Genomic DNA, 115,343 nt, shown 5'->3' with positions numbered 1-115,343 from the left:
AGGGCACTGTGGAGCTAACAACTGCACAACCAGCCGCTACTGAACCCGTTCCGCAGGAAGTATCGCTAGAAATTTCCGGATTGAGCGCTTCCTACGGGGCACATAGCGTACTGCATGATGTCAACGTTGCGCGCTTGACCGGAGGGCAAATCGTTGGGCTTCTTGGCCCGAATGCTTCTGGTAAGACGACGCTGATCAAAACGCTTGCCGACGTCCACCGCGGCTATACCGGTCACGTTGACTTTCAGGTCGATGGGGTCACGCCTCGGGGAAAGAAAAAGCGGCAGCTGACCGGCTATGTGCCACAAGATCTGCCAAGTACTGCGGCTTTACGCGCGTTTGAAGCCGTACTTATCGCTGCACGACGTGAAACCTGCGAAGACCCGGTGCTCCGGACCGGTGAGGTGATGCACGAACTCGGTCTTGATGGCATCGCGTCTCGGTATCTCAACGAGTTGTCGGGAGGGCAACGCCAACTGATAGCTCTGGCACAAATGCTGGTTGGTCGGCCCGGTTTGATGCTATTGGATGAGCCGACTTCTGCTTTGGATCTGCACCATCAATTGTTTGTGCTGTCTCAAGTACGTGCGAAATCGCGGCAGGAGGGTAGCTTGGGTCTAATCGCCATTCACGACATCAACCTGGCTGCACGAATGTGCGACACGCTGGTGGTACTCAAAGACGGCTGTATTCGAGCCCAGGGGCATCCGAAAGATATTCTCAACCGCGAGTTAGTTGAAGCTGTATACCACGTGGAAGCAGATATTGTGCTGCACAATGATGTTCCGCTGGTAGCGCCATTACATGCTGTGCGCAGATAGCTATTACGATCGAAAGATCGTGAACTAATGCCCAAACCGGGCAGCTATCGCACTGATCAAAAAGAAAAATCTCGAGACATCATCTAAAGATTAGAACGATGTCTCGAGACCACACAGTGTGCCCGGAGCGGGACTTGAACCCGCACGTCCGTTAATAGGACACTGACACCTCAAGCCAGCGCGTCTGCCATTCCGCCACCCGGGCAGGGTGCAATAAAAAGTATCCGCAAGACTTAACTTCCAAAGAAAGCCCGCCTGCTTAACTTTTAACTTGGCAACGCTGACTTACTATAATAGGCGAGGATAAATAATCGCAAACCCGCAGGTTGATAAGCTAAATCTCGTTTATTATCCTCGCCCTGCGGAACCGGGTTAGTTTAGTTTCTGGTGTTATAAACCAGAGAATTCTGCTGCATTCAGGTACAAATGGAGTTATGAGCGATTATGCAAACGATTCCCGTTTCCCTGGCCCCGATCCATACGCGCCACTGAATGATCTTCCTTCATTCACGCTGACGTCTAGCGATCTTGTCGACGGCGACGAGATTCCCGAGAAGTTTCGTGCACCGAGCAGCGAATCACCGCAACTTGCGTGGTCCAACCTACCGGAGGGCACCAAGTCTTTGGCAGTTACCTGCTTTGACCCAGACGCACCCACAGCGTCCGGTTTCTGGCACTGGGCCGCTTTCAACATTCCGGCTGACGTCGCCGAGTTGCCCACTAATGCTGGTGCCGCAGAAAACTTAGGTATCGACGGCGTCACGTCGCTGACCAACGATTCCGGCGAGCGCACCCACTTCGGAGCGCAACCACCAGAAGGTCACGGCCCACACCGTTACTTGTACGCGGTGCATGCAGTAGACACTGAAGAATTGGATATTCCTGCCGATGCAACACCTACCGTGTTGGGCTTCAACCTGCATTTCCATGCAATTGGCCGCGCAATCCTGTGGGGTTGGGCCGAAACCAAGTAAGAAGACCACTATGCTGTTGGTTTATGGCAGCGAAAAACTCTTCTTCGAAAAACCCTCACTCCGCTGAACGCGAAGTTACGGTGCCGCTGGCTTTGCGGGCTGGCGGCGCTTTTCTTGCGCTTGCGGTGACGCTCGCGATTTTTGGTGTCATCGCGTGGCTTTCCGATGGCTGGGCGGTTCCGTTTGCTGTCACCCCAGCCTTTTTAGGAATTTGTGCGGCAGCCGTATTATTCGGAGCTTTTGCCACCGTCAATCGCGCGCAAAAACCCAGTGTGGCTCAGGTCGTCGCACTTTCTGTCGCCGTAGCACTCATCATCGCTAGCCAGTTCTTAGCAAATACGGCACTGGGCTTTATGGGCCAGCATTGGTTATTCATGTACGCAGTGTTGGCCCTCGTGTGCGCACTGGTTTTGCGCCGTTCGATCATGCCGAAGGCTTAATTATCACGCCATTCCAGCCCAGATCCGACAGCCGCAGAGATATTGTCCAGACCATGCACATCAAGTTGACGTAGCAGCCCACGGTGGATATTGGAGATCCAGCCCGGACCACCATAAATCAGACCAGTATACCCTTGTAGGAGACTCGCGCCGGCCGTGATGCGCTCCCAGGCTTGTTGTGGCGTGGTGATGCCACCAACCGAAATCAGGACGAGCTTGTCGCCAACGCGATTATGTAGCCTATGCAAGATTTCGAGGGAACGCTTCGCGACGGGCGGGCCAGAGATTCCACCGGCGCCCGCGGCCGCAACCTCAGCAGCGGAAGTGTGTAGGCCGTCACGCGAAATCGTGGTATTTGTTGCGATAATGCCCGCCAGCCCTAATTCCACCGCTAGGTCTGCACACGCATCGACATCAGCGTCGGAAAGATCAGGGGCAATCTTCAACAGCACTGGGCTGGTGCACACTTCTTTTACGGCTTGTAAAATCGGTCGCAATGATTCTACTGCCTGCAAATCACGCAGCCCAGGCGTGTTAGGCGAGGACACGTTGACCACCAAATAGTCCGCAGCCGATCCCAGGACAGAAGCGGAGCGTCGGTAATCATCGGCGGCGTTTTCCACCGGAGTCTTTTTCGTTTTCCCGATATTGATACCAATGACACCGCGCTGTGCAGTCTCGCCACTAGTAACATGTCCACGCAGATTCTGCGCTGCTTGGGCTGCGCCTTCGTTATTAAAGCCCATGCGGTTGAGGATGGCGCGATCCTTTTTCAAACGGAACAAACGCGGCTGTGGGTTTCCCGGCTGCGCGGCAGCAGTGACAGTGCCTAATTCCGCATAGCCAAAACCGATAGCCGACCACGCTTTGGCAGCACGCGCGTTTTTATCAAACCCTGCAGCCAATCCGAGGGGGCGGGGGAAGTGCACGCCGAATACCTCTTGAGCAAGACGGGGGTCAGTAGTGCTGAATACCGTCGCCAGCCCTTTCCGGAGCAATCGGGAAGAATTCACCACGGCCATCACGGTGTTGACCCCGTGATGTATACGTTCCGGATCTATGCGGAACATCACACGCAACGCTGCGCTATAAGCCGCGTTGTAAGTCACCGAGCGAAGGCTGGCAGCCGCCGAGCTCATCGTTGTACGTGCTTGCCCAAATTGTGGAGCCATTACTGTGCGTTCTCCTCAGGTTGTTCGGATAGCTCTGGTTGTGCCACCTCAGGCTGGGTGATGACTTGGATACCGTGCCCGGTCGCTGAGGCCAGCACGAGCGTCCCATCATCAGTGACCACCAACGACTGCGCGTCGGCAAGAGTTTTCAGTTGGGCGGCTCGCTGCGGGATACCGCTAGAAATACGGAAGGCAGTCAACAGGTTGTGCTTAGTGGATGCCACCCACGCCAGATCCCGTTCGCTATCCCAGGCAACAGACCACGGGCCTGCTGGTACAGGCGTGGTCTGGTGCAAACGGATGACATCTAGCGCGGTATACACTGCCAGTTGATTACCACGAGTATCTGCTGCCAAAACGAGCCCCTCATCACCGACTGCGATGTCGCCGACTCCGAGCCCCACGCGCAGGGTGCCGCCGCCGCGCTCATTACGCCAGTCCAGGTTTTGGATTGTGGTGTCCTCACGCCACGTGCGTACCAACTGTTCGCCGTGTGATGCTGACTCCACATGCACCAGTTCATCAGTAGGGGCAGCCGCGGTAAATGTAGACATGACCTCACCACGTGGTGAAACGATTGCTACCTCTGCTGATTCGTCGGAAGCAACCACGAGATCGCCATTGTTCATCCGGGTTGCGGCAGTAACTGGAAATTCAACCTCGGGCGTAATCTCCTCGCCGTCTGACTCACCTGCGGAGAAAACGTGCACAGAATCACCACAAGCCAGAATGAAGTGTTGTTCAGTAGCTGTAAGCTCACCACATTCTGCGGCAATATCGACGGTGGTGCCGGCGTCGGCAAGCTCATCAACCGTTCCCAGCCACAGCGAATCATCCGTGCGCAGGGCCAGATTCTTGCCGACGACTGCCATATCCGAAACCGCAGCGAACTCGGGCCTCGTAATGACCTCGCCAGCGAGTTCTGTGGTATCCGCCTGATCCGAGCTTGGCACCGGGGTGGCCTTTCCCATGTCTGGGACGTCTGCACCCGGTAACGCCGGATTATCCGCACAAGCAACCAGGATTGCGCTGGCTGCTACGGCACAAGCAGAAAATGCATAGGGACGAAAATGCGCCGACCGAAATCGAATATTCACAGCTGCTAAGTCTATCAGCGCAGGCTAGTGCCACCGAACGCTACGGCACGAGGGGAGGGGTTGCCGACGGGTATAGTCTGGTAGCCGTGATTACGAGCGATTTAGCCACCGGTACTGCCAGCCACGCGGCTGAGGCCACAGCAGCAGCCGACGCGGTAGATATGACGTGGATCCAGGTCATTGTCTTAGCCATCGTCCAAGGCTTAACTGAATTTCTCCCCGTATCATCGTCCGGCCATCTGCGGATCTTCTCCGAGTTCTTCTGGGGCGCCGACGCGGGTGCGTCTTTTACTGCCGTCATTCAATTGGGCACGGAGATCGCCGTCGTGATCTTTTTCTGGCGCGAAATCGTCCAGATTGTGCGCGGTTGGTTGCGCGGGCTCGTCGACAAGAGCTCCCGTGGTGCGGACTGGAAAATGGGGTGGATGATCATCGTCGGCTCCATTCCGATTGGCGTCATCGGCTACCTTGCGAAAGATTTCATTCGCGATTCCCTGCGTAACCTGTGGATTACCGCCGCCGTGCTGATTCTGTTCTCGTTTGTGTTTATTGCGGCGGAGCGTTGGGGTAAAAAGACTCGTGGCAGTGGTGAGCTGAACTTCCGTGATGCCATCATCATGGGGTTGGCGCAATGTCTCGCATTGATCCCCGGAGTTTCCCGTTCTGGCGGCACGATTTCCGCCGGTCTGTTTTTGAACTTGGACCGTGAAGTAGCCACTCGCTTTAGCTTTCTGCTGGCGATTCCCGCTGTCATGGCATCCGGGCTATTTTCGCTTCCCGACGCCTTCGGCCCGTCCTCCGGGCAGGCCGCAAGTGGTGTGCAGCTAGCCGTCGGCACATTAGTGGCTGGCTTGGTTGGTTATGCCGCGATTGCTTGGCTGCTGAAGTTCGTCGCCAACCATTCGTTTGCGTGGTTTGCTGCCTATCGTATTCCACTGGGATTGCTGGTCATGCTGTTATTGGGGCTAGGAGTTCTGCAACCAGTCTAAACAGCATTACAGTAGAAGGTTATGAAATCTTGGCCTTTTCCTGCTGTCCCGACCATTCCAGCACGTCACGGCAACCCTGTGCCGCTCAAGCTTTATGACACCGCGGATCAACGCATCCGCGAGGTCAGCTTCCACAACCCCGAGGGGCCTGCAGGAATGTATGTCTGCGGTATTACCCCTTATGATTCAACGCATTTAGGGCACGCAGCAACCTATCTGACTTTCGACCTGGTGTATCGCGCGCTATTGGACAACGGGCGTTCAGTACATTTTGTACAAAACGTCACGGATGTCGACGATCCTCTCTTCGAGCGTGCCGAACGTGATAACCAGGACTGGCGCGAACTGGGCGAAGAGCAAACTAATTTGTTCCGCTCGGACATGGAACAGCTAGGAATTATCCCACCGCACGATTTTATGTCAGTCTCGGAAACCGTCGATGAGATTATCGAAATTGTCGGACGCCTGCTTGACCAGGGCAAGGCTTATGTCATTGATGGGGAATACCCGGATATTTATGCTCCGATCACCGCTACTGAGCAATTCGGCTATGAATCGAACTTTAACCGCGAGGACATGATGGAAGTCTTTGCCGAGCGCGGTGGGGATCCGGAACGCCCCGGTAAACGTGATGAGCTCGATGCCCTGATTTGGAAGGCCGAGCGGGAGGGCGAACCGTCCTGGGAGGCGCCATTTGGTCGCGGCCGTCCGGGTTGGCATATCGAATGTGCGGCTATCGCTGCGAACCGTTTGGGGGCGCGCTTCGATATCCAGGGAGGCGGTTCAGACCTGGTTTTCCCACACCATGAATTTTCCGCAGCCCACATCGAAGCAGCTTACGACGTCGATCGTATGGCAGGCCATTATGTCCACGCCGGAATGATCGGGTTGGATGGCACCAAGATGTCAAAGTCGTTGGGCAACTTGGTCTTTATTCACAAACTCACAGCCAATGGACACGAGTCATCTGCGATCCGCGTGGGCGTGTATTCCCAGCATTACCGGAGTGACCGGGATTGGTCCGATGAGGTGTTGGCAGAAAGCGAAAAACGTCTTGCTACCTGGCGGGACGCTGTGCAACAGCCTGGTGATCTGGAGCAGGCAGAAGCTCTGGTGCGCACAATCCGTGAGCGCATCGCTGATGATCTCGATTCACCTGGCGCATTGCGGGCTGTTGACGCCTGGGCAGAAAGTACCCGCGGCGGTGACGATGATCCGCAGGCTGCCGAACTTGTTGTATCCGCGCTCGATGCACTGTTTGGCATTTCACTCCGGTAACACAGGTTATGCCCTAGAATGGCCGTCGTGAAGAATTTTGACGAGTTGCATGCAGAACTTGCCCAGAAAGCACAGCAGCGCCCCGAAGGATCGGGGACTGTCCAAGCCCTTGATGCTGGCGTGCATCACATCGGCAAAAAAATTATTGAAGAAGCTGGCGAAGTCTGGATTGCCGCGGAATACCAATCAGATGAGGAACTGTCGGAAGAAATTTCCCAGTTGCTCTACTGGACACAAGTCATGATGGTCGCCCGCGGTCTTAATCCAAACGATATTTACCGCTATCTCTAATCAACGTTTTGCACAACTCCGAGGCTAATAAACTCTCATGATCAAAATCGCTGTTCCCAATAAAGGATCGCTTTCCGACGCTGCACAATCCATTTTGAAGGAAGCGGGGTATAAAACCCGCGGTTATAGCAAGGCATTGGCGGTCGCCGATACTGAGCACGACATCGAATTTTTCTTTTTGCGCCCAAAAGACATCGCCATCTATGTCGCTAACGGCCAGCTGGATCTAGGAATTACCGGACGCGACCTAGCTGCGGATTCACGGGCAGCAGTCGACGAGGTATTGCCGCTGGGGTTCGGTGATTCTCGTTTTTTCTTCGCTGCGCCAAATAACGAAGACTGGAAGGTCGAACAGCTCGCTGGAAAGCGCATTGCGACGTCTTATCCGAACTTGGTGCGGGATTACCTGGCGCAGCGCGGTATAGACGCAGAAGTTATCCGCTTGGATGGTGCGGTAGAAATTTCGATTAAATTGGGCGTTGCCGATGCCATCGCCGATGTGGTTTCGACGGGTAATACCTTGCGCCAGCAGGGACTGCAGGCATTCGGGGAGCCGATTATCGAATCCGAGGCAGTGGTCATTGCACGCCGCGGGGCAGAGATAACCTCCGAACAGCAGATTTTACTCTCCCGGATTCAGGGAATTTTGCATGCACAGAATTACGTGATGATTGATTACAACATCTCACGCGACAACCTGGACGAAGCTGCGAAGTTTACCCCGGGTTTGACTGGCCCAACGGTATCTCCGCTGGCACGCGAGAACTGGGTAGCGGTGCGCGCGCTGGTTCCACGCAAGCAAGCAAATAACCTTATGGATCAAATTTCTGCGGTGGGCGCCGAAGCTATTCTGGCTTCCGATTTACGCATCGCGCGTATGTAGTTCCGCAGGTACTCTGGGGGAGGCAACGGGCACAAAGCCGCCCTTAGTAATTGTTGCCCTCACTAAGTACAGCACGAATTATGGCGTAAACACGCGCAAAAGGAGTGACTCTCAGATGGCGAAGAAGTCGGACGAAAGCACAGAAAGCAGCAAGACGAAAAGCGACGCTAGCGCAGCTAACAAAGCGGATACGAAATCAACTAGTTCGTCGGGTTCACAATCAGCGACCTCGAAGAAGAAAACTCGTATTGAACGCGATCTGCTCGGCGAGATGGAAGTTCCCAACGATGTTTATTATGGCGTGCACACAATGCGTGCAATCGATAACTTCCAGATCTCGTGGGTAACCATCAACAATGTTCCCGAGTTCATTCGCGGCATGGTCATGGTGAAAAAAGCCGCAGCTATGGCCAACCGTCGTCTGCATACGCTGCCGAAGAAAAAAGCAGAAGCCATCATCTGGGCCTGTGACCAGATCTTGGAAGAAGGCCGGTGCATGGACCAATTCCCGCTCGATGTTTTCCAAGGCGGCGCCGGAACCTCGCTCAATATGAACACCAACGAGGTTGTTACCAACTTGGCTCTGGAGTACCTGGGCGAAGACAAAGGTGCCTACGATGTCATCAACCCCAACGACGACGTCAACATGTCACAGTCCACTAACGACGCGTACCCAACCGGTTTCCGTTTGGGCCTGATTGCGGTTCTGGATCGCTTGATCGACCAGATTGGTAAATTGGAACAGTCGTTTACCAAGAAGGCGCATGAATTTTCCGACATTCTGAAGATGGGCCGTACCCAGCTGCAGGATGCCGTTCCTATGACCCTTGGCGACGAGTTCCGCGCTTTCGGTGCCAACTTGGCAGAAGAGCAATCGGTATTACGCGAGGCTCAGGAGCGCCTGTTGGAAATCAACTTGGGCGCCACAGCAATCGGAACTGGGGTCAACACTCCTGCGGGATACCGGCACCAAGTCACCGCCGCACTGTCGGAGGTTTCTGGCCTGGAATTGAAGACGGCCCGTGACCTCATCGAAGCGACCTCGGACACCGGCGCCTATGTGCTGGCGCATTCAGCAGTCAAGCGTGCGGCCTCCAAGCTGGGAAAGATTAGTAATGACTTGCGCTTGCTGTCCTCGGGTCCTCGTACTGGCTTGAATGAGATCAATTTGCCGGAACGTCAGGCTGGTTCATCGATTATGCCTGCGAAGGTCAACCCGGTGATTCCGGAAGTTGTCAACCAAACCGTCTTCAAGGTATTCGGTAACGATCTCACTGTATCGATGGCTTCTGAAGCAGGTCAGTTGCAGCTCAACGTCATGGAACCAGTTATGGGTGAGGCCCTGTTCCAGTCCGTACGTATCTTGGGCAACGCCGTGGATGCTTTGCGCGAAAAATGTGTAGAAGGTATCACCGCAAATGCGGATGTGTGCCGTGAGTACGTAGAAAACTCCATCGGTATCGTCACATACCTGAACCCGCTGATCGGCCACCACCAGGGTGATCTCATTGGTAAAGAAGCAGCGAAGACCGGCAAGTCCGTCCGCGAATTGGTGCTGGAGAAAGGGCTGTTGGACGAAGAAACCGTCGACCGCGTTTTGTCCAAGGAAAATCTGATGCACCCAGAATTCCGCGGCAAACTCTATTTGGACGACTAGAAAACACCAGGCTGTGACCAGCGAGTCATACCACGAATAGAATGCCCATCACTGAAGCCCACAGCGGCTACAGTGGTGGGCATGAGTTCTATCCCAACCGATGTTGAAATCGCAAACAATCACAAGTTAGAGCCAATCACGGACATTGCACACAAGGCAGGCATTCCTGCTGAGGCCCTAGTTCCGTATGGCGAAAAGAAAGCCAAGATCGATACCAGTAAGCTCGATTGGAGCCGGGAAAACGGCAAGCTTGTGCTGGTCACCGGTGTCTCGCCTACACCGGCCGGCGAAGGAAAATCGACCACGCTGATCGGTCTCACCGACGCGCTGTCCCAAGCCGGCAAGAACGCCATGGTAGCCATCCGCGAACCGTCGCTGGGGCCTGTCATGGGTATTAAAGGCGGGGCAGCCGGGGGCGGTTATTCCCAGATCGTGCCCATGGACGAAATCAACCTGCACTTCAACGGTGACTTTCACGCGATCACCTCCGCCAATAACACGCTGGCTGCCTTGATCGACAACCATATTCACCAAGGAAATGAGCTAGGCATTGATCCGCGCCGCGTCACGTGGCAGCGCTGTGAAGACGTCAATGACCGCTCGCTGCGTTCCGTCGTCACCGGGCTGGGTGGCCCAGGCAACGGATCCCCGCGGGAATCTGGATTCACCATCACCGCGGCCTCAGAGATCATGGCCATCGTTGGTCTGTCCACTGATTTGGCCGATTTGCGTAAGCGTCTCGGCGATATCACCGTCGGCTACAGCTATGATAAAAAACCGGTGACTGCGCGGGAACTCGGCGCAGATGGTGCACTGACGGTGCTGCTGAAAGACGCACTGCAACCTAACTTGGTACAGACGCTCGGGGGAGTTCCAGCACTGGTGCACACCGGCCCGTTCGGTAATATTGCCCACGGCTGCAACAGTGTTCTCGCGACAAAAGTAGCGCTCAACCAAGCCGACATCGTGCTGACAGAGGCCGGGTTCGGATCTGACTTGGGCGCCGAAAAATTCTTCGACATCAAGGCCCGCCACGCTGATCTGAATGTCGATGCTGCCGTTGTCGTCGCTACGATTCGCTCACTGAAATTCAACGGTGGCGTAGCGAAAACTGACCTCGAAGAGTCTAATGTGGACGCTCTGGCAGCAGGCGTGGCCAACCTAGAACAACATGTCAATAACGTGCGTCAATTCGGCGTAACCCCAGTAGTAGCGCTAAATATCTTTGGTTCGGACTCCGCTGAAGAAATTGCGTTTATGCATGACTGGGCGCAGAAGTTCGATGTGGAGTTGGCTGAATCCACCGTATTTGCTCATGGCGGTGCCGGTGCGAAGGACCTTGCAGAAAAGGTGTTGGCAAACCTCAATGGTCAAAGCACAACCCTGTATGACCCTGCGAAGGGTGTGGAGGAATCAATCGCAACCATCGCACAACAGGTCTACGGAGCAAGCAACGTCGAGTACTCAGTTAATGCGCGCAAAGACTTAAACTATTTGCGTGAATGCGGCTGGGATCAATTGCCGGTCTGTATCTCGAAAACGCAGTATTCCTTCAGCGATGATCCTTCCCAGCTTGGTGCACCGAAGGGGCATACGCTGCACGTGCGCAAGTTGCTGCCTCGTACCGGTGCCGGATTTGTCCTGGCTCTGACTGGTGAGGTGATGACCATGCCTGGACTGCCGAAGCGCCCTGCGGCAGAAGCCATCGATATCAGTGACGACGGCGTCATCAGCGGTTTGTCGTAACCTCAACAAATTCACGGCCTGCGGATGCGCCGGGGGTGAGTCAGCAGCCCGTGGATTAATCGGCGGTTGATCCAGGCCAGCCGGGATACGGGGGAGGAGTTCCCCCGAACTCCGGGCAAAGTTTTTGGTGCGGGCACCATCCGCATAGCTTTGAGGTCTTGGTGCGGAAGTGTCCGCTACGGCCATCTCTTTCAATCTTGGCCCATAATTCTCCCAAGTCCCGCTCGAAAAATTCGAGTTCTTCTTGGGAAGGCGCAAGCACCATATCGTCGATAACCTTGATATACATCAGCCGTAATTGGTGCGGGATGGTCTCTCGCAGGCGCCAGTACACCAGCGCGTAAAACAGCATTTGAAATCGCGCGTTGTGGGAAAACCGGGGGATTGGCTTCTTGCCGGTTTTGTAGTCGACCACGCGGACTTCACCAGTTGGCGCTTTATCCACGCGGTCAATGAACCCACGCACCGGAACGCCATTAGGCAGGACGGTATCGACATACATCTCCACCGATTCCGCATCGAAACCTTGCGGGTTTTCCATCTGAAAATAGCCTTTTACCAGGCTGCGGCATTCCACCAAGAAATCATAGGTTTCTGCGTCTGGTACTAAATCTATAAGCTCATCGTCGGCAGAACACATCTTGTCCCAATTCGGTTTGAGCATTTTCACCGCGGCGGGGTAAGTGCGCTCATGAGCGGGCAGCTTGTGCATATCCTCTAAAACTGCGTGCACCAAAGTACCTTTGACCTGGGCCAAAGTTTTGGGTTCCGGCAATCTATCAATCGCGCGCAAACGGTACAACAACGGGCACTGTTGATAGTCGCCAGCCCGTGACGGTGACAACGCTAGTGGTTTCGGTTTTCGAGAACTCTGGGAATTTTTCGGTGTGCTCGTGGTGCTCATAATGTAATCCAGCTTAAACGGTGCACCTGGGTTACCACTAAGCTGGGTGAGACGGAAAGATGAGTGCGTTCGAACCGAAAGTGTGTGAGTAATAATGAATGAGATTAACCAGTTCATGGAGTTTCTGGATGCTGCGCCGAGTTCGTTTCATGCGGCACATCGGGTGGCTGAACAGCTAGTAGCATCTGGATTCCACAAACATGAGGAAGATCAGCCGTGGGATGCTAGCCCGGGAGGGCATGTCATCGTGCGTGATGGCGCGGTCATGGCCTGGTATGTACCGGAGGATGCGGGAACGAACTCCGGTTTCCGAATTATCGGTTCGCATACTGATTCTCCAGGATTCACTCTGAAACCACAGCCTGATAGTACGCAGCATGGCTGGCACCAGCTGGGTGTAGAAGTCTACGGTGGACCGATTATTTCTTCCTGGTTTGACCGGGAGCTTACCCTGGCAGGCCAGGTAATTCTGACCGACGGTTCCGAGCGGTTGGTGAATACCGGACCGCTGTTGCGGATTCCGCATTTGGCGATTCACCTCGATGGCTCGAAGGAGTTCAGCGTCGACAAGCAAAAACACTTGCACCCCATTATGGGGCTTGCCGACGCCGCCAGTGGCGCTATCCAGGACCAAGCCGGCCGCACTGGTATCGCGGAAGTGTTGGCGGATCAACTGGGGATTGCCGAATCAGATATTGCGTCCTGGAGTCTGATCACAGCCCCGTCGCAGCCTGCCGGATTATTTGGGGCGCAGGCGGATCTGCTGGCTTCTTCCCGCATGGATAATCTTTCCAGCGTGTTTGCTAGCTTGACTGCACTGCAGCGTGCCGTTGCTTCTGGTGATTTCAGCTCGGATATTGCAGTCTTGGCAGCTTTCGACCATGAAGAAGTCGGTTCTGCCTCGACGACGGGTGCGCAAGGCCCTATTTTGTCGGAGGTCCTAGAGCGCACCGCGACCGCGTTGGGAGCAGACCGTGAAAGCTATTTACAAATGCTGCGTCGTTCGTCGTGCGTGTCTGCAGATGCAGCGCATTCGATCCACCCGAATTATGCCGACAAGCATGATCCACATAATCCACCGATTATAGGTGGCGGTCCGGTCACCAAAATCAACTCGAAGCAGCGCTATGCTTCAAACGCTCGCACGATTGCATTGTGGGAAAATGCGTGCCGGGCTGCGATGGTCCCGATCCAAAATTATGTCAGCAACAACGCCGTACCGTGTGGTTCTACGATTGGCCCAGCTACGGCGACTGCGTTGGGTATCGATACCGTCGATGTGGGGGTGCCCATGTTGTCGATGCACTCGGCGCGGGAGATGATTGGCGTGCAAGATCAATTGTGGTTGTCACAAGCACTCGAGGCCTACCTGATTAACTAGCGCTGAACAATCTAAAAGAAAGGCTGCTTAATGGCATATTCTGGTCCGTTTAAATACGGTGATCGCGTGCAGCTCACCGATGCGAAACGTCGACACTTCACCCTGTATCTCAAAGAGGGCAATCAGTTTCACTCGCACCAAGGCATCGTCGAGCACGACGATATCGTCGGCATGGATGAAGGCTCGGTGATCACCTCGACGATGGGTGGCCAGTTTTTGATGTTCCGCCATTTGATGGTGGACCATGTGCTGTCGATGCCGCGCGGCGCCCAGGTAATTTACCCGAAAGATGCTGCTCAGATTCTCATCGAGGGCGATATTTTCCGTGGGGCAAAGGTTTTGGAAGCCGGTGCAGGCTCTGGTGCGCTCTCGATGGCGCTACTGCGTGCGGTGGGCCCGGAAGGCCACGTGTACTCCTATGAATTGCGCGAAGATCATATTGGCTATGCCATTGACAACGTCAAGGAATATTTCGGTGAACAGCCACAATGGTGGAGCCCGCGGTTAGGCGACTTCCAAGAGCTGACGCCAGAAGATACCGACGGCCCAGTAGATCGCATCGTGCTGGATATGTTGGAGCCTTGGGAGATGCTCACCACAGTAAAGAACATGCTGGTACCGGGCGGAGTATTCATTACGTATGTCGCCACAGTCCCGCAGTTGATGAAGGTCATGGAAGGCATTCGCGAGCAACAATGCTTCACCGAACCACGCGCATGGGAATCACTGGTGCGTGACTGGAAGGTCGAAGGGCTAGCGACACGGCCAGAACATCGTATGAATGCGCACACCGCGTTTTTGATCATGACCAGGCGGCTTGCCGACGGCGTCGTGCCGCCACGGCCCAAACGCAAGGCGCGACGCTAACTATTCGGGTACTAGCTCGCCTTAACGTAGCCATTCCTAGCCCGGTTTGTTAGGCTTTGCTTAAAGAAACGCATGGTTGCGGCCCAAAAATTCCTAGAAACTTACTTCTAGAAATTCACAGTGGTCAGGAATCGGATTAGCGCGACACACCCGTTACGTGCACAACTTTATGCACCATATCTGCAGAAGGGAGGTTCGGTCAGTCGTATGACGAAGACAACCCCGGACCCACAGCTACAGCTTCGCCGCGATGTGCGCGAGTTGCGCAAGCGCAACGAAAAACTAGCGACTCTGCTGAAGTCTTCACGCGATAAATTGGCCCAGCTGACCACTGAGCTCAACGCTTTGCAAGAACCGGTGTCCACGTATGGGGTGTTTTTGCGCTACGCCCCGGGTAACCGTCGGGAAGCTGACGTGTTTACCTCAACGCGTCGTTTGCGCGTCAACGTCTCGCCATTGCTGGAACACGAAATCCCCGCCGGCGCGCAAGTCCGGCTGGGTGAGGCAAGTGTCATCGTTGAAGATTGCGGTTTTACTTCCGATGGCGTTGTGATGCGTATTAGTGAGTTCGTCGATGGCGGTGGCGATGCCGATGGAGACGTCCGCGTTTTGGCTTCGACGCCGCAGGGCGATACACACGTGATTCATTTGGCAACGCCGTTGGTTGGAAGCGTTCGTGTCGGCGACAATGTGCTGGCCGATGTCAAGTCTGGGTTTGCTTTTGAACGCATTTCTCAGGCCGAAGTAACCCAACTTGCTCTAGAAGAAATCCCAGATGTCACCTACGACGATATCGGTGGTTTGGATGCGCAGATTGAGCAGGTCCGTGATGCCGTCGAGATGCCATTCGATCATCCGGAACTCTACCGCGATTATCAATTGCACCCGCCAAAAGGCGTGCTGCTGTATGGCCCGCCGGGCTGCGGTAAAACCTTGATCGCTAAGGCAGTGGCGCATTCGCTGGCATCACGCGTCGGGAATGGCTCGGCATCGTATTTCTTAAATGTCAAGGGCCCGGAGCTTCTCAACAAATACGTCGGAGAAACCGAACGCGTTATCCGATTAATTTTTGAACGTGCCCGCGAGTTGGCCTCTGACGGGGCGCCGGTGATTGTCTTTTTCGACGAAATGGAATCGATTTTCCGTACCCGTGGTACTGGCGTGTCTTCGGATATTGAAACCACAGCGGTGCCGCAGCTGCTTACCGAAATCGACGGGGTCGAAGGCCTCGATAACGTCATCGTGGTCGGTGCTACCAACCGGGAAGAGCTTATCGACCCCGCGTTGCTGCGGCCAGGCCGTTTGGACATCAAGGTGCGCATCTCGCGCCCTAGCAAGCAAGAAGCGCCAGATATTATCAGCCGCTATTTGCATGACGGTGTCCCACACATCGATCCGCTCAGTGTGCTTATCGACGGGGCAGTGGATGCGTTGTACGCTCCACGCCCGTTCGTGGAACTTACTCTTCGCGACGGCAGCACCGCGGTATTGCACTACGGTGATTTCGTCTCCGGTGCCTTGATTGCCAACGTGGTCGATCGCGCGAAAAAACTCGCGATCAAGGATTATATCGCTTCCGGATCCACTGGAGAGCACGGTATTTCTCTGCGGCATATTCAAGCAGCGGTGCGCACAGAACAAGATGAGAGCGAGGATCTGCCGAATACGGCGAATCCGGAAGAATGGAACCGCATCGTGAAGTTATCACAATCCGTGGTCTCCGCGCGGAGCCTGGCATAGCCGATCGAGCTGATCGGGGCGCTGCACGCGGAGTAGTCGTTGGAGCCACTGTTATGTCAGAAACTGATAGGCCGGAATAAGGAAAATGAACAGCAACCAGAATTTTCATCGGTTCATGGGTACCGAAACCGAATACGGTATTTCCACGCCAACGCAGCCAAAGCTCAGCCCAATTGTGACCTCCACGCATGCTGTGGTGAGCTACGCACTCCGGAATATTGGCACCCGTTCTCGCTGGGACTTCGCCGCTGAGCATCCCACCCGTGATACCCGCGGTGGTGATCGGCAGCGGTACCGTACCGGCTCCATGGTGGATCCAGAGACCTTAGGCGTGGCGAACGTCGTGACGCACAGCGGTGCGCGCTTTTACGTCGATCATGCCCACCCTGAGTACTCGTCGCCAGAATGCAGTGATGCTTGGCAGGCCATGATCTACGACCAAGCCGGCGACCGCATCGCGTTGCAAGCCATCAATGACGTGGCAACTTTTGCCGAAAGCGGCACGTCGGCCCTAGCCAATCACGGCGCGTGTCCGCCGTTGAAAATCTACAAGAATAATGTGGATGGCAAGGGCGCGTCGTATGGTTCGCACGAAAACTACTTGTACCCGCGCACCACGGATTTTGCCGCCATTGCAGATGGTCTCATCCCGTTTTTTGTCACCCGCATCATCATGATCGGTGCCGGCCGCGTTGGGCTGGGGCAGCGTGGCGAAACCCCGGGATTCCAGATTTCGCAGCGCGCGGATTATATCGAGCAGGAAATCTCTTTAGAGACCACGCTGAACCGCGGTTTGATCAATACTCGCGACGAGCCGCATACCGATGCCGAGACTCACGGCCGCCTGCATGTGATCACCGGAGATGCGAATATGTCGCAGACCGCAACGCTTCTGAAACTAGGGACCACAGCCTTGGTCTTGGATGCTATTGACGCGGGCGTGAACTTTACTGATCTGCGTCCAGCGGATCCGGTAGCTGAGATTTCTGCGGTAAGCCATGATTTAAGTCTGACCCATAAAATCACGCTAGCCGACGGTTCCCGCGCCACAGCAATTGAGATCCAGCGAGAATACCTCAAGCGTGTGCGGGACATCGCCACAACGGACACCGCTACCGGTCCGTCCGCGGTCGAAACGAAAGTGCTGGAGTTGTGGGAAGAAGTCCTAGACTTGCTTGCCGACGACCCGCTGTCAACTTCCCACCTGCTGGATTGGACTGCGAAATACGCGTTGATCAAAGGCTACCTCGACCGTGGTGTCGCGGTAAATGATCCGAAAATCGCGCTCATTGACTTGCAGTACACCGATGTCGACCCTGCGAAGTCTCTCTACCACGCTCTGGTGCGAAAAGGCCGGATGCGAACGTTAGCCAGCGAAGACGACATCAATGCTGCGATGGCAATGCCGCCTGCAGAGTCACGAGCCTGGACCCGCGGACGCATGATCGAACGCTTCGCCGATGAGTTGGTTGCCGCAAACTGGCAGGAACTGCATTTCGCTGATGCAGAAAGCCCCGGTGGTGAGATCTTTGTGGACCTGACGGATCTCACCAGATTGAATAAGGCAGCAGCCGAAGACATCATCAGCAGTTCAGCGAATGCGCCAGAAGCAGCGCGAAGGCTCAACCACGTGCAAAAAACTGACTAACGTTTGTTGGAAACACCGAGCTGAAAGCACCGGCGCAAATCTGCGGCAATCGGCACAACGGTATACAGCACAACGACAAACGCCACAACGACAACGACGAAAGAGGATTATTATGGCCACGAACCCACAACACAATTCCAGTGCACAAACTTCACACACTGCTTATTCCGCAGGCGATGATAGTACCGACAACGATGATTTCGTCGGCGGCCAAGCACAAATTTCTACCTCAGGCACCGATGATCTTCTCGATGAAATCGATGGCTTGCTGGAATCAAACGCAGAAGAATTCGTCCGTTCCTACGTGCAAAAGGGTGGACAGTGAGTTCCGTATTTACCCGACGCATCATGGGGGTGGAAACCGAATACGGGATTACCGCGACTGCAGCCAATGGCACCCATACGCTGGGGGCAGCTGAGGTTGCGCGTTACCTTTTTGAACCCATCGTGGATGAACACGGCAGTTCGAACATCTTTAGCGCGAATGGTTCGCGATTGTATTTGGACATGGGCGCCCACCCGGAAATCGCCACCGCAGAATGCGACAGCATTACCCAGTTATTGAACTATGAGCGTGCCGGCGACCGCATCCTCGATGAACTAGCCCAGCGTGCAGAGCAGAAACTGGTGCGCGACGGCGTCGGCAAGCATGTCTATTTGTTCAAAAACAACCTGGACTCTCACGGAAACTCCTACGGATGCCACGAGAATTATCTGATCTCTCGTTCCATGGTGCTCCGCGCGATCGGCCGAGCACTGGAGCCGTTGATGGTGACCAGGCAATTGATCTGTGGGGCTGGCTTGATTGAGCCAGAAACCGACGAACACCCAGCACGCTTCGTACTTTCACAACGCGCGGATCAAGTGTGGGAAGGCGTATCGTCGGCAACCACCCGGGCGCGTCCAATGATTAATTCCCGGGACGAGGCTCATGCGGACTCGCAACGCTACCGGCGTTTGCACGTTATTGGCGGCGATACCAACCTCTCCGAACCGACGTTTGCCTTAAAAGTAGGCTCCGCGCTGCTAGTGCTGGAAATGATCGAAGCTGAACGCGAGCTTCCGGACTTCGAGCTTGCAGATCCGATCGGGCAAATCCGCGAGATTTCCCGTGACCTGAGTGGTCGCACGCAACTCCGCTTAAAAAACGGCGGGACTGTAACCGCTCTGGAAATCCAACAAGCGTTGTGCGGCCACGCGGCTGACTGGTTGGAAGTCCGCGACGATTATCTCGACGATGCTGGACATGGCGGCTCAACGACCAGTGAAATGCGCCGCGTCGTTGATCTATGGCGCCGGGCACTTGATGCCCTGGAGTCGCAAGATTTCTCTCAAGTCAATCGTGAGCTCGACTGGGTAATCAAGAAAGAATTATTTGACCACTACCGGGCCCGGCTCGGTGATGATTGGTCGCATCCGAAACTCGCGCAAATTGACCTCGCCATGCACGATATCCGCCCTGGTCGGGGAATTTTCCAGGTCTTGCAGGATAAAGGCAGGGTAGAGCGATGGACAACGGATGAGGCGATTACTGCGGCCATGGATACCCCGCCGGACACCACTCGCGCGCACCAGCGTGGGAAATTTTTGGCCCGGGCACGGGAAACCGAGACGGAGTTTGCTGTGGATTGGTCTCGGATGAAGATCACAGAACCGGCCCGGCTGGAATATACTTTTGGTGATCCATTCGCTACTGACAGCCCCGAACTCGAGGAATTGCTTGCTTTGATGAACAGGGGCGCCAACGATACGGAGTAATCACCATGGCAGCAGCTGCAACGCCCGCCCCGCGCAAAGAGACCGGTCCGCGCTACGATGCGGCTGTAGAGCGGCTGACGAACCTTACTTTTGCGCTGCAGGGTGCCGCACAATCCGGTGGCAACCCAGACCGTAGTGCAGACTGGATTCACGCCAACGTCGCCGGCTACCACGAAAATAAGCATAGCTTCCGTGTGCAATTGCAGCGCGATGTTGCAACACTGGCACGCGCCGGGGTCTACATCGATAGTTCTGCCGGTGACGGCGCGGATGGTCCAACATACCGGCTGAATCCGGAGTCTTACCGGTTACCGGAGGTATCTTTTAGCCCCCAAGAGGCCACCGTGCTGGGAATTGCGAGCGAGGTCGGACGCGAGGGCGGCTTGGGGGCGCTCAGCACCGCTGGTTGGACGAAGCTCGCGGCATCAGGTGCACACCGCGATATTAGGCCCGGTGCAGGCTTCATCGCTGACAACGACATCACGCGTTTGGACCCGGAAGTACTACGGGCGATTTTAACCGGGGTGGCGCATAAATTACGGGTAACTTTTTATTATCAGCATCATTCTGGTGCGCAGCCACAGCGCCGCACCATGGATTTGTGGGGCCTGGTGCCGCGTCGGAACCGTCTTTATGTCGTTGGATGGGACGTGGACCGACAAGCAGAACGTTCGTTTCGGTCCACCCGCATTAGTGATATTCGCCGTTCTCGCCAGGCTGCTACACACACCGAACCCAGCGGTTCGCTGCGCGATATCGTAGAGAAAACACTTGCTGCACGAGATACCGTGAATGCGACGATTCGCACCCGTCGCCACGCTGCTCCGCCGCTAGAACAAGCGGCATCCTCGGTGCACAATGCTGCAGAACACCATGCTGCAGAACACAACGCTGCAGACAACGATGGGGATGTAGTTTTGACCATCACCGGAGCAGATCGGGACTGGTTGTTGCGCACGTGTGCTGCGTATGCCGCAGAAGCGGTCGTGGAAACCCCTGTGGATCTTCGCGAGCAGGTCTACCAGTTATTGCAGAAAGCGAGTCAGGGATGAAAAAGACGAAGCACACAGATTCACCGGAAAAACTCGCGGCATTAGTGCAATCGTTGAATTTAGTGCCTTATTTTAAGGCCCACCCAGACCGCAGCATCTTTGAGGCAGCTAAAGACTTAGGATTGACTCCGGATGAATTGGTTCGGGCACTGGGACGTTTGCACTGCAGCGGAATCAGCTCGCAGACGCAGGATCTCATCGATTTGAGCTACGAACTGACCACCGGCGTCGTTATTCACGATGATCAAGGAATGGATTCCTCACTGCGGTTGACACCGACCGAAGCCGGGGCACTGCTGCTCACAGTCGAAGTGCTGGAAACAATGCCAGGGCTGGTGGATCGTTCCGCGGTAGTGTCAGCAGCTGAAAAGCTACGCTCGATCATGGATGATCGTTCGCGTGCCATCTACGACAGCATTGTCGAGCATTCTTCTGCTACCGAAGACGCCCAATCTCAGCTATCGCAGGCGTTGAGCACGAAAAAGCGCGTGCGTTTTGACTATTGGTCAGCCTCGTCGAACAGCACGAGTTCCCGCACGGTTGATCCGGCTCGGATTTTTATCCGCGGTGATGCCGCCTATTTAACCGCTTATGTGGAAGATTATGGCGAGCACCGCAATTTCCGGATTGATCGCATGCGCAACGTGGAAATTTTGGCAGAAACGGCGCGGCCACGCGCAACACAATTGGATTTTTCGAGCGATGATCCGTTCGGATTCCGTGATTCCACCAGGGCTACAGTTGCCATCGCCCCTGATGCATTATGGATGCTGGACGAATATGACATGCGACGAGATGACGAAGTAGACGGTGATACCAACGATTGGGTACGCGCCACCATGCCGGTAGGCAGTACTGGATGGTTTGCGCGTTTCGCGTTGAGCCACGCTGATCATCTTCGTGTGCTAGCCCCAGATGATCTTGCCGACGCGGTGCGTGCACAAGCCCAGGCGGCGTTGCAGCGTTATAGTATGGTTGATACCGATAAATCTTAATGACTCGCCCGGCTATTGCAATCAATAAACGCGATGGCTGTGACGTTGAGAAAGGCGCGATTGATGAGTATCAGCCCCACCCAAATTTTGTTGATCTTGGTCATCATCCTGTTGCTATTCGGCGCTAAAAAGCTACCAGATTTGGCGCGTTCGGTAGGCCGTTCTACGCGTATTTTGAAATCGGAAATGCGCGAAATGAGCAACGACGATGCCGAGTACCAGAATGGTCGGAATCAGCAGACTCAGCAGCCACAACAGACACAGCAGGCGATCAGCCAACAGGGCTCCCAACCTCAGCAGCCATCGCAGCAGCAACAACAGCCGCAGATGGATGCTGAAGATTTCTGGAATAAACCAGAAAACCAGCCACGGTCGCAAAACTAACTAGGCCCCGGTAGCTGCCTTATGGTTGCACTGATACCGCGCTTCGTTCAACTGGTTTAGCTTATGACGTCACCGCATTCCCATTCACAACCGGCTGCTGCCGGATCATCACGCACGGATGCGCCCCAGACCGGGCGTTCTGTGCGTGCCGTACGCGGCGATACCACACTAGTATCACGGCTGCGTTCCCTGCGGAATAGCTCCAAAAGGAAGAAAAAATCCCCAACCGGCGATATGTCGTTGGTGGAACATCTGAAAGAGCTTCGCCGCAGGGTCATCATTTCCACGTTGGCCGTGATCGCTGGTGCAGTCGTAGGGTTTATTTGGTATCAAAATGCCCCGGGCCCGATCCCGCCGTTGGGCGAAATTTTGCGTGGCCCCTACTGTGGCGTCGACCCGGAGCTTCGGGCGGATTTCACTTCGTCGGGGGAGTGTCGTCTATTGGCGACGAGTGCGATGGAAATGTTTATGCTGCGCCTGAAAATCGGCGCGCTAGCAGGCGCAGTTTTGGCGGCTCCGGTGTGGCTGTACCAAATCTGGAAGTTCATCACCCCCGGGTTATTGCGTAATGAGCGCCGTTGGACTATCAGTTTTGTCACCATCGCGGTGGTGCTGTTTCTATCTGGAACCGTGTTGGCATACTTCTCGCTGTCGATCGGGCTGAACTACCTGCTGACAATCGGTTCCGATTTCCAAACCGCAGCGCTGACCGGGCAAGAATATTTCAGCTTTGTGGTCGCGATCATGATCATTTTCGGCGTCAGCTTTGAAATCCCGCTGGTCATCGTCATGCTCAATCTAGTGGGGGTATTGCGCTATGAGTCAGTGCGCACGAAGCGTCGGCACACCATCGTCATAATCTTCATTTTTTCTGCGCTTATCACTCCAGCACAAGACCCCTATTCGCTAACGATTTTGGCCATAGCAATTATTTTGCTGGTTGAGTTGGCCTTCCAGTTCTGTCGCATCAACGACAAACGCCGTGCAAAAAACGAACCAGACTGGTCCGGACTGTCCGATGAGGAAGCTTCTCCGCTGGACTATCATCCCGAACGGGCTAGCGTGTCAGGCCCTGTTGCGCAGCCAAAATCTGTCTCTTCCGACAGCAGAACTTCGGCTCAAGTGTATTCACCGCATTCCACGCAGCATGGTCCAGGGGGCACGCCCGCACAGGCTTCAGGGCAAAGCCAGCCAACACAGCAATATGCGCACCAGCAGCAACACAGCACACACAAATCCCGGGGTCACGGTTCTAGCTTCGACGATATTTTGTAGCCTGGGGAACTATGATGGGCACCCATTTTGAGACCTTCCGCAGTCAATTGGATTACGAGCTCGATCCTTTCCAGATTCAAGGGTGCGTGGCCGTCGAAAACGGCCAGGGCGTTCTCGTTTGTGCTCCAACTGGGGCAGGAAAAACCGTTGTTGGTGAATTTGCGGTGTCGTTGGCGCTATCCCGCGGGACAAAGTGCTTCTACACGACGCCAATCAAGGCACTTAGCAACCAGAAATTCCATGATCTCATCGACGTCCACGGTCCAGATGCTGTAGGGCTACTCACTGGTGACGTATCGATTCGGCCCGATGCTGAGATCGTCGTGATGACCACCGAAGTCTTGCGCAACATGATTTATGCGAAGTCTCCAGCTCTTGATCGACTCACACACGTCGTGATGGATGAGATCCACTTCCTGGCTGATCAAGCCCGCGGCGCGGTATGGGAAGAAGTCATCCTGAACCTCGAAGAACATATCTCGATCATTGGTCTATCGGCCACGGTATCGAATTCAGAGGAATTTGGCCGCTGGCTTTCTGCTGTCCGCGGAGATACCGAAGTAATCGTTTCAGATACCCGGCCTGTGCCTCTTGAACAATGGATGTTGCTCGGGCAGAAGGTCTACCCACTGTTTGCACCTGGAACGGACATTGCAGGCGATGATGTTGCAGAGCGAGCTACAAAGGTCAATCCAGAGTTACAGCGCCGTGTTGCACGTTTGGAAGCAGGAGACGCCGATGATGGCAGGGCCGATTTCCAGGCTGGACAAGGATTTCGTTCCCGCTCGGTAAAAGGCACGAGTTCATCGCGCAGCGGTGTTGTCCGCCCACAGGATAAGTACCGTCCGCTAGGCCGGCCAGAGGTTCTGCGTATTTTGCAGGGGCAAAATATGTTGCCGGCAATTATTTTCATCTTCTCCCGAGCGGGCTGTGACGGTGCGCTGCACCAGTGCTTGCGCTCAAAGATGGTGCTTACCGACGACGATGAACAGCGCACTATAGCGGAAATCATCGATGCCGGCGTGGAAGGAATCCCACAAGAAGATCTGGAGATTCTTCGGTTCTCACAGTGGCGCAAAGCGCTGATTCGGGGTTTCGCTGCTCACCACGCGGGTATGCTTCCTGCCTTTAGGCATATCGTGGAAGAATTGTTCGTCCGCGGTCTGGTACGTGCGGTCTTTGCTACTGAAACGCTGGCACTCGGCATCAATATGCCGGCTCGCAGTGTCGTACTAGAAAAACTCGTGAAATTTAACGGTGAAGCTCACGTAGATCTCACCCCCGGCCAGTACACTCAGCTCACTGGCCGTGCGGGGCGACGTGGTATCGACACGATTGGTAATGCGATCGTGCAGTGGGCACCAGCGATGGATCCGCAACGCGTCGCGGGGCTTGCCTCAACCCGCACCTATCCGCTGATTTCCACGTTTGAGCCCGGCTACAACATGGCGATCAACCTGCTCAATAACTTGGGCATGGACGATGCACTACGCCTGTTGGAAAAGTCGTTTGCCCAGTATCAAGCTGACGGTTCGGTGGTGGAAGAAACACGCGAGATCGAACGCGCAGTCCATCGCGTCGACAAGCTACGAGAACAGCTCAACGACGCGATCGCGGCCTTCGCACCGCCTTCGACTGACGACGAAGATCCCGCGCAATTGCTATCCGAATACGTCGAACTGCGGAAACGCCTCAGCGTGGAAGAGAAGTCTGCGAAAACCCGGGCCAAGGAAGAACGCAATGACGAAACCCGCGCTATTTTGGCGAAGCTGCAGATCGGTGACGTGATTGCGTTACCAAGCAAGAAACGGCCGGTCCTGGCAGTTGTCAATACGCCTGCTAATCAGACTGCTGACCCACGTCCGTGGATCACCACCGAAAAAGGCTGGTCGGCGCGCATTGATTCCAGTGGCTTTGAGAATCCGCCAGCGATCATTGGCCGCATGAAGTTACCGCCAAAAGCTGTGAAAAATCCCCGGCGACACAACCACGTTGTCGTCGACAAGTTCGCGAAAGAAAAATACCCCCGGCCCAAGAAGATGAAACTACGGGCGCGGGTGCGCGATACGCAACGCATCACAAAGATTCGCACAGCGATGAAAGAACACCCGGCACATGCTTGGCCGGCTCTGGAGCGCGAACAACTCACCCAGCTGGCGCAAAAATATGTGCGCCGGAAAAACGAACTTGCGCGGCTGCAGGACACCGTTGATAAAGCCACAGAAACCCTCGGTGATATGCTGCGGCGCATCGTCGATCTGCTCACTGAACTTGACTACGTGGACGTTATCGATGGCGAACCCACGGTGAGTGCGGAGGGTGAGAAGCTTGCGCAAGTGCATAATGCTTCGGATTTGTTAGTCGCGCAGTGTCTAAAGCGCGGGATTTGGCAGAATCTCGACCCGGCAGAACTCGCCGGGGTGGTCTCAATGTGCACCTTCGAAAACCGTCGCGCCACTGGTGGGCAGGTATTTGAAGGCGTAACTGATGAGATGACCACGGCGATGGAGCACACCATGCGTTTGTGGGAGGAGCTCATTGCCGACGAGGCTCGACACGGGCTCCCGAATACTCGGGAACCAGAGCCTGGTTTTAGCATCGCGATCCACCAATGGTGTGCTGGTGCTCCGCTCGGGTACTGTCTGGCCGCAGCCGCGGAATCCGGTGCTGAGCTGACTCCTGGTGATTTTGTGCGCTGGTGCCGCCAAGTCATCGACCTGTTGCAGCAGGTGGCAAAGACTGGCTATAGCGGTGATATTAAGCGCATGGCCGGACAGGCAATTGGTGCCATTAACCGCGGCGTGGTGGCTATTGGCAGCTAGGGGCTTCCCGGTAGGGTAGTGCACATGCCTGTCGTGATGTTCTTTTTCTACATGCTCTCCGAAATCTTGGCTTTTTGGGCGGTCGCTAGCCTCATTGGTTTCGGTTGGGCGATGTTGGCGTTGTTGGCCACAGTAGTGTTGGGAATCTTAATCACGCGTATCGAGGTTCGCCGCATTGCAGCGACCCAGGCGTCGTTGCTGCAACGTTTGCGGGCGCAGCGCAATGGTTCGCTTGCCGACGACTCACACGCTGCCCCGAATTTACGCCAAGCAGGGAAATCCGCTGGTGATATTGGTTTAACCTTAGCTGGTGCTTTCTTGCTAGCGGTGCCAGGTTTTGCCACTGCGTTCGTTGGCCTGTTGCTGGTATTCCCGCTAACCCGACCGATTATTCGGGGCTTTTTGCTGGGCCGGATGCAGCGCAGCGTCGAAAAGTTTGGTGTTCGTTTCTTCGAAGCTTCCCCGACCGGGCGCAAGCATGCTAGTTATGGCAGCTTTGGTTTCGCCGACGGCCGTACTCACGGTTCGTCGAATAGTGCTGACTTTGGTAAGACCTCTGGCAACTCCTCAGACAAGACGGCGTCGGCAAGCGATGACGTGCTCGACGAAGAAGAATTGCGTCAATGGGCAGAGTCAATGAGTCCAGAAGATTTTGCTACCGGCAGCAACAACTCAGTCAGCGATGACAACAACAAGCACCACGAACACGATAAGAACACCGGGGCCAGCGACGAGTCTGGCAACAAGAACTCGGATGACTAGAACGAGATGCTTGCTTTCATCCTTCGCTTAATTCTGGCTGCAATCTCGGGCGCTGCAGCTTTTACTTCTTATGAACCACTCGGCTGGTGGCCAGCCGGCATTTTCGCAGCAGGTTTATTCTATTTTGCTCTGCTTCCATGGCCACAGGCGACTAAGACGCGTCCCACCATGGCACAGGGGGCATTGCTGGGATTCGTCCATGGCATGGCCTGCTACTTGCTATTACTTCCCTGGATCGGTGAGTTCGTCGGCAATCCACCCTATATTGCTTTGGCCGTGGCATGTTCGCTCTATGCGATCCTGACTGGTCTGGGTGGCATCGCCGTGGCACGCTCCCCATGGGGCTTTCTGGCGTTCCCGTTCTGGTATTTGGCGATCGAGTTTGCACGCAGCTCGTTTCCGTTTGGTGGCTTCGCGTGGGTTCGTCTGGCATGGGGCCAGGTTGATGGGCCGCTCGCGGGTCTTGCACAGTGGGGTGGTCCGGCCCTGGTCACGGTTGCAGCGGTGCTGATTGGGGTTGGTATTGCACAATTGTGCGCCACACAGATATTAACGAGTGCTCGTGCCAACGCTCGGTTGGTCAGTGTGCGGGTGACAAGCGTCGTGGCCGTTCTTCTGCCGCTGCTCGGCGGGGCAGTCGCGACTTTTCAGCTTAACCGGCCGGACAACACCTTCGACACGATCACCGTGGCGGCAATTCAGGGCAATGTTCCGCGTCTGGGCCTGGATTTTGCCGCGCAACGCAGTGCGGTACTGCATAATCACGTTCGCGAAACAAAGAAACTTGCTGCCGAAGGACAAGACGTCGACCTAGTAATTTGGCCGGAAAATTCCTCTGATGTGAATCCGTTTAGTGATCGCGACGCCTACGATGCCATCGCCAGTGCGGTCGATGCTGTTGATACTCCTGTTGTCGTCGGCACAATCACCCGCCGGGATGGCGATCCATATAACACCATGCAGACGTTTTTGCCTGACAGAGATGTCCAGAATGGCCAACCGACGATGACGCCGGGGGAGTTCCACGACAAGGTCTACCTGCAACCATTTGGCGAGACTTTGCCGATGCGCAGTTTCTTCGAAAAGCTTTCTGAATATGCGGAAATGGCCGGTAATTTCGTACCCGGTAATGGCAACGGTGTGCTGCACATTCCCACCCGCCACACTGCTGATATGGTCAATTCGCGGAACTCGGACGAACCCGTCGATCTGACCGCAGGTCAGCGTGACATCGCCGTGGGTGTGGCCACCTGTTATGAGGTCGCGTTCGATGAGGCATTCCGGCGCTCGATTGACAATGGCGCGAGTATTCTGACTTCCCCGACCAACAACGCGACCTTTGGTTTTACGGACATGACCTATCAGCAACTGGCGATGTCGCGGATGCGCGCCATTGAGACCGACCGTGCAATGGTCGTGCCAGCCACCAGTGGAGTATCTGCCCTGATTGATCCAGCAGGAAAAGTCCTGGCTGATACCGAGATTTTCGAGGCGAATCATCTCGTCGATACTTTGCCGCTGCGCTCCGGAATTACCCCAGCAGTGCGATTCGGGCAGGTCCTTGAACTGGCATTCGTTTTAGTTGGAGTAGTATTGGGTAGTCTTGCTGTGATACGTCGTCGCATGAAGGAGTAACCCGACATGGCTGAGTCCGCTGCACCGTCTGCGAAAACTCTCGTGATCATTCCGACCTACAACGAAAAAGAAAACTTACCTCGTATTGTAGGTCGCCTGCGCACGGCACAGCCTGAGGTTGATGTGTTGATCGTCGACGATAATTCGCCGGATGGCACGGGTGAGCTTGCCGACGAACTCGCCAACACCGGCGACCACGTGTATGTGCTACACCGCGCTGGTAAAGGCGGATTATGTGGTGCTTATGTCGCTGGTTTTCGCTGGGGTCTGGAGCGCGGCTATCAGGTCTTGTGTGAAATGGATGCCGATGGCTCGCATGCACCAGAACAGCTCTACCTGCTACTCGATGCTATCGATAATGGGGAAGACGCCGTGATTGGTTCCCGCTATGTGCCTGGCGGGGAAGTAGTCAACTGGCCGAAAAATCGTGAGTGGCTCTCGCGCGGCGGCAATGTGTATATTTCCTTGGCTCTCGGTGCTGGACTGTCTGATATGACTGCCGGGTACCGGGCGTATCGTAGGGAAGTTCTCGAGGCACTGGATCTCGAGGAGCTGTCGAATGCCGGATATATTTTCCAAGTGGACCTGGCTCGCCGCGCCATTCAGGCGGGGTACGTCATTGCCGAAGTTCCTATCACGTTCACCGAGCGGGAATATGGCGAATCCAAGCTTGACGGTTCTTTTGTGACGGATTCGCTAGCAGAGGTGACCAAGTGGGGAGTTGCGCACCGTAGTAAACAAGTGCGGGAACTGGGCTCCGCGATGGCTTCGTTGGCTACACACGAGTTGCATGAATCTTCGTTGGCGCAGGCACCGGCACGTGTGTCGTCATCGGCACGAAAATTTTCCGCGGTGTTCAAGGACTTTTCTGCGCAGCTAAAACAGCAACTGCGTTAGAGGGTACTGCGTTAATTTCACCGATCGCTAACTTCACCGAAATTTCGCTCACCCGAGATTGCGCGCAGTTTGCCGCGCGCAATTTACTGTGTGCTTTTTACAAATAGTGCCGTGAAATAGCTTAAATACGGTGGACTATTTGCAAAAAACGCACCAGGTTGCACAAAGGCGTATAAGAGCGAACAAAGGCGCCAGCCCCACGAACTGATAGGTGGGTGGCTGGCGCCTTTGCTGTGTAGCAAGCTCTCAACGATAAGCTCTTACAGGCAGACGGTTACTTTCCTTCGGCTTCCTGCTGTTCTTTTTGCTCTTTCAGCAATTTCGCTGCGGTACGGCGACGCTTACGCAGGTGCTCGATGCGTTCTTCGAGCAATTTGTCGAGTTCTTCGATGCTGCGGCGTTCACACAGCATGTCCCAGTGGGTACGAGGTGGTTTTACCGGCTTGGATTCGACACCTTCGCCTTCTACTAGCGTTCCCCATTTACCGTTTTTGCACAGCCACTCTTCGGGGATTTCCGCATCGTCGGCAAAAGGTACCTCGTAAATTTCGCCGTCTTCGGTGCGGTATTTCACCATTTGGCGTGGTGCCAGGTCATGGTCGCGGTCAGTTTCGTAGCTGACGGCACCCATGCGGCTGCCGCGCAATACGCGATCTGCCATATGTGGGACACATCCTTATATTATTCCGGGGGCATCAACAAAACTTGTGGCACCACACAGTGCCAAAGATTCGTCAGGATAACGATCTACCACTATAACGCACAAACGCCTGGATTTGTTCCCGCTCTGTGGAAACTGCTTGGCTGCCAATTCTTTCTGTATTTTTCTGAGCTTTTCGGTTTTTGGCGGTTCTTTTCGTCTCTTTTCGTCAATAGACTAAAATCGACAGGGTGTCTACCTACCAACAAACTCGCCCTAAACCATGCCAGTGGTGCGGCGGAGAGGTTGTATCACAAGGCCGTGGGCGTCCGCGTAAGTACTGCAGTAGTTCTTGTAAGCAGCGGGCCTACGAGCAACGGCAAAATTTATCCGGCACGGAAATTGCTCCCGATGCCGTAATATTGAGCAAAGCTAAAGCTGATATGCTGCATGATTCGCTGTTTCAATTGCGCTGTGCGGCAGAAGATATAGCGTGGGCTGCGGCAGAGGATGCTTCTGCAGACGAGCTCGGGCAGCTATGCACGGAGTTAATTGATTTGGCGCGTTCGATTGAGAAGTTGAGGTAATGATGAAAAAGTCTCCTGTGAAACGCCGTAAATCTATCATCGTGATTTTCGTCGTGCTCATTGTCCTTTTGGCGCTTCTCAGCGTGGTCCCGCTGATGTACCGGCTCATCACCGGCCCCGGGGTCAAGACCGAACCCTTAAGTGATTCGGGTGCAGCAGCCGCATCGACACCGGTGGATGGCAACTGGGAAATCGTTGAAGGAAAGAACCCGAATATTACCTCGGTGGGATTTACCTTCTCGGAGATCCTGCCGGGCGATGAACGGGTGACTTCTGGCTCCACAGGTTATGTCACTGGGCACGCAAAAATTAGCAACTCCACGCTGGAATCAGCCACCGTGGACGTTGATATGGACCAGTTGACAACCGATCGGGACGTCCGGGACGTCAACATGAAAGACAAGCTGTTTGAAACCAGCAAGTTCCCGACGTCCACGTTCACACTGACCGAGCCAGTGGATGTCTCTAAGGTGCCGGAAGATGGCACCGCGGGCGAGGTTACTGTGGCTGGCGAGCTCACGATCAAGGAGCACACGGAGCCTGTCGAGGCGAAGTTCCAGGCACTGCGTGATGGCGATCTGCTGATCGTTTCCGGTGAAGTGGAGATCAACCGCGAAGACTTTGGAGTGCATTCGCCGGATCTGATTGCCGCCAAGATTGCCGAAACTGGCACGGTGGATATCCGGCTAAGCTTTGCCAAAACGGACGAGCAATAATCGGCGCATCGGTCATTCACCACTGTGCCACCACTTCTATAATTGTCCGATAATTGACATTATGTCACTTTAAGGATTGGCGGTCTTCCTTGCTCACAGATATTCTCAGCTGGGCTGCGGTCATGGCACTTCCCGGCCCTGATATCGTCGCGATCGGTACACAGGTTTCCCGGCACGGCCATCGAGCCGGTTTTGCTACTGCTACAGGCGCCACCGTTGGCGTTGCTACCTGGTCGATACTGTCGCTGGCCGGCATCACGGCGTTGTTGACTGCCGTTCCCGCGTTATCGGTCATTTTGCCTGTGCTCGGATCCTCTGTCCTGATCGTGCTCGGACTACTCGCAATCAAAGGTGCTTTTTCTGCCCAGCGTGCAGCTACACGGGCCACCACGGTCAACCGTTCTTCGCCGGAATCGAGTGTTGCCGACTTGCCTGTTCCAGCAGGCTCCACACCTGCTGCACCCGCAACACCAACGACACAATCAACCACAGCAGCCCAGCATGCCCCAGTCTGGTTCCGCGCGTTCCGCTTGGGTTTGATTACGAATCTCTCGAACCCAAAAGCCTTGGTGTTTTTCAGCTCTTTTTCACGCCGCTGATGAACCACTACTCCGGCGTCAGCGGCAAGGCAAGTATGCTCGGGATCTTGCTCCTGGTCAGCCTAATGATCTTTTCAGCTATGTCCATAATTATGAAAGCCGCTTCTCATGTCCCAGCTGCGCACCATCCTGCTCTGAAACTTCTGCCCGGAGTGGTCTTCCTCATTATCGGTACCTACTACTTGATTGAAACCATAAGCTAAGTCAATACCTCAAACGGAATCTCAAACGCATGCCATTACCGCAGGTATGATGACAGGCATGGCTGAACGAAAGATTGACGCACTCGCCCTGTCGGAAGCCTCCAGCTACGAGGATTATCTCGCGAAAGCCCAGGCGCGCGGTTTCGACTTCGAACTCAAGAAATCCGGTGTGCAAGATGAAATGCTGCGCCGCGGCTGGTCGGTCGTCGCACCATATTTTTTGCGTCCGAATATCGCTCCGGATGGACCGCTGCCAGCCATGCCAAAAATCGAGCGTGACGACGAGGGCAAGATCGTCAAAGCCACCGCAAATCCGCAGCTCGCGCAATTTTTGTCCAGGGCCTGGAACATCAACAGCCGTGTAGACCTGTTGAAATCTGCACAACAGGCCTCACAACGCACCCATGACAAAGCCTATGAGGCTGGTCGGGCGATCTTGCAGGAGATCCGCGAATTACCTCTAGAACAACGAGCTGGGCACACCAGCGTGCTGGTTAATGAATTATCGGGCGCACTGCCGGAAGTCCCTTTCGCCACCTTGGAAAAAGAGGCGCAGCGGTTATTGAAACCACTGCTCAACCCGGATGCGGAACTGTTGATCCCGCAACGACTGCCTGACAGCCTGGCAGGATTCTATTTTGCTGCTGCGGTGCGTCAGCTCAACTTGGGTGCAGGTGCCGGGTTCATTAAACCTAGCGAAGTCCGCCCGATCATCGTCAAATGTGTGCTCGGTATTGCACGCGCGTACGACACCTGGGAAGAATACGTCGCGGCTCTGATCTACGGCGAAGCCATGCTGGCCAGCAAGATTGGTGACCATTTCCGGTTTATCTTCCATAATGCTGCTGCCCTGCTCACTGCCACTGACTCACCGTGGGTGGAACTTCCCTTGCACACCGAGACTTTCCCGCCGATTAAGTCCAATAGCTACAAAGAGATCTTCTCGTCGATGCAAGCCAATGCACAGCAGCTTCCCGTCGCGGTAACAGGTAAACTTGCCGACGATCTGCGCCTCGGGTGGTCGCTGCAGGCGCCGTATCTGGTAGGCAGCAAGATCCCTCTGGATGCACCTGCCACCTACGACGAGCAACGTGTGCAAGAAATTTGGCAGCACTTGGAAAACCAGCACCAGGTTTCTGATACGGCTAGTTTGCGCACTGCAATCGGGAAATACCTCGACGAACCTGATCACGAAGCCTACCGGGTGATCCGCGACGAGCTGCAAGAGGTCCGCAGTTGGGATGTGGAAAAGCGCCGGACTGATGGACTCGAAAAAATCACCACTGCCCTACGAAGCAAATATGCCAAAGCAGCTGCACCCGAGCACACCAGCGAAGATATCGACAAAGCTGTCTCGTCTACCGCTGCACAATTAGCGAAATTGCTGTTGGTGGAAGACATTGACCTGTTTTTGCCGAAAACTTTGCCCAGCTCATTAGCGGGTTGGCGCATCGCGCAAGGCGTACGTCTGGCAGCCATGGGCTTTGCCACCAAGCTATTGACTGAGGACGAGGCCAATGAATTCGCGGCGGTTGGCGCTGACAAAGCGAAAAGCAACCACACCGATTGGCGTGATTTCGGTGATGGTTTCCTCGTCGGCCGTCTATGTGAAAGTGGGCAGGTCGATGGTCTGCAGCAACGGATGATGGCATCGACTGCCGGCGCCCTCGCCTCCAAGCAGTCTCCGTGGAGTGAATTAGCGCTGCGCTAACCTGCTGGCTAACGGCGGCCGCGCCGGTGCCGGTGGGTCGCCGTAAATTGCACGGCATCGAGCATTCCCAGATCCAACAGGGTCTCGCGGAGTGCCAACTGGAATACCCATAGGCGCCGGTAGACCGCATCGAAGCCGCTCGCCGCCGCTTCCCGCATGTGGCCTTCGAAAAAACTGCGCTGCAGCTGCAGCGATTTGCGGTAATGCGAACCAAAATGGGTCTGTTTAATAATCCGCAATCCCGATTTTTGGTCGAATAACTTGTGGTGGCTGGTGGTATCAAGATAATCCAAGCCAGGCCAGATATACGCGCGTAATGCTAATAATGCATTGCGCGCAGACGCTGTCATGCCGTCAGTAGCAACCAGGGTTTGCAGTCCCAGTTTGCCACCTGGTGCAAGTAATCGCCCCGCGTGCCGCAAGAAATACACGCGGTCCGTCCGCGACAGGTATTCAAATGCCTCCATGCACCCGATGGCGTCGTAGCGGCCCTGCCAGTCACTCGGTGTTGGCAATGGGTTCGAAATGTGCTGGGTGTGCACGAAATCCTCTACCCCGGCGAGCACGAGATCGTCGCGAAGTGCTGCCAGATGCTCTGCATCATTACTGAGCGTATCGACGACCGCGCGACGTCGACCAGCAACTTCCGCGAGCACCGAGCCGTTGGCGGGAAATTCTAACAGGTGGCTAGACGCTGTTACTCCAAGATCATCGAGCAAAAATTGTGCGGCGCGTGCTTGGGAATCATGAAAATCATCGCGTTCGACATCTTGTGGTTCCGAGATCGATGTGACGTCGATGAAATGGTGTTTAGGTTCGTGATTACCGTGCTGCCCTGGGACATAACTCGTCATCGAATCCCGCACCGTCGTCGCCACGCCCGTCGAAAAGATTCCGGCAAAACTACTGGTTTTTTCATCGGAATACAGTCGCACCAAGTCAGCGGGGATCTGTCCGCCGTCATACGGTGCAACCGGCACCTGCACCTTACCGCGTGGCGCATAGCCGGTTGCAAGCAACCGAGTCAGTACTTTGACTAGTGCTGCAGAATCCGGTGTGCGCCACTCTCCTGCCAAATATGATTCGACGAATCCAAGCCAGCCCGCTTGCGCGATGCGTGCAAACAGGGATTCCTGATCAATGATCAAGTCGGGTTGAGCGCCCGGGTCCAATTCCAGCCCAGCGTTGCGGCACGCTTTCGCAAAATGTGCCTCCGCGATTCGCGCACGCAATGGCAGAAGTGATCCGCCCGGCACTGTGGCAATGGACGGCCATGCTTGCGCATCGATCGCTGCAAGATGAGCCAGTTGTTGCTCGTGCACACACTCTCCTTGCAAACGCTTCCGGGCGACGGCGGAATTAATAAGTCCCATTGATTTTAGCAAAGTGTTTCTGGCCACTAGACTGTGTAGGCGTATATTTAACTGTGTACTTATTCAAATACACTGCTCAACTTCTACGAAGAGGTATCTATGTCGCAAGCGCACCGTCCTGCAGGTGATCGTCACCATGTCGTCGTCATTGGCTCCGGCTTCGGTGGCCTGAACACGGTCCAGGGGTTGGCTCATTCCGATGTCGATATCACCCTGATCGACCGCACCAACAGCCACCTATTCCAGCCAATGCTCTACCAGGTAGCGACTGGCCTGGTCTCTGCCGGTGAGATCGCTCCTTCCACCCGTCAGCTGCTGCGCAAGCAGAACAACGTTGATGTGGTGCGGGGCGAGGTCACTGCCATCGATATCGAGAAGCAGACCGTCACTGCCTCTCAGGGCGATATCGTAAAGGATTTTGCTTACGATTCCCTGGTGGTCGCCGCCGGTTCCAACCAAGGCTACTTTGGCAACAACCACTTTGCGCAGTACGCACCAGGAATGAAGAGCATTGACGATGCCCTCGAGATTCGTTCGCGCCTGTTGGGCGCATTCGAGCGCGCTGAGTTGACCGATGATCCAGAAGAGCGTGCTCGTTTACTGACTTTCGTCATCATCGGCGCCGGCCCAACCGGTGTTGAATTGGCTGGTCAGTTGGCAGAATTGTCGAAGCGTGGCCTGAAAGGCACCTTCAAGAATATTTCGCCAGAATCCGCGAAGATCATTCTTCTCGACGGCGCGCCGCAGGTGTTGCCGCCATTCGGCAAGAAGCTGGGCAAAAAGGCGCAGCGCACCTTGGAAAAGCAGGGCATCGAGGTGCGCCTGAACGCCATGGTGTCCGAGGTGGATGACGACAAGGTTGTCTACAAAAACATGACTGACGATTCCGTGCACACCATTGAATCGCCAACCAAGGTCTGGTCCGCCGGTGTCGAGGCTTCCCCACTGGGCAAGATGGTTGCACAGCAGGCTGACGTCGAATTCGACCGCGGTGGCCGCGTATCCGTCAACGAAGATCTCACCGTTGGTGACTACGACAATGTTTACCTCATCGGTGACATGATGTCGTTGAACCGACTGCCAGGCGTCGCCCAGGTTGCGATCCAGACCGGCAAGCACGTCGCCAAGCTCATCGATGCTAAGACCAGTGAGAACTCTGAGCAGGATCCGAAGGAAGCCTTCGACTACTTCGACAAAGGTTCGATGGCTATCATCAACCGCGGCAACGCCGTGGTGAAGATGGAAAATAGCGAGATCACCGGATTCATCGGTTGGCTCATGTGGCTGGTTGTCCACGCCCAGTTCTTGACCGGTGTGCGCAACCGCTTGTTCACGGTGTTGAACTGGACCAGTAACGTCGTCTCCCGCAACCGCGGCAACTTGGAGATCACCGAACAGCAGCGCCACGGCCGTAACGCTTTGCTGAAACTGGGCAAGGCCACCGCCGACGATGACGAACAGCCAGTCGAGGTCAAAGACACCAAGCGCGTGCAGGGCTAGTCATTTCTGTTAGCAACTTGAGCTAGTGATCGTGGACTAAGAATCGGTCTACGATTTCGGGCTAGTATTCGCCGCGAATTTCGCTAGCCTAGAGGACATGAAGACGAATGCTCGTATCTTGTCCATCGCCGGCACCGATCCCACAGGTGGTGCCGGCGTTCAAGCTGATCTCAAATCTATCGCCGCCGCCGGTGGCTTCGGCATGTCTGTAGTTACCGCGCTGGTAGCACAAAATACCCAGGGTGTACGCAGTATTCACACCCCACCGCAGGATTTTCTGCGCGAACAACTCGCCAGCGTGGCTGATGATGTCGAGCTTGATGCCGTGAAAATCGGCATGCTCGGCGACAGCGCTACCGTCGATACTGTCTCTGAATGGTTACGCGGCCGGAGTAACACCACAGTGGTCTTAGACCCGGTCATGGTTGCTAGCTCCGGTGACCGGTTGTTGCAGTCAGAGGCCGAAGCCAAAGTGCGCGAGCTCTGCAAACATGCTGATGTCATCACGCCGAATCTGAAAGAACTCGCCGTGCTCGTCGAAGACGACGAAGCTACCGATTTCGACGCTGCTGTGGAACAAGCCCAGAGGTTCGCGAAAACCCATGATGTCAACGTCATTGTGAAAGGCGGCCATCTGGATGGCTCGATCGCTGATAACGCGGCCGTCAGCGCCGATGGCTCGGTACATCGCGTTCCTGCAGTCCGGGTCGACACCAAAAACACGCATGGCACCGGATGTTCCTTATCTTCTGCCCTGGCTACCCGCTTAGGTGGTGGAGAGACTCTACACAGCGCACTCGAATGGTCCACCCACTGGTTGCACGAGGCCATTGCCACTGCCGATGCGCTCGGCGTCGGTAAGGGAAACGGTCCGGTGGACCATTTCCATCAGCTACGTCGTTTCGCCGCTAACGCGGATACCACGCCGTGGACTTTCCCGGTCAACGACGATGCACCGGCTCCAGCCATTGCTGCACAAGGCCCACACACCAGCCAGCTGTGGGAACAGACCGGCACACTCTGGCGCCAGATCATGGAGTTGCCATTCATTAGTGCGTTGACCAGCGGCGAGCTTTCTGAAGACGATTTCTTGTTCTACCTGGCACAAGACGCGTTGTACTTGGAATTGTATTCCCGCGCGTTAGCTCGCTTGTCGACGATCGCGCCGACCGCAGACGAGCAAGTCTGGTGGGCGAAGGCAGCGCAGGAATGCCTGACCGTCGAAGCTGAGTTGCACCGCTCGTTCGATGTCCCGAAGGTAGACCCCTCCCCGATTACCGCAGCCTACACCGATTTTTTGGTCGCCCGCACGTTTACCGATGATTACGCCGTCGGTGTAGCCGCAGTGCTGCCGTGCTTCTGGTTGTATGCAGAGATTGGCGAGGCAATTGCCCAGCACAATCACGCGCAGCATCCCTATCATTCTTGGTTGGAGACCTATAGTGACCCGGATTTCGCCGAGGATGCACGCACAGCGATTCGCGTCGTCGAGCAGGCTTTTGCCAACGCCAGCGAATCCACCCGCAAACGCGCAACCCGCGCATATCTGATGGCTTCGGCGCACGAACGAGAGTTTTTCGACCAGGCTGCACGCAGGCAGCGCTAAAGTACGATCCGCAGATTTCGGGTTACCCCAGATTGTGCTGTACCTAGCTGTTTGTCTGGGCCGCGAATTGTTCGCGCAGCTCCTTCAGCGACGGCCCCACTACCATGGTGCGCAAGGTGGTGCGGGCTACTAATGCTTCGTGGTTATACATTTCCACGTTCCATAGCTGGGTGCGTTTGCCAGTCTGAATTGGGGTTGCGATCGCTTCGATGCGGCCATCTTTGACTCCCCGAATAAAATCTGTGCTGTTATTCACTCCAACGCACGGGCTTTGTGCGCTAATCATGGATGCTACTGAGGCCAGAGATTCCGCAAGCGAACAGAACACCCCGCCATTCACACTGCCCGCATATTGCAGGTGCGTGCTGTTGACGTCAAGATACGCGCGCACTTCGGTGGGACCGGCATGGGAATACACCACTCCAAGGTGGCTGTCGAGCCCAAGCTCTGATTTGTTGAGCTCATCGAGTTCTTCCGGGCGCAATTGCCTGGTCTTGGCTGTCGTGACTGCTTCTAAATAACCCATGGATTTACTCTATCCGAACTTCACACAATCAGTGTTAAACCCGACACATTCCACCGGCTGGTCGCAGAAGTATCACCAAATACCGGCAGACTACACCGAGGACCCGCCGGGCACCCGCACTGGCAGAAGGTAGACTAAGCAGTCATGAATGAGCAGCAGTCTTCCCAGCAGTTAGCAGATATCGCGGTGGTCGGCGTCGGCGTGATGGGCTCGAACTTGGCCCGGAATTTCGCACGCCATGGCTACCGCGTCGCGCTGTATGATCAGCGCCCAGAAAATGTGGATACTCTGATTTCCGAGCATGGCGACGAGGGAGAATTCGTCCCCACCCGGAATTTAGACGAACTTGCCGCTAATCTGTCCACCCCACGTCGCGCCTTGCTCATGGTGCCAGCCGGTACGGCCACCGACGCCGCCATCGATGATCTCGTGGAGGCTTTCGATGAGGGCGATATTCTTATCGACGGCGGCAACTCGTTGTATACCGATACGGTGCGGCGTGAGCGCGCCGTCGCTGTCACCGGCCGCTTGTTTGTGGGCGCTGGAATTTCCGGCGGAGAAGAAGGCGCATTGCACGGTCCGTCCATCATGCCTGGTGGCCCCCGAGAATCATGGGAATCCATCCGCCCGCTGCTGGAATCGATCGCCGCCAAGGTCGATGGCACCCCGTGCGTGCGCTACATCGGCGCGAATGGCGCCGGGCACTTCGTGAAGATGGTGCACAACGGCATCGAATACGCTGATATGCAGCTAATCGGCGAAGCCTACCACCTGCTGCGCCATGGCGCTGGCCTGGAGCCGGGACGCATCGCTGAAATCTTCCGCGAATGGAACGCTGGTGACTTAGATTCTTATCTCATCGGCATTACCGCGGATATTCTGGAGACCGCCGACCCCGATACCGGTGCACCGATGATAGACGTTATCCAGGATGCAGCCGGCCAAAAAGGCACTGGCCGATGGACCGCTAAAGAAGCACTGGATCTGGGCATCCCAGCTACCGCGATCGGGGAAGCTGTCTTTGCGCGCGCATTGTCGTCGTCGACGGAACTTCGTGCGGCAGCGCTCAAACACTTCCCCACCGGAAACCTTGCTGATTTCGCATCCCTGGGCATCAGCGTCGAAGAATTCATCGAGCACGTTCGGCGCGCGCTTTATGCATCGAAGCTGATTGCTTATGCGCAGGGCTTTGATCTTATCGCTGCTGGTTCTGCGGAATACGACTGGAAGATCAATCCTCGTGATCTCGCAGCTGTCTGGCGTGGTGGTTGCATCATCCAAGCAGCGTTTTTGGATCGCATTGATAATGCCTACGAAAAGCTTCCGGAACTGCCATCACTACTGTTGGATTCCTATTTCACCGAAGAGCTTTCCGGGTTGCTTGATTCCTGGCGCACCGTTGCAGCCTCTGCGATCCAGTTGGGCCTAGCCGCTCCGGTATTTAGTTCGTCGCTTTCCTACTACGATTCGCTGTGTTCGCAGCGGCTTCCGGCGGCCATGGTGCAAGCACAGCGTGACTATTTCGGAGCCCATACCTACCGCAGAATTGATACCGAAGGCGTGTTCCATTTGGATTGGACCGGCGACAAGTCGCAACAACAGCGCCGTTAATGGGCAAGGCGATGCCGGATTCCAGACTGGCAGGGGTATAAGCAGCCAGCGCACCGGTTGCTTATACCAGTCCCATCCAGTTCCAGTAGGTGGCGGAAAACAGCAATACCAGCAAATAGGCAACAATGGTGAGCGGAATACCCGTTTTCAGGAAATCTCCACGGGTAAACGCCCCGGTGCCGTATGCCAACATATTCTGCGGTGCAGAAACCGGCAGCAGGAAGCCGAAGCAAATAACGAACTGTTGGATAACCACAAATCCGATGCTGGCATCGCCGGAAGCCACGGTCGTCGACAAGGCGATAAAGACCGGAATCAATGCCGATGCCAGCGATGTTGCCGAGGCAAAGCCTAAGTGAATCAGGATATTAAACAATGACACCAACGCGATGGTGGCTAATAGCGGCATAGAATCCAGCCCCATGGCGCCAAAAGTCTGCTCGGATAGCCAGCTGGCCGCGCCGGTGTTCAACAAAAATGTACCCAGCGAAATTCCCACGGCAAAGACAATGAGCGTGCCCCACGACACCAAGTCCTGGGCGGTCTTCCAGTCGAATACACCGACCTTGGGCAACAGCATATAGCTGACCGCGACGACGGTGGCCACGGGCGCGGAGACCGGGTGCAGAATATCGCCGGTGGCCCAGACAAACAGCAACAAAACAGCTACTGCCACCAGGCGTTTTTCGTGGCTGGACATCGGACCGAGTTCCGCGAGCTTCTGCTCGATCAATTCCCGGCCACCGGAAATGGAATCAGCCTCCGGTTTGATGGTCGCGCGCATAATGAAAAACAAGGCAATCGACATCAGTACCGACCATGGGGCGGCCCAGATGAACCACTGGCCCCAGGAAATGGTTTCGCCAAACTCGTCTTGAATGAAGTTGAGTGCCACGAAGTTCTGCGCAGCGGCGGTTTGAATACCAACATTCCAAATGGATACCGCCTGCACGGCAGTGATGACCAGCAGGGAAGCCATCTTCGAGTTCGTCGACAAGCCAAAGGCCGCCACCATACCCAAAAGGATCGGTACGACGGCGCCAGCGCGGGCGGTTGCCGATGGGACGAAAAACGCCAGCAGTGTCGCGATGGCAATCGCACCGATGAGAATATTCGACGTTTTATCACCGGCGAGTTTCATCACCCAAAGCGCCAATCGCTCGTGCAAACCGGTAGCCTGCATCGCACCAGCTAACAGCAGCGCGGCAGCCACCAATGCGAGCGCTGAGGTGGAAAAGCCTTGCAATGCCGTGCCCAATGCTGCTGAGGTTCCGACAAGTTCGCCGGTGTCGGGATCCATCGATAAGCCCAACAACAGGGCAATCATACTGATGATCAAAAATGCACTGACCGGGTACGAGACTGCCTCTGTTACCCATAGCACGATGGCGAAAGCCAAAATCGCCAACGCCACCTGGCCTTCCCATGCCAGCGTGTCGATTGGCAACAGCAATACGCCCACCAGCGCAGCCACCGCGAGCAAAAACCACACTGGCTGTAACACGAAGCGCACATCGCGCTTTTTCTGGGACTGCTCGGGCGTGGCGACATCAGGAACTATATCGCCTTCTGGGGTTTTGACCTTCGTTCTGGGGAGAAAATGCTCGGCCACGGTAGAAATCCTTTGCGCGTTGTGGGAATAAACTGCCCTACACCTGTTACGCTACAACTCCCCCGGCGGCATGGAAGCGAAATTCGCTGTAAGTTCTGGCACATTCCATGCGGTTCACATGCGCTTTTATCTATACGCATCTAGGCGTGGCTCGGTGACAGGACAATGCATGCCGACGCGATAGACTAACCACTAATGACAATTCAACAAACAGAAACCACCTTCGCAGACCTGGGTTTGGCCAGGCCTATCGTGCACTTCTTGCGCCGCGAAGGAATCACCACCCCGTTTCCTATCCAAGCTCTGACCATTCCCGACGTTCTATCGGGCCACGACGTATTGGGCAAAGGCCCCACGGGCTCTGGAAAGACCTTCAGCTTCGGCTTGCCCATGTTGCATCGCTTGTCGACGTCTGGGGTCTCACGCCCTGGCCATCCACGAGCGCTCATTCTGGCGCCTACCCGCGAACTGGCGGCGCAAATCTCTGAGCGTTTGGAAGCACCGGCTGCCTCACTCGGTCTTCGTGTTTTCAGTGTGGTCGGCGGGGTCAACATCAACCCACAAATCCGGCGTCTTGCCGCACCGGTTGATCTCTTGGTGGCAACCCCGGGTCGGCTGCAAGATCTGCTGGATCAGAAAAAGCTGCAACTAGATCAGGTGCTGATAGCCACGCTGGATGAAGCCGATCAGATGGCAGATATGGGATTTTTGCCTCAGGTGACGAAATTGTGGAACAAGCTGCCTTCGCGCTGCCAGCACCTGTTGTTTTCGGCGACCTTGGACAAACAAGTCCAGGCGGTCGTCGACAAGTTTTTGCATGAGCCGCGCACGCATGAAACGGCCCCAGCGCACAGTTCTGTGGACACGATGGACCATGTCATCGCACACGTTGGCTCGCGGGAAAACCGCAACGAGATGGTGGAAAAAATCGCAGCGCGCAGCGGAAAAACCATCATGTTCATGCGCACCAAACATGGTGTTGACCGGCAGGTGAAGAAACTACGCCGCGTCGGTATCAACGCACTGGGTTTGCATGGCGATAAATCACAGGGTGCGCGCACGCTAGCCATCACTGGTTTTGCCGATGGTAGTTTGCCGGTCCTCGTAGCCACAGATATCGCCGCCCGCGGGATTGACATTTCGGATGTCAGCCTGGTGGTACACATTGATCCTCCCGCGGAACACAAGGCATATCTACACCGCGCCGGGCGTACCGCGCGCGCCGGTGCCAGCGGTACGGTACTCACGCTGGTTCTTGCAGATCAGGAAAAAGCCGTCACAGCCTTGGTGAAAAAGGCTGGTGTGACCGCCCGTACCGTCGCCGCACCAGGGCCGACAATGCCACAAGAATTGTGGGAGCTAACCGGTGCACGCGAGCCATCCGGCAATGCGCTGGAACAGAAACCACAAGCGGCGAATAATCAGCGCGTGGGGAAAGCTGGGACGAAAAAATCGGGCTCGCCCAAGTCCGGCTCCAAGAAGCCAGGCGAGCCGAAACAGGGCGGTAAAAAGCACGGCACGCGCAATTCGGGAGCCCAGAAATCCGGCCGACGCGGCCGCGGTGGCGCTAGCGCTAAGAAATCACGGGCGTGGGGCGGTAGTCCCGAGGTACGACGCGGTCGTTAGGCTACAAGCACCATGATTTATACCGAACAAGAATGGACTAGCCACGCCGCCAAGCATCGCCAGCGCGCCGAAGACCGGTTAGCACGCTACCGTAATCCTGGGAAAAAGCACCCGATTTATGATTTCTTGTTTGAGTATTATCCGGTCCGCCCAACGCATTTGAGGACGTGGCACCCGGGGTTTGGCACTGTGTTAGAAGGCAACCCGCCGCACGCAGACTGGCGGGATTACCGCCGAAGCGAACGCGGAGTCGAGCTGGACCTGGAAGCGTTCTGGCAGCGCCGCGGTTGTGCGATCGACTATATAGGAGACCTTTTAACGCGAACCGCTGCCCGACCGGCTCGTTTTGATTGTTTTGGGCTGCACGAATGGGCGATGGTTTATCGCACGAAAAACCCACGCCATGATTTACCGCTGCGGCTTGGCGCGGAAGGCACGAACGACGTCGTCGACAAGCACGATCTGCGCTGCACACACTATGATGCGTTCCGGTTTTTCACTCCCCCGGCTCGTCCGCTGAATATCACGGTGCTGGGCCGAGAAGATCAGCCAGAATGCGATCAGGGCGGTTGCGTGCATGTGACCATGGATCTGTATAAGTGGGCGTGGAAACTTGGGCCGTTAGTGCCCGGTGAACTCTTACACGAATGCTTTGACCTGGCAATTGCGGCCCGGGAATTGGATATGGAGGCCTCACCCTATGATTGCCGCGCCTGGGGTCTGGGGGTGGTCGCTATAGAAACCACCGCCGGGAAAAATGAATATGTCACACGCCAACGCGAACTTGCCGCCCGTGCAGAGCCAATCCGACACAAGCTCATAAACATTGTCGATAATGCGCAGCGGGCTAGACTAGGTGGCTATGGGGCGTCACTACACACCTGAGCAAAAGACACAGTTTTCCGGCGGATTCATCGCCACCATCATCGCGGTTTTGGTTGCGATTATCGCGTTGCTTGCGTGGTTGGTGCTCAGGAGCGGTTCCGAGGACACCAATTCCACTGCTTCTGGCGATAACGGGCAGGAATGCATTGAGGGTGATCTGCAGCTGCCGGTCGCCAGCGGTGATGCAACGCTCACACAGTCGCTGTTGGCCTCATGGAATGCAAGCAATCCGGTGGTTCGTGATCATTGTGTCCAAGCCGTGGTTGCTGACGACATCGCGCAGGCCGCGGTCTATATTGATGCTGATTCACCGCGGCTGCATCACGCCATTACCGCCGCAGACCGCAAGCCCGCAGCTACCGGCAAGGCCCCAAAAGTCGCAGGTCAGGCTGCCGGAATCTATGATCCGAATGCTGCCACCGACGCCGAAGTAGGCATTGACTTGCCTGCCGACGCAGTCGCCTACCCCGGTGATTCAGCGGCGTCTGCGGTGGTCGCGACAGCGCTTACCGACGATCCGGAAGCTGGGGCGGAGCTTCTTCTCCGTGATGAAGATACGGTGCTTGCCGACGCCGACGGGCCCGCTGCTGCAGTCCAGGCCATGAGTGCGCAGGATGCAGGAGCTTTCCGTGCCCTCGAAGGCGCATACGTGGAATACGCGGCGGTGGTACTGAACCAATCCGATGACATTGACGAAGAACAAGCCCGCGCGGCTCAAGTCTTTGTGGATGATTTGGCAGAGCAATACCATGGTTTTGAATCGACCCCAGAGGCCGAAGGGCAGGTAGAAGCCGAAACGGATACCGCTCGGCTGGATGCAACCGCAGTCTGGGATGCCTATTTGGCACGCACCACGCGTGATTTCAGCACCGCGGGAACCGCTGGCACTCACACCAATGCCGACGAGCAATTATTGGCAAGCACCGATACCCTATTCTTGTTGGATACGTCAGATGCCATGGCTGCTGGTTTTGCTGATACTGACCAAGGGCCTAGCCGCTACCGCGCAGCCGCGGATGCTATTGCTGCCAGCGCACCGGATATTAGCGCAGCTGGACATTCGGTGGCGTTGTGGAATTATTCGTCACCATTGAACCCCGGTGTGCAGCAGGGCTTTCGCCGTAATATTGGATTTTCCGATGGCGTAGAAACTGCACATTCTGTGCAGTTATTAGGCACCGGTGGTGTGCCACAAACTAATGAAGCTCTGCTTGCCGCCTCGCATGCCGTGCGGGAGTACTCCGCAAGTGAGCAGTCCGCTGACAAGCCTGCCCGCATCGTGTTGATTGCCTCCGGTACTGCGGATAGTTACCCAGAGTTTGCACAGCAATTCCGTGACGCGGCTGGTACTGACGTTGAACTGGCTGTGTTGTTCGTTGGAGCGGATGAGCCTGATGCGGCTTTGCGTGAGGTCGCGCAGCACATGCAGGTAATAAAAACCGCCGCAGAACTCGAGGATTCGCTACGGCGGGTAGTCGGGCTATAAGGCCCTCATGGGCCTTAATTAGTGGGCCTTAAGCTGAATTGGATTTGCGTTCGCGGCGGGCTGCCAGCTCATCGATACCGGCAACAGTCTCAGACTTATTGAGTTCTGGATCGACGCGTTCTGCTGGGAACGAACTGATGGTTCCACTGAGTTCTTTCATGATTCCTGGAATCGCAACGCCAAAAACGCCCTGGCCACCAGAAAGCAGGTCAATGACTTGTTCATTACTGTGGCATTCGTACACGCTCATACCGTCGGAGACCAATGTGATTTCTGCGATGTCATTGATGCCCCGTTCCCGCAAAGAGTCCACGGCCAAGCGGATATTCTGCAGGGAAATCCCGGTATCCAGCAGCCGTTTGACGATCTTCAACACGAGCACATCTTTGAAAGAATACAGACGCTGCGAACCGGAACCACGGGCATTGCGGATCGATGGCTTGACCAAGTTGGTACGCGCCCAGTAGTCAAGCTGCCGGTAGGTAATACCAGCGACCTGGCATGCGATTGGCACACGGTAGCCAAGTTGCTCATCGGGGCCGAGGTCAAACAGGGACTCCTGGACGTACGGTGCGTCCGAATACTCGGTGCGGTGGGAACGAGATGAGTTGATAGTCACGTAATTACTCCGATGGAAGTTTGGAATCCTGAAAGTTATTTAAGGTCAATCCTATTGTTCCGTCAAGAAGAATCGGTGCGACACGCCCTAAAGTCTCACTTAAGACTTTAGGGTTTTTCTATCTCTCATACCCCAGATATACACACTAGCCACACACCAGTAACCACAACAGCCACGTACGATGATTATTAGCACTTCCCTCACCCGCTGCGGTGATACCCAACGGATACCCAGCGTGCGCGACAGACACACAAAGACCGGCACCGCGTGTGCGGTACCGGTGCTGCAAGACGGGGCTGATAACTAAGCGTCAAACTCGTCGCGCAACGTGTTTTTCAACAGACTGGTGTGCAGCGAGACCACCAGCGCAGAAATTTGTTGGGATAATTCCTCAGCCTGCTGCTGCGCATTGTCTGATTTTCCGTGCGCTAAAGGGCCTGCTACTTGGGTAATCAGATCAGCTTGGCGACGCGCACCGTTACGCAAGGATTTCAGCAAGCGAATATCGAATCCGAGCTGCTGCAAGGAATGGGCGGTTGTCACCACACTGATATCATCTGCAGCGAAAAATCCAGCAACATCCGGGCGGATCAGCCCTGCACCAACCAGTTCAGTCACGAATTGCAGTTCCACACCGGCCTGGTGAGCAATATCCGTGTCAGTAAAGCTACGTGGGCCACTGGCGCGGAAGGAATCCGCGGACACCAACTGCTGGGCGGTATTAGCCCCCAGCAATGCAGTAACCTGACCGGAATCCATCGCCTCTAGTTGTTCGCGGATCACTTTCAACGGTAAATAATGATCCCGTTGGGTGACCAGGATATACCGCAAGCGCGCGATATCTTCCTCAGTAAACCGTCGGTACCCAGATTTGGTCCTCTGCGGCGAAATCAAGCCCTCGGATTCCAAAAAGCGGATCTTCGAGACCGTGATATCCGGGAATTCGGCGCGCAAAGATTCCAAGACCACGCCAATGGACTTCGCCTTGCGGGTCTTGCTCGCGCTACTTGCTTGTGACGCCGACTGGGATGCTGCTTGAGATGCTGGACTCACAACTACCTATTATTTCTTGGTATCAGCCAAAAAGACCAAACGAAACTTACCAATTTGGATCTCATCGCCAACGGAAAGCACCTGCGCATTGCGTGGTTCCCGGTTAACATAAGTGCCGTTGAGCGATCCGACGTCCACAACTTCGAATTCACCGTTGTTCACGCGGAATTCTGCGTGACGACGAGACACGGTGACATCGTCCAAGAAAATATCAGCCTCTGGGTGGCGACCTGCGGTGGTGGTTTCTTGATCCAACAAGAAACGCGCGCCGGCGTTCGGGCCACGCTTAACCACTAACAGCGCTACGCCCTCTGCGAGATTTTCCGTGCTTTCGGCTGCGGTGGTTGCACCAGCGCCGGATTCCATTTCTTTAATGAGATCCGCACGGAAGACCGAGGTAGTCTCCGCTTGTTGCTCCGGCGTACCGGTGTTTTCGCTCATGATCTATCCTCCGCATTGTCGGAAATATTGTCGTTAGTAATCCATCATAGCGCCTAAACGCCTGCCGCGAGAGCCATAGTTATTTTCTGTGCCCCGAAAAACACGGTAAATCCCATGAATGTAATTACTCACGATTAACGGAACAGATTACCGATACCTGACAGGGCAGAATTCCCCGAACCAGCCAGCGGATTATCGGAAACCATATACGTCCACGTTGCAGATGGTCGCGCCAGGCCCTCGTCGGCAAGATGAGCACCAGAAGCATCAATAGTGACCTCTCGGAAACTCTTGCGGGCAGCTTCTACCCCACGTCGCACGATTTCTTTAAACTCTCGCACGGCAATCCGGTGATATTCATCGATCGGGGTTTCCCGGGCAATGGCGCGCAGGTGAATCGATTCCCGAACATCGTCCATGTGCTCGAGGTGATCAGCCCACGCCAAATCCAGGTGGTAAAGCATGATTTCCCGGCTCGCTGCCACCAAAATATCTTCAGCAAGTCCTGCTGCACGCAACTCGTCGGCGCGCTGCGGTTCATACTCGGATAACTCCGCCCACGCTTTGTCTGTATCAAGCAAGCTTACGCGCCGCTCATCGATAATCTCTCGCTGATCTGCCAACAACTTATTGTACTTCCACGTCTGGCTATGGATTTCTAGCAACTGCGCTTCGGTCACCCGCTGGCAATGCGCAATGAAATCGACGATGCGTCCGGAATCAATCCGCCCGTGCTCATCCGGTTGCGCCTCCACTGATTCTCCTGCCCCGCCGGAGACCACCACGTCATCTTCCAAGGACACAAAAAACAGGCTCAAACCGGGATCACCTTGGCGCCCGGCCCGTCCGCGCAGCTGATTGTCCAGACGGGAACTCCGGTGCCGCGTGGTTCCCAACACTGCTAAGCCGCCAGCTTCTTTAACGTCCTCATAGTGCGCGCCATCGGTGCCACCCAATTTGATGTCGGTACCACGGCCAGCCATTTGGGTCGAAACCGTCACCCGGCCGGGCAGTCCAGCTTCGGCGACGATGGCAGCTTCTTCCGCATCGTATTTCGCGTTTAACACCTGCGTGCTAATCCCACGGCTAGCGAGAGTCTCTGCCAGCTGTTCCGATTCGGCAACGTCCTGGGTACCAATCAAAACTGGCTGGCCCTGCGTATGCAGTAACACGATTTCCTCAACCAAGGCGTGGTTTTTCTCCGCAATCGTGGCATAGACGCGGTCGGCTTCGTCGAAACGCTGTACCGGTTTATTCGGTGCAATCTCAGAGACATACAGGCCATAGAATTCGCGCAGTTGATCGGTAGCTTCCACTGCGGTACCGGTCATGCCGCACAGCTGAGGATAACGACGCATCAATTCTTGGATGGTCAGTGTGTCCAGGATGCGCCCGCCCTCGGTGACTTTCAGGCCTTCTTTTTCTTCTACTGCCGCCTGCAGGCCATCAGGCCAGCGCTGCAAATCCGCGATGCGGCCTTTCGACGTATCAATTAACTTCAGTTCGCCATCGACGATGACATAGTGGATATCGCGAATCAACAACGCTTTGGCATGCAGCGCCAAGTTAACCCGTACCAAGGTGGTGCCGATATGCTCGTCGCTATAGAGAGAATCGATTCCTAATTGTTTTTCCACCGCCGCAGCGCCATCGTCAGTGAGAAATACGTTGCGTCCATCAGAATCAATCGTGTAGTGGCGCTCTTCTTGCAACGTCGCGACCACGGAGGTCACTCGAGCGTCGGCAGCCTGATCTGGTCGGGAACCTGCGAGTACCAGCGGCACCAAGGCTTCGTCGACAAGCACCGAATCAGCTTCGTCGACCAACGCAACCTCTGCTTGTCGGAATACGGCCTGGGCCCGCTCAGTAATCTGATTATCCCGCAGCACATCAAATCCCAGCTCTTTCACCGGCGCATACACGACGTCGGCCTCGTATGCCTGCCGACGTTGCTGAGTGTCCATGGATTCGGTGACCGCGGCCACCTGCAGGCCGAAACTTTCTACGAGCGGGCGCATCCAATCGGCATCACGGCGCGCCAGGTAATCGTTGACCGTGACGACGTGCACGCGTTTTCCACTCAACGCTAAGCCGGTAGCTGCCATGGCCCCCACGAGAGTTTTGCCTTCACCAGTAGCCATGTGGATCACGTCGCCGCTGATAAGCCTGAGTACAGCCTGCGCCTGAACATCAAACGGAGCTAGCCCAAGCTTGCGAGAACTGGCCGTTGCCAGCGCGGCCAAAAACGTCGATTTATCGGTGATCTCGCCACCTGAGGTGATCGCTGCGCTGGCGCGTTCCCGAAGCTCGGCGTCACTCAGCGAGGCAAAATCCGCGGCCTGGCGCTGAGCTTGGTCGACGATTTTGCGCGATTGCTTTTCATGCTTCGCCGATTTGGCTCCCATGGCGTTCCAGAACCAGTCGAATTTTCCCACGCTCGCTCAACATCCTTTCGGTCGTGAAATGACAGCTCCCCAGTCTACTGCTTAGGGGCGCCCGGGAATGCGGAAGAAATCCAAAATCTTATCTGTCGCAAAATTCTCCGGCATCGCATCATTGCGATTGCCGCTATAGCCAGGCCACCAGTGCTTACCGCCGTCGATACGAATGTGATCTACGGGCGCGGCACAATGGGTGAAACTGGTGCGCTGTGCATCGCCGACAAGTTCCTGTGTTTCTGCATTGTCGTCGCAGTGGTTTCTGCGTGCGGCAACGTCCATGATCTCTGGCACAGAGAGAAATTTAGTGTTGTGTCGGGTTCCACCGTCATAACTGACGATTTGGTCCGCTGTACCGTGAATGTCCAGATGGCCGACGGTACCTGGCGCACAGTTTTCTACCACTGCGGTGTAATACGCTGCTGAGACTGTGGCAATTGCGTGAAACTGTTCTGGTCGCTGGCATGCCAAATATTGCGCGAATCCACCGCCGTTCGAAAAACCCACGGCAAATAGTTGATCATCAGCAATCGACCACGTGCGGCGTGCTGAATTGATGATTTCATCGATAAATTCCAAGTCGTCATGCCCACTTGCCGCAGCATACGGAGCCGGCGCCCACGCTTTCGAGCCCTCGTGCGGGGGCTTGCTGGGAGCTCCATCCGGGTAAATGGAAATAGCCCGTGCAGCATCAAAGTGTGTAGAGCGCGCCATGATCTCGGCGTCTTGTCCCCACCCGTGGAAAGTCAGAATCAGCGGCCACTGTTCGGCTGGGTCGTAATCGGCAGGTAAATGCACGAGGTAGCTACGACCACTCGGCAGATTAATGCGCGTGGTTTCTCCGGGGAATGCCCCTTCCACAGGTGCTCCGGTTGGGTGTGGGAAAGCAGACATCTCACGGTCTAATGCCTGGGCATACTCCGAGGCTTGAGGATCATACCCATCGTCTGCGGCGCGGTTATCTACGACGCTGCAGCTGCCGAGACACACCGCGAGTGCGCACAACACCCCGGTTGCCTGGGTTGCCCGGATACGAGGGGTGGCCGTAGTGCCGCTGTCCGGCCTATCCTGCGGCCTGTTGCCACGTTGCCTGAAATACCCCATGAGCTGCCCAACCCGTATCAATGTCACCCACTTCGACCTTCGAACTTCGACCGTAGATAATTTTACCATCTAAACTAAATGGTGCCTTAGCGACCTGAACTCCATGCGTTCCACAGCTCAGTATAGCGGCCATCCCGAGCCACCAACTCAGCGTGGGTGCCCTGCTCAATGACCCGCCCCTGGTCCATCACCACCACTTGCTCCGCGGAGACAGCCTGATCCAACCTGTGCGCCACAATCACCGCAGTACGGCCAGCCGTAACCGCAGCAGCACCAGCTTCCAACTGCTCTGCACCGACCGAACCAGCTTCTGCAGTGGCCTCATCCATGATCACCAAGGCAGGATCTGCCAACAACACCCGCGCCAACGCCAATTGCTGGGCTTGCACCGGGTCCAATTGCTGACCACGAGCGCCCACCACCGTATCCAAGCCGTCGGCAAGCGAATCCATCCAATCCGCCTGCACGGTGCGCAACGCGGCCAGCAGTTCTTCGTCGCTGGCGTCCGGGCGCGCCAAGGTAAGGTCATCTCGCAAGGTGCCAGAAAACACGTACACATCTTGTGAGATCATCGCCAAGCGTCCCGCACGTTCGCGATCAGAAAGCCGTGCGACCTCGGTGGCGTCGACAAGAATCTCGCCGGAATCCGGAACCCGCAAACCCGCCGCCAACGCCGCCAAGGTCGTTTTACCTGCCCCAGATGCACCAACAATCGCCACCGTGGAACCTGCCGGAACCTCCAGACTGACGCCATCGACAGCGCCGGGCGAATCCGCGGAATAAGCAAAGCTGACATTCTTGACGACGAGCTCACCCCGCGGTTGCCCAGCACCCGAATCAGGAACCGGCTGTGGTGGCCGCGCGATGACCCCGGTGATCCGGCTCAACGAGGCATAGCCAGCCTGCAGCGTATCCAGCACGCGCATCAACGCCATGATCGGGCCACGCAAACGAATCAGCATCAACAGAGCCGCAGTGACCGCGCCGACGGTCAAATATCCGTTATCGACAACGAAAAAGCCGACCAGCAAGCCAACAAACAGCAGCAAAAACTCCGCGAGCCAGACCCATAGACCAAGCGTCATCATCGTGCGCCGAGCAGCAAAACCATAGCTAACCACATCCAGCGAGGATTCCTGCACCCGGTTATGCATCGCACGCTCCCATCCATAGGCACGCACCGTCGGTCCGCCGTGGATGGTCTCCAAAACGCGCCGGGCACGCTGTGCCATGGCCTCGCGCTGGGCGATATAACGCGGTGGCGCTACCCGCAGATAATGACGCACAGACAGCCAATAAATCGGGACCACGACGGCGATAACAGCAATGAATTGCCAATCGATGGCCAGCAACGCAATCGCGGTGGCCACCACCATGAACACCGATTTCGACAACACTGGCACGGTTTCGGTCACGGCAGCAGAAAGTTCGGCGACATCGTCTGTCGCCCGCGAGACCAAATCACCCGACCCTGCCTCTTCCACCTCATGGGCTGGCAGGCGTAGTGCAGTGCCCACCATGGTCTCGCGCAAATTGGAAATGACCCGCTCAATCAGTTTTCCAATGACATACAAGCCACCTGCCGAAAGCACAGCAGATGCCAGCGCAAGCGCCACCAACCAGATCGCAATCACCGTAATGCTGCCGTCATCAGCCACCACCTCATCGACGATCTTGCCCAGTTGCCGTGGGACCAACACATTGGCCAACGCGCCAGTGCTGAGTAAGAAGATTGCCCACCAAAATTGGCGGCGTGCACCCGGGATGCGCCGGATTTGTTGGGTGACGACGCGGCGCACCGTTGCAAACGACGCGGTAGGAAACGCTGCGGTGGGAAGCGCTGTGGGGTTCGGCCGCGTTGCGGAGGCTGGAGAAGACGGCCCGGATCGCGATGCGGATAAAGACGCAGAAACATTTGACTCGGTCGCTGAACTCATCGCTGTGATGCACCTGCCTTCACGTGATCGGCCACCTCGCGCCAAGCTGGCGAAGAACTATATACCACCGTCGTCTTCCCCCGCCGGGCATCGGCGACGCGACGAGCGATGGTGTGTTCTGTCACCGAATCCACCGCTGTCGTGGGGTTATCCAATACAAGCACCTCCGCGTCGCGCGCCAATGCGCGCGCCAGTGCCACGCGTTGGCGTTGTCCTCCGGAAAGATCGCCATCCGCCTCACCAACGCGACGGCTGGCACCACCGGGAATATCATCGGCTGCTGCGGCGGTAAGTGCTGCGTCAACGATCTCGGAGTCAGTGTGCTCATGCACAATATTGTCCGCAATGGTGCCGCTAAACAATTGCGCATCATGCGGGGCGACGAGCACGCGCTCACGCGGTAGTAACTCCAGGCCCTCGGGGATGTCATCGGCAATCACCGTCAGCTGCCCCGGCTCCGGGCGGGCGTGTTCCGGAAACACCTCCCAGTTGACCACGGAATCAGCCTCCGGCAAAGCATACGGTGCGGCAAGTACCGAACGAATCCGATCGGCAGAACCTTGCGCAGTCGCCCACTTCGAAGAAATATTTTTCCCCAGCATTGTCATGGGGGTGATGATGAATTGTGTAAGGCCAATGACCGTGATGAGTTCACCAACGCTGATGGCATCGGCGAGCGCCAAGCCGCCGGCTGCGATGCCGACAATGATGATGTAAACCGAACCCACAGTTTCGGTGATGGCATCCAATACGGAGCGGGCACCATGCGCACGCACGGTCGCGTCATAGGCGTCGTCAGAAACTTTCTGATAACGCTCATACACAGTATCGACCGCGCCGATGCCTTTCAGGATGCGCAAACCATGCACCACATCTGTCGCCGTCGCGGCGGCCTCCGCAAGCCAGTACTGGCGTTTGCCGGAACGACGCCGCAGCGGCCCCGAGGCTGACAGGGAAATCCATACCATCACGGGGCCGCCGACCAACACAGCGATACCAAGCGGCACGTTAATCATGGTGACCATCACGCCGACGTAAAGAATGGAGGCAAACTCAGCGAACGGAAACACCGCCATCATGACAGCATCAGCAATCCGCTGCGTATCGCTCGAAGCAATAGAAAGCAATTCCCCCGCAGTCCGGCGCTGACCGCCGAGCCCACGAGGATGCGAAATACGATCCGTCACCGCCATGCGCAAAGAATGCCCGGTACGCAGCGTCGCCAGCATTAAATATTTCCGACCAAACCATCCGCAAGTGGCATGCACCACGAAGACCACTGCCATGATTACCAGCCAACGAACCAGCGCAGAAAAATCGCCACTAGCAATGGCATCATCAATCGCATAGCCAACAATGACTGGGGTAAGCCCAGTACAGAGAAACATAATCACCGTCATCACAGCAGCAGGAACCGTCAGCCGGTGATACAAAAAGATAGTCTTCAGCAACCAGAAACGATCATCAGGTTGGGCCAGCGGCGGCTCGAGACTGCCCGGCAATTTGGCGGCCGGGGTGACCTCTACGGGCGCTGGCTGCTGCACACCGTCATGGTGTGTATTACTTTGTGTACCGATGACTTCTCCTGTGTTTTTCAAGGCATCTGCCAAAACCAGCCCCTCGTTTGCGAACCCGCAACTGCGACGGGCAGCTGGTGCAGCGTTTTCTGCTGCTGACTACGATGCAATACGGCCTGGATACCCGACTGAAATCGCCAGCTTAGTGACGCGCGAGCACGCACCGGCCGCAGTGGCCGACGGCGGTGCGGGAACCGGCCAGCTCAGCGCTGTGCTGGCTGCTGCTGGCCACCAAGTTTACGCCTTTGATCCGTCGGCAGGCATGGCCCATTTTCTGCACCAAAAATTAGGTGTGCCGACGTGGCAAGCCAGTGCAGAAGCGACGGGGTTGGCTGATCATTCCGTGGATTGTCTCAGCTACGCGCAAGCCTGGCACTGGTTCGATATCGCAGCTGCCAGCAAAGAAGCTGATCGCGTACTCGCGCCGGGCGGCAGGCTGTTATTGGTGTGGAATACTTTGGATGTCTCGCGACCAGAAATCTTACGATTGGCCCGGATTATGCATTCCGGGGATATCCAGCCAGCTGGTTTCTTCCCTACTGTGGGTGCGCCCTGGCAGCTTGCCGAAACGCTGCGGACCACGATGGTGCAAAAACTTACCGTCGACGGCGTGCACGAGCTGATGCATTCGCGCAGTTATTGGCAGCGTGCTAACCAACGTATGCGTAACCGGCTGACCGGAAACTTGAATTGGTACCTGCTGGATTTTTGGGAGAAATCACGTACAGATACCATCACGCTGCCGTATCGCACCGACGCCTTTGTCTACGAGCGTTCCTAAACCTACGAACGCAACCTCTGAAAGTGGGCTCGTTACTTCCGCTTCGTTTTACGCTCACGCACGCGAACGGCGATGCGCACTGGTGTGCCGTGGAATCCGAAGCGCTCGCGGAATTTCCGCTCTAGATAGCGCCGGTAACCAGCATCCAAGAATCCTGTAGTAAACAGCACGATTGTCGGTGGTTGCGTACCAGCCTGGGTGGCAAACAGCACCTTGGGCAAGCGGTTGTTTTTCATCGGCGGCGGGTTCGCTGCGATGGCTTCGCGGATCCAGTTGTTCAACTGGCCGGTAGTCACGCGCTTATCCCAGCTTTCCAGCGCTGCGATCATCGCTGGTTCTAGCCTATTTAACGCGCGGCCGGTCTTGGCGGAGATATTCACTCGCGTGGCCCATGGAATGTGCCGCAGTTGCTCGTCGAGCTCGCGCTCCAGTAGGAAGCGGCGTTCTTCTTCCATCAGGTCCCACTTGTTCAGCGCAAGTACCAGTGCTTTTCCGGATTCTAGGATCATCGCCAGCACGCGCTGGTCTTGCTCACTGATTGGTTCGGAAGCGTCAACCAACAGCACGCATACTTCCGCGGCATCGATCACTCCGCGGGTACGCAGGGACGCGTAGTACTCATGGCCTTGCGCATTTTTCACCTTTTTGCGCAGACCTGCGGTGTCGATAAAACGCCACATCTGCTCGTCGAGCTGCACGAGGGAGTCCACCGGGTCCACCGTGGTGCCGGCAACGTTATCGACCACGGAGCGCTCTTCGTTCGCAAACTTGTTGAGCAATGAGGACTTGCCGACGTTCGGCTTTCCCACCAAAGCAACTTTACGTGGACCTGAGGTAATTGAGGTCTGGCGTGGGGTTTCTGGGAACAGTTTGAGCATCTCATCGAGAACGTCAGCAGAACCATTGCCGTGCAGGGCCGAGACAGGCCAAGGATCGCCCAAACCTAGGCTGTAGAACAGCGAGAGATCAGCGTATTGCTGCGGCGAGTCAAATTTATTAGCCACCAGCAGCACCGGCACTTTCGAGCGCTGCAGCTTGCGCGCCATCATCACATCGGTCTCGGTGGCACCGACGCGAGTATCGACGACAAAAATGATGACGTCTGCGGTGTCCATCGCGACTTCGGCCTGGCGTGCGATATGCGCGTTGAGGCCTTTCACGTTGGAGTCCCAACCGCCAGTATCTTGTACCCAAAAACGCTGGTTTGCCCACTCGGCTAGGTACGAGTTCCGGTCCCGGGTCACACCTGGCACGTCTTCCACAACCGCTTCACGACGGCCCAAGAAGCGGTTCGTCAGCGAGGACTTGCCGACGTTAGGTCGCCCCACGATCGCTACGGTACACAGGGCTTCTTCTACTTGGGTGCTGCCTAGTGCAGACAGGAATTCTTCTTCCAAGGCGCCCCAGTCCGGCTCGCCGGCAGCACTCGAAGCGCTGGTTTCCTGCGCATCGGACACGGCTTCGGAAAATTCCGCATCGTCAAAATCCACACCGGTGTATTCGCGGTATTGCGTCGCGAAATCATTCGGGCCCTCCGGATTACCGGAATCTGTCAAGTCTAGTCCCTGGATAATATCAATAATCCGCTGTTGGACTTCTTCCAGCGACAGTTCCGAGGTATCAACCAGCACCGCATCATCAGCTGGACGCAGTGGCGAGGCAGCACGCGCGGAATCGGCCGCATCGCGGCGTTGGACGTCGGCAAGCACCGCAGAAAACGACGATTCCCGACCGGCCGCCAGGTTCTGGTCGTGCCGACGCTGTGCGCGGATTTCCGCAGAAGCAGTGAGAAAAATCTTCGTCGGCGCATCTCCCAGCACGACGGTGCCAATATCACGGCCTTCGACAATCACGCGGTGGGCGGCAAAAGCGAGCTCACGCTGCAATTGCACCAAGTTTTCCCGAACCTCCGGAATAGCCGAGACGGACGAGACATGCGTCGTCACGGCTTGTCCACGGATCGGTTCCGAGACATCCTCACCGTCGAGAAGCACCGCGCTGGATTCCGGGTCATCGCTAATCTCAATCGGCAGATCTCGTGTCGCCTCAATGACGGCATAGCTATCGAGCGGATCTACCTGAGCGCGCAGCACGGCGAGCGTGGCTACTCGATACATCGCGCCGGTATCCAGGTATTTAGCGTCCAGTCGTTTCGCGAGCGCGCGGCAGGTGGACGATTTTCCGGTTCCGGAAGGTCCGTCGACGGCAACAAGTAGGCCGTCGTCAGGCATATTCGTAATCATAAATTCGTTTCTATCGTTTCTATCTGTTCTGTGTGTATTAACTAAGCATTAACTGCTGGCGTTTTCTACATGCCCACTGCTTTGTACAGCGAAGTCAGCTCAGAGGAATTCAACGCCCGCAGGACGCCAGGTTTTTGTTCACCGAGCTGCACGGTGTGCACCTTGGTACGCACCAGGCGCTGGACCGGGTAGCCAGCTTCTTTTAGCATGCGGCGCACGATGTGCTTGCGGCCTTCGTGGAGTTCCACCTGCACCAGCGAATAACCTTGGTTCTTGTCAATGACGCGTACGAAGTCTGCTTTCGCCATACCGTCTTCGAGCTCCACGCCTTCGCGCAGTGTAGAAATCAGCTTCGGACCGGCCTCACCGAGCACTTCCGCCAGGTAGGTCTTGGATACCTCGTATTTGGGGTGCATCAGGCGATTCGCCAGCTCGCCGTCGTTAGTCAGAATCAGCAAACCTTCGGTGTCTGCATCCAAGCGTCCGACATGGAACAGCCTTTCGCCAGCATCAAGCTTGCCGACGACCAGATCGCCGACGCAACGCCGACCCATTTCGTCCGACATGGTCGATTGCACGCCGCGTGGCTTGTTCAGCACGTAATAGGCTTTATCCTCATCCACGTTGATTCGGGCCCCGTCGACGTGGATGATATCGCGCGATGGGTCAACCTTCACGCCTTGTTTCGTAATGGTCTTGCCGTTGACTTGCACACGCCCGTCACGGATCAAAATTTCCGAGTGCCGACGTGAGGCAACGCCTGCCTGGGACAATACTTTCTGTAGCCGCACGGCTTCGTAGCCTGCATCGTTGTCGTTGTCGTGGTCGTTGGTCGGCTCATCGGCAAAAATCCAATCCGCGCCTAACTCTTGCGCGATAGATTCTGCGGTTGCTTTACTGTGGTTTTCGGTCACGGTGATCACGGTCCTTTAAGCTGTTGTCGTCTGCCGGGTTAAAATTCGTCGTCAATGCTGTCGAGTTCCGGCAGCAATGGCGCAAGATCAGGCAGTGCAGCGAGAGAATCTATGCCCAATTGTTCCAAAAACAGCTCGGTAGTGACATAGAAACGGGCTGTGCTGGACGTCTCCTCCGTGAGCTCAGGATGCTGACTTGCCTCAACCTCGCGAATCATACCGCGAATTGCCAGCGTGCGCATAACACCATCGACGTTGACCCCACGGACAGCGGAAACTTGAGCCCTAGTAACCGGCTGCCGGTATGCGATAACTGCCAGGGTTTCTAAGGCGGCACGCGAGAGTTTGGTCTGGCTTCCATCAAGCAGGAATTCTTCGACGGGTGCAGCGTTTGCAGTGCGGGTATACAAACGCCAGCCTTCTGCGTTCTCCCGCAGCTGCATCCCTGAGCCACGACTGTCGAATTCATCACGGATTTCTTCCAACAGCGCAACGGCCTCGTACTTTTCGACGCCGAGTGCCCGAGCCAGATGAGCAGCACTCGCCGGAGCATCGATGACGAGCAAGATGGATTCCAGCTGGCTGCGCCGCTGCGAAATCAGTGGCAGATCCGTAGATTGTGCCGAGTTATCGTCCATGCTCATCGTGTTCCTTTACGCCCATTCTCGTTCACCGCCGTCATCGCTACCGCCATTCGCGCTCACAGCCATTACCGCTGACAGTTACTGTAGCTATTCCCGCTTTATTCCCAATTTGCCGCACCAACGACGGCCGGGTCCACGTCCAAGCCAGTCCATGCGACAGATAGTTTTTCCAGGGCCTCGGGTTGTTCTGTATCCACCGCACGCGCCTTGTACAGCTCCAACAGCGCCAAAAATCGGCCCACGATGTGCATGGTATCTGGGCAATCACGGGTCAGGGTTGCGAAAGTCGTCCATTCACTGGCCCCGAGCAGTTTTAACGAGTTCAGCATCACACCTGCTTGTTCGGGCACTGAAACAGCCACCCGGTGTACGTGATCGGTGCCGACTTCCTCGGGAGGTTTCGGGCGAAATACGCCCGCGGCTAATTCTGCGAACGATTCCGGGCTATGCCCCAAGTGCAGCGGAGGTAGTAGCTCAGCAAAGCGTTCTTCGATGGCCACGGCCCGCGGGTATCGTTGCTGTGCATTGCGCTGCCAATCTGCGAATAACTCGGCAACTTGCTTGTATGCGCGGTATTGCAGCAACCGCGCAAATAAGAGGTCCCGCGATTCCAGCAGCGCGAGATCTTCTTCATCGTCGACTTCTCCACGAGGGAGCAAACGTGCTGCTTTCAGGTCCAGCAAGGTTGCTGCAACAACAAGGAATTCTGTGCGTTCGTCTAATCCGGCACTGGCATCAAGAAAACGGGTATAGGCCAAAAACTCGTCGGTGACTTCGTGCAGAGCGATGTCTGTAATATCCATCTTTTTGGAATGGATGAGCTGCAGAAGCAGGTCAAAGGGCCCCTCGAAATTCGCCAAGGCCAGGCGAAAACCAGTGATCTCTGGTTGTTCTGGGGTTTCGGCCTGGCTCTGCTTTTTCTGTGCAGTGCGACTCTGTGCAGTGCGACTGTGCGTCATGCCTGAGCGTTAGCAGTGCGCTCCATAACCTCAAGCGCCAAGGTTCGATATTGCTGGGTGGCTTGTGAACTTGGTGCCCAGCTCGTGATTGGCTCGCCAGCCACAGAGGTCTCCGGGAAGCGGACGGTGCGTGTGATCACGGTATCGAAGACTTTCTCGTCAAAAACCTCGACGACGCGATCCATCACTTCCCTGGCGTGTTTGGTGCGTCGGTCAAACATCGTGACCAAAATGCCCAGAACTTCCAGGTCAAAGTTGATCCGCTCAGAGACTTTTTCGACGGTATCGGTCAACAGCGCCAGCCCACGCAAGGAGAAATATTCGCATTCCATCGGAATGATCACGCCGTGTGAGCAGGCAAGCGCGTTTACCGTCAGCAAGCCCAAGGACGGCTGGCAGTCGATGATGATGAAGTCGTAATCCCGCATTACCGGACGCAGCGCACGAGCCAGAGTGTGCTCACGACCAACTTCGTTGACCATCTGGATTTCAGCAGCAGAAAGGTCAATATTCGCAGGAACGACATCGAGGTTTGCGGTATCGGTATGCAAAATTGCGGAGTGAATGCTGGTGTGGTTATCCAGCATGACGTCGTAGATGGTGTCTTCTAAACGGTCATGCGAAATGCCCAAGCCCGCAGACAATGCACCTTGCGGGTCCAAGTCAACTAACAGGACTTTACGGCCATGCTCTGCGATACAGGCACCCAAATTGATGGTCGTGGTGGTCTTGCCGACGCCACCTTTTTGGTTGCACATGGAGATAATCGTGGCCGGGCCGTGTTTGTCTAGTGGCTTCGGTTGCGAGAATTCACGTTTTGCACGGCCGGTGAGGCCGGTTGTTTCCGCCTCAAAAAGCCCGTCATCACTCATGTCCTCGCCTTCCTGCATCAAGACTAAATCCAAAGATGCTCGTCTGCACCAACCGGCGCCGGTCAGTACAACACCTCTGCGTTGATACACCAAACTTACAACGCTGTTATTAAAAAAGTCCACCTGCTTGACAGACGCAAACAGCAGGAAAGGCTGTAGCCTTGAGCTAATAACTACTCAACCCGGCTGCTGCGTGGGCCGAAAATTCTACATACCGAAGGGTTCCCCGCTCCACATAGCCTCGATGAAATCCAGCATAAACTCTTTGTCCAAGTATCTCACGGCGACGTGGATATTAAGCATCGATTCTAGGCTCGGTGAGCACAGCAAAGAATCGACCACAACATGATGGTTTTTTCCCAAATAAGACGCGAAATACCAGAAGGCATCACTGTGCGCGCGGAAACCACCCGCTGCGATATAGAGATAAAGATCAGGCTCAGAAATTCCGGCATCGCGCACGAGTAATAGATTTGCCCGCGAATAGAAATTGTCTTCGGAAAAGCCCTCCACAGGTGGCGTGTGTTTCCACTCGTCTTCCAGTGCAAATGCGCGTTCGGTAATGGTTTTCTGACAATACTGCAGCGCCTCCTGTAACGGGCTAGTCTGAGTTAGCTCTTCTTGCAAGGTCATTGCTCCATCAGAAACCATATGCCATTATCCCTTTCGTAGTTGTACAAACAATAGACTTTCATGTGGTACCACCCTTGGTCGTTGTAATAATTGGCCTTTGTATTACATTCATCCTCAGAGCGATACGAATGCAAAATTTTTCCGTCTTCTATAGACACTACGTCTGTCGTAGTGTCGACTCCATGCGGGTCTTGCCTTGTTGAGGCGACAAATGCCGCTCCAACAAGCAGCACTAGCGTCACAAGGACAGCGAAGATCACTCGTAACGGGGCTTGCCTCCAATAAAACCGGAAATTATTTAGCATAGGATGACTCCATCAATCGGTGCCCCGGACGTATTCGAATGTTTCTCCCGATTCGATCTCAAATTCTTACGGGGCTCGACTAGTGATTCTTGACCCACTGCCTCTTGTTGTGCAGCAGTCTCTTGTTGTCCAGCAGTGATCATCAACGTCAAAACTGCAAACATCATTTTTAATGTTAGTCACCATAGTACACGACTGCTATGACGTTAGTCACTAACATTACATACTTACATCCCTTCGGCCCTACGCCCGGGGGTGCGACTGCGCCCAGACTTCCCGCATGTCATCCGCACTCACGTGGGTATAAATTTGCGTAGTAGTTACTGAAGAATGACCTAATAATTCCTGTACGGTACGCACATCGGCTCCGCCGGAAAGCAAATGTGTGGCGAAGGAATGCCGCAGTGTGTGCGGGGAGATCCTGGCGCTAAGCCCCGCCTGCTGCGCAGCTTCTTGTAGCACCTTCCACGCTGACTGTCGCTTCAACTGTGCACCACGTGTATTCAAAAACAAAGCGTGGCTAGTTCCTTTCGCCAGCATCGGCCGGGCCCGCACCACGTACTCGTTACACGCATCGATCGCAGCTTGACCGATAGGAACGATACGTTGTTTCGAGCCTTTACCGGTCACGCGAAGGATCCGTTCGCCGTCGGCAGCATGACGAAATTCGTCCAGGCTCAGATTCAAAGCCTCCGAAATACGAGTGCCCGTGGAATACAATAATTCCAATAAAGCCCGGTCCCGGATATTCACCGGGGTTGCCGCTTCACCATTCGGGATAGCGTCTAACAAGCGTTCAACGTCGGCAATGGACAAGGCATCCGGCAAATTTTGTGCAGCACTCGGCGGAGCAATCCCAGCGGCCACATCTTCTGCCAACTCGCCTTCACTCAACGCAAACTTGTGTAATCCCCGCACCACTATGAAGGCCCTGCTCGTCGACGCCACTACCAACGGTTTATAGCCTGCAAATCCAGTCTGCAGATCGCGCAAATATCCTTCCAGATCCGCCGCAGTTACCTGGTCTAGGTGCGAATATCCAAGTTGTTCTAACCAGGTAAGGTAGCGCCGGATATCACGTCGATAACTCTGCAACGTGTTATCGGAATGCCCCTTTTCCACCGCTAGGTGGTCGAGCCAGGTATCGGCAATCTCTTGCGCAGTGGCAGCCATTATTCGTGGTTGTCTGTCTCGGTTACCTGGGTCAACGCTGCACCCGGTTGCACCGTTCCGGATGCTTGCCGACGCTGTGCCAACGCGGTGGGACGCAATGCGAATGGAGCTTCCACACTGCGCAGCTGCGTGCCTGCTACCACATGGTGGTGCGCAAACAAGATGCCCGCCACGGCCGAAGCGTTAGTGATCTCACCGGCACAGACTTTGGCGACGGCGTCGGCAAGAGATATCCAGGCCAACTCCATATCGGCTTCTTCATCCCCAGAATCACCGACCTGGTCGGCTAAACCAGTTGCACCTGCCGTAGCCGGATCCTGGTCTGCTGTGCTGATATCTCGGGCGAGAAAAATCCGGGTGGCCTCATCCGATATCCCCGGGCTAGGAGCAATATCGCCGAGAACTGCCCACCGTGCTGCCTGAGCCCCGGTTTCTTCCAACAACTCACGCTGGGCGCATTCGAATGCCGTCTCACCCGCATGATCCAGCAAGCCAGCGGGAATCTCCCACAGCCGCTGGCCAAAAGCATGGCGATACTGGTGTAGCAGCGCAATACGGTTGTCAGCATCCAATGCCACTATTGCTGCAGAACCAAAATGTTCCAGGATTTCCCGTCTAGCCTCGCCCCCGCCCGGCATCGAAACAGTATCCCGGCGCAGCCCAACGATAGGGCCTTGCGCAAGCAGCTCCGAATTCAGCGTGGAAAAAACGTGCTGACCTCGCTGTTGAGGGTTTCGGGCCTGCCGGTTATTCATTCTCGGAATGCCCGTGTGCATTTTGTGATTCAGCAGCGGATTCGTCGCCATCATGGTCGGGCAAGACCGCATCGGCGCTGTCACCAAATCCATAGGCGCCGCTAGCACCCTGCAGTTGTTCGGCAACTGCTAGTACGGTCGCCAAACGCCCCCAGGTCTGATCGACGGCATCGATAGTGCTGACGGCTGTCGTGGTGGCATCGTCGGCACGCAGTTGCTCCACCGCGTTGGTGGCTTCGGCATCTCCCGCACGTCCGGCAACCACGGTAGCTCCGCCGGCCTCGTCCAAGGCCTGGGCGAAGGCTGCCTGGTTTTTCGCGGCGAATTCAGCCGAACTGTCGGCAGCCCCTTCCGCAGCACCAGTCCCGGTCACCAGCACCACAGCTTGACCTGGCAAAATAGTGCCAGATTCATAATCGAGGTACTCGGCATCCGCGAGAGTCTCGAGCAACAACCCGCGATCCTCCGTGGTGGAATTCGGCGTATCAGTCCCCTCAGCAAAAGTCAGGGCTGCACCAAGAGCCTGTCCTGCATGTGTGCCCGGGTCCCGATTCTCAGCTGAAAGCTCTGTGCCAGCAGGCAAGGTATTTGCGACGATCGTCTTCAACTCATCCGCACCATCTTGGGAGAAAAACTTCTCCGCCAAGTTGATCACGCCAGCATCGATCGCCCCGGCACGCTGCAAAGATGCGCGAAGTTTTTCCACGTCGTCCTCGTCAGCATCGGCAGTTGCGAGCACAAGGACTGGTTGCTCATCGAGCACACCGTCGATGATGTCTTGGCCACTCGCTGCCACCACCTCGTCTGCTGCTGCGGCCTTACGCTGCGCGCGTTGCTCTTTGGCTTCCAACGCTTCGTGTTCAGAACTAGCCACGGTAGCTGCGGAGGTATCGGCACTCGTGGCGCCCGGAATATTCGGGCTCAGCAAAAACACTCCCAGGCCCGCACCTAAAGCGAGACCGATTCCGGCTCCCGCGATTCCAACTCCTGTCCGTGAGGCACCAGCCATTAGCTAAACCAACCTTGCACAGTCGAGAATATATTATCCCAGGTATCGGTGATATTTTCGGCAAAATTACCGTTTCCAGCAACACCGACGATTACCACCAATGCCGCGAGAGCCACCAGGATTCCCAGCGCTGCCCACAACCACCCAGCAGCAACTCCCCGGCTCGTCTGATACAGACTAATAACCGTGTCAGCATCCACCAGTTTGGAACCAACCTTGGTGCGGGTTAACAACGCTGCCGGGCTAGCATGTTCTTCCTGCTGGAAAATATCGTGCAGATCCAGCGTGCTGCCGACGTTCACGATAGAACTAGCACCATGATAATCCGCCAACAAGAGCGCCAAATCCGTGGCATTCTCGATCGCTGCCGGGAAGGTCATAGCCCCCACGCCAAGGTCCTGAATCCGCTCCAGCCCCGGGGCATGACCGTCCGGGTCGGCAGGCAAAACAACCTGTGCACCGCAGCGCAGCGTGTCGGCTTCTACCGCGGTGGGGTTGCCAACGATAATCTCCGGGGTATACCCCATCTCCAGCAAAGTATCGGCGGCTTGCTCCACGCCGATGATTGCCGGACGGTATTCACGAATGAAATTGCGCAGATTTTTGATCTGCGCACGGTGCTGCACGCCGGGGCTGACGACGAGCACCTTCCGACCAGCCAGCCCTGCCGGAATATCCGGAATGCCTAAACCATCGATCAGCAGCGGGCCTTCGGAATGAATGAACTGAATGGTGTTGCCAAAATAGGCTTCCATGTGATCGATCAGGGACTGCTGGGCTTCCGCAAAAGATTTTTCTGCAGCCTCCCGGTTGACCAACTCGCCTTTGCCGATGAAGCGTTCGCCGAGGTAAATCTCGCCGTCTTCGGTCACACGCGCCTTCTTGCCTTCGCGCATCGCAGAAGCGAAGCCTTCCCCAGCGTTTTCTAGCAGCACGACGTCGTCGTCAAGCAACATGTGTGGGCCGTAATTCGGCACGCCGCCTTCGGTAAACCGAGCAACGTTAATGACTACCGACGGGCCAGCGTCCACGAGGGTTTGCGCCTCCCGCCGGGTGATATCAGCAGCGTTGATCACTGCGATATCGCCACGGTGGAATTTACGCATTCCTTTTCCACCAGGAGTGCAATCGCGCACAGTGGCCTGGATTCCAGGCAGATCGGCATCTTTGTTAAACAACCCCATGCCAGGATATTTAACACGCGTTCAGCCCGGTAGTGGCCAAGGCGCGCCTTAGAGCACTCAGGCTTTCTTCCTTTTGTCTTTACTGGCTTTTTCCAACAGTTCTGCAGCATGGGCGCGCCCGGTCTCCGTGTCATCGAGCCCTGCGAGCATGCGCGCGAGTTCTTCGACCCGCTGCTCGTGGTCGAGCGTCACAACGCCGGAGGTGACACTGTCATCGGTGACTTCCTTCGCGACGTGCAAATGCGTATCTGCATAGGCAGCCACTTGCGGTAAGTGCGTGACGACGATGACCTGGTTATGCACCGCAAGCCTGGCCAGGCGACGGCCAATTTCTACCGCCGCACGGCCACCAACCCCGGCGTCAACCTCGTCGAAGACCATCGTCGCACCTGTAGTTTCTGCAGAAATGATAACCTCCAGCGCCAGCATGACGCGGGATAATTCACCACCAGAGGCGGCCGTCGATAGCGGTTGTGCCTGTGCCGCATCATTGGGTGCAAGCAGCAGCTCAATTTCATCAGCACCGTATTCGCCAGGCGCGATGTCTCGGACTGCAACCTCCAAACGGGCTTTGGGCATCGCCAAACCGCGGATTTCGGCAGTCACTGCTTCCTGCAATTCACCAGCGGCTTTCCGCCTAGCCGTGGACAGTTTCTTCGCTGCCGCGAGCATAGATTTTTCTGCAGCTCGAACTTTTTTCTGTAACTCACCCAACGCTTGCGCAGAGGTATCGATGCTCGCTAGCCGCTGCTCAGCCTCATTGCGCCAGGTGACAACCTCACTGATCGTCGGAGCATACTTGCGAGTCAAAGACTTCAATGCATGCTGGCGCTGCAGCGCAGCTTCGAGTTGATCGGGATCTGCAGGTAGCTCCCCCAAAAAACCGCCAAGCTCTGCAGAAATTTCGCCAAGCTGGGTCGTGATATCACCGAGTTTGTCGGCTAAAGCAGCCAGTTGTGGGTCATCAGAACCGCGCACGGCAGATTCCGCCTGTCCCAGCAAAGTCGAGGCCGGATCAGTTTCGCTAAAGCCGCCATCTCCGCCTGCTGCTTCCGGACCATCAATGGCAGAAAGCGCCGCCATAGCTTGCTCACGCAATGAATCCACGTCTTGTAACCGACGAATACGAGTGATTAATTGTTCATCTTCACCCGCTTCCGGAGATACCTCATCAATCTCGTCGATGGCGAACTGCAGACGGTCTACTTCTTGGGCCAGCTCACGACGTGATTCCGTACGGATTTTCAGATCACGCTGGAGTTTTTTCCATTCCCGATAAAGCAGTTGATAATCGCGCAGCAATGCAGCGTTCTCGGGTGCAAACCGGTCCAGCGCCGCGCGTTGCTCATCGGGAGCCAACAGGCGTAGCTGGTCATTTTGGCCATGAATAGCCAGCACATAGGAAGAAAATTCAGCAAGCTTCGCCGCGGGTACGGAACGCCCGCCCAAATGAGCTTTCGACCGGCCCTGGGCGCTAACGGTGCGCGCGACGATATATTCGCCGTTTTCATCTGCGGATCCCCCTCCCGCTTCGACGATTTCAGCGATGGCGTCTTGTGCGACAGTGCTCAGTTCGTCGGCAAGAAAACTGCCTTCCACGACGGCCTTTTTCGCCCCCGTACGCACGCGCGACGCATCAGCGCGGCTACCTGCGAGCAAGCGAAGACCGGTAACCACCATGGTTTTACCGGCACCAGTTTCACCGGTGAGCACAGTCAACCCAGACGATAATTCCGCAGAGGCATGATGAATCACGCCCAAATCTTCAATGGTGATATCCGCGAGCATAACCTTGGCTACTCGCCTCCCCCTCGTGCTTGTTCTTTGTCGCTGCCATTATTAGCACTGTTCCCGCTGTGCCTCTGGCGCAAACCGCGCGGGCCCCGCCATCCTTCCACCGGCAACCAAAACTTGTTCACCAGACGATCAGTAAACGGTTTATCATCCAAGCGTACCCAACGGATCGGATGCGCGCCGCGGACAACTTCTACCCTCGACCCCGGAGGCATAGTGATCTGACGGTGGCCATCCATGATCACGATTGCTTCCTCAGTTTGCGAGGCTGATTCGACTGCCACCGTCGACGCGGGCGAGACCACCAACGGTTTGGCGAACAAGGCATGTGCGTTATTCGGCACAACCAAAATTGCATCAAGTTCCGGCCATAACACGGGACCACCAGCAGAGAACGAATAAGCCGTCGAACCAGTCGGGGTGGAAATCAGCACCCCATCGCAACCAAAGGAACTCACCGGGCGCCCATCAACTTCCAGGATGGCATCAAGCACACCTCGCCGGTTTTGGCTATGCATACTGACTTCATTCAGTGCCCAGGAGCGGCCTACTTCCATCCCCGTGGCGTCTACCACGACCGTATCGATGGTCATGCGGTCTTCAATGCGGTAATCACGCTTGACGACGCGCTCGATCGCGGTTTCCAGCGATTCTTCTTCCCACTCAGCAAGGAACCCGACATGCCCCATATTCACGCCGAGTACCGGGACATCCACCGCATGGGCGAGATCAGCAGCGCGCAAAAATGTACCATCCCCACCAAGCACGAGTACTAGCTCGCAGCCCCGTGCAGCCTCGGGCTCGGCCTCGACCAGGGGGTACTGAGAAAGATAGTCGTGCTCGGTAATACCATCGGTGCGATCATCCACCACGATGCGCACAGAAATCCCTGCTGCTGCCAACAAACGCACGACACGTTCGGTGGTAGCAACATTACCCATACTGCCGGTATGCGGAACCAACAAGACGACGCGTTCATCGCTGACGCGTTGGTTGCTACCAGCAACCGTATTCAACCTCGTCACTGTGGTCCTTCCTCAACCGCTTTGTGGATAAGCTCGTGCAGCGTGTGCGAAGACGGCATCTGTGCGCCACCGTCTTTCTTCAGCCATAAAAAGTATTCTACGTTTCCACTTGGACCAGGCAGGCGCGAGGCCCCCGCACCGAGCGTCGACAAGCCCAATTGCGCAGCAAACTCCGCGATCTCGCGGGTCACTTCTTCCCGCAACGCAGCACTACGCACCACCCCGCGGTTACCTAGGCGTTGTTTCCCCACCTCAAATTGTGGTTTGACCATTGGTAGCAGGTCGGCGCCGTCGGCCAGTACACCGTTGATAGCCGGTAACACCAAGCGCCAGGAAATAAACGACAAATCGCCCACCATTGCATCACAATAACCATTCGTGTCCTCAGTGGTGACATGGCGCAGATTGGTCCGCTCGCGCACCAGTACCTGAGAGTGGTGCCGCAGCCGTGGAATCAACTGCTGGCGCCCGACGTCGACAGCAACGACTTCACTGGCGCCACGGTGCAGGCACACATCAGTAAAACCGCCGGTGGACGCTCCAGCATCGAGGACCCTCTTTCCAGCAAGGTTCATCCCTTCTGGTTCGAATTGCTCAAGCGCGCCCAGCAATTTATACGCGCCACGTGAAGCCCATTCCCGTTCGCTGCTAGCATTCACGAGCACGTGTGCGTCGTCGGTGACCGGCAACGATGGCTTGCGTGCCACCGAACCATCAACAGTAACCACACCGTCTTTAATCAGTGTGACCGCGTGCTCCCGAGACCGAGCAAGCATCTTCCCCACCAGAAACGCGTCCAGACGCTTCCGGGGTGGGTTGTGGACATGCTGCATCGTTACTCGTTTCTCCTCAGACGGTTACAGACGATTACCTGGCTGGGTTAGTCCCCCGCTATTGTTCCTGCAGCCCACGTTGCAATACCTGGTGCGCACGTTCTAACTGCTCAGCCTCGCCTTCGAGGTCCGTCGCCGGGTGTGCGAAAACCTCGGCTAGCTCGTCGGCAAGCTCTGCCGGTGTCATGGCCGGTGCATTCGGATCGCGCGGTTTGGGGACTGGCATGGACTATCTCCAGTCTGCAACTGCGTGTTCAGCAGCGACCGAACGTGGGTGAATATAACGCGGGGGCTTCGGCATAGCCCACGCAACTTCCAGCACAGTACGCAGCGCGGCCAGGGATACAGCCAGGGACGCGGCAGCCGTATTGTGCTGACTGGTATTGGCCTGAGTGTTATCCACGTGCTCAATTCCGCGCTCCAGCAACACATCGTGGCCGTCACCGCGGGCAGTAAAATCACCCTGCGGCCCGGGAACCAGCTGTTGCGCCGGGGACAAGACGTCGGAAATATCAGCACCGATATAGGTTGGGCGGTGCTCAGGCGGGGCTTCAAGTAATTCGATGGCGCCAGAAACCCCAGTCAAAACATGCAAAGAGTCGAAACCAGCACTATTCGCACCAGCGATATCGGTGTTCAGACGATCGCCAATACACAACGGGTTTTTCGCACCGATTTTCTGCGCAGCCAACTTAAACAACTCTGGCTCAGGTTTTCCTGCTGCACGCGGATAAACATCCGTCGACGCCGTGACCGCAGCAGCAAGCGCGCCATTTCCCAGGCAAAAACCGCGTTCTGTGGGCAAAGAAGTATCCGCATTCGTAACCAAGTAGCGTGCCCCGGCCCGCACGGCAAGCGCTATCTCTGAAAGCTGCGCCCAGCCGTTCTCTGGGTTGTGGCCTTGCACAACAGCTGCGATACCGGAATTCGATGGGTCCTGCCCGGCTGAAGTCACGACTTCATAGCCTGCATTGCGCACGACTTCGTGCAACCACTCTGCCCCCACGACCAGCACGGTCGAGCCAGGACTAGCTTCCTCCGCCAGCACCTCGAGCACCGCATCCCCAGAGTTAAACACCGTGGGCTTCTCGTCCGCGATGCCTAATTTCTGCAATTTTTCCACGACAGCAGAGTGCGGTTTCGAGGCATTATTCGTCACAAACGCCACCGGCACGTCAACGTCGTTGAGCACCGAAATCGCGGCCTCAATAGCAGTATCACCGTTCCAGACCGTGCCATCGAGATCAACTAGTAGGCCGTCATGATTATCTAGTAAGCTCATGAGTTTTTCTGCAACTCCTCCAGGCGAATTTCCGCGTCGGTCCATTCCTCTTCGTCGATGGCAGCGGCGTGCTGGAACCATTCGAGTGCTTCGTCGCGACGCCCTGCTTCGAGCAACGCATTGGCGTAGGCATAGCTCAAACGCACTGCTGCCATACCGCGGTCTGTTTTGTCTGGGTTCGCACGCTGCAGAGTGATCACCGCGCTGTCCGCCTGGTTTTGGTCTAAGTGCGCGCCAGCAGCCACGATGGCAAGCTCGATGACTTCGTCGGCGGGAAGTTGCCGGGCTTCCGGTGAACGAGAAAGCTCGATGGCTTTTTCTGGGCGTCCCAATCCGCGTTCGCAATCGGCCATCACGGCTAATAGTCCCGGCCCTCCGTGCATGCGGCGAGAAGCGCGCAATTCGGACAAAGCTTCTTTCCATTCACCAGCATGATAGGCCGCAATGCCGTTGACCTCGCGTGCCACGGACACCCGGCCAGCGCGATCTTTCGCCGCCCGCGCGTGCCGGAGTGCCAGCTGAGGATCTTCTTCCATCAACGTCGCCGACATGATCATATGCTTGGCGACGGCATCGGCGTTGTCTTTCGACAAGACTTTCAAGTCCTGCAAGACGGTCGGATCTAAGTCGTTTGGATCAATATCGTCCGGCAAATCAGGATCGACAGAGCGCTTATTCAGACGGTCTTCACGGAAACCAGGCTTGTTCGGACCCCGATTCGGTTTCGACGAGCGCTGAGAGCCAAAATTCTTGTCGCCGCGGTTCTGATTGTGAGTGCGCTTTTTGCCTTTGTTGCCTGTTCGCCGTTGCCCGCGCGGGGGTTGATTCATACACGATCCTCTTTCTAATTATTCTGCGCTAGTCCTGCGGCGTTAGTGTCTGCGAACGTTTCACCGCACCGAATATTCTGCGCTGACATCTGTACGGCTTTCTTCTGTACGCCGTTTCACTATGCGAAAATTGTGCCCGTTTGACGCCAGTTTAGCGAACGAAACCCAGCAAAGATAACTGCATATACTCTAGAACAGGAAGATTAGACCAAGCCCACATACTGCGGATCGTTGCCCCGCCTGGTTGCGACGTGCGCAAAAACCATTGGCATAGCGCTGAGACGACGTAAGTCGGAGGCTTCGAACTGTCAGCATTAACGAACACACGAAAGCAAATAGTGTCACTCGGAAAATCCGCTCGCAGGAAATCTACATCGAGCATCGGCCTCATTATTGTGGCGAGTCTCGTTTACGGCGGCTACCAACTGTTGGACGATGACGCCCAAGACGCAAACCACACCAGCGATGATACCCAAATGGCAACCGTCGATCATGTCATCGATGGCGATACCATTCGGGTTTCGAAACCAGGCGAACAAGAAACCACCCGTGTTCGCCTTTTGAATATCGATACCCCGGAAATAGGAAAAGAGTGCTATGCCGAACAGGCACAGCACTTCCTTGAAGAACTCATCCCTGAGGGCACGCGGGTACGGCTCGAGTATGACCAAGAACCAACCGACCATTATGGCCGCGAATTAGCCGGTGTCTATGTCGACGACACGTTAGTGAATAAAGAGGTCGCCGCAGCAGGCCTTGCCGTACCCATCGTTGTGGAACCGAATGACCGCTTTTATCGCGAAATCCAGGAAGCGGTTGCTTCTGCGAAACGAGAGCAGCGCGGAGTGTACGCACCGGATAGCGGTTGCAGTTTTGCCGATTATAAGACCAGAAACTAGCGAATTAACCAACGATCCATGAAAAAGTAGAAGACAAAACGACCCGCAGCCACCACCCCACGGCCATATTGGAGGAAACGATGACTGTACGACGGCTCCAGCAATTCGGCGAGACGATCTTCGCCACCATGACGCAGCTGGCGAATGAGCACGATGCGATCAATCTTGGGCAGGGATTTCCAGATTCTGACGGACCACAGCGAATGCTAGAAATAGCCCAGCAAAATATCGCAGCTGGGAATAATCAGTACGCACCGCTGCGTGGACTACCTGTCCTTGTCGACGCCATCGCAACGAAATATGACGTTCCTACCGACCACGTCGTGGTCACAGCGGGTGCGACCGAGGCAATCAGTGCCACCGTGCTGGGATTAGTGGAACCGGGGCAAGAAGTCATTGTCCTGGAGCCGTATTACGACGCTTATGTTGCCGCAATTGCTCTTGCCGACGCCACCCGGGTGGCGGTCCCGCTCAAGGCCTCAGAAAACACATGGGATATTGATATAGACGCGGTGGCCGAAGCGATCACCGACAAGACCGCGATGATTGTGCTTAATACCCCGCACAACCCGACCGGCGCTGTATTTAGCAGGGAAGCATTAGTCGGCATCGCTGAATTATGCACGAAGAACGACCTGCTGGTTTTGGCTGATGAAGTTTATGAAAATCTGGTATATGACGACGCAGAACACGTGTCTATTGCATCCTTGCCCGGAATGGCAGAACGCACAGTGACGGTCTCGTCTGCGGCTAAGTCTTATAACTGCACTGGTTGGAAAACGGGGTGGGCAATCGCGCAACCACACCGATTGGATGGAGTAATTAAGGCGAAGCAGTTTACGACCTTCGTCTCGACGACACCATTTCAACCAGCGGTAGCGCATGCACTCTTGCACGAAGATGCTTGGCTGGACGGCATGGTCGATGTACTCAATGAGTGTCGAGAAATTCTCGTAGATGGGTTGAAGGCAGCAGGTTTTACGGTCCATGGCACACGGGGGACGTATTACGTAGTAGCGGATATTGCTTCATCTGGAATGAACGGAGAAGAATTCTGTAAGCGTTTGCCTATCGACAAGGGCGTTGCCGCTATTCCGTTGTCAGCGTTTACCGATAACCCGGAGCCCTGGAAATATAAAGTACGCTTCGCTTTTTGTAAACAACCACAAATTATTCGTGAAGCCGTGCGAAGGTTAACTAGCGAAAAATAGGTCACGAGCGCCCCACACAGAATGGGCCTAAACGACAGGATGTGTTGGTGAGGTTGTATGGTTAACCGCTCTGGCGGGTTGTTATTAGGATTATTTCACTTATCTGGAGGGATAAACCGGCCTCGGGCCGGAAATACCGCCAGGGGCGTGCTGGTGTGCTAGTTGCCTAGATTCACGATGGGAGGATGAGTAAGAATCATCCTCGATGTCCCGTCTGTAGCGGGGCGTGTACCAAATACGGAACAACGAGTACCGGTCGCCAACGATGGCGATGCCGCACCTGCAAGGCCACCTTCACCCGCGCTAATGACGACGCAGTACAAGCTAAATGGTTTCGCCTTTTCATCTTGTGGCTTATCTCTGGCCGCAGCCTGGCACAGACAGCTAAAAGTTGTGGAGTTTCACCACGAACTCTGCAACGCCGCTTTAAAACGTTCTGGTTTATCCAACCTCCCCGAAATGTTGATAAGCAGCGAATCTACGATCAAATCTTCATCGACGGCACCTATTTCAACACCAAGTGCCTTGTCGTGGCTGCTGACTCCAGCCATGTCATCAATTGGTTCTGGTGCACGAAGGAATCTTCCTGGTCCTACATGCGCCTGCTGGACGAACTAGCCCCACCACAACTGGTGACCTGTGATGGGGATTCCGGAGGGCTTAAAGCACTACACCGCTTATGGCCTAATACCCCGGTGCAACGTTGCATTGTCCACGTAAAACGCAATATCCAACGCGCCACAGGCCTTCACCCCACCTCGCCGATGGGCAAAGCACTACAACGGCTTTCCTTTGAACTGCTCGCCGCTGACAATCTGGATAAAGCAGCTAAATGGACAGTCAAGCTACACCAATTCGGCACCGTATTTAGCTCCCAGCTCAAAGCCAGGACTTACGTCAAAGACGTGCCCTTCGAGCAGATTCCGAAATCCAAACGCGGCAACAAAAAATGGTGGTACACCCACGATGTTCACCGCGGAATCTACCTACAACTAAAGAAAATGAGCCAACAAGGACACCTCTTTGCCTACCTCACCCAAGCTAAAGAAGGCCAACGTTTAGAACGCACAACCAACAGCCTGGAAGGCGGGGTGAACTCGCAGATCAAGCAATTAATGCACGCCCACCGCGGACTGCGCGACGAGCACCAACGCATCGCCTGCGACTGGTGGCTGTACCTACACACGCAGCTGCCTGACGACCCTGTAGAGATCGCCAGGCAGCAAAACTGGGGCCAAAACGCACTCACCAAAGCACAAACCTTAGCCAGCCAGGAAACACAAGCTACCAGCGGCCATGAGGACGGCCGACCAGTAACCTACGACAGCGCCATTGACACTGCCTACAACCACTCTATCGGAATACGCAAAGGCCACCTACGCTAAAACCCCAACTCCACCAACGCAATCTGTCGTTTAACTCGACACGCCGTAAAACAACACATTTTGTCGTTTAGGCCACAGAATGTCTGTGTGGGGCGCCGGGTTAACTATTTCTAAATACAAGAATGGGCCCGCCGACCGCGGTAACCACCACACACCCACAGGGTGCACACAGTGTAACCACAGCCAACAGGCCCAAACATGAAATTATAAAGTGTCGGCAGCAACCTACTCTCCCACACCCTCCCGAGTGCAGTACCATCAGCGCGACGCAGGCTTAGCTTCCGGGTTCGGAAAGGGACCGGGCGTTTCCCTGCCGCTATAAACCACCGACACAACCAACCAGACAACACAAACAAGCGTTAATCCGTCAACCACACACACCAGTGTGGAGTGTCAAACACTGCATAGTGGACGCAAACAACAAACAATCATTTTCTTTACACGCAACACCAACCAACGATTGGCGTGTTGTAGTAGTTCGGCGAATTAGTACCAGTCACCTCCACGCCTTACAACGCTTCCAGATCTAGCCTATCAACCCCATAATCTCTAGGGCACCTCAAACGAAACCTCATCTCAAAACAGGCTTCCCGCTTAGATGCTTTCAGCGGTTATCCCTTCTACACGTAGCCAACCAGCCATGCCACGGGCGTGACAACTGGCACACTAGAGGTGTATCCATCCCGGTCCTCTCGTACTAGGGACAGCCTTTTTCAAGTTTCTACGCGCGCGGCGGATAGAGACCGAACTGTCTCACGACGTTCTGAACCCAGCTCGCGTGCCGCTTTAATGGGCGAACAGCCCAACCCTTGGGACCTACTCCAGCCCCAGGATGCGACGAGCCGACATCGAGGTGCCAAACCATCCCGTCGATATGGACTCTTGGGGAAGATCAGCCTGTTATCCCCGGGGTACCTTTTATCCGTTGAGCGACACCACATCCACAAGTAGGTGCCGGATCACTAGTCCCGACTTTCGTCCCTGCTCGAGCAGTCACTCTCACAGTCAAGCTTCCTTGTGCACTTACACTCAAAACCTGATTGCCAACCAGGCTGAGGAAACCTTTGGGCGCCTCCGTTACTCTTTAGGAGGCAACCGCCCCAGTTAAACTACCCACCAGGCACTGTCCCCAACCCAGATCATGGGCCAAGGTTCAGGTATCCGATCAAGCCAGAGTGGTATTTCAACAACGACTCCACACACACTAGCGTGCATACTTCACAGTCTCCCACCTATCCTACACAAGCCAAACCGAACACCAATACCAAGCTATAGTGAAGGTCCCGGGGTCTTTTCGTCCTGCCGCGCGTAACGAGCATCTTTACTCGTACTGCAATTTCACCGGGCCTGTGGTTGAGACAGCAGGGGTCTCGTTACGCCATTCGTGCAGGTCGGAACTTACCCGACAAGGAATTTCGCTACCTTAGGATGGTTATAGTTACCACCGCCGTTTACTGGGGCTTAAATTCTCCGCTTCGACCACAAAAGGTCTAACAGGTCCTCTTAACCTTCCAGCACCGGGCAGGCGTCAGTCCATATACATCAACTTCACGTTTTCGCATGGACCTGTGTTTTTGATAAACAGTCGGACCCCTCTATTCTCTGCGGCCCCACCAGCCTATACAACCAGTGAGGCTCCCCTTCTCCCGAAGTTACGGGGACATTTTGCCGAGTTCCTTAACCACAGTTCACCCGAACGCCTTAGTATTCTCAACCTGACTACCTGTGTCGGTTTAGGGTACGGGCCGAATATGCACTCGCTAGAGGCTTTTCTCGACAGCACAAGCACACCACATTCACCCTGTACGGGCTATGCATCACGCCTTAGATACAGCACCCGGATTTACCAATGGCACCAACCTCAACGCTTACACCAACAATCCACTAAGCGGCGTGGCTGCCCTACTGCGTCACCCCATCACTTGGACCACGGATCAGGCCCCACAAACTCAACCTATCAACACACCCAAAAAGGGCATAATCAATAAGTCTCGAACATGGTTAGTATCACTGCTTTACCATTGACGCACACACTCGGGTACCAGAATATCAACTGGTTATCCATCGACTACGCCTGTCGGCCTCGCCTTAGGTCCCGACTCACCCTGGGAAGACGAACTTGACCCAGGAACCCTTAGTCATCCGGCGGTAAGGATTCTCACCTTACAATTCGTTACTCATGCCTGCATTCTCACTCGCACACAATCCACACGTGTTCACACTCATGCTTCACCTCATGCACGACGCTCCCCTACCCAACCATCCATCAAAGATGGTTGCCGCGGCTTCGGCGGTGTACTTGAGCCCCACTACATTATCGGCGCAGAACCACTCGACCAGTGAGCTATTACGCACTCTTTCAAGGATGGCTGCTTCTAAGCCAACCTCCTGGCTGTCATCGCGATCCCACATCCTTTTCCACTTAGTACACCCTTAGGGGCCTTAGCCGGCGATCTGGGCTGTTTCCCTCTCGACTATGAAGCTTATCCCCCACAGTCTCACTGCCGTAGAACACTTACATGGCATTCGGAGTTTGTCTGATGTTGCTAAGATGATAGTCCCGCTCAACCAAACAGTAGCTCTACCTCCACAAAGCTCAACTACGACGCTGCACCTAAATGCATTTCGGGGAGAACCAGCTATCACGGAGTTTGATTGGCCTTTCACCCCTACCCACAGCTCATCCCCGCAGTTTTCAACCTACGTGGGTTCGCGCCTCCACAACCTCTTACAGCTGCTTCACACTGGCCATGGGTAGATCACCCCGCTTCGGGTCCAGGACATGCCACTAACAACACCCAATTAGGATTCGCTTTCGCTACGACTACCCCACACGGGTTAACCTCGCGACATGCCGCTGACTCGCAGGCTCATTCTTCAAAAGGCACGCCATCACACAACAAAAGGTGCTCTGACGGATTGTAAGCACATGGTTTCAGGAACTATTTCACTCCCCTCCCGGGGTACTTTTCACCATTCCCTCACGGTACTATCCGCTATCGGTCACACTAAGTATTTAGGCTTACCGGGTGGTCCCGGCAGATTCACGGCAGATTCCACGAGCCCGCCGCTACTCGGGAAACAATCAACCAACACACACATGCCTTCAGCTACAGGACTCTCACCCACTCCGGTGGGCCATTCCAAACCACTTCACCTAACACGCGCACATCAGCACAACCATGGTAGTAGTCATACAATCGCTCCCAACAACCCCGCACATGCAACCTCTACCAAGTATCACACACATACGGTTTAGCCACCATTCGCTTTCGCTCGCCGCTACTCACGAAATCACATATTGTTTCCTTCTCCTACGGGTACTGAGATGTTTCACTTCCCCGCGTAACCCCCATACTAGCTATATATTCACCAGCAGGTGACTGCGAATAACCACAGCCGGGTTTCCCCATTCGGACATCCTCGGATCAACGCTCGATTGACAACTCCCCGAGGCATAACGCAGCCTTCCACGTCCTTCATCGGCTTAGCATGCCAAGGCATCCACCATGCGCCCTTACAACACACAACAAAATAAACACATAAAGAAAAAATCACAGCACACACAACACAACAACAAAGCTGCATCATGCGTACAGATGCTCGCGTCCACTATACAGTTCTCACACACCACACCAACCACAACCACAAGCAAACGATCAAAGCATTCACCCGCGGTAAATGATGGTCAACGAACAACACACAGTGCTGCCCGAGACACCCAACAACGCGCCAACACACAAACAAACCTTTGATACAAACCCAACCAAGTGTAAAGAAGGATGCACACCCAAAAAAACAAAAAATAATCAGCTGCAACCCACACACCCACATACGGTGCATGAACACAATCACAGCCACACCAACCACCCACAACTGTGGAAGCAGTCAGTGTGATAATAAAAACTCCTTAGAAAGGAGGTGATCCAGCCGCACCTTCCGGTACGGCTACCTTGTTACGACTTCGTCCCAATCGCCGATCCCACCTTCGACGGCTCCCTAAACGAGTTTGAGCCACCGGCTTCGGGTGTTACCAACTTTCATGACGTGACGGGCGGTGTGTACAAGGCCCGGGAACGTATTCACCGCAGCATTGCTGATCTGCGATTACTAGCGACTCCGACTTCATGGGGTCGAGTTGCAGACCCCAATCCGAACTAAGACCAGCTTTAAGCGATTAGCTCACCCTCACAGGCTCGCTGCGCATTGTACCGGCCATTGTAGCATGTGTGAAGCCCTGGACATAAGGGGCATGATGACTTGACGTCGTCCCCACCTTCCTCCGAGTTAACCCCGGCAGTCTCTCATGAGTCCCCACCATAACGTGCTGGCAACATAAGACAAGGGTTGCGCTCGTTGCGGGACTTAACCCAACATCTCACGACACGAGCTGACGACAGCCATGCACCACCTGTACACCAGCCACAAGGGAAACTACATCTCTGCAGCGATCCGGTGTATGTCAAGCCCAGGTAAGGTTCTTCGCGTTGCATCGAATTAATCCACATGCTCCGCCGCTTGTGCGGGCCCCCGTCAATTCCTTTGAGTTTTAGCCTTGCGGCCGTACTCCCCAGGCGGGGCGCTTAATGCGTTAGCTACGGCACAGAAACCCCAAAAGGCCCCTACACCTAGCGCCCACCGTTTACGGCATGGACTACCAGGGTATCTAATCCTGTTTGCTACCCATGCTTTCGCTCCTCAGCGTCAGTAACTGCCCAGTAACCTGCCTTCGCCATCGGTGTTCCTCCTGATATCTGCGCATTTCACCGCTACACCAGGAATTCCAGTTACCCCTACAGTACTCAAGTCAGCCCGTATCGCCTGCACGCCCACAGTTAAGCTGTGGAATTTCACAGACGACGCGACAAACCACCTACGAGCTCTTTACGCCCAGTAATTCCGGACAACGCTTGCACCCTACGTATTACCGCGGCTGCTGGCACGTAGTTAGCCGGTGCTTCTTCTCCAGGTACCGTCACAAAACGCTTCGTCCCTGGCGAAAGGAGTTTACAACCCGAAGGCCGTCATCCCCCACGCGGCGTCGCTGCATCAGGCTTGCGCCCATTGTGCAATATTCCCCACTGCTGCCTCCCGTAGGAGTCTGGGCCGTATCTCAGTCCCAATGTGGCCGACCAACCTCTCAGTCCGGCTACCCGTCGCCGCCTTGGTAGGCCATTACCCCACCAACAAGCTGATAGGCCGCGGGCTCATCCTACACCGAAAAAACTTTCCACCACACACACTAAAGTGCGGTCCTATCCGGTATTAGACCCAGTTTCCCAGGCTTATCCCAGAGTGCAGGGCAGATCACCCACGTGTTACTCACCCGTTCGCCACTCGAGTACCTCCGAAAAGGCCTTTCCGTTCGACTTGCATGTGTTAAGCACGCCGCCAGCGTTCGTCCTGAGCCAGGATCAAACTCTCCATAAAAAATCAGAAAAAGAGTCTGATAACCTAGTCAAAAACTACAAAAGAAAAATCAAAGAGCAACACTTACTCAAAAACGATTAATCAAATGCAGAAAATAAAGGATCCACATCCCACTAATCAAGTAAGTATCAAAAATAATAAGTACATTGACACGCTATTGAGTTCTCACACAACACCACCACCCTGCTACTCAACACTTGTTATCAACCAAGTGCCTTTCAGCAAAGCAGCCAGACCGACTTTACACACCAAGTTACTTGAACACAAACCAGAACATTGTGTCGTTGATCACAACACCGCGAACCAGACTGCCACACAAGCAACCAGCGAAACCCACCCACAACAACCACCAACCACACAGTCAGCAACCACCAAAGGCAAGCATCGGCCCTATAAAATTATTGTCATCCCCGCCAGACAAACAAAGCAGAACAACCACCAGAAACAACATCCTGTGAAGTTATTTTCTCTGTCAGCCCCTCGCGGCGACTTGGATTAATCTACACACGTTATAGATTGTTCACAAATCGCCAGGTTAATGGGCAAAAACTGCGAGTTACAAACGCTCTATAACTCGAGTTAAACGGCTACCTTAGCGCCTGCGAAATTCTTCTTCCCGCGGCGCAGTACTAACCAACTTCCGTGCAATAGATCGTCTGCCGAAGGCTCCCATTCCGCGGATTCGATGCGCTCGTTGTTCACGTAGGCACCTCCCTCTTTGATGGTGCGGCGAGCAGCGCCCTTGGAATCAACCAAACTGGAAGCTACCAAGAGGTCGACGATCGTTCGCGGATCCGCGACGCCAATCTCCGCAACCGTCGTTTCTTGCAACGCCCCCTGCAAGGTGGCCTCATCCAGCTCCGCCAAGTCAGCCCGACCGAACAAAGCTTGCGATGCCAGTTGCACCGCCTCGCGGGCTTTCACACCATGGACCAGATCGGTCATTTCTTCCGCCAAACGTCGCTGGGCAGCCCGCTTGTGCGGTTCTTCTGCTACGGCACGCTCATACGCTGCAATTTCTTCTTGGGAGAGGAACGTAAACATCTTCAGATAACGCACAACGTCGGCATCGCCGGAGTTCACAAAGTACTGATACCACGCGTATGGGCTAGTCTTTTCTGGATCCAGCCACAACTTTCCGCCGCCGGTTGATTTACCGAATTTTTTGCCGTTCGCGTCAGTCACCAATGGCACAGTCAACGCATGGGTTTTAGCACCAGAAACGCGCCGGTTCAGGTCGACGCCAGAGATAATATTTCCCCATTGATCCGAACCACCGATTTGCAAGACCACATCGTGCTCCTTATTCAAGTGCACGAAGTCATTGGCTTGCAGCAGCATATAGGAAAACTCGGTATAGGAAATCCCGTCAGATTCCAGACGACGCTTGACGGTATCGCGATCCAACATTGTGTTCAGGGAAAAGTTTTTCCCGATATCACGCAAGAATTGGACAATAGACATCCCCATCGTCCAATCAGCGTTATTGACCAGGGTGGCGGCATTGTCGCCGGCAAAGTCAATGAACTGGCGCAACTGCTTTTTAATAGCAGCGACATTCGCTTCTAGTTCTTCTTCGCTCAACATGGAGCGCTCCCCCACGTCACGCGGGTCACCAATAAATCCAGTGGCGCCACCAGCCAACGCGAACGGTTTGTGTCCAGCTTCCTGGAAACGACGCAACATAATCATCGGCACCAGGTGCCCAGCATGCAAAGAATCCCCGGTTGGATCGAACCCGCAATACAGCGCGATGGGCTTAGACGTCGCCTCACGCAACTCATCGAGATCAGTCGACTGGTTAATCAGCCCGCGCCACTGCAGCTCATCAACGATATTGTTCATGGTTAGTTCTCTCCTTGGCAATCATTTGACCATTCCATCGCTTCTTCTGCGAGTAAGACAGGCACGCCGTCGTCGATACGGTAGGCAATGCCTTTCCGCTCGTTCACCAGGACGTTGTCGGTTTCGCGATAGCTCAATGGACCCTTGTCTTGTGGACAGGCCAAAATTTCCAATAACCGGGGATCAAGGCTCATGCGGCTAGCTTATCGCTTTGCTTTATCCGCGACAGTGATCGAGGCCCATTCCCGAAACTCGGCCGCTGCTTTTTCCACAGATTCGCGCTGCTCGTCGACACATTCACCAGCGGTTCCGCCTCGGGTTGCCCGCGATGCGACTGCTCCATCGATGGTCAGAACATCGCGTACCTCTGGGGTCAATCGCTTGTCGACGCTTGCCAGCTGCTCGTCAGTGAGATCAACCAGATCGACACCCGATTCTTCAGCCAAGCGGACACACGAGCCAGATGCTTCGTGGGCCTCACGGAACGGCACTCCTTGGCGCACCATCCATTCCGCCAGATCTGTAGCCAACGTGAATCCACGCGGTGCAAGTTCCCGCATCCGGTCTTCGTGGAAAACCAAGGTGGAAACCAACCCAGTCATCGCAGGCAACACCAGGTTGAGTTGCGCGAAGCCGTCGACAAGCGGCTCTTTGTCTTCTTGCAGATCCCGGTTATACGCCAAGGGCAAGGCTTTGCACGTTGACAACAGCCCGGTCAGGTTGCCAATCAAGCGACCAGTCTTACCGCGCTGCAACTCTGGAATATCCGGGTTCTTTTTCTGCGGCATGATCGATGATCCCGTGGACCACTCGTCGCTGAGCGTGACGTATCCGAACTCTGGGGTCGACCAAGCGATGATCTCTTCCGACAAGCGAGACATGTCGACGGAGATCTGTGCCAATACGAATGCGGTCTCAGTGGCGAAATCACGGGACGAGGTGCCATCCAGCGAGTTTTCCGCGGAGCTATCGAAGCCCAATTCCTCGGCGATCGCTTCTGGGTCCAGCTGCAACGACGAGCCCGCCAAGGCCCCGGAACCATAAGGCGAAACCGCCAATCGCTTATCCAAATCACGGAGACGATCAAGATCTCGCAGCAACGGTTGTGCGTGTGCCAGCAGACCGTGCGCCAACAAAATTGGCTGAGCTGCCTGGAAGTGAGTCTTGCCCGGCATGATCACACGAGGGTGTGCTTTTGCCTGCGCCGCCAGCGCGTCAATAAGATCCACCAATTGCGTGGCAACATCACGAATGGCATCACGGACCCACATCCGGAATAGCGTGGCAACTTGGTCGTTGCGGGAACGGCCTGCGCGCAAGCGGCCACCCAGTTCCTTGCCAACACGATCGATCAGGCCACGTTCCATGGCACCGTGGACATCTTCATCGCCTGGATCTGGGGTGAATTCACCGGATTCAACGTCGCGACCAAGCTGATCCAGGCCGTTGAGCATCGATTCCAGATCCTCATCCGACAGCAATCCTGCCTTGTGCAATACACGGGCGTGTGCTTTGGAAGCCAACACATCGTAGGGTGCCAACACCCAGTCAAAATGCGTCGACACAGACAGCGCAGCCATGGCATCGGACGGGCCGCCCGAAAAGCGGCCGCCCCACAGTGCGCCTTCGTTCGTAGAATGCGCCTGAATTCCAGCCATTAGTTATTTGCCTCGCGATCACGCTTATTGGAAATCTGAGTGGACAGGCCGTGCAACTGAACGAAGCCTTTCGCGGCGGTTTGGTCGAAGGTATCGCCGGTGTCGTAGGTAGCCAGGTTGAAGTCATACAGCGACTGGTTCGAGCGACGACCGTTGACGATGATGTTTCCGGCGTGCAGTACCAAACGGATATCGCCGGTGACGTGCTCCTGCGTCGACTGGATGAAAGCATCCAGCGACTTTTTCAGCGGGCTGAACCACAAGCCGTCGTAGACTTCCTCAGACCAGCGAGCATCGATGCTGCGCTTGTACCGAGCGACCTCGCGCTCCAGGCAGACATCTTCAATAGCCTCGTGGGCCTTGATCAGCACCATCGCGCCCGGGGCTTCATAAACTTCGCGGGACTTAATACCCACCAAACGATCTTCCACCATGTCCAGACGGCCCACACCCTGTGCGCCTGCACGACGGTTAAGTTCTTCAATAATCTCTAGCGGCGAAAGCTTCTTGCCGTCGACAGCGACTGGGCGCCCGGCTTCGAAAGAAATGATCACTTCGTCTGGAGCGTTACCCAGTGCTGGGTCCTCGGTGTAGGCGTAGAGATCTTTTGTTGGAGGGTTCCACAGATCTTCCAAGAAACCGGTTTCGACAGCACGGCCCCATACGTTTTGGTCGATCGAAAATGGTGATTTCTCTGATTGCTCGATAGGCAAATCGATCTCGTTGGCAAACTCGATGGCTTTGTCACGAGTCCAGGCGTAGTCACGCGCCGGTGCGATGATGTCCAGGGTTGGGTCCAAAGCACGGAAAGAGACCTCGAAGCGGACCTGGTCATTACCCTTACCAGTGCATCCGTGGGAGACATGTGTGCCGCCGTGCTCTTGAGCAGCCTGTACCAGGTGCTTGACGATCAACGGACGCGAAATCGCAGACACCAGTGGGTACTGCTTCATATACATGCCGTTAGCCTGCACCGTCGGCAAGCAATATTCTTCGGCAAATTCGTCGCGGGCATCAACGACGATGGACTCGACAGCGCCGCAATCCAATGCACGCTGACGAACCGATTCCATGTCTTCACCGCCCTGGCCGAGGTCCAGAGCAACGGCGACGACTTCACCTTCCGTCTGACGTGCCAGGTATGGGATAGCTACCGAGGTGTCCAAACCTCCGGAGTACGCAAGTACGATGCGGTTTTTCATGATCGTTCCTTTACTGTTGTTCGTTGCTTTCGGTTGTTCCGGGCGCTATCGACGAGAAGCGTGCCCCGCCGTTGGTACAGAGCCAACACCGTCCGGAATCAGTGTAGAAGCCCGTCATTGTCTAACAATATTCGGGATTTTTGGGTATTTTTCTGGCTGGGTTTTACTCGGGGCCAATCGTGGCTGCCCCATCCGCCAAGGAGTCGATGAGTTCTTTTCCAGTGAGCGGATCACGTGCGAGTACAAAGACGGTGTCATCACCAGCAATCGTGCCGACGATGTCAGAAATACCCACTCGGTCAATGAAACTCGCAAGGTAGGGCGCGGCACCGGGCGGGGTACGCAGCACCGCAGTGTTCGCCGAGTGATCAGCTGCAACCACGAGATCAGCCATCATTTTGCGGAGTTTATCCCGAGGGCCGGACGCAGACGGTACTTGTAGTGATTCAGCGTCGCCGACCGCATAAAAGCTGCGCCCGTCGACGGGTTTGACCTTCCGAGCGCCGAGCTCGTCGAGGTCTCGAGACAGCGTGGCCTGGGTGGTTTCGAAGCCTTCGGCCAGCAAGAGCTTGGACAGTTGCGCCTGCGAATAAATGCGCGTGTGTTCCAGCAATTCCACGATCCGTGCTTGGCGCCCAGTACGGGAATAGGTGTGTGTCATAGCATCCTCGGTTTCGCTACCGGATTACCAGAGGCAATGCCCAGCAACCACACAAGCACGGCCTTTTGTGCATGCAGACGGTTTTCTGCTTCATCGAAAACACGTGAAGCTGGGCCATCGATGACCTCTGCCGTGACTTCATTACCCCGGTATGCCGGAAGGCAGTGCAGGAAAATCGCGTTTTCTGCTGCCTTGTCCATGATTTCTTGCGTCACCCGGTACGGCACGAATGGCGTGGTGCGATCTTTACCGTCGTCTTCTTGCCCCATGGACACCCATGTATCAGTGATCACGACTTCCGCTCCCGCCACATCTGCTGGATCCGCACTCACGGTCACACTGCCGCCGGTAATTTTTGCTTGCCGACGAGCACGGTCAACGAATTTTACCTGCGGTTGGAAATCTTCGGGTGCAATGATCCACACGTCCATACCAGCCATCGCCAAGCCCAGCATGTAGGAGTTAGCCATGTTCTGGTCGCCGTCACCCAGATATGCAACCTTCTTGCCGGACAATCCTGCTACTCCTGTGTCTGGGCAGAGGGATTCCACCATGGTCTGCAGGTCTGCCAGGATCTGGCACGGGTGGAAATCATCCGAAAGCGCGTTGATGACAGGCACGGTGGCATGTGCCGCCATATCTTCCAAGCCTGCTTGCTCGTAGGTGCGCCAGGCAATCGCCTCGACGTAGCGCGAAAGCACCCGCGCAGTATCGGCAACAGTTTCGCCTTTGCCCATCTGGGAGGCACCGGCCTCAGTGACGATGGCACTTCCTCCCAGCTGCGCGATGCCGGCATCGAAGGAAAAACGAGTACGCGTCGAAGTCTTATCGAAGACGACGGCCACACTGCGGCCGCCGGACAATGGGCGGTGGCTCAGTGGGTCAGCTTTCAATTCAGCAGCGAGGGCAAGAATTTCTTTTTGCTCAGCGGGAGTAATCGAATCATCCGCCAATAAATGACGAAGCTGTGCAGGTTGTGCTTGCGATGTCATAAAAGTCCTTAATCGAGTATTTCTTGCAGTATTGTTACGCATTCATCAACGTGTCGTCGTTCGATAATCAGCGGTGGAGTCAAGCGCACGACCTTGTCACTTGGAGCGTTGAGGATCAGGCCGCGCTCGAGACCTGCAACGACGACCTCTTTCGCGTTCGCTGACTCGAGCACCACTCCGAGCATCAACCCGGTCCCGCGAACTTCCGAGACCCTGGAAAGTTGCTGCAGCTGGCTGCGAAGATACGCACCGATTTCGCGTACGTGCTGCAAGAATTTTTCATCCAGAGTGTTGAGCACCGTGCGGGCTGCTGCCAAGACCACAGGATTGCCACCAAACGTGGTGCCGTGCTGGCCGGGTTGGAGGTATTGTGCAGCTGCACCGCGAGCAAGCACTGCCCCCATCGGCAGACCACCGCCGAGGCCTTTGGCCATGGTGACGACGTCTGGAACCACTCCGGCGTACTCGTGGGCGAAAAATTTTCCGGTTCGTCCTACCCCGGTTTGTACCTCATCAGCGACCATGAGAATGCCATAGTCATCGCACAGCTGGCGCACTGCAGCCAGGAAACCTTCCGGCGCGGGTATCACACCAGTTTCGCCCTGAATCGGCTCGGCGAAAATTGCGGCAATACCGTCGGGATCTTCTTCGACGATTTCGCGCAGTTTCTGCACGTCGCCGTAGGGGTAAAAGTCCACACCACCTGGCAGAGGTTCAAATGGGGCCCGTTTTTCTGGTTGTCCCGTCAGCGCGAGTGCACCCATAGTGCGCCCATGAAAGCCGGCCTCTGCTGCCAATACCCGGCTACGACCTGTCCGGCGGGCAATCTTGAACGCAGCCTCATTAGCTTCCGCCCCGGAATTGCAGAAAAACACCCGAGCACTGTCGTCACTGCCATCAGCGAAGCGCTGTTTCAGCGCGGTTGCAACCTCAATTGAATGCGGGGTAGCGAAGATGTTTGAGGTATGCCCCAGTGTGGCGATCTGCGTGCTGACTGCCTCAACAATATCCGGGTGCGCCTGCCCTAAAGCATTAACCGCGATGCCAGCTAGCATATCGAGATAACGCTTCCCCTCAGTATCGGTGAGATACATGCCTTGCCCACCGGTTAAGCTGATAGCGGGGGTCCCGTAGTTATTCATCAATGCACTAGACCAATCGTTTGCTGTTTTCTGCATCATGCGTGATCATCCTTTCGCAGCACGGTTCCTCCGGGATAGTCCGTGCTTCGGTGATTATTGGGCAACACCATGGTGCCCACACCGCCTTCGGTGAGCAGTTCCAAAATCACCGAGTGCGCTTCCCTGCCGTCGATAACGTGGGCTGCGTTAACGCCACCGCGAACTGCATTGAGGCAGGCTTCCATTTTCGGGATCATGCCGCTATCCAGGCCCGGTAACAAGGAGTCGAGTTCGTCAACTTCAATGGTAGAAACTAGCGAGTCACGGTCCGGCCAGTTTTTATAGAGGCCTTCCACATTGGTCAGTACCAACAAACGTTCCGCGCCAATCGCAGAAGCTAATGCTCCAGCAGCAGTATCGGCGTTAATGTTGTACACCTCGCCGTCGTGGTCAGGCGCAATTGTGGAAACCACAGGAATGCGCCCGGCAGCAATAATGTCCATCAAGGCTTCCGGGTTGACGCTGACGATATCGCCCACGTGTCCGATATCTACTTGTTCTCCCTCAATATCCAGGTAGCGCTTTTCTGCGGTAAACAGCCCCGCGTCTTCGCCAGAGGTCCCCACCGCATACGGACCGTGGGAATTGATAAGACCTACCAAATCACGGCCAACTTGCCCAAACAACACCATGCGGACGACATCCATGACTTCTGGAGTAGTAACCCGAAAGCCGCCCTTAAACTCCCCTTCAAGGCCAAGACGGCCGAGCATCTCCGTAATCTGCGGTCCACCGCCGTGGACAACTACGGGTCGAGCCCCGATCGTGCGCAACAACACCATGTCTTTCGCGAATGCAGCTTTTAGCTCGTCATCCACCATGGCATTGCCGCCATACTTGACGACGACGATCTTGCCGCGGAGGTGTTGTAGCCATGGCAATGCTTCAGACAGCACTGCTGCTCGGTCGCGGTTACTCAGGTGTTCCAACATGGCCACCGGCTCCTTATTTCCTAGTTTCTGTCGTCGAGACGCGTTATGAGCTGTATGCCGAATTAATTTCGACGTAGTCATGGGACAGATCAGTGGTGCGCACGAAAGCGCTGCCCGGACCACCGGTGCCAAGATCTACTCGGACGTCGATATCAGCCCCAGACAGGTCAACCTCGCGTGCAGCCGGCGTACCAGTGGTGGCTTTGCAGACCGCATGATTATTGAAATAGACGCTGATGTTATCCGGATCCATGTCCGCATCAGCCATACCGACGGCGGCCAAAACGCGCCCCCAGTTGGGATCTGAACCGAACATGGCGCATTTGAAAAGGTTGTCGCGGCCCAGCGTGCGAGCGGCATTAAGTGCCTGTACGTCATCCGTGGTGCCTTCGACAGTGATTTTTACGCGCTTGGTGACACCTTCGGCATCCGCTTGCAACTGGTCTGCCAAGTCAGCACAGGCCGCGAGAACCGCTTCATTCAACGCTTCTTGCGTGGCAGTTTCACCGGATGCCCCGTTGGCCATGAGTACGACGGTGTCGTTCGTGGACGTTGATCCGTCCACGTCGAGGGTGTCAAAAGTCAATGCCGTTGCTTTCTGCAACGCAGTAGTGAGTTGTTCTGGGGTAGCTGACAAGTCCGTCGTCAAGCACACCAGCATGGTGGCCAGCGATGGGGCCATCATCCCCACGCCTTTGCCCATTCCACCGAGGCTCCACCCATCGCCTTCGACCACGGTTTGTTTCACGGTGGTATCAGTGGTCATGATCGCTCGTGCTGCACCCTCGCCATGGTCTGGGCTATCTCCTAATACACCGGGTAGCTTTTCGATACCAGCTGATACGTTGTCCATCGGCATCGGCTCACCAATCAGCCCGGTTGAACATACAGCTACGTGGTTGGAGTCGAAATTCAATAAGTCAGCGAGGTCAGTCTGCATCTGCTGTGCATCGCGAAGCCCCAGTGCACCATTGCACGCGTTGGCATTACCAGCGTTATACAGCACTGCGCGCAACTGACCGTCGGCAAGAGCTTCGCGCGAGACCTTGACCGGCGCAGCCACCACGCGGTTTCGAGTGAAAACACCTGCCGCTGAGAATTCTGGGCCATCGTTGACAACGAGCGCTAGGTCAGTCTTGCCGGAGGGCTTGATTCCCGCTTTGACACTCGCCGCCCGAAACCCCTGCGGCACGGTAACCCCGCGGGCACGATGGGCAGACTGCGTATTCGCGGCTGCCTGTGTCGTGGAGTTGTCTGCGCTGATCTCTGGGTTGGTCATAGGAAATCCTCGTAGTTATGTTGACTACAACGTTTATCTCGGCGAATGTACGGTCTGTCCTCTTCGATTTACGGCGCCAAACCTGGATGAGTCAGCCCGGCGGTTTCCTCGAATCCCACCATCAGGTTCATGCATTGCACGGCCGCTCCGCCGGTACCTTTGGTCAAGTTGTCGAGTACTGCGGTGATCAACAAAGTGTTCGTTGCTTCGTTGACCTCGGCCTGTATCTGGCATGTATTTGCGCCAATGACATGTTGCGTTTCCGGCTGCTGACCTGCGGGGAGCACCTGAATGAATGGCTCATCGCGATAGAAATCATGAAAGATATCGGTGATTTCCGCTTGTGATACGGCCTTTGTAAGTTGCGCGGTGGCGGTGGTCAAAATTCCGCGGGTGGTTGGTGCCAGCACCGGGGTGAAGTTGATGCGGTAGTCCTGCTCACGGATTTCGCGGAGGTTTTGCACCACTTCTGGGTTGTGGCGGTGCTTGCCGGAGGTGTTATAAGCACGCAGGTTGCCCGTGGTTTCGGACCCCAGCAGTGGGACCGCTGCTTTTTTACCAGCGCCGGACGTACCAGTAACCGAAACAATGTTGATTGCCGGTTCGATTACTGCTGCCGCTACGGCGGGCAGCAAAGCAAGCGTCATTCCCGTGGGAAAACACCCAGGAACAGCTACCTTGTTTGCTGCTGCAATTTCAGCGCGATGCCCTGGCATTTCTGGAATACCATACGGCCACTGGCCTGCATATTCCCCGCCATAGTACGCATCCCAGTCCGCTTTCTTCTGTAGCCGGAAATCAGCCGCACAGTCAATAATTTTGGTGTCGTCTGGCAGCTGCTTCGCCAATTCTGCAGAGTGCCCGTGCGGCAGACCTAAGAAAACAACATCGTGACCGGACAACACCTCGACTGTGGTGTCTTCAATCATTCGATCGCGAAGCTGCGGCAGATGCGGCATCTGCTGTGAAACCGGCTCACCGGCGTGCGAGTGGCCGGTCAGTGCACCGATTCGCAGGTCGCCGCTGTGGTAACGCGGATGGTTCAGCAGCAGGCGGAGAATCTCACCGCCTGCATAACCGGTGGCTCCTGCTACAGCAACTGAAATCGTCATAGCGCCACCCTAGCAAACTTTATGCAACAAAGTGCAAATTATTCATTCATGAATATTTACTAGCCCCCCCATTTCGCAGAAAACGTGACAAAACCTCCCTTGGGCGTACAGTGGTGTGCATACCGTAATTCACATCACCCAAAGGAGTGATCCATGTCTAGTACTGGTTCAATTTCCGCTTCACCCGACGGCTTATTGATGGCCCTCGTCCAATACCGCGTCCCCATCGTTGAAAAACCCGAAGACGTACAGAACAACGTTGACGAAATTTGCCGCCGTGTCGCTTCCACCAAGGCGGGCTATCCGGACTTAGACCTGATTGTGTTCCCGGAATATTCCTCTTCCGGCCTGAACACCGCAATCTGGTCCTACGATGAATTCCTCATTGCGGTTGATTCTCCCGAGGTCGACAAATTCCGCAAGGCGTGCAAAGACAACGACATCTGGGGCGTGTTCTCCATCATGGAACCGCACCACGAAGAGGGAAAGCCACCGTTTAATACCGCGATCATCATCGACAACAACGGTAATCTCGCACTCCATTATCGTAAGCTCCAGCCATGGACCCCTATTGAACCGTGGTCCCCAGGCGACCTCGGAATGCCGGTATGCGACGGACCCAAAGGATCCAAGCTTGCCGTCAATATCTGCCACGACGGCATGTTCCCGGAACTGGCCCGCGAAGCAGCATACAAAGGTGCAAACGTCTACATCCGCATTTCTGGCTACAGCACGCAAGTGCAGGACCAGTGGATCATTGACCAACAAGACAAATGCGTTCCAGAACCTCATGTTCACCGCGTCCGTCAACTTGGCAGGGTATGACAATGTCTTCTACTACTTCGGCGAAGGCAATGTGTGCAACTACGACGGAAACCTCATCGCGGAAGGTCACCGTAACCCAGACGAGATTGTCACCGCCGAGATCTTCCCGGCGCTTGCCGATAAGGCTCGCATCAACTGGGGCCTAGAAAACAACATCTTCAACTTGGGCAATCGCGGCTACGTTGCAGTACCAGGCGGCGCGACCGAAAACTACCTCACCTGGATCGATGATCTTGCCAAAGGCCAGTACAAAGTGCCATGGGCGGATGAGGTCCGAATCAAGGACGGCTGGAAATACTATCCTGATGGTCCACAGCTCGGACCGTTGCCGGACAAGTTCAAGAAGTAAAATTTCTCAGAGTCCCCAACAATCAAGCAATCAGGAAGCTGATTGCTCCCCGCGGCCAGCACGACGCCATTCCAATGTCGTGCTGGTCGTTTTTCTTGCCGACGTCCCCTACAGCGGTACCCCTACTGGGGTTTGCTCCACCTCACACCACTCCGATAGGTCCCCACATCGATAAATTCTTCGCAACAGTTATTCTCGCAACGGCCTTCTCTTCGCACTAGTCGTAATGTGGGCAACAACTTCTGTTCAACAATGTTGGTTGTTTTTATAACCTCAGTCACTTATTCTAATAACACTTGGGCGTAGCCCGTGTCACATTTACCACATGTGATGCTGCCAGGTACTTAGGCCTGCGATGCATTGCATTCCACTGAACAGAAGGTGAGAAAGTCATATGTCAGAGCAAACTCCCCAGCCGCATGGCGGCGCAATGGGGCCGACAACAAATGGAAGGCGTGAATCCTATCTTGATGAAGATCAAGGCCTGTCCAAAGGAATGGGTCAACGCCAGTTGCAAATGATTGCCATTGGTTCCGCGATCGGTACCGGTTTGCTCTTAGGTACCGGTAGCCGTCTGGAACAGGCCGGCCCATTCCTGGCTGTTTTGTACCTGGTCTGTGGTTTCTTTGGCTACATCATCCTGCGTGGCCTTGGCGAGCTCATCGTTTACCGCCCGTCATCGGGGTCTTTCGTTTCTTATGCTCGTGAGTTCTACGGCGAAAAGGCAGCCTTCGTTACCGGATGGTTGTACTGGGGTAACTGGGCAATGACCATCATCGCAGACTCCACCGCCGTAGCTCTCTATATATTGTGGTTCGACCGTTACACCTCAATTCTGGATGCGATCCCACAATGGGCGCTAGCCCTCGGGGTGGTGGTCTTCATTCTGGGCTTCAACATGCTTTCGGTGAAGATCTTCGGTGAACTGGAATACTGGTTCTCTCTGATCAAGATTCTCGGACTGTTAGTCTTCATGGCACTGGGTATTTGGGTGGTACTCACTGGCCACCCACAGGGTTATGACACTGGTTTCCAACTGATCAGCGAAGGTGGCGGCTGGCTTCCGAACGGCCTGCTTCCTGCAATCGTCGTCATCCAGGGCGTGGTTTTCGCCTACGCCGGTATCGAATTGGTCGGCACCACCTCGGGTGAGACCAAAAACGTCGAAAAGATCATCCCGAAGGCCGTCAACGCGGTGTTGTTCCGCATCATCTTCTTCTACTTCGGTTCCGTACTACTGCTCACGCTGGTTCTGCCGCACACCGAATACATTGCAGGTGTGTCACCATTCGTGACCTTCTTTGATTCCTTTGGCATCGGCGTCGCTGCACCCATCTTCCAATTGGTGCTGATTACCGCAGCTTTGTCTTCCTTGAACGCAGGCCTGTACTCCACCGGCCGCGTGATGTACAACATGTCGATTTCCGGTTCTGGTCCAAAATTCGGCAAGGCACTATCCAAAGACGGCGTGCCGTATGGCGGAATCTTGCTCGCGGGCGCAATCGCATTCGCTGGTGTGTTCTTGAACTTCGTGGTTCCAGAAATGGCCTTTGAGATCGTACTGAACCTGGCAGCACTGGGCACCATGGCCAGCTGGGCGGCGATCAGCATGGCGCACTGGAAGTTCGTCAAACTGTCGAAGACTGGAGAATACGAACGCTCTAGTTATGCGAGCCCATTTAACGGGTGGGGCGATATCGCAGTTGTGATCTTCATCGGAGTTGTCATCATTCTCATGGCCTTCGACTGGCCGGTGGGAACTTATACCTTGGCCGCTTCTCTCCTGCTCATCCCGATGTTCTGGATTGGCTGGAAGGCATGTAAACCAGAAGTAATGGCACAGCTGGAAGCTCGTCAATCGCGCATGAAAGCGTACAATCAGGGGAGCAACAGCCAGGAATCTGGCGAGTAAATAAAGTTCACAACGGATCTTCCGGCTTGAACTCAGTGACACACAAGTAGTCACGTCGGAACCGATTCGAAACAACAAACTCAGTACGAAAGGAGACCACACACTCATGGTCAAATTTGTAGATGTCGACAACATGGCACGCTGGATCCAGCGCGAAGGTGTCGAAAAGATCATCACCGGTATGGTCAGCTATTTGGAGAAGGATTACTCCGAGTGGGAGCGTTTCGACCTCATCCCTCGCGTTGCTAGCCACACCCCATTCGGCGTCATCGAGCTGATGCCAACATCGAACGGCGAAGAGTACTCCTTCAAGTACGTTAACGGCCACCCATCCAACCCGGCACGTGGTTTCCAGACTGTGACCGCGTACGGCATGCTAGCCGACGTCGACAATGGTTACCCAACCTTCTTGTCGGAAATGACGCTGCTGACTGCACTGCGCACCGCAGCGGTATCTTCCATGGTGGCCAAGAAGCTAGCGCGCCCAGATTCCAAGACCATGGCCATGATCGGTGCCGGTTCACAGGCTGAATTCCAAGCACTCGGCTTCCGCGGCAACTTGGGCATCGAAGACATCCGTATCTACGACGTAGACCCCGAGGCTTTAGAGAAGGTTCGCCGCAACCTGGAACCTCTGGGCTTCAACATCACTGTCTGCTCCACCACCGAAGAAGCCGTCGAGGGTGCAGACATCATTACCACATGCACCGCGGATAAGGCACAGAACCAGATTCTGGGCACCCAGCACGTCAAGCCGGGCGTACACATCAACGCCGTTGGCGGCGACTGCCCTGGCAAGACCGAGTTGGTTGAAGGCATCCTGGATATGTCCACCGTCTTCGTCGAACTGCCTGAGCAGACCCGCATCGAAGGTGAGATCCAGCAGAAGCCAGACGACTACGAGGTAGTTGAGTTCTGGAAGGTCATCACCGGCAAGGAAAAGGGTCGTTCCTCGGATGAAGAGATTACCTTGTTCGATTCCGTTGGTTTCGCCATCAACGATTTCTCTGCTCTGCGTTACCTCCGCGATGATGTGGCCGGTACCGAGCTTGAGACCGACATTGACTTGATCGCCAACCCCGAAGACCCAAAGGATCTCTTCTCGCTGGTCGCAGAAGTTCCTTCCCTGGTCTAAAAATTAGGTGCAGCCATAGGCTGCCCAATCACGAGAGCACCTAACGTGAACGCGCACTACCAATCCTGGTAGTGCGCGTTTGTGTATCTGCAGATTGCTGCTTAACCCCTACTCAACGAGCGTCTTCGGTGTTTCATGATGTCTGATCACAGTACTTCACTAAACCAAATTTCAGTGAAATACTGTGACCTAGAAATCCATTCTTCTGCGGCTAAGCACTGATCCAAGGATTGAGCACGCTAAGCGCGCATCTGTGCTCCCAGCTCCACTCGTGCTTTCTCTGCAGCTTGTACACGGTATTCATTAACCTCTTCGTCGGTCAGCGTCCGATCAGCAGCACGGAAAATCAGGTTAAAAGCCAGTGATTTCTTGCCTGCTCCGACCTGCTCACCGCGGAAAACATCGAACAGTTCCACGGACTCCAGCAACTCACCAGTCGCGGATTCGACAACCCGTCGCACAGTCTCGGCTGGAACCTCATCATCGACGACCAGCGCCAAATCTTGGTGCAAAGCAGGAAATGCCGACAACCGTGGTGCCGGGAAGGACTCGTCCAACGGCAATGCGGAAAGATTCAATTCCATAGCGCACGTACGCGCCGGTAATCCGAGAGCCTCAACAACCTGTGGGTGCAACTCACCGGCGTGACCAACCACGGTGCCCGCAACACTCAGCTGCGCACAGCGTCCCGGGTGCCATGGCAAATATTCTGCATTCGCAATTTCAAGTTCTACGCCGCAGGCACGCGCCACGATACGCGCAGATTCAATCGCATCTGCATAGGTATAGTGCCGACCACTACCCCACGGTCCAGTAAATTCCTGTTCACCTGACCCCACGGTAGCCACGTACAAAGGCTGGCGCGGCAAACTATCGACGACACTCGCCACGGTGGCATCATCGGGCCGGTTGGCAACCGACGGCATTGGCGTGTAGTCCGCAGAGGCAAAGCTCACCTGCTGGAGACCAAACAAACCAACCGAATCACGGCCCCGGGCGACGTTGCGCCGTACCGCATCCAACATCGATGGCAACAACGTGGTGCCCAAAACTGCGTGGTCAGATTCCAGCGGGTTCTGTACCGCAACGGTATTGCGGCGTGGATCGTCAGCGGCCAATCCCCAGATATCGAAGGTGTCATTGGCGATAAACGGCGTCGGCAAGATCTCCGCATAACCGGAATACGCCAAAGCATGGCCAACTGCGCGGCGACGTTTTTGCGCGGGACTCAAGCCACGGCCTGCCGAAGGCGTCGGCAAGATCGTCGGAATATCTTCCAGCCCTTCCAGGCGCAAGACTTCTTCCACCAGATCGACGGCAACCCCGAGATCAGAACGCCAGGTTGGTGGAGTCACACGCAACTGGTCTCCATCCTTGACGACGTCCGCGCCAATTTCTTCTACACGGCCGATAACGGACTGTTCAGGGTAGTCGACGCCAGCGATCTGCGATGGGAAATTCACGTCCATGGAAATTTCCGGCATGGCAGGAACATCGCCGTGCACAGTACGGGTGGCTTCTACGGTGCCGCCAGCGATATCTGCCAGCAGCGCGCAGGCCAGATCGAGGCTGACCTCGACCAGTGCCGGATCGACACCACGTTCAAAACGACGGGAGGCTTCCGACGACAACTTGTGCCGACGTGAAGTGCGAGCCACAGTGATCGGATCCCAATTTGCAGCCTCGAAATAGACGTCGGTGGTCTCATCGCTGACTTCAGAGGTGGTTCCGCCCATCACGCCAGCCATGGACTGAATTCCGGATTCGTCGCAGATCACAACATCTTTCGCATTCAGGGTGCGGTTGATGTGATCGAGCGTCTCAAATTTCTCGCCTTCTTCTGCGCACCGCACGGTAAGCCCGCCCTGGATCTTGTCGGCGTCGAAAGCGTGCATCGGCTGCCCCAACAGCAACATCAGGTAGTTCGTGATGTCCGTGGCTGCGTTGACCGGGCGTTGGCCGGAAAGCATCAGTTCGCGCTGCATCCACCATGGTGACTGCGCAGTTGGGTCAATCCCAGAGACTTTGCGTAACCCAAAACGGCGGGTCTTGGTGTCCTCGGCGATGCTGACGGACAGGGTTTCACCGTCGGCAGCAGGCACGCCGTCGATGCTCAACCCTGCGACGGTCGGGTCGACTGCGGGATCCACATACTTCAGATTGAACGCCGAAGCGATTTCGCGCGACAATCCACGGGCGGACAACGCATAGCCACGGTCTGGAGTGATGTTGACATCAAAGATGACATCATCCAAGCCCAAATAACCACGGGCATCCTCGCCTGGCTCACCGGCAGCAGCCGGGAGAGTCAAAATGCCGTCAGATTTATCGGTGAGACCCAGCTCAGCCACAGAGCAAATCATGCCGCGAGACATTTTTCCATAGGTCTTACGCTCGCCGATGGCAAAACCACCCGGGAGCACGGTTCCGGGAAGCGCGATCACCACAAGATCACCTTCCGCGAAATTCCGGGCACCGCAGATAATTCCCTGCATCTCACCGGTGCCATTTGCCTCACCAACGTTGACTTGGCAATAACGGATCGGCTTTTTAAACTCTGTGAGTTCTTCAATTTCTTCTACCCGCCCGAATACCAATGGGCCGGTGGTCTCTTCGATTGCCTTATAGCCTTCGGTTTCGAATCCAACGCGGACGTAACCACCGTCGAAGTCGGCCGGGCTGACGGCCCATTCCGGATTGTGCTGGTTCAGTAGACGGGTAACCCAGTTCTGGGTGATCAACATAGTTGCGGCTCCTTATTCTGGGTTGGTACTTAAGCGTGGATTCCAAATGGCAGGGTGAAGCGAACGTCGCCTTCGACCATGTCGCGCATATCTGACAGGCCATTACGGAACTGTAAGGTACGCTCCAGGCCCATGCCGAAGGCAAAACCGGTGTATTCGTTCGGGTCTACCCCAACGGCAGTCAAGACGTTGGGGTTGACCATGCCGCAGCCACCCCATTCGATCCAACCTGCACCGCCTTTTTTGTTTGGGAACCAGACATCAACTTCAGCGGAAGGCTCAGTGAACGGGAAATAATTGGTGCGCATACGCGTCGTGGTCTCTGGGCCGAACAGCGTTTTCGCCAGGTGATCCAAGGTGCCGCGGAGATGAGCCATATTCAGGCCCTTGTCGACGGCCAATCCTTCGATCTGGTGGAAGACCGGGGTGTGAGTGGCGTCGAGTTCGTCGGTACGGAACACACGCCCTGGGCAGGCGATGTAGAGCGGCACGTCGCGCTCTAGCATCGAACGCACCTGCACCGGCGAAGTGTGGGTACGCAGCACCTGCTGTGAGCCTGGCTTGCCGACGTGGAACGTATCCTGCAGCGTACGAGCTGGGTGGTCTGGCTTGAAGTTCAACGCATCAAAATTAAAGTACTCGGCTTCCACCTCGGGACCATCGGCAATCTCCCACCCCATACCTATGAAAATATCCGAGATGCGTTCAGACAAGGCAGTAATTGGATGTAAAGCACCGGTCTGATGCCGCGTAGTTGGAATGGTGACGTCAACTTTTTCGCGGACCAGTTGCGCTTGGCGTTCCTGCTCTTCTAATTCCGCCTGAATGCCTGCGAAAAACTTCTCTGCTTTGCCGCGCGCCATGTTCACAGCTTTACCGGCGTCTTTGCGCTGATCCTTCGGCAACGAGCCCAACGATTGCCGAGCACGCGGAATATAAGCACCATCACCAAGATGTTGCCGACGAGCTTCAGTGAGCTCTTCCATGGTGGATGCCGCAGAGAAATCTGCGATCGCTTTCTCGGCAGCAGCGTCCAGGGCTTCCTGGCTCAAATCAATGTCAGTTCCGTTATCAGGTGCATTCGACACGTCGGCTATCCTCGCGCTAATCGTCAGGTGGTTAGTATTAATGGGTGAAATTTCAGTATCGTCCGCATGCCAGTCTAGCGACCGTTATGACACAACGGTTAGCGGCATCAATTTTATATATGCAGCCTGCGCGCTCGCGCTAAACGAGGCAACACCACTCCCGCTAGCGGGCTCGCTTCTGCGCTTTCGCGGATTCGTATAGGCAAATTGATGCTGCTGTCGCCAAGTTCAGCGATTCTGCGTTGCCACGAATTGGGATGGACACGCGGTGGTCAGCTCGGGCTGCGACGTCGTCAGAAAGTCCGTGCGCTTCATTGCCCAGCAACCACGCCGTAGGTTTTACCAACATGCCAGTTTCTTCTGCTTCTTCTAGGCTGATCTCGCCATCGGCAGCCGTAGCGAGGATCTGCAGATTGGCAGCGCGCAACTGGCCTACCACGTCATTGATTCCCGTCTCGCGGGCAACCGGGGTATGAAATAGCGAACCTGCGGAGGCTCGCGCGACCTTATTAGAGTGCGGATCGACGGTGTTTCCCGCAAACACGACGCCATCTGCTCCGAGGGCATCCGAGACTCGAATCAATGTGCCGGCGTTGCCGGGTTCGGAGGTTTCTACCGGAACCGTCAGCAATCTGGGCGAGGACTTGATGATTTTGCCAGCGCTAAACATTACCGGCAAGCAAACGGCAAAAATACCGGGCGTGGTAGTGGTTTCTGATAGCAGCTTGGCGGCACCATCGGTGATGGGATGGAGATAAACGTCCATAAACCCAGCGGTGGTCACGATGTGCGCGAAGCGCTTCGCCGCAGATTCGGTAACAAACACGTCAGTAGCCGCACCCGTCGATACTGCAGCATCTACCGCATTTTCTCCCTCAATAAGGAAGCGTTGTTCTTTTTTGCGAGCGGCTGCACGGTGTAGTTTTGCAGCGCGGGATACGCGTGGGGTGCGCTCTGTAAACGGCTCAGAGAAATCTAGCGTCATGGAGGCTAAGTCTACGGCAACAGCCTCGCGGAATCTAAGGCGGTGTGAGCACAGCACAACGCCCCCGGAATCTTCCGAGGGCGTGTGGCGCATACGTACGGTGTTGCGCGGGAAATTAAGCGTTTGCCGGTGCGTTGACGTCGGCAGGCAGTGCGGACTTGGCAGCCTCACATAATGCGGAGAAGGTGTCGAAATCGTTGACAGCCAGCTCTGCAAGCATCTTGCGGTCAACCTCGATCTCAGCCAAACGCAGGCCGTGGATCAGACGGTTGTAGGTGATGTCATTCATGCGGGCTGCAGCGTTGATGCGCTGGATCCACAGTTTGCGGAATTCCGACTTACGCGCGCGACGGTCGCGGTAAGCGTAAGTCATGGAGTGCAACCACTGCTCTTTTGCTACGCGGTAGCGGCGGGAGCGCTGACCCCGGTAGCCCTTTGCGGACTTCAGGATTGTGCGACGCTTCTTCTTGGCGTTAACGGACCGCTTTACTCGTGCCACGGTGAAACTTCCTTAAATCTTGTTGTTGGTACTGATGTGGGATGAAACGAGTGGGCCTTTAGGCCTTGCCAAGCAAACGCTTGATGCGCTTCTGATCAGCCTGTGCAACGTCAACGTCACCCTTCAGACGGCGGGTGCGCTTAGAAGGCTTGTGCTCCAGCAGGTGGCGACGATTCGCCTGCTCACGACGCAACTTGCCGGAACCAGTCTGCTTGAATCGCTTTGCTGTGCCCTTGTGGGTCTTCTGCTTCATGGAGTTTCCTTAATCCCTTTAATTGACGGTTCGTTATTTCTTGCCCTTGCGTACTGGACCAAGCACCATGGTCATGTTGCGACCATCCTGCTTCGGTTTGGCTTCCACGACGCCATATTCTTCGACGTCGTTAGCCAAGCGTTCCAGTAAGCGGAAACCAAGTTCAGGGCGCGACTGCTCACGACCGCGGAACATGATGGTTACCTTGACCTTGGAGCCCTTTTCCAGGAAGCGGACAACATTGCCCTTTTTGGTCTCATAGTCATGGTCGTCAATCTTCGGACGGAGCTTTTGCTCCTTGACGACGGTCTGCTGCTGATTCTTCTTGGACTCACGGGCTTTTTGGGCTTGTTCATACTTGAACTTGCCGTAGTCCATGATCTTGGCGACAGGTGGCTTTGCCTTTGGGGCAACCTCAACTAGATCGAGATCGGCCTCGTAAGCAACCTTGCGGGCATCGTCGGTACGAACGACACCAACCTGCTCACCTTCAGGACCGATAAGACGGACTTCCGGTACTCGAATACGCTCATTAATGCGAGCTTCAGCGCTGATGTGTGACTCCTAAGTTCAAAAGGGGCGAATGAAACGTCTACCCTGCCACAATAGGAGTACTCCCCGAGAAAAACACATACCGGGACAGTCGGCATATGTTGCCGTGGTACCGGTATGTACCTTTTACCCGTAGCCAACTTAAGCAGCGGCATGAGGTGGGAGGAGACTCCACTTGTGACCTAAGTTCCTGGACGGAACCCTAGGTGGTAGTGCATTGAAAGTTAGCATATGCACTGAGCCAACACAAATCGCGACAGGCAGCTCATCGGTGTTTATTTATTGAGTATTTCTGCCAAGAATTGCCCGGTATACGAAGCTTCCACCTGCGCCACGTCTTCTGGGGTTCCCTGTGCCACCACGGTGCCGCCACCGGAACCGCCTTCCGGCCCCATGTCGACGATCCAGTCCGCAGCCTTGATCACATCAAGATTGTGCTCGATAATCAGCACAGAGTTGCCTTTGTCCACCAGGCCTTGAATTACCAGCATCAAGCGGCGAATATCTTCAAAGTGCAGGCCAGTCGTCGGCTCATCCAAAATATAAACGGTGCGTCCGTGCGAGCGCTTCTGCAATTCGGAGGCCAGCTTTACGCGCTGCGCCTCGCCACCAGACAACGTCGTCGCCGACTGCCCCAGGCGCACATACCCCAGGCCGACGTCGACAAGCGTGTCCAGATAACGGTGGATCGAGGTGATCGGTTCGAAGAACTCCGCGGCTTCCGAAATCGGCATATTCAGCACTTCGGCAATGTTTTTGCCCTTGTAGTGCACCTCCAGCGTCTCACGGTTATAGCGCGCGCCTTGACACACCTCGCACGGCACGAACACGTCCGGAAGGAAGTTCATCTCAATCTTCAGCGTGCCTTCGCCCTGGCAGGCTTCACAGCGCCCACCCTTGACGTTGAAGGAGAACCGGCCGGGCTTATAGCCGCGCACCTTGGCCTCTTGAGTTTCAGCAAACAAGTTACGGATCTTATCGAATACGCCGGTATAGGTCGCTGGGTTGGAACGCGGAGTTCGCCCAATCGGTGACTGATCCACCTGCACCATTTTGTCCAGGTTTTCGATGCCTTCCACGCGCTTAGCCCGGCCGGGAACCTGGCGGGCTCGGTTGAGCTCGTTGGCCAAAGTCTTTGCCAAAATTCCGTTCACGACGGTGGATTTACCCGAGCCGGAAACACCGGTAATGCAACACAAAACACCCAGGGGGATGGTGACGTTAATGCCACGCAGGTTATTTTCTCGGGCACCGACGACGGTGAGTTGCCGCTCCTTATCAATTGGGCGGCGCGACTCCGGAACCGCCAAGACCTTGCGCCCGGACAAGTAATCACCGGTCAATGACCCAGAGCAACTCTCGATTCCCTCAGGCTCACCCTGGTAGACCACCTCACCACCGTATTCGCCAGCACGAGGGCCGATATCCACCATCCAGTCGGAGGCACGAATCGTGTCCTCATCGTGCTCGACGACGATCAGCGTATTACCCAAATCGCGCAGCCTTTGCAGCGTGGCAATCAGGCGATGATTATCACGCTGATGCAAGCCGATGGACGGCTCGTCCAACACGTACAACACACCGGCCAAACCTGCACCAATTTGCGTTGCCAGGCGGATGCGCTGCGCCTCACCGCCAGAAAGGGTGGAAGCACCGCGATTGAGCGTGAGATAGGTCAGGCCGACGTCGACAAGAAATTGCAGGCGCGCTTGAATCTCTTTGAGCACGGCACCGGCGATGATTTCGTTGCGGTGATCCAGTTGCAGCGTATCCAGGAACTGCGTGGCCTCTTCGATTGGCAACTCGGCCAGCCCGGCGATGGACAGTTCACCGTGCGAAGTCGAGGCCAACCGCACCGCGAGGATCTCCGGCTTCAAACGCGTGCCTTTACACTTTTTGCATGGCACCTGGCGGGTATAAGCCATGAAGCGGTCTTTTTGCGAATCGGATTCCGCGGTATCGAGCTTGCGCCGGACATAACCTGCCGCACCCTCAAACGGTGCCGTCCAATCCCGCTGGCGTCCGTAACGGTTCCGGTAACGCACACGAACTTCAGTCTTCGTGCCATTGACCAGAGCATCGCGCTGTTGCTTAGTAAGCTCCGAAAACGGTGTTTCTGGATCAAAATCCAGGGCCTTCGCCAAACCTTCGACCAACTTGATGAAATAGCGCTGGTTCGGGCTGGCATACCACGGTTGCACAGATTTATTCGCCGGGGCATCCGGATCCGGAATCAACAAATCCTGATCCACCTCATGGCGCGAACCCAATCCATCACAGGACGGGCAGGCACCATACGGGGAGTTGAAAGAAAACGACCGCGGCTCGTACTCGTCGATCGTCAACGCGTGCCCATTCGGGCAGGCGGATTTCTCAGAAAACATCCGGGTGGATTCCGGGTCATCCACAAAATCAATCGTGACCAGGCCGTCAGCAAGCCGCAACGCCGTCTCGACCGAATCAGTCAGCCGTTGTTTCTGCGAAGCCTTCACCTGCAAACGGTCCACGATCACGTCGATATCGTGCTTAATCTGTTTTTTCAGCGTCGGCGGGTCACTGAGCTGGTAAATTTCGCTGTCGATGCGAGCACGCGAAAACCCCTGCGCCGCGAGGTCAGCAAACAGATCCACAAACTCACCTTTGCGCGTACGCACCACCGGCGCCAGCACCTGAAACTTGGCTCTTTCTTCGTGCTCAAGCACCTGGTCGACGATCATCTGCGTGGTTTGTCGCTCAATCACGGCGTCGCACGTTGGACAATGCGGGGTGCCCGCGCGCGAAAACAGCAAACGCAGGTAGTCATAAATTTCGGTGATGGTACCCACGGTGGAACGCGGGTTGTGGTTAGTTGATTTCTGGTCAATCGAAACCGCCGGCGATAGACCTTCAATAAACTCCACGTCCGGTTTGTCCATCTGCCCCAAAAACATCCGGGCATACGATGACAGCGATTCCACGTAACGACGCTGCCCCTCGGCGAAGATAGTGTCGAACGCCAGCGACGATTTACCCGAGCCAGACAGCCCGGTAAAAGCGATCATTTTATCGCGCGGCAAATCAATATCCACGCCTTTCAGGTTGTGTTCACGCGCACCTTTGACCACTAAACGGTCTGCCACGGAGCCACCAAGCCTTCCCACAAATTTAGCTGTAAAAACCGGTTTATATAAGAATTAGACTCTTTAAAACTACCAGGCCGCAGGCAGAAACAGGTATCTCGATGAAGTATCCGTAAACTGTGGGTATGAGCACTCTCGCGCTACATTCTTTATCCGTGTCCGAGATGGACAATCAGTGTTATTTTCTTGTCGACGGCGACCAAGCGTTGCTGATCGACGCCGCCGACGATGCCGCGAAGTTGTTGGCATTCGCGGAAGAACTCGGCGTAACCATCACCGCCGTGTTGACGACGCACCGGCACTGGGATCACACCCGTGCCGTGGAAGAGGTTCTGAAAAAGACCGGAGCGAAACACTACGCATCGCATCTGGATGCTCCGGCAATTCCGGGTGAGATCGACGTCGAACTGCACCACGGTGATGTTGTGGAATTTGCCGGCGAGGAATACCCGGTGATTATTCTGCGCGGCCACACTCCTGGCGGAGTTGCCTTGGCCGCTGTGATTGATGGTGTGCCGAATTTGTTTGTCGGCGACTCGCTGTTTCCCGGTGGTCTGGGAAAGACAGATTCTGAGGGCGATTTTGTGCGCCTGTTCCATGACGTCAATGGACGTATCTTCGAGCAGTACCCTGACGAAACCAAAGTCTGGCCAGGACACGGAAATCCGACGACGTTGGGCGAAGAGCGCGGCAAACTGGAAGAATGGTGGGAACGCCGCTGGTAAGCCCGCATTTGGGCAGCAGTTGGGTGGTCACCGTCCGGCACTAAAGCGCGATAACTACCTGCACGGCTCGGCGTCGAATCCGTGAGGCTGCTCGCGGTTTTCTGCCAGTAATACCGGCCACATTCTGCGCGCTTATGGCGTAGAATTAACCTCTAGTACTTCTAGCTACTATCACAAGGAGCATTACTAGCTATGATCCGCAAGATTGCACGACCAATGCTGGCTTCGGTCTTTATTCTCGACGGCGTTGATGCGCTGCGTAAGACCAACGAGCGTGTTGACACCACCGAAGACCTGATCAAGCGCGTGCGCAAGGTTGTCCCAGCGGACATCGCGGACGCTATTCCAGACAGCCCAAAGACTGTCGCCCGCATCTTGGGCGGCACCAAGGTGGGCGCTGGTTCCCTGTTCGCTATTGGCAAGGCACCGCGTTTCGCTGCCGCTACTTTGGCTGTCACTACCCTGCCGACGCTGATTTCTCGTGATGCATTCTGGGCTGCGGACGAAGAAGGCGAACGTCGTGCTCGTCTGAACAACTTTGCTACCTCGTCTGCTCTGCTGGGCGGCTTGTTCATCGCCTCCCAGGACACTGAGGGCAAGCCTGGTTTGAAGTGGCGCGCGGAGCATGCTTCCAAGCAGGCCGGCAAGAAGGTGCAGCAGGCACTGCCAACCAAGTCCGACTCCGAGAAGATGTGGGATGAGGCTCGCGAAAAGGCAGGCGACTTCACCGGCCAGGCTGGTGACTGGATTAAGGATTCCAGTGAAAAGGCCCAGGCCTATGTCAATGACAACAAGGGCGATTGGTCCAAGACAGCCAACGAATGGCTCGATGCTGCGCGTTCGAACGCCAAGACTGCCAAGAAGAGCACCGTCAAGGCTGCCCAGAAGGCTCAGGACAAGGCCAACGATGCTCTGAAGGATGCCGAGAAGAAGCACGGCAAAAAAGCCAAGAAGGCACGTAAGAACGCCGAGAAGATTCAGAGCAAGGCAGACAAGGCTCTGTCTAAGGCAATGAAGAAGCTAGACAAGAAGATCGACTTTTAAGATTTAGGAAACCACCCCACAGTGTCTCCCCGTTTTTCTCGGGGACACGAATCCACGGCTTCGCAGAAAGCCCAAAGAGTACATCACTCAGAGTTTTCTGCGGAGCTTGCTGCCGAACAAAGCTATCTCGATGCTTTGTTCGGCATTTTGGATTCTGATGTCTCCAATGCACGACAGCGTCTTGCCGACGCCCAATTAACCATTGATCCAGCCAATGCCGATTCCGACGCTTTGCTGCGCCGGGAAACCGAATACCACCGGCTGCAAGAAAAACTAGATCAACTAAACCTCGCGCAGATCGGGTTGGTCTTCGGCCGCATCGATGTCGATGCAGACGGCGAAAACCCAACACCAGAAGGCTTAGATCGCCGTTATATCGGGCGCATTGGTCTGCTGGACCGTGACGACGATTACCGCTCGCTGTTGATCGACTGGCGCGCGCCCATGGCACGCCCGTTTTATTTGGCCACCACAGCGCACCCGGAAGGCGTACGCATGCGGCGGCATATCCGCACCGCGGACCGGGTAGTCAAAGATATTGACGACGAATTGCTCTCCGGCACGGCACCGGACGATGCCGCCCGCGCGGATGTGGCCGGAGAAGCCGCTCTTCTACATGCGATGAATACCGCCCGCGGTGAACACATGCAGTCGATCGTGGAAACCATCCAACGGGAACAAGACACGATTATTCGTGATGCCACCCGCGGGGTACTTGTTGTGGAAGGCGGGCCCGGTACTGGAAAGACCGCTGTGGCTTTGCACCGTGTGGCGTATCTTCTCTATACCTGGCGTGAACAGCTATCACGCACCGGTGTGCTGATTATCGGGCCCAATCCAACGTTTTTGAACTATATTTCGCAGGTATTGCCCGAGTTGGGAGAAACCGGTGTTGTTTTGAGCACGATCGGGCGCCTCTACCCTGGTTTGCGGCCCACGCTGCACGAAGACGCAGAGACTCGTCGGGTGAAAGGCTCACTGCAGATGGTCGACGTGTTGAAGGCTGCGGTCAAGGCTTATCAGCAGGTTCCGAAGCACAACCGCGTCGTGGTATTGGAAGGCACCCGGGTAGAGCTGACCCAAGCGATGGTGAAATCTGCGCGGACCCGGGCACGCCGTTCCCGCAAACCGCACAATGAGGCACGCGAAGTCTTTACCGAGCAGTTGCGCTCGGAATTGGCGCATGGACTGGCAGCTATCATCGGCCATGATCCGCTGGATGGCGGCAACCTGCTGGATAGCGCGGATATCGCCGCGTTGCGCGAGGATATCTCGGGCGAGGCCATCATCGAGGAACTTGTCGACGAATTCTGGCCGCAGTTAGGGCCCCGCCAAGTGCTTCGCGAACTGCTTACTGACCACACCGCGCTGCACGCTGCCTGCCGCGGTAATGGAGGCGAGGAATTCGTTTCCGCATTGTTGCGTAATGCAGACTCCTCAGCACACAGCTGGGCAGAGTCTGATGCCGCGCTCTTGGACGAGCTCGCGCAATTGCTTGGCAGCGGTGATGACGAGCAACAAGCTGCTGCAGATGAGCGGGAATGGCAGGAAGCCTTGGAAGAAGCCGAGGGTGCACTGGATATTCTGGCTACGTCAGAATCCACCGATAACGATGACGTATTTGATTCGGAGATTCTTTCCGCGCACCACGTAATCGATGCGGAAACGCTAGCGCGACGCCAGCAGGCCCGCGATTATCGCACGACTGCCGAGCGTGCAGAAGGCGACCGCACCTGGGCATTCGGCCACGTGGTGGTTGACGAAGCGCAGGAGCTTTCCGCGATGGAATGGCGGATGGTCTTCCGTCGCAGCCCAAATCATTGGATGACGGTAGTGGGTGATCCTGCACAGACGAGCTCGCCGGCCGGTTGCGATAATTGGAGTGAGGCGCTCGAGCCATTCGTCGGCAAGCGCTACCGCCAACATCAGCTCACGATCAATTACCGCACCCCCGTGGAGATCGCAGAATTAGCCGAAGCGATTGTCCGCAAGTATCAACCGGATGCCACGGTGGCGCAAGCGATCCGGAACCGGGAGGCTGCGGTGCGGTGGTTGCCGACTGGGACTTCTCCGGAATCAGTGCGGGAGCAATTGCATGCGGACGAGGAACAACGCAGTTGTGCAGTCATTACCGCGCAGAATGCGTCCCAGCATAAGGGCTTGGAGTATGACCACGTCATCGTCGTTGAACCTGCGGAGATCATCGCGGCCACACCGCGTGGCTGGCAGGATCTTTATGTCGCATGTACGCGCGCGACGCAGACGCTGAGCATTATCGGTGAGCTAGATTTAGCCGAATAGCCACAGGCGCGACAGTCCGGCTAAGCGACGGTGTGCACAATGATCACGTCGCAATCGGATTGCCGCGCAATATCTGCTGGTACAGAGCCTAATAATCGCCCCGTCAACGTATTGATACCGCGGTTACCTACCACGAGCACATCGGCATCGTGCTGGGCGACGATGCTCATCAATGCGGCGACGGGACTTCCTGTTTGTACCGCGCTGCTTACTTTTTCTGCACCTAAAGCGCGGGCTTCTTCTACTGCTGGTTGCAGGATGGCTTCGGCCTGCTCTACACCCACAACAGGGTGATCACTCAATGGTTCTTGCGGGCCCGCTACATGACCGGGTTCGTAGTATGCGCAAGCGATAAGCAGCTGTGCATCAAAGGCAGCCGCTAGCCGTGCTGCGCGACGCACCGCCAACATGGACGACTGTGAGCCGTCGCTGCCAACGACAATGCTGGAATAATCAGCGCTATGTGGATCGGTGGTTTCCGCCGTCTCCGAAGTCATCGTATCCGCTACCCTGCTGCCCTATGCCTTACCGCTGGCAGAACTTGCGGCACCGTCACTGTTGACAACCAAGACGTCGACGTCAAAACGGCGGGTAACTTCACTCGGAATGCTGCCAAACACGCGGCCTGATAACGTCTTCAACCCACGGTTACCCACCACAACGAGATCCGCTGCGGAATCTTCCACGACTGTGCGCAGCACTGCCACGGGGCCGCCGTTGACCGGGCGGAGCTCGATATCTTTTGCTCCTTCGGCGACAGAAACTTCGTGCGCCTCGCGCAAGATGTCCTCGGCGGCGTCCCGGTTGATCACAGGCAACGCATTAGCATCGGCTTTCGCGTCAATGACTAACCCGTGTTTTTCATAATAAGCAGACACGATGATCAGCCGCGCATCGTAAACTCGTGCCAGACTCGCGGCCGCACGCACAGCGTGCAGGGATGAATCCGATCCGTCAGATCCGGTAACGATGGTGGAATATGCAACCACGGGGTGCTCCTTCCGAGCTTGGCGTTAGTGTGATTCTAACGCCTGTGCATACCTCCCACCGGAAAATCACCGCCGCCGCCACTAAATATGATGCGTTTATCACGCTCGCGGGTTTGTCTGCGCAATCCACGAACGCACTGCATCGCCGTCTGCTCCAAGCCGTGGCGGTGGGGTGTGATACTCGGCTTTCGTTCGGGAATACTGCACGGGGTTGCGGATCGTACGGTAGGTGGAGCCTTCAGCACTGTGAATGGCAACGACGGGTTCCAATCCCAGCGAATCGGCAAAATCGATCCCCTGCCCCACAGAATTAATCGGGGCACACATCACACCGGCAGCAAGCAACTCGTCATACCAATCTTGCGCCGACTTATGCTGAAGTACATCTTCGATCTCCGCACGCAGTGCCTCACGGTGTTTATTGCGATCCTGCATGGTAATGAAGCGTTCGTCGTCGGCAAGCTGCGGCTTTCCGAGTTCCTCGACGAGTGTGCGAAACTGTGCATCATTTCCGCAGGCAATAATCAGCGGCTGGTCGTGGGCGGCGAACGGACCATACGGGCACAGGCTTGGGTGATCATTACCCATGCGCATCGGTTCGTGTCCGGTCGCAGCATAACCGCCTGATTGGTTAGCCAAACTCGACAACGCCACGGACAACAAATTGACCTCAAGCGACTGCCCTGCCTGCGATTTCTCACGTTCGAGTAGTGCGGCCAAAATGCCCACCGCACAGTGCAGACCAGTGCACACATCGACGATGGCCACACCGGTTTTTTGTGGTGGTCCGTCGGCTTCGCCGGTCACGTGCATAAGGCCGGACAATGCTTGGATCAGCAAATCATAGCCCGCCAAATGGGCTCCTTTATCCGAGCCGAAACCGTTAATCGAAGCATGAATCAACCGCGGCCAGCGCTTAGTGGTTTGTGCTGGGTCCAGGCCAAATTTCTTCAGCCCGCCTGGTTTAAAGTTTTCGATCAGGACGTCGGATCGTTCGATAATCTCGTAGGCGGTGTCGCGATCAGCGAGATCTTGTAAGTCCAGCATGATGGATTCTTTGTTTCGGTTGGCCGACATGAAGTAGGTGCTCATGTCGTTGGCCACCGGCGGCGCCCACTGGCGAGTATCATCACCGCGCGGCGCTTCCACCTTGATTACTCGCGCTCCGAGGTCTGCCAAGAGCATGGTACAAAAAGGTCCAGCCAATACGCGGGAGAAATCCGCAATGATGATTCCCGCCAGTGGTCCGCGCGCGGAGCTATCGCCCACAGATCGCTCCTTCTGGTTAGTCGGTGTCCTCGATGCCATAAATTTTTGGGCCTTTCCTTTTTACCCTTTTACCGTGCATGGAATGCGCCGACGCCTGTCAGATGACGGCCGATGGTGAGCTGGTGCACCTCATCAGTGCCTTCATAAGTACGCACCGATTCCAGATTGTTCGCGTGGCGCAACGGGGAATGCTCCAGGGAAATGCCGTTGCCGCCCAGCATCGCACGCGCTTCGCGTGCGATAGTGAGTGCGACGCGGGTGTTATCGAGCTTTCCTGTAGAAATGGTCGCGGGCAATAGCGAACCGTGCGGAAGCCCGGTGGCCTGTTCCGCGGCACCTGAGCTATTCTTAGCGCTATCTTTCAACCGGCCGATCTGGTGCGCAAGCAAGTATCCGCGATTGATGCCGACGGCCATATCAGCCAGTTTGGTCTGCGTGATTTGGAAATTGCTCAGTGGAGTACCAAACTGCTTGCGCTGCTGGCTGTATTCTAATGCGGCGTTGAAGCTGTCGCGCGCAGCGCCCATAACTCCCCAGATGATGCCGTAGCGGGCCTCGTTCAAACACCGGAATGGCCCGCCAAGCCCCACTGCGGTTTCTGCGGGTAGCATCGCCGATTCCGGCAGGCGCAGATCATTCAGGTGAATTTCACACTGGATGGAAGCACGCATGGACATTTTTGGCTCGATAACCTGCGCCGAATAACCTTGGGTGTCGGTGGGGACCACGAAGCCACGCACGCCGCGCGCATCACCGTGTTCACCGGTCTGCGCCCAGATAATCGCGACATCGGCGACACTGGCTAGGCCGATCCATCGCTTGGTGCCGTTGAGAATCCAGTCACCACTAGCATCTTTCTTGGCGACGGTTGTCATAGATGCGGGATCCGACCCTGCGTCTGGTTCGGTCAGACCGAAGCAGCCAACCGCTTCGCCTTTCGCCATCTTCGGCAACCACTCCTGCTTGTGTTCTTCGGAGCCGTGCTTGTGAATCGCCGACATCGCCAGCGAACCTTGCACAGACACGAAGGTGCGCAAACCGGAATCACCGGCTTCGAGTTCCTGAGCGGCGAGGCCGTATTCCACCGCACTGCGGCCCGGGCAGCCATAGCCATCGAGGTGCATACCCAGCACACCGAGCTTGCCCATCTCTGGAATGATCTCTAGTGGGAAATGTGCTTTGTCGAACCACTCACTGATATTGGGGCGAATGTGTTCATCAACGAAGCCACGCACGCGCAGCGCGACGTCTTTTTCTTCCGCAGAAAACAGGGAATCAAGCTGGGTGATATCGACAGCGCCGAGGAATGATTCCTGGCCTGGTGTACTGGGGTTATTCGGCATAGTGCGGTGTTCTCCTCATATCTCGGTTGTGCACATCACACTATAAGGAGACCAACCTAACTTCAACCGATTATAGAAAGTTTCTTCACTTCACCTTTCCCGGTAACAGTTCCCGCTAGCAGCCCCGATATCAGCCGCACCCCCGATATCAGCGGAACCTAGATTCCGGCTTCTTTCACCCCACGCAACTCCTTTTTCAGATCCGCGATCTCATCACGCAAACGGCCCGCCAGCTCGAACTTCAGGTCCCTGGCGGCGACCTTCATTTGCTTCGTCAGATCGTCGATAAGGGTTTGGATCTCGCCTTCTGCCATGGACGACACGTCTGGCTTGTCGACGAGCGCCGCATCACCAGATTCCGAGTTGCTTGCCGCATCCCCGTCGTCGTCCGATTCGTAGACCTGGTCGAGGATGTCTGCGATCTTTTTGCGCAGCGGCTGCGGGTCAATACCGTGTTCGGTGTTGTAGGCAATCTGCTTTTCGCGGCGACGTTCAGTCTCATCAATGGCGTTTTGCATCGATTCGGTGATCTTGTCGGCATACATGATGACTTCACCGGATACGTTACGGGCGGCACGGCCAATGGTCTGAATAAGCGAAGTTGTCGAACGCAAAAAGCCTTCTTTGTCCGCGTCCAGAATCGCCACCAGAGAGACCTCGGGCAAGTCCAAGCCCTCACGCAACAAGTTGATGCCCACAAGCACATCGAACTCACCCAACCGCAGCTGTCGTAACAGCTCTACACGCTGCAGGGTGTCAATATCGGAGTGCAGGTAGCGCACCTTGACGCCGTGCTCCAGCAGATAGTCGGTCAGGTCCTCGGCCATGCGTTTGGTCAACGTGGTCACCAGCACGCGCTCATTCTTTGCCGTGCGCGTTTTGACCTCATCGATCAGATCATCAATCTGCCCCTTGGTCGGTTTCACGGTGACCTTCGGATCCACCAGGCCCGTCGGGCGAATGACCTGCTCGACGTATTCACCGCCGGCAGCAGTAATTTCGTAGTCTCCAGGTGTCGCGGAGAGATAGACGGTCTGGCCAACGCGTTTTTCGAATTCATCGAATGTCAGCGGCCGGTTGTCCAGCGCAGAGGGTAAACGGAAGCCGAAATCCACCAGGTTGCGCTTGCGTGACATATCGCCTTCGAACATGCCACCAATCTGTGGGACAGTCACGTGGGACTCGTCGATGATTGTTAGGAAATCCTCCGGGAAATAATCCATCAGCGTCGCCGGGGCGGTACCTGCTTCGCGCCCATCAATATGCCGCGAGTAGTTCTCGATGCCGGAACAGAAGCCGACTTGTTCAATCATTTCCAGATCGTATTCCGTGCGCATGCGCAGCCGCTGGGCTTCCAAGAGTTTTCCGCGGTTTTCCAGCTCGGTCAGGCGTTGCTGCAGTTCTTCTTTGATATCCGCGATGGCTTTTTCCATGCGCTCAGGCCCGGCAACGTAATGCGTGGCCGGGAAGATGCGTACTTCATCAACTTGTTCAAGAACATCGCCGGTTAGCGGGTGGATATAGTACAGCGCATCGATATCGTCGCCGAAAAATTCGATGCGCACTGCGCGCTCCTCATAGGCAGGGATAATATCGACAGTATCGCCATTGACGCGGAAAGCACCGCGGGTGAAGCCAACATCGTTGCGCTCATACTGAATATCGACGAGCAAGCGCAGGAACCGATCACGCTCTACTTCATCGTCGGCTTTCATGACCACGGAGCGATCTAGGTAAGACTGCGGCGTTCCCAGGCCGTAGATGCAAGATACCGAGGACACCACGACGACGTCACGACGCGATAATAGCGCGGAAGTCGCAGAGTGACGCAGGCGTTCGACGTCTTCGTTGATGGAGGAGTCTTTTTCGA

95 protein-coding genes, 1 tRNA gene, 3 rRNA genes and 2 pseudogenes (2 of these 101 only partly in view) are annotated in these 115,343 nt (G+C 55.6%); 45 read left to right on the top strand and 56 right to left on the bottom strand.

The features are described from left to right. Positions 1-18: the 3' portion of a FecCD family ABC transporter permease gene (locus ACP8MI_RS05470; protein ID WP_375544291.1), read on the top strand. Its footprint begins 1,083 nt before the window's first position; 18 of the gene's 1,101 nt are visible here — the last part of the coding sequence; its start codon lies off the left edge, out of view; its stop codon occupies positions 16-18. Next, positions 9-821: an ABC transporter ATP-binding protein gene (locus ACP8MI_RS05465; RefSeq protein ID WP_049148288.1), complete on the top strand. Its 813-nt coding sequence runs from the start codon at positions 9-11 to the stop codon at positions 819-821. Before ACP8MI_RS05470 ends, ACP8MI_RS05465 begins: the two co-directional genes overlap by 10 nt. Before the next feature lie 119 nt (positions 822-940). Here the strand turns inward: ACP8MI_RS05465 and ACP8MI_RS05460 are convergent. Next, a tRNA-Leu gene (locus tag ACP8MI_RS05460) sits at positions 941-1,026 on the bottom strand. Between the two features lie 229 nt (positions 1,027-1,255). On the opposite strand from ACP8MI_RS05460, the gene ACP8MI_RS05455 reads away from it, so the two are divergent. Both ACP8MI_RS05455 and ACP8MI_RS05450 read left to right on the top strand, forming a co-directional pair. Then, positions 1,256-1,795, top strand: a complete 540-nt coding sequence (locus ACP8MI_RS05455) for a YbhB/YbcL family Raf kinase inhibitor-like protein (RefSeq protein ID WP_049148287.1) — start codon at positions 1,256-1,258, stop codon at positions 1,793-1,795. A gap of 23 nt (positions 1,796-1,818) precedes the next feature. Continuing rightward, positions 1,819-2,235: a hypothetical protein gene (locus ACP8MI_RS05450; RefSeq protein WP_049148286.1), complete on the top strand. Its 417-nt coding sequence runs from the start codon at positions 1,819-1,821 to the stop codon at positions 2,233-2,235. On the opposite strand, the gene ACP8MI_RS05445 is transcribed toward ACP8MI_RS05450, so the two are convergent. Both ACP8MI_RS05445 and ACP8MI_RS05440 read right to left on the bottom strand, forming a co-directional pair. Then, the gene (locus tag ACP8MI_RS05445; protein ID WP_390885506.1) at positions 2,232-3,407 is read right to left on the bottom strand and encodes a quinone-dependent dihydroorotate dehydrogenase; all 1,176 of its coding nucleotides are present in this window, start codon (positions 3,405-3,407) and stop codon (positions 2,232-2,234) included. The genes ACP8MI_RS05450 and ACP8MI_RS05445 overlap by 4 nt on opposite strands. After that, a complete protein-coding gene (locus ACP8MI_RS05440; protein ID WP_126843776.1) occupies positions 3,407-4,504 on the bottom strand; it encodes a YncE family protein in 1,098 nt (365 codons plus the stop codon). Before ACP8MI_RS05440 ends, ACP8MI_RS05445 begins: the two co-directional genes overlap by 1 nt. A 161-nt stretch (positions 4,505-4,665) precedes the next feature. Between ACP8MI_RS05440 and ACP8MI_RS05435 the strand changes: the two genes are divergently transcribed. The 6 genes from ACP8MI_RS05435 to ACP8MI_RS05410 all read left to right on the top strand — a co-directional run bounded on the left by ACP8MI_RS05435 (position 4,666) and on the right by ACP8MI_RS05410 (position 11,348). Then, positions 4,666-5,493 (top strand): undecaprenyl-diphosphate phosphatase, encoded by an 828-nt coding sequence (locus tag ACP8MI_RS05435; RefSeq protein ID WP_049148358.1) that lies wholly within the window; start codon positions 4,666-4,668, stop codon positions 5,491-5,493. A 21-nt stretch (positions 5,494-5,514) separates the two neighbouring features. Next, positions 5,515-6,771 carry a cysteine--1-D-myo-inosityl 2-amino-2-deoxy-alpha-D-glucopyranoside ligase gene (gene mshC, locus ACP8MI_RS05430; protein WP_049148284.1) on the top strand — a complete coding sequence of 419 codons (1,257 nt, stop codon included), beginning with the start codon at positions 5,515-5,517 and terminating at the stop codon, positions 6,769-6,771. 18 nt (positions 6,772-6,789) lie between these two features. Continuing rightward, the gene (locus tag ACP8MI_RS05425; protein WP_174232066.1) at positions 6,790-7,062 is read left to right on the top strand and encodes a phosphoribosyl-ATP diphosphatase; all 273 of its coding nucleotides are present in this window, start codon (positions 6,790-6,792) and stop codon (positions 7,060-7,062) included. Between the two features lie 37 nt (positions 7,063-7,099). Continuing rightward, positions 7,100-7,945 (top strand): ATP phosphoribosyltransferase, encoded by an 846-nt coding sequence (hisG, locus tag ACP8MI_RS05420; protein ID WP_049148283.1) that lies wholly within the window; start codon positions 7,100-7,102, stop codon positions 7,943-7,945. Between the two features lie 115 nt (positions 7,946-8,060). After that, a complete protein-coding gene (aspA, locus tag ACP8MI_RS05415; protein WP_049148282.1) occupies positions 8,061-9,602 on the top strand; it encodes an aspartate ammonia-lyase in 1,542 nt (513 codons plus the stop codon). An 81-nt stretch (positions 9,603-9,683) separates the two neighbouring features. After that, on the top strand, positions 9,684-11,348 hold the full coding sequence (locus ACP8MI_RS05410) for a formate--tetrahydrofolate ligase (RefSeq protein ID WP_049148355.1): 1,665 nt from the start codon (positions 9,684-9,686) through the stop codon (positions 11,346-11,348). Positions 11,349-11,403: 55 nt separating this feature from the next. On the opposite strand, the gene ACP8MI_RS05405 is transcribed toward ACP8MI_RS05410, so the two are convergent. Further along, complete coding sequence (locus ACP8MI_RS05405; RefSeq protein WP_126843777.1) at positions 11,404-12,252, bottom strand: RecB family exonuclease; 849 nt, start codon at positions 12,250-12,252, stop codon at positions 11,404-11,406. A 94-nt stretch (positions 12,253-12,346) separates the two neighbouring features. Between ACP8MI_RS05405 and ACP8MI_RS05400 the strand changes: the two genes are divergently transcribed. The 14 genes from ACP8MI_RS05400 to ACP8MI_RS05335 all read left to right on the top strand — a co-directional run bounded on the left by ACP8MI_RS05400 (position 12,347) and on the right by ACP8MI_RS05335 (position 29,468). Next, positions 12,347-13,633 carry a M18 family aminopeptidase gene (locus ACP8MI_RS05400; RefSeq protein WP_049148280.1) on the top strand — a complete coding sequence of 429 codons (1,287 nt, stop codon included), beginning with the start codon at positions 12,347-12,349 and terminating at the stop codon, positions 13,631-13,633. Positions 13,634-13,663: 30 nt separating this feature from the next. Beyond that, positions 13,664-14,500: a tRNA (adenine-N1)-methyltransferase gene (locus tag ACP8MI_RS05395; protein WP_337891787.1), complete on the top strand. Its 837-nt coding sequence runs from the start codon at positions 13,664-13,666 to the stop codon at positions 14,498-14,500. Between the two features lie 207 nt (positions 14,501-14,707). Further along, positions 14,708-16,240 (top strand): proteasome ATPase, encoded by a 1,533-nt coding sequence (gene arc, locus ACP8MI_RS05390; protein WP_490290742.1) that lies wholly within the window; start codon positions 14,708-14,710, stop codon positions 16,238-16,240. Positions 16,241-16,355: 115 nt separating this feature from the next. After that, positions 16,356-17,888 carry a depupylase/deamidase Dop gene (dop, locus tag ACP8MI_RS05385; protein WP_201810894.1) on the top strand — a complete coding sequence of 511 codons (1,533 nt, stop codon included), beginning with the start codon at positions 16,356-16,358 and terminating at the stop codon, positions 17,886-17,888. A gap of 112 nt (positions 17,889-18,000) precedes the next feature. Then, entirely contained in the window at positions 18,001-18,213 is a 213-nt protein-coding gene (locus ACP8MI_RS05380) for a ubiquitin-like protein Pup (protein WP_018119533.1), read from the top strand. Further along, on the top strand, positions 18,210-19,646 hold the full coding sequence (gene pafA / locus ACP8MI_RS05375; RefSeq protein ID WP_018119532.1) for a Pup--protein ligase: 1,437 nt from the start codon (positions 18,210-18,212) through the stop codon (positions 19,644-19,646). The genes ACP8MI_RS05380 and pafA overlap by 4 nt, the downstream gene beginning before the upstream one ends. A 5-nt stretch (positions 19,647-19,651) precedes the next feature. Beyond that, complete coding sequence (locus ACP8MI_RS05370; RefSeq protein WP_018119531.1) at positions 19,652-20,698, top strand: helix-turn-helix transcriptional regulator; 1,047 nt, start codon at positions 19,652-19,654, stop codon at positions 20,696-20,698. After that, entirely contained in the window at positions 20,695-21,693 is a 999-nt protein-coding gene (locus ACP8MI_RS05365; protein ID WP_049148277.1) for a helix-turn-helix transcriptional regulator, read from the top strand. Before ACP8MI_RS05370 ends, ACP8MI_RS05365 begins: the two co-directional genes overlap by 4 nt. Positions 21,694-21,756: 63 nt before the next feature. Beyond that, positions 21,757-22,077 (top strand): Sec-independent protein translocase subunit TatA, encoded by a 321-nt coding sequence (gene tatA, locus ACP8MI_RS05360; protein WP_049148276.1) that lies wholly within the window; start codon positions 21,757-21,759, stop codon positions 22,075-22,077. A 234-nt stretch (positions 22,078-22,311) separates the two neighbouring features. Continuing rightward, on the top strand, positions 22,312-23,352 hold the full coding sequence (tatC, locus tag ACP8MI_RS05355; RefSeq protein ID WP_049148275.1) for a twin-arginine translocase subunit TatC: 1,041 nt from the start codon (positions 22,312-22,314) through the stop codon (positions 23,350-23,352). A gap of 11 nt (positions 23,353-23,363) precedes the next feature. Beyond that, positions 23,364-26,174 (top strand): DEAD/DEAH box helicase, encoded by a 2,811-nt coding sequence (locus ACP8MI_RS05350; RefSeq protein WP_049148274.1) that lies wholly within the window; start codon positions 23,364-23,366, stop codon positions 26,172-26,174. A gap of 24 nt (positions 26,175-26,198) precedes the next feature. Then, the gene (locus ACP8MI_RS05345; RefSeq protein WP_284589504.1) at positions 26,199-26,936 is read left to right on the top strand and encodes an FxsA family protein; all 738 of its coding nucleotides are present in this window, start codon (positions 26,199-26,201) and stop codon (positions 26,934-26,936) included. 6 nt (positions 26,937-26,942) lie between these two features. Beyond that, on the top strand, positions 26,943-28,571 hold the full coding sequence (gene lnt / locus ACP8MI_RS05340) for an apolipoprotein N-acyltransferase (RefSeq protein ID WP_249606525.1): 1,629 nt from the start codon (positions 26,943-26,945) through the stop codon (positions 28,569-28,571). Between the two features lie 6 nt (positions 28,572-28,577). Beyond that, positions 28,578-29,468 (top strand): polyprenol monophosphomannose synthase, encoded by an 891-nt coding sequence (locus tag ACP8MI_RS05335; RefSeq protein WP_249606524.1) that lies wholly within the window; start codon positions 28,578-28,580, stop codon positions 29,466-29,468. Positions 29,469-29,742: 274 nt separating this feature from the next. Here ACP8MI_RS05335 and ACP8MI_RS05330 read toward each other — a convergent pair whose 3' ends face one another. Further along, positions 29,743-30,129: an RNA polymerase-binding protein RbpA gene (locus ACP8MI_RS05330; protein WP_018119523.1), complete on the bottom strand. Its 387-nt coding sequence runs from the start codon at positions 30,127-30,129 to the stop codon at positions 29,743-29,745. 230 nt (positions 30,130-30,359) lie between these two features. Here ACP8MI_RS05330 and ACP8MI_RS05325 point away from each other — a divergent pair, with 230 nt between their 5' ends. The 4 genes from ACP8MI_RS05325 to ACP8MI_RS05310 all read left to right on the top strand — a co-directional run bounded on the left by ACP8MI_RS05325 (position 30,360) and on the right by ACP8MI_RS05310 (position 33,924). After that, positions 30,360-30,695 carry a hypothetical protein gene (locus tag ACP8MI_RS05325; RefSeq protein WP_065420295.1) on the top strand — a complete coding sequence of 112 codons (336 nt, stop codon included), beginning with the start codon at positions 30,360-30,362 and terminating at the stop codon, positions 30,693-30,695. Next, positions 30,695-31,411 carry a YceI family protein gene (locus tag ACP8MI_RS05320; RefSeq protein WP_249606523.1) on the top strand — a complete coding sequence of 239 codons (717 nt, stop codon included), beginning with the start codon at positions 30,695-30,697 and terminating at the stop codon, positions 31,409-31,411. The genes ACP8MI_RS05325 and ACP8MI_RS05320 overlap by 1 nt, the downstream gene beginning before the upstream one ends. An 89-nt stretch (positions 31,412-31,500) precedes the next feature. Beyond that, positions 31,501-32,010 (top strand): LysE family translocator, encoded by a 510-nt coding sequence (locus ACP8MI_RS05315; RefSeq protein ID WP_490290741.1) that lies wholly within the window; start codon positions 31,501-31,503, stop codon positions 32,008-32,010. A 261-nt stretch (positions 32,011-32,271) separates the two neighbouring features. Continuing rightward, a complete protein-coding gene (locus ACP8MI_RS05310) occupies positions 32,272-33,924 on the top strand; it encodes a DUF1266 domain-containing protein (protein WP_490290740.1) in 1,653 nt (550 codons plus the stop codon). 8 nt (positions 33,925-33,932) lie between these two features. Here the strand turns inward: ACP8MI_RS05310 and ACP8MI_RS05305 are convergent, their stop codons facing one another. Next, positions 33,933-35,246 (bottom strand): class I SAM-dependent methyltransferase, encoded by a 1,314-nt coding sequence (locus tag ACP8MI_RS05305; protein WP_490290739.1) that lies wholly within the window; start codon positions 35,244-35,246, stop codon positions 33,933-33,935. 150 nt (positions 35,247-35,396) lie between these two features. On the opposite strand from ACP8MI_RS05305, the gene ACP8MI_RS05300 reads away from it, so the two are divergent. Both ACP8MI_RS05300 and ACP8MI_RS05295 read left to right on the top strand, forming a co-directional pair. Next, entirely contained in the window at positions 35,397-36,797 is a 1,401-nt protein-coding gene (locus tag ACP8MI_RS05300; protein ID WP_018119517.1) for an NAD(P)/FAD-dependent oxidoreductase, read from the top strand. Between the two features lie 73 nt (positions 36,798-36,870). Next, a pseudogene (locus ACP8MI_RS05295) lies at positions 36,871-38,403 on the top strand (bifunctional hydroxymethylpyrimidine kinase/phosphomethylpyrimidine kinase); the annotation flags it as partial. 43 nt (positions 38,404-38,446) lie between these two features. Here the strand turns inward: ACP8MI_RS05295 and ACP8MI_RS05290 are convergent. Then, entirely contained in the window at positions 38,447-38,929 is a 483-nt protein-coding gene (locus ACP8MI_RS05290) for a PaaI family thioesterase (protein WP_454978753.1), read from the bottom strand. Positions 38,930-39,073: 144 nt separating this feature from the next. Between ACP8MI_RS05290 and gndA the strand changes: the two genes are divergently transcribed. Next, on the top strand, positions 39,074-40,540 hold the full coding sequence (gndA, locus tag ACP8MI_RS05285) for an NADP-dependent phosphogluconate dehydrogenase (protein WP_490290738.1): 1,467 nt from the start codon (positions 39,074-39,076) through the stop codon (positions 40,538-40,540). Positions 40,541-40,601: 61 nt separating this feature from the next. Here the strand turns inward: gndA and ACP8MI_RS05280 are convergent, their stop codons facing one another. Then, positions 40,602-42,152: an SLC13 family permease gene (locus ACP8MI_RS05280; protein ID WP_490290737.1), complete on the bottom strand. Its 1,551-nt coding sequence runs from the start codon at positions 42,150-42,152 to the stop codon at positions 40,602-40,604. Between the two features lie 195 nt (positions 42,153-42,347). Between ACP8MI_RS05280 and ACP8MI_RS05275 the strand changes: the two genes are divergently transcribed. The 3 genes from ACP8MI_RS05275 to ACP8MI_RS05265 are packed head-to-tail and all read left to right on the top strand — an operon-like array spanning position 42,348 to position 46,149. Next, positions 42,348-43,778, top strand: coding sequence for a DEAD/DEAH box helicase (locus tag ACP8MI_RS05275; protein ID WP_490290736.1), 1,431 nt, complete (start codon positions 42,348-42,350; stop codon positions 43,776-43,778). 12 nt (positions 43,779-43,790) lie between these two features. Then, positions 43,791-44,663 (top strand): hypothetical protein, encoded by an 873-nt coding sequence (locus ACP8MI_RS05270; protein ID WP_144736369.1) that lies wholly within the window; start codon positions 43,791-43,793, stop codon positions 44,661-44,663. Continuing rightward, a complete protein-coding gene (locus tag ACP8MI_RS05265) occupies positions 44,641-46,149 on the top strand; it encodes a VWA domain-containing protein (RefSeq protein WP_284589510.1) in 1,509 nt (502 codons plus the stop codon). Before ACP8MI_RS05270 ends, ACP8MI_RS05265 begins: the two co-directional genes overlap by 23 nt. Before the next feature lie 28 nt (positions 46,150-46,177). On the opposite strand, the gene ACP8MI_RS05260 is transcribed toward ACP8MI_RS05265, so the two are convergent. The 7 genes from ACP8MI_RS05260 to ACP8MI_RS05230 all read right to left on the bottom strand — a co-directional run bounded on the left by ACP8MI_RS05260 (position 46,178) and on the right by ACP8MI_RS05230 (position 55,339). Next, positions 46,178-46,768 carry a MerR family transcriptional regulator gene (locus ACP8MI_RS05260; protein ID WP_018119509.1) on the bottom strand — a complete coding sequence of 197 codons (591 nt, stop codon included), beginning with the start codon at positions 46,766-46,768 and terminating at the stop codon, positions 46,178-46,180. 303 nt (positions 46,769-47,071) lie between these two features. Then, positions 47,072-47,821 carry a transcriptional regulator FtsR gene (gene ftsR, locus ACP8MI_RS05255; protein WP_026167687.1) on the bottom strand — a complete coding sequence of 250 codons (750 nt, stop codon included), beginning with the start codon at positions 47,819-47,821 and terminating at the stop codon, positions 47,072-47,074. A gap of 9 nt (positions 47,822-47,830) precedes the next feature. Then, the gene (gene odhI / locus ACP8MI_RS05250) at positions 47,831-48,262 is read right to left on the bottom strand and encodes an oxoglutarate dehydrogenase inhibitor Odhl (RefSeq protein ID WP_018119507.1); all 432 of its coding nucleotides are present in this window, start codon (positions 48,260-48,262) and stop codon (positions 47,831-47,833) included. Between the two features lie 134 nt (positions 48,263-48,396). Then, entirely contained in the window at positions 48,397-50,697 is a 2,301-nt protein-coding gene (gene secA2, locus ACP8MI_RS05245; protein ID WP_144736375.1) for an accessory Sec system translocase SecA2, read from the bottom strand. A 51-nt stretch (positions 50,698-50,748) separates the two neighbouring features. Then, a complete protein-coding gene (locus ACP8MI_RS05240; protein ID WP_260850039.1) occupies positions 50,749-51,831 on the bottom strand; it encodes a CE1 family esterase in 1,083 nt (360 codons plus the stop codon). Positions 51,832-51,890: 59 nt separating this feature from the next. Next, on the bottom strand, positions 51,891-53,741 hold the full coding sequence (locus ACP8MI_RS05235; protein WP_284589512.1) for an ABC transporter ATP-binding protein: 1,851 nt from the start codon (positions 53,739-53,741) through the stop codon (positions 51,891-51,893). Further along, positions 53,738-55,339 (bottom strand): ABC transporter transmembrane domain-containing protein, encoded by a 1,602-nt coding sequence (locus tag ACP8MI_RS05230; RefSeq protein ID WP_347276352.1) that lies wholly within the window; start codon positions 55,337-55,339, stop codon positions 53,738-53,740. The genes ACP8MI_RS05235 and ACP8MI_RS05230 overlap by 4 nt, the downstream gene beginning before the upstream one ends. Between ACP8MI_RS05230 and ACP8MI_RS05225 the strand changes: the two genes are divergently transcribed. After that, the gene (locus tag ACP8MI_RS05225) at positions 55,317-56,099 is read left to right on the top strand and encodes a class I SAM-dependent methyltransferase (protein ID WP_126843797.1); all 783 of its coding nucleotides are present in this window, start codon (positions 55,317-55,319) and stop codon (positions 56,097-56,099) included. The two genes, ACP8MI_RS05230 and ACP8MI_RS05225, sit on opposite strands and share 23 nt — an antisense overlap. 32 nt (positions 56,100-56,131) lie before the next feature. On the opposite strand, the gene der is transcribed toward ACP8MI_RS05225, so the two are convergent. The 16 genes from der to ACP8MI_RS05145 form a co-directional block, all read right to left on the bottom strand. Further along, a complete protein-coding gene (gene der, locus ACP8MI_RS05220; protein ID WP_126843798.1) occupies positions 56,132-58,342 on the bottom strand; it encodes a bifunctional cytidylate kinase/GTPase Der in 2,211 nt (736 codons plus the stop codon). Positions 58,343-58,407: 65 nt separating this feature from the next. Next, on the bottom strand, positions 58,408-59,265 hold the full coding sequence (locus tag ACP8MI_RS05215) for a pseudouridine synthase (protein ID WP_126843799.1): 858 nt from the start codon (positions 59,263-59,265) through the stop codon (positions 58,408-58,410). A gap of 29 nt (positions 59,266-59,294) precedes the next feature. After that, on the bottom strand, positions 59,295-59,894 hold the full coding sequence (gene scpB, locus ACP8MI_RS05210; protein ID WP_018119499.1) for an SMC-Scp complex subunit ScpB: 600 nt from the start codon (positions 59,892-59,894) through the stop codon (positions 59,295-59,297). A gap of 104 nt (positions 59,895-59,998) precedes the next feature. Then, positions 59,999-60,859, bottom strand: a complete 861-nt coding sequence (locus tag ACP8MI_RS05205) for a segregation and condensation protein A (RefSeq protein ID WP_238635795.1) — start codon at positions 60,857-60,859, stop codon at positions 59,999-60,001. Beyond that, positions 60,856-61,731 (bottom strand): ParA family protein, encoded by an 876-nt coding sequence (locus tag ACP8MI_RS05200; RefSeq protein ID WP_018119497.1) that lies wholly within the window; start codon positions 61,729-61,731, stop codon positions 60,856-60,858. Before ACP8MI_RS05200 ends, ACP8MI_RS05205 begins: the two co-directional genes overlap by 4 nt. 207 nt (positions 61,732-61,938) lie before the next feature. Next, positions 61,939-62,364 carry a hypothetical protein gene (locus ACP8MI_RS05195; RefSeq protein WP_126843800.1) on the bottom strand — a complete coding sequence of 142 codons (426 nt, stop codon included), beginning with the start codon at positions 62,362-62,364 and terminating at the stop codon, positions 61,939-61,941. Positions 62,365-62,912: 548 nt separating this feature from the next. Further along, the gene (gene xerD, locus ACP8MI_RS05190) at positions 62,913-63,842 is read right to left on the bottom strand and encodes a site-specific tyrosine recombinase XerD (RefSeq protein WP_126843801.1); all 930 of its coding nucleotides are present in this window, start codon (positions 63,840-63,842) and stop codon (positions 62,913-62,915) included. Further along, a complete protein-coding gene (locus tag ACP8MI_RS05185) occupies positions 63,842-64,597 on the bottom strand; it encodes an NUDIX domain-containing protein (RefSeq protein ID WP_126843802.1) in 756 nt (251 codons plus the stop codon). Before ACP8MI_RS05185 ends, xerD begins: the two co-directional genes overlap by 1 nt. Continuing rightward, the gene (locus ACP8MI_RS05180) at positions 64,590-65,606 is read right to left on the bottom strand and encodes a copper transporter (protein WP_284590043.1); all 1,017 of its coding nucleotides are present in this window, start codon (positions 65,604-65,606) and stop codon (positions 64,590-64,592) included. Before ACP8MI_RS05180 ends, ACP8MI_RS05185 begins: the two co-directional genes overlap by 8 nt. Beyond that, positions 65,606-66,790, bottom strand: coding sequence for a putative cytokinetic ring protein SteA (steA, locus tag ACP8MI_RS05175; RefSeq protein ID WP_018119491.1), 1,185 nt, complete (start codon positions 66,788-66,790; stop codon positions 65,606-65,608). The genes ACP8MI_RS05180 and steA overlap by 1 nt, the downstream gene beginning before the upstream one ends. Before the next feature lie 57 nt (positions 66,791-66,847). Then, positions 66,848-68,578 (bottom strand): DNA repair protein RecN, encoded by a 1,731-nt coding sequence (recN, locus tag ACP8MI_RS05170; protein WP_490290735.1) that lies wholly within the window; start codon positions 68,576-68,578, stop codon positions 66,848-66,850. Positions 68,579-68,586: 8 nt separating this feature from the next. Then, entirely contained in the window at positions 68,587-69,609 is a 1,023-nt protein-coding gene (locus tag ACP8MI_RS05165) for an NAD kinase (protein ID WP_018119489.1), read from the bottom strand. Continuing rightward, positions 69,606-70,442 carry a TlyA family RNA methyltransferase gene (locus ACP8MI_RS05160; RefSeq protein ID WP_018119488.1) on the bottom strand — a complete coding sequence of 279 codons (837 nt, stop codon included), beginning with the start codon at positions 70,440-70,442 and terminating at the stop codon, positions 69,606-69,608. Before ACP8MI_RS05160 ends, ACP8MI_RS05165 begins: the two co-directional genes overlap by 4 nt. A gap of 58 nt (positions 70,443-70,500) precedes the next feature. Beyond that, positions 70,501-70,668 carry a hypothetical protein gene (locus ACP8MI_RS05155; protein ID WP_018119487.1) on the bottom strand — a complete coding sequence of 56 codons (168 nt, stop codon included), beginning with the start codon at positions 70,666-70,668 and terminating at the stop codon, positions 70,501-70,503. A gap of 3 nt (positions 70,669-70,671) precedes the next feature. Continuing rightward, on the bottom strand, positions 70,672-71,724 hold the full coding sequence (locus tag ACP8MI_RS05150; RefSeq protein ID WP_490290734.1) for an HAD-IIA family hydrolase: 1,053 nt from the start codon (positions 71,722-71,724) through the stop codon (positions 70,672-70,674). Beyond that, entirely contained in the window at positions 71,721-72,554 is an 834-nt protein-coding gene (locus ACP8MI_RS05145; protein ID WP_490290733.1) for a hypothetical protein, read from the bottom strand. The genes ACP8MI_RS05150 and ACP8MI_RS05145 overlap by 4 nt, the downstream gene beginning before the upstream one ends. Before the next feature lie 395 nt (positions 72,555-72,949). Here ACP8MI_RS05145 and ACP8MI_RS05140 point away from each other — a divergent pair, with 395 nt between their 5' ends. The 3 genes from ACP8MI_RS05140 to ACP8MI_RS05130 all read left to right on the top strand — a co-directional run bounded on the left by ACP8MI_RS05140 (position 72,950) and on the right by ACP8MI_RS05130 (position 76,049). Next, entirely contained in the window at positions 72,950-73,453 is a 504-nt protein-coding gene (locus ACP8MI_RS05140; RefSeq protein ID WP_018119484.1) for a thermonuclease family protein, read from the top strand. Between the two features lie 80 nt (positions 73,454-73,533). Beyond that, positions 73,534-74,664: an aminotransferase class I/II-fold pyridoxal phosphate-dependent enzyme gene (locus ACP8MI_RS05135; protein ID WP_018119483.1), complete on the top strand. Its 1,131-nt coding sequence runs from the start codon at positions 73,534-73,536 to the stop codon at positions 74,662-74,664. Between the two features lie 185 nt (positions 74,665-74,849). Continuing rightward, a complete protein-coding gene (locus tag ACP8MI_RS05130) occupies positions 74,850-76,049 on the top strand; it encodes an IS1249 family transposase (RefSeq protein WP_490290732.1) in 1,200 nt (399 codons plus the stop codon). Between the two features lie 212 nt (positions 76,050-76,261). Here ACP8MI_RS05130 and rrf read toward each other — a convergent pair. The 3 genes from rrf to ACP8MI_RS05115 form a co-directional block, all read right to left on the bottom strand. Then, a 5S ribosomal RNA gene (gene rrf, locus ACP8MI_RS05125) occupies positions 76,262-76,380 on the bottom strand. 134 nt (positions 76,381-76,514) lie between these two features. Beyond that, positions 76,515-79,580: ribosomal RNA gene (locus ACP8MI_RS05120) — 23S ribosomal RNA — on the bottom strand. A 383-nt stretch (positions 79,581-79,963) separates the two neighbouring features. Then, positions 79,964-81,479 (bottom strand): 16S ribosomal RNA (locus tag ACP8MI_RS05115). The 16S, 23S and 5S rRNA genes sit together here, the layout of an rRNA operon. 85 nt (positions 81,480-81,564) lie before the next feature. Between ACP8MI_RS05115 and ACP8MI_RS05110 the strand changes: the two genes are divergently transcribed. Further along, entirely contained in the window at positions 81,565-81,978 is a 414-nt protein-coding gene (locus tag ACP8MI_RS05110; RefSeq protein ID WP_337891842.1) for a hypothetical protein, read from the top strand. 80 nt (positions 81,979-82,058) lie between these two features. On the opposite strand, the gene tyrS is transcribed toward ACP8MI_RS05110, so the two are convergent. The 10 genes from tyrS to argC form a co-directional block, all read right to left on the bottom strand. Then, on the bottom strand, positions 82,059-83,324 hold the full coding sequence (tyrS, locus tag ACP8MI_RS05105) for a tyrosine--tRNA ligase (protein WP_284589558.1): 1,266 nt from the start codon (positions 83,322-83,324) through the stop codon (positions 82,059-82,061). 2 nt (positions 83,325-83,326) lie between these two features. After that, positions 83,327-83,518 carry a Trm112 family protein gene (locus ACP8MI_RS05100; protein ID WP_201808944.1) on the bottom strand — a complete coding sequence of 64 codons (192 nt, stop codon included), beginning with the start codon at positions 83,516-83,518 and terminating at the stop codon, positions 83,327-83,329. Between the two features lie 9 nt (positions 83,519-83,527). Then, positions 83,528-84,973: an argininosuccinate lyase gene (argH, locus tag ACP8MI_RS05095; protein WP_284589562.1), complete on the bottom strand. Its 1,446-nt coding sequence runs from the start codon at positions 84,971-84,973 to the stop codon at positions 83,528-83,530. Positions 84,974-84,981: 8 nt separating this feature from the next. Next, complete coding sequence (locus ACP8MI_RS05090) at positions 84,982-86,184, bottom strand: argininosuccinate synthase (protein ID WP_018120143.1); 1,203 nt, start codon at positions 86,182-86,184, stop codon at positions 84,982-84,984. A 163-nt stretch (positions 86,185-86,347) separates the two neighbouring features. Continuing rightward, on the bottom strand, positions 86,348-86,845 hold the full coding sequence (locus ACP8MI_RS05085; protein ID WP_284589557.1) for an arginine repressor: 498 nt from the start codon (positions 86,843-86,845) through the stop codon (positions 86,348-86,350). Then, positions 86,842-87,837 (bottom strand): ornithine carbamoyltransferase, encoded by a 996-nt coding sequence (gene argF / locus ACP8MI_RS05080; RefSeq protein WP_284589556.1) that lies wholly within the window; start codon positions 87,835-87,837, stop codon positions 86,842-86,844. The genes ACP8MI_RS05085 and argF overlap by 4 nt, the downstream gene beginning before the upstream one ends. Before the next feature lie 8 nt (positions 87,838-87,845). Continuing rightward, positions 87,846-89,018 (bottom strand): acetylornithine transaminase, encoded by a 1,173-nt coding sequence (locus ACP8MI_RS05075; RefSeq protein ID WP_284589555.1) that lies wholly within the window; start codon positions 89,016-89,018, stop codon positions 87,846-87,848. After that, positions 89,015-89,950, bottom strand: coding sequence for an acetylglutamate kinase (argB, locus tag ACP8MI_RS05070; RefSeq protein ID WP_284589554.1), 936 nt, complete (start codon positions 89,948-89,950; stop codon positions 89,015-89,017). The genes ACP8MI_RS05075 and argB overlap by 4 nt, the downstream gene beginning before the upstream one ends. 43 nt (positions 89,951-89,993) lie before the next feature. Then, positions 89,994-91,229 carry a bifunctional glutamate N-acetyltransferase/amino-acid acetyltransferase ArgJ gene (gene argJ, locus ACP8MI_RS05065; protein ID WP_284589553.1) on the bottom strand — a complete coding sequence of 412 codons (1,236 nt, stop codon included), beginning with the start codon at positions 91,227-91,229 and terminating at the stop codon, positions 89,994-89,996. A 68-nt stretch (positions 91,230-91,297) separates the two neighbouring features. Further along, complete coding sequence (gene argC / locus ACP8MI_RS05060) at positions 91,298-92,341, bottom strand: N-acetyl-gamma-glutamyl-phosphate reductase (protein ID WP_201808951.1); 1,044 nt, start codon at positions 92,339-92,341, stop codon at positions 91,298-91,300. A gap of 153 nt (positions 92,342-92,494) precedes the next feature. On the opposite strand from argC, the pseudogene ACP8MI_RS05055 reads away from it, so the two are divergent. The 3 genes and pseudogenes from ACP8MI_RS05055 to ocd all read left to right on the top strand — a co-directional run bounded on the left by ACP8MI_RS05055 (position 92,495) and on the right by ocd (position 96,562). Further along, a pseudogene (locus tag ACP8MI_RS05055) lies at positions 92,495-93,515 on the top strand (formamidase). Positions 93,516-93,909: 394 nt separating this feature from the next. Continuing rightward, on the top strand, positions 93,910-95,427 hold the full coding sequence (locus tag ACP8MI_RS05050; RefSeq protein WP_051067295.1) for an amino acid permease: 1,518 nt from the start codon (positions 93,910-93,912) through the stop codon (positions 95,425-95,427). A gap of 106 nt (positions 95,428-95,533) precedes the next feature. After that, positions 95,534-96,562 carry an ornithine cyclodeaminase gene (gene ocd / locus ACP8MI_RS05045; RefSeq protein WP_018120133.1) on the top strand — a complete coding sequence of 343 codons (1,029 nt, stop codon included), beginning with the start codon at positions 95,534-95,536 and terminating at the stop codon, positions 96,560-96,562. Between the two features lie 239 nt (positions 96,563-96,801). On the opposite strand, the gene pheT is transcribed toward ocd, so the two are convergent. The 7 genes from pheT to uvrA form a co-directional block, all read right to left on the bottom strand. Further along, positions 96,802-99,306, bottom strand: a complete 2,505-nt coding sequence (gene pheT / locus ACP8MI_RS05040) for a phenylalanine--tRNA ligase subunit beta (protein WP_126844706.1) — start codon at positions 99,304-99,306, stop codon at positions 96,802-96,804. A gap of 29 nt (positions 99,307-99,335) precedes the next feature. Next, complete coding sequence (gene pheS / locus ACP8MI_RS05035; protein ID WP_018120131.1) at positions 99,336-100,394, bottom strand: phenylalanine--tRNA ligase subunit alpha; 1,059 nt, start codon at positions 100,392-100,394, stop codon at positions 99,336-99,338. Between the two features lie 163 nt (positions 100,395-100,557). Further along, the gene (locus ACP8MI_RS05030; RefSeq protein ID WP_018120130.1) at positions 100,558-101,379 is read right to left on the bottom strand and encodes a TrmH family RNA methyltransferase; all 822 of its coding nucleotides are present in this window, start codon (positions 101,377-101,379) and stop codon (positions 100,558-100,560) included. 115 nt (positions 101,380-101,494) lie between these two features. Beyond that, the gene (gene rplT / locus ACP8MI_RS05025; protein ID WP_021352214.1) at positions 101,495-101,878 is read right to left on the bottom strand and encodes a 50S ribosomal protein L20; all 384 of its coding nucleotides are present in this window, start codon (positions 101,876-101,878) and stop codon (positions 101,495-101,497) included. A gap of 58 nt (positions 101,879-101,936) precedes the next feature. Then, positions 101,937-102,131: a 50S ribosomal protein L35 gene (rpmI, locus tag ACP8MI_RS05020; protein WP_018120128.1), complete on the bottom strand. Its 195-nt coding sequence runs from the start codon at positions 102,129-102,131 to the stop codon at positions 101,937-101,939. Positions 102,132-102,164: 33 nt separating this feature from the next. Next, complete coding sequence (gene infC / locus ACP8MI_RS05015; protein ID WP_082150525.1) at positions 102,165-102,686, bottom strand: translation initiation factor IF-3; 522 nt, start codon at positions 102,684-102,686, stop codon at positions 102,165-102,167. Positions 102,687-102,958: 272 nt separating this feature from the next. Continuing rightward, complete coding sequence (uvrA, locus tag ACP8MI_RS05010; RefSeq protein ID WP_249606485.1) at positions 102,959-105,802, bottom strand: excinuclease ABC subunit UvrA; 2,844 nt, start codon at positions 105,800-105,802, stop codon at positions 102,959-102,961. A gap of 125 nt (positions 105,803-105,927) precedes the next feature. Here uvrA and ACP8MI_RS05005 point away from each other — a divergent pair, with 125 nt between their 5' ends. The 3 genes from ACP8MI_RS05005 (at position 105,928) to ACP8MI_RS04995 (ending at position 109,872) form a co-directional block, all read left to right on the top strand. Next, on the top strand, positions 105,928-106,527 hold the full coding sequence (locus ACP8MI_RS05005) for an MBL fold metallo-hydrolase (protein WP_018120125.1): 600 nt from the start codon (positions 105,928-105,930) through the stop codon (positions 106,525-106,527). A gap of 192 nt (positions 106,528-106,719) precedes the next feature. Next, a complete protein-coding gene (locus tag ACP8MI_RS05000; protein WP_126844703.1) occupies positions 106,720-107,571 on the top strand; it encodes a DoxX family protein in 852 nt (283 codons plus the stop codon). Positions 107,572-107,592: 21 nt separating this feature from the next. Beyond that, complete coding sequence (locus ACP8MI_RS04995; RefSeq protein WP_284589552.1) at positions 107,593-109,872, top strand: HelD family protein; 2,280 nt, start codon at positions 107,593-107,595, stop codon at positions 109,870-109,872. A 20-nt stretch (positions 109,873-109,892) separates the two neighbouring features. Here the strand turns inward: ACP8MI_RS04995 and ACP8MI_RS04990 are convergent, their stop codons facing one another. The 5 genes from ACP8MI_RS04990 to uvrB all read right to left on the bottom strand — a co-directional run. Next, positions 109,893-110,369 carry a universal stress protein gene (locus tag ACP8MI_RS04990; RefSeq protein WP_284589551.1) on the bottom strand — a complete coding sequence of 159 codons (477 nt, stop codon included), beginning with the start codon at positions 110,367-110,369 and terminating at the stop codon, positions 109,893-109,895. A 21-nt stretch (positions 110,370-110,390) separates the two neighbouring features. Continuing rightward, positions 110,391-110,861 (bottom strand): universal stress protein, encoded by a 471-nt coding sequence (locus ACP8MI_RS04985; RefSeq protein ID WP_284589550.1) that lies wholly within the window; start codon positions 110,859-110,861, stop codon positions 110,391-110,393. A gap of 99 nt (positions 110,862-110,960) precedes the next feature. Next, positions 110,961-112,130 (bottom strand): CaiB/BaiF CoA transferase family protein, encoded by a 1,170-nt coding sequence (locus tag ACP8MI_RS04980; RefSeq protein ID WP_284589549.1) that lies wholly within the window; start codon positions 112,128-112,130, stop codon positions 110,961-110,963. A 68-nt stretch (positions 112,131-112,198) separates the two neighbouring features. Then, on the bottom strand, positions 112,199-113,473 hold the full coding sequence (locus tag ACP8MI_RS04975; RefSeq protein ID WP_284589548.1) for an acyl-CoA dehydrogenase family protein: 1,275 nt from the start codon (positions 113,471-113,473) through the stop codon (positions 112,199-112,201). A 158-nt stretch (positions 113,474-113,631) separates the two neighbouring features. Further along, positions 113,632-115,343: the 3' portion of an excinuclease ABC subunit UvrB gene (uvrB, locus tag ACP8MI_RS04970; protein WP_337891778.1), read on the bottom strand. The gene runs 394 nt beyond the window's last position; the window shows 1,712 of its 2,106 coding nt (coding positions 395-2,106); the start codon falls outside the window, past its right edge — the gene reads right to left on this strand; it ends in the stop codon at positions 113,632-113,634.

The organism is Corynebacterium sp. LaCa_70, from assembly GCF_058182015.1.
Note: the sequence above shows the minus strand (reverse complement) of the source record. Positions and strands in the feature narration are given on the sequence as shown.

Bases quoted from the DNA above. Each gene is read 5' to 3' on its own strand.
- ACP8MI_RS05455 (WP_049148287.1), top strand. From the start codon at position 1,256: ATGAGCGATTATGCAAACGATTCCCGTTTCCCTGGCCCCGATCCATAC.
- ACP8MI_RS05450 (WP_049148286.1), top strand. From the start codon at position 1,819: ATGGCAGCGAAAAACTCTTCTTCGAAAAACCCTCACTCCGCTGAACGC.
- ACP8MI_RS05445 (WP_390885506.1), bottom strand. From the start codon at position 3,407: ATGGCTCCACAATTTGGGCAAGCACGTACAACGATGAGCTCGGCGGCT.
- ACP8MI_RS05435 (WP_049148358.1), top strand. From the start codon at position 4,666: ATGACGTGGATCCAGGTCATTGTCTTAGCCATCGTCCAAGGCTTAACT.
- mshC (WP_049148284.1), top strand. From the start codon at position 5,515: ATGAAATCTTGGCCTTTTCCTGCTGTCCCGACCATTCCAGCACGTCAC.
- ACP8MI_RS05425 (WP_174232066.1), top strand. From the start codon at position 6,790: ATGGCCGTCGTGAAGAATTTTGACGAGTTGCATGCAGAACTTGCCCAG.
- hisG (WP_049148283.1), top strand. From the start codon at position 7,100: ATGATCAAAATCGCTGTTCCCAATAAAGGATCGCTTTCCGACGCTGCA.
- aspA (WP_049148282.1), top strand. From the start codon at position 8,061: ATGGCGAAGAAGTCGGACGAAAGCACAGAAAGCAGCAAGACGAAAAGC.
- ACP8MI_RS05410 (WP_049148355.1), top strand. From the start codon at position 9,684: ATGAGTTCTATCCCAACCGATGTTGAAATCGCAAACAATCACAAGTTA.
- ACP8MI_RS05405 (WP_126843777.1), bottom strand. From the start codon at position 12,252: ATGAGCACCACGAGCACACCGAAAAATTCCCAGAGTTCTCGAAAACCG.
- ACP8MI_RS05400 (WP_049148280.1), top strand. From the start codon at position 12,347: ATGAATGAGATTAACCAGTTCATGGAGTTTCTGGATGCTGCGCCGAGT.
- ACP8MI_RS05395 (WP_337891787.1), top strand. From the start codon at position 13,664: ATGGCATATTCTGGTCCGTTTAAATACGGTGATCGCGTGCAGCTCACC.
- arc (WP_490290742.1), top strand. From the start codon at position 14,708: ATGACGAAGACAACCCCGGACCCACAGCTACAGCTTCGCCGCGATGTG.
- dop (WP_201810894.1), top strand. From the start codon at position 16,356: ATGGGTACCGAAACCGAATACGGTATTTCCACGCCAACGCAGCCAAAG.
- ACP8MI_RS05380 (WP_018119533.1), top strand. From the start codon at position 18,001: ATGGCCACGAACCCACAACACAATTCCAGTGCACAAACTTCACACACT.
- ACP8MI_RS05370 (WP_018119531.1), top strand. From the start codon at position 19,652: ATGGCAGCAGCTGCAACGCCCGCCCCGCGCAAAGAGACCGGTCCGCGC.
- ACP8MI_RS05365 (WP_049148277.1), top strand. From the start codon at position 20,695: ATGAAAAAGACGAAGCACACAGATTCACCGGAAAAACTCGCGGCATTA.
- tatA (WP_049148276.1), top strand. From the start codon at position 21,757: ATGAGTATCAGCCCCACCCAAATTTTGTTGATCTTGGTCATCATCCTG.
- tatC (WP_049148275.1), top strand. From the start codon at position 22,312: ATGTCGTTGGTGGAACATCTGAAAGAGCTTCGCCGCAGGGTCATCATT.
- ACP8MI_RS05350 (WP_049148274.1), top strand. From the start codon at position 23,364: ATGATGGGCACCCATTTTGAGACCTTCCGCAGTCAATTGGATTACGAG.
- ACP8MI_RS05345 (WP_284589504.1), top strand. From the start codon at position 26,199: ATGCCTGTCGTGATGTTCTTTTTCTACATGCTCTCCGAAATCTTGGCT.
- lnt (WP_249606525.1), top strand. From the start codon at position 26,943: ATGCTTGCTTTCATCCTTCGCTTAATTCTGGCTGCAATCTCGGGCGCT.
- ACP8MI_RS05335 (WP_249606524.1), top strand. From the start codon at position 28,578: ATGGCTGAGTCCGCTGCACCGTCTGCGAAAACTCTCGTGATCATTCCG.
- ACP8MI_RS05330 (WP_018119523.1), bottom strand. From the start codon at position 30,129: ATGGCAGATCGCGTATTGCGCGGCAGCCGCATGGGTGCCGTCAGCTAC.
- ACP8MI_RS05320 (WP_249606523.1), top strand. From the start codon at position 30,695: ATGATGAAAAAGTCTCCTGTGAAACGCCGTAAATCTATCATCGTGATT.
- ACP8MI_RS05310 (WP_490290740.1), top strand. From the start codon at position 32,272: ATGGCTGAACGAAAGATTGACGCACTCGCCCTGTCGGAAGCCTCCAGC.
- ACP8MI_RS05300 (WP_018119517.1), top strand. From the start codon at position 35,397: ATGTCGCAAGCGCACCGTCCTGCAGGTGATCGTCACCATGTCGTCGTC.
- ACP8MI_RS05290 (WP_454978753.1), bottom strand. From the start codon at position 38,929: ATGGGTTATTTAGAAGCAGTCACGACAGCCAAGACCAGGCAATTGCGC.
- gndA (WP_490290738.1), top strand. From the start codon at position 39,074: ATGAATGAGCAGCAGTCTTCCCAGCAGTTAGCAGATATCGCGGTGGTC.
- ACP8MI_RS05275 (WP_490290736.1), top strand. From the start codon at position 42,348: ATGACAATTCAACAAACAGAAACCACCTTCGCAGACCTGGGTTTGGCC.
- ACP8MI_RS05270 (WP_144736369.1), top strand. From the start codon at position 43,791: ATGATTTATACCGAACAAGAATGGACTAGCCACGCCGCCAAGCATCGC.
- ACP8MI_RS05265 (WP_284589510.1), top strand. From the start codon at position 44,641: ATGGGGCGTCACTACACACCTGAGCAAAAGACACAGTTTTCCGGCGGA.
- odhI (WP_018119507.1), bottom strand. From the start codon at position 48,262: ATGAGCGAAAACACCGGTACGCCGGAGCAACAAGCGGAGACTACCTCG.
- ACP8MI_RS05235 (WP_284589512.1), bottom strand. From the start codon at position 53,741: ATGAGTTCAGCGACCGAGTCAAATGTTTCTGCGTCTTTATCCGCATCG.
- ACP8MI_RS05225 (WP_126843797.1), top strand. From the start codon at position 55,317: ATGACTTCTCCTGTGTTTTTCAAGGCATCTGCCAAAACCAGCCCCTCG.
- der (WP_126843798.1), bottom strand. From the start codon at position 58,342: ATGATTACGAATATGCCTGACGACGGCCTACTTGTTGCCGTCGACGGA.
- scpB (WP_018119499.1), bottom strand. From the start codon at position 59,894: ATGGACGATAACTCGGCACAATCTACGGATCTGCCACTGATTTCGCAG.
- ACP8MI_RS05205 (WP_238635795.1), bottom strand. From the start codon at position 60,859: ATGACGCACAGTCGCACTGCACAGAGTCGCACTGCACAGAAAAAGCAG.
- ACP8MI_RS05200 (WP_018119497.1), bottom strand. From the start codon at position 61,731: ATGAGTGATGACGGGCTTTTTGAGGCGGAAACAACCGGCCTCACCGGC.
- ACP8MI_RS05195 (WP_126843800.1), bottom strand. From the start codon at position 62,364: ATGACCTTGCAAGAAGAGCTAACTCAGACTAGCCCGTTACAGGAGGCG.
- xerD (WP_126843801.1), bottom strand. From the start codon at position 63,842: ATGGCTGCCACTGCGCAAGAGATTGCCGATACCTGGCTCGACCACCTA.
- ACP8MI_RS05185 (WP_126843802.1), bottom strand. From the start codon at position 64,597: ATGAATAACCGGCAGGCCCGAAACCCTCAACAGCGAGGTCAGCACGTT.
- ACP8MI_RS05180 (WP_284590043.1), bottom strand. From the start codon at position 65,606: ATGGCTGGTGCCTCACGGACAGGAGTTGGAATCGCGGGAGCCGGAATC.
- steA (WP_018119491.1), bottom strand. From the start codon at position 66,790: ATGGGGTTGTTTAACAAAGATGCCGATCTGCCTGGAATCCAGGCCACT.
- recN (WP_490290735.1), bottom strand. From the start codon at position 68,578: ATGCTCGCGGATATCACCATTGAAGATTTGGGCGTGATTCATCATGCC.
- ACP8MI_RS05160 (WP_018119488.1), bottom strand. From the start codon at position 70,442: ATGCAGCATGTCCACAACCCACCCCGGAAGCGTCTGGACGCGTTTCTG.
- ACP8MI_RS05155 (WP_018119487.1), bottom strand. From the start codon at position 70,668: ATGCCAGTCCCCAAACCGCGCGATCCGAATGCACCGGCCATGACACCG.
- ACP8MI_RS05150 (WP_490290734.1), bottom strand. From the start codon at position 71,724: ATGAGCTTACTAGATAATCATGACGGCCTACTAGTTGATCTCGATGGC.
- ACP8MI_RS05145 (WP_490290733.1), bottom strand. From the start codon at position 72,554: ATGAATCAACCCCCGCGCGGGCAACGGCGAACAGGCAACAAAGGCAAA.
- ACP8MI_RS05135 (WP_018119483.1), top strand. From the start codon at position 73,534: ATGACTGTACGACGGCTCCAGCAATTCGGCGAGACGATCTTCGCCACC.
- ACP8MI_RS05130 (WP_490290732.1), top strand. From the start codon at position 74,850: ATGAGTAAGAATCATCCTCGATGTCCCGTCTGTAGCGGGGCGTGTACC.
- ACP8MI_RS05110 (WP_337891842.1), top strand. From the start codon at position 81,565: ATGCAGAAAATAAAGGATCCACATCCCACTAATCAAGTAAGTATCAAA.
- tyrS (WP_284589558.1), bottom strand. From the start codon at position 83,324: ATGAACAATATCGTTGATGAGCTGCAGTGGCGCGGGCTGATTAACCAG.
- ACP8MI_RS05100 (WP_201808944.1), bottom strand. From the start codon at position 83,518: ATGAGCCTTGATCCCCGGTTATTGGAAATTTTGGCCTGTCCACAAGAC.
- ACP8MI_RS05090 (WP_018120143.1), bottom strand. From the start codon at position 86,184: ATGAAAAACCGCATCGTACTTGCGTACTCCGGAGGTTTGGACACCTCG.
- ACP8MI_RS05085 (WP_284589557.1), bottom strand. From the start codon at position 86,845: ATGACACACACCTATTCCCGTACTGGGCGCCAAGCACGGATCGTGGAA.
- argF (WP_284589556.1), bottom strand. From the start codon at position 87,837: ATGACATCGCAAGCACAACCTGCACAGCTTCGTCATTTATTGGCGGAT.
- ACP8MI_RS05075 (WP_284589555.1), bottom strand. From the start codon at position 89,018: ATGATGCAGAAAACAGCAAACGATTGGTCTAGTGCATTGATGAATAAC.
- argB (WP_284589554.1), bottom strand. From the start codon at position 89,950: ATGTTGGAACACCTGAGTAACCGCGACCGAGCAGCAGTGCTGTCTGAA.
- argJ (WP_284589553.1), bottom strand. From the start codon at position 91,229: ATGACCAACCCAGAGATCAGCGCAGACAACTCCACGACACAGGCAGCC.
- argC (WP_201808951.1), bottom strand. From the start codon at position 92,341: ATGACGATTTCAGTTGCTGTAGCAGGAGCCACCGGTTATGCAGGCGGT.
- ACP8MI_RS05050 (WP_051067295.1), top strand. From the start codon at position 93,910: ATGTCAGAGCAAACTCCCCAGCCGCATGGCGGCGCAATGGGGCCGACA.
- ocd (WP_018120133.1), top strand. From the start codon at position 95,534: ATGGTCAAATTTGTAGATGTCGACAACATGGCACGCTGGATCCAGCGC.
- pheT (WP_126844706.1), bottom strand. From the start codon at position 99,306: ATGTTGATCACCCAGAACTGGGTTACCCGTCTACTGAACCAGCACAAT.
- ACP8MI_RS05030 (WP_018120130.1), bottom strand. From the start codon at position 101,379: ATGACGCTAGATTTCTCTGAGCCGTTTACAGAGCGCACCCCACGCGTA.
- rpmI (WP_018120128.1), bottom strand. From the start codon at position 102,131: ATGAAGCAGAAGACCCACAAGGGCACAGCAAAGCGATTCAAGCAGACT.
- ACP8MI_RS05005 (WP_018120125.1), top strand. From the start codon at position 105,928: ATGAGCACTCTCGCGCTACATTCTTTATCCGTGTCCGAGATGGACAAT.
- ACP8MI_RS05000 (WP_126844703.1), top strand. From the start codon at position 106,720: ATGATCCGCAAGATTGCACGACCAATGCTGGCTTCGGTCTTTATTCTC.
- ACP8MI_RS04990 (WP_284589551.1), bottom strand. From the start codon at position 110,369: ATGACTTCGGAGACGGCGGAAACCACCGATCCACATAGCGCTGATTAT.
- ACP8MI_RS04975 (WP_284589548.1), bottom strand. From the start codon at position 113,473: ATGCCGAATAACCCCAGTACACCAGGCCAGGAATCATTCCTCGGCGCT.